At 73.7% G+C, this 112547-nt stretch carries 107 protein-coding genes (2 of these 107 running past the window's edge); 59 read left to right on the top strand and 48 right to left on the bottom strand.

Annotated elements, in window-relative coordinates; genetic code table 11:
- A protein-coding gene (locus tag ABD292_RS06965; RefSeq protein ID WP_344206127.1) for a UDP-N-acetylglucosamine--N-acetylmuramyl-(pentapeptide) pyrophosphoryl-undecaprenol N-acetylglucosamine transferase crosses the window boundary here: on the top strand, positions 1-993 show its 3' portion. It extends 204 nt beyond the left edge of the window; only the last 993 of its 1197 coding nucleotides appear in the window; its start codon lies beyond the left edge, outside the window; it ends in the stop codon at positions 991-993.
- Here the strand turns inward: ABD292_RS06965 and ABD292_RS06960 are convergent.
- The 6 genes from ABD292_RS06960 to ABD292_RS06935 all read right to left on the bottom strand — a co-directional run bounded on the left by ABD292_RS06960 (position 939) and on the right by ABD292_RS06935 (position 9578).
- Entirely contained in the window at positions 939-1853 is a 915-nt protein-coding gene (locus tag ABD292_RS06960) for a hypothetical protein (RefSeq protein ID WP_344206442.1), read from the bottom strand. The genes ABD292_RS06965 and ABD292_RS06960 overlap by 55 nt on opposite strands.
- A 30-nt stretch (positions 1854-1883) precedes the next feature.
- Positions 1884-2804 (bottom strand): hypothetical protein, encoded by a 921-nt coding sequence (locus tag ABD292_RS06955; RefSeq protein WP_344206125.1) that lies wholly within the window; start codon positions 2802-2804, stop codon positions 1884-1886.
- A gap of 10 nt (positions 2805-2814) precedes the next feature.
- Positions 2815-3708: a hypothetical protein gene (locus tag ABD292_RS06950; RefSeq protein WP_344206123.1), complete on the bottom strand. Its 894-nt coding sequence runs from the start codon at positions 3706-3708 to the stop codon at positions 2815-2817.
- 101 nt (positions 3709-3809) lie between these two features.
- Positions 3810-6647, bottom strand: a complete 2838-nt coding sequence (locus tag ABD292_RS06945) for an NACHT domain-containing protein (protein WP_344206122.1) — start codon at positions 6645-6647, stop codon at positions 3810-3812.
- Positions 6648-6707: 60 nt separating this feature from the next.
- The gene (locus ABD292_RS06940; RefSeq protein ID WP_344206120.1) at positions 6708-8576 is read right to left on the bottom strand and encodes a propionyl-CoA synthetase; all 1869 of its coding nucleotides are present in this window, start codon (positions 8574-8576) and stop codon (positions 6708-6710) included.
- Positions 8577-8648: 72 nt separating this feature from the next.
- A complete protein-coding gene (locus ABD292_RS06935) occupies positions 8649-9578 on the bottom strand; it encodes a GNAT family N-acetyltransferase (protein ID WP_344206119.1) in 930 nt (309 codons plus the stop codon).
- A 130-nt stretch (positions 9579-9708) separates the two neighbouring features.
- On the opposite strand from ABD292_RS06935, the gene ABD292_RS06930 reads away from it, so the two are divergent.
- Both ABD292_RS06930 and ABD292_RS06925 read left to right on the top strand, forming a co-directional pair.
- Positions 9709-10653, top strand: coding sequence for a hypothetical protein (locus ABD292_RS06930; protein WP_344206118.1), 945 nt, complete (start codon positions 9709-9711; stop codon positions 10651-10653).
- A gap of 65 nt (positions 10654-10718) precedes the next feature.
- The gene (locus ABD292_RS06925) at positions 10719-11234 is read left to right on the top strand and encodes a hypothetical protein (protein ID WP_091084726.1); all 516 of its coding nucleotides are present in this window, start codon (positions 10719-10721) and stop codon (positions 11232-11234) included.
- A 48-nt stretch (positions 11235-11282) separates the two neighbouring features.
- On the opposite strand, the gene ABD292_RS06920 is transcribed toward ABD292_RS06925, so the two are convergent.
- Entirely contained in the window at positions 11283-12188 is a 906-nt protein-coding gene (locus tag ABD292_RS06920; RefSeq protein WP_344206116.1) for a LysR family transcriptional regulator, read from the bottom strand.
- A gap of 212 nt (positions 12189-12400) precedes the next feature.
- Here ABD292_RS06920 and ABD292_RS06915 point away from each other — a divergent pair, with 212 nt between their 5' ends.
- From ABD292_RS06915 to ABD292_RS06890, 6 genes are all read left to right on the top strand, one after another.
- Positions 12401-13009, top strand: coding sequence for an aspartate/glutamate racemase family protein (locus ABD292_RS06915; protein WP_486348466.1), 609 nt, complete (start codon positions 12401-12403; stop codon positions 13007-13009).
- Entirely contained in the window at positions 13006-13515 is a 510-nt protein-coding gene (locus tag ABD292_RS06910) for a RidA family protein (protein WP_344206112.1), read from the top strand. Before ABD292_RS06915 ends, ABD292_RS06910 begins: the two co-directional genes overlap by 4 nt.
- 79 nt (positions 13516-13594) lie before the next feature.
- Complete coding sequence (locus ABD292_RS06905; RefSeq protein WP_344206111.1) at positions 13595-14470, top strand: acetaldehyde dehydrogenase (acetylating); 876 nt, start codon at positions 13595-13597, stop codon at positions 14468-14470.
- The gene (gene dmpG / locus ABD292_RS06900) at positions 14467-15471 is read left to right on the top strand and encodes a 4-hydroxy-2-oxovalerate aldolase (RefSeq protein WP_344206109.1); all 1005 of its coding nucleotides are present in this window, start codon (positions 14467-14469) and stop codon (positions 15469-15471) included. Before ABD292_RS06905 ends, dmpG begins: the two co-directional genes overlap by 4 nt.
- 3 nt (positions 15472-15474) lie before the next feature.
- Entirely contained in the window at positions 15475-16260 is a 786-nt protein-coding gene (locus ABD292_RS06895; protein ID WP_344206107.1) for a 2-keto-4-pentenoate hydratase, read from the top strand.
- A gap of 11 nt (positions 16261-16271) precedes the next feature.
- Positions 16272-16397, top strand: a complete 126-nt coding sequence (locus ABD292_RS06890) for a hypothetical protein (RefSeq protein ID WP_344206106.1) — start codon at positions 16272-16274, stop codon at positions 16395-16397.
- Here the strand turns inward: ABD292_RS06890 and ABD292_RS06885 are convergent.
- Entirely contained in the window at positions 16381-17187 is an 807-nt protein-coding gene (locus ABD292_RS06885; RefSeq protein WP_344206103.1) for a class I SAM-dependent methyltransferase, read from the bottom strand. The genes ABD292_RS06890 and ABD292_RS06885 overlap by 17 nt on opposite strands.
- 136 nt (positions 17188-17323) lie before the next feature.
- On the opposite strand from ABD292_RS06885, the gene def reads away from it, so the two are divergent.
- From def to ABD292_RS06860, 5 genes are all read left to right on the top strand, one after another.
- Positions 17324-17863 (top strand): peptide deformylase, encoded by a 540-nt coding sequence (def, locus tag ABD292_RS06880; RefSeq protein ID WP_344206101.1) that lies wholly within the window; start codon positions 17324-17326, stop codon positions 17861-17863.
- A 7-nt stretch (positions 17864-17870) separates the two neighbouring features.
- The gene (locus tag ABD292_RS06875; RefSeq protein ID WP_344206100.1) at positions 17871-18500 is read left to right on the top strand and encodes a helix-turn-helix domain-containing protein; all 630 of its coding nucleotides are present in this window, start codon (positions 17871-17873) and stop codon (positions 18498-18500) included.
- Positions 18497-19903 carry a pyridoxal phosphate-dependent decarboxylase family protein gene (locus ABD292_RS06870; protein WP_344206099.1) on the top strand — a complete coding sequence of 469 codons (1407 nt, stop codon included), beginning with the start codon at positions 18497-18499 and terminating at the stop codon, positions 19901-19903. The genes ABD292_RS06875 and ABD292_RS06870 overlap by 4 nt, the downstream gene beginning before the upstream one ends.
- Positions 19904-19974: 71 nt before the next feature.
- A complete protein-coding gene (locus tag ABD292_RS06865) occupies positions 19975-20391 on the top strand; it encodes a CBS domain-containing protein (protein ID WP_344206097.1) in 417 nt (138 codons plus the stop codon).
- Between the two features lie 34 nt (positions 20392-20425).
- Positions 20426-20788 carry an MmcQ/YjbR family DNA-binding protein gene (locus ABD292_RS06860; protein ID WP_344206095.1) on the top strand — a complete coding sequence of 121 codons (363 nt, stop codon included), beginning with the start codon at positions 20426-20428 and terminating at the stop codon, positions 20786-20788.
- Positions 20789-20891: 103 nt separating this feature from the next.
- Here the strand turns inward: ABD292_RS06860 and ABD292_RS06855 are convergent, their stop codons facing one another.
- Together ABD292_RS06855 and ABD292_RS06850 are read right to left on the bottom strand one after the other, a co-directional pair.
- Positions 20892-21773, bottom strand: a complete 882-nt coding sequence (locus ABD292_RS06855; protein WP_344206094.1) for a hypothetical protein — start codon at positions 21771-21773, stop codon at positions 20892-20894.
- Between the two features lie 62 nt (positions 21774-21835).
- The gene (locus ABD292_RS06850; RefSeq protein WP_344206092.1) at positions 21836-22705 is read right to left on the bottom strand and encodes a hypothetical protein; all 870 of its coding nucleotides are present in this window, start codon (positions 22703-22705) and stop codon (positions 21836-21838) included.
- A gap of 102 nt (positions 22706-22807) precedes the next feature.
- Here ABD292_RS06850 and ABD292_RS06845 point away from each other — a divergent pair, with 102 nt between their 5' ends.
- From ABD292_RS06845 to ptsP, 8 genes are all read left to right on the top strand, one after another.
- Positions 22808-23569 carry a DeoR/GlpR family DNA-binding transcription regulator gene (locus tag ABD292_RS06845; protein WP_344206090.1) on the top strand — a complete coding sequence of 254 codons (762 nt, stop codon included), beginning with the start codon at positions 22808-22810 and terminating at the stop codon, positions 23567-23569.
- The gene (gene pfkB / locus ABD292_RS06840) at positions 23566-24591 is read left to right on the top strand and encodes a 1-phosphofructokinase (protein WP_344206089.1); all 1026 of its coding nucleotides are present in this window, start codon (positions 23566-23568) and stop codon (positions 24589-24591) included. Before ABD292_RS06845 ends, pfkB begins: the two co-directional genes overlap by 4 nt.
- Before the next feature lie 64 nt (positions 24592-24655).
- The gene (gene mtlA, locus ABD292_RS06835) at positions 24656-25780 is read left to right on the top strand and encodes a mannitol-specific PTS transporter subunit IIC (protein ID WP_344206087.1); all 1125 of its coding nucleotides are present in this window, start codon (positions 24656-24658) and stop codon (positions 25778-25780) included.
- A gap of 3 nt (positions 25781-25783) precedes the next feature.
- Positions 25784-26092: a PTS sugar transporter subunit IIBC family protein gene (locus ABD292_RS06830; protein ID WP_344206086.1), complete on the top strand. Its 309-nt coding sequence runs from the start codon at positions 25784-25786 to the stop codon at positions 26090-26092.
- Positions 26085-26510, top strand: a complete 426-nt coding sequence (locus tag ABD292_RS06825; protein WP_344206085.1) for a PTS mannitol transporter subunit IIA — start codon at positions 26085-26087, stop codon at positions 26508-26510. The genes ABD292_RS06830 and ABD292_RS06825 overlap by 8 nt, the downstream gene beginning before the upstream one ends.
- On the top strand, positions 26507-27511 hold the full coding sequence (locus ABD292_RS06820) for a zinc-dependent dehydrogenase (RefSeq protein ID WP_344206083.1): 1005 nt from the start codon (positions 26507-26509) through the stop codon (positions 27509-27511). Before ABD292_RS06825 ends, ABD292_RS06820 begins: the two co-directional genes overlap by 4 nt.
- An 18-nt stretch (positions 27512-27529) precedes the next feature.
- The gene (locus ABD292_RS06815) at positions 27530-27817 is read left to right on the top strand and encodes an HPr family phosphocarrier protein (RefSeq protein ID WP_344206081.1); all 288 of its coding nucleotides are present in this window, start codon (positions 27530-27532) and stop codon (positions 27815-27817) included.
- Between the two features lie 175 nt (positions 27818-27992).
- Positions 27993-29762: a phosphoenolpyruvate--protein phosphotransferase gene (gene ptsP / locus ABD292_RS06810; protein ID WP_344206079.1), complete on the top strand. Its 1770-nt coding sequence runs from the start codon at positions 27993-27995 to the stop codon at positions 29760-29762.
- A 97-nt stretch (positions 29763-29859) separates the two neighbouring features.
- Here the strand turns inward: ptsP and ABD292_RS06805 are convergent, their stop codons facing one another.
- Both ABD292_RS06805 and ABD292_RS06800 read right to left on the bottom strand, forming a co-directional pair.
- Complete coding sequence (locus ABD292_RS06805; RefSeq protein ID WP_344206078.1) at positions 29860-32361, bottom strand: ATP-dependent Clp protease ATP-binding subunit; 2502 nt, start codon at positions 32359-32361, stop codon at positions 29860-29862.
- A gap of 92 nt (positions 32362-32453) precedes the next feature.
- Positions 32454-33098: an NAD(P)H-binding protein gene (locus ABD292_RS06800; RefSeq protein ID WP_344206077.1), complete on the bottom strand. Its 645-nt coding sequence runs from the start codon at positions 33096-33098 to the stop codon at positions 32454-32456.
- Positions 33099-33120: 22 nt separating this feature from the next.
- Here ABD292_RS06800 and ABD292_RS06795 point away from each other — a divergent pair, with 22 nt between their 5' ends.
- Together ABD292_RS06795 and gndA are read left to right on the top strand one after the other, a co-directional pair.
- On the top strand, positions 33121-33813 hold the full coding sequence (locus ABD292_RS06795) for an HAD family hydrolase (RefSeq protein WP_329578683.1): 693 nt from the start codon (positions 33121-33123) through the stop codon (positions 33811-33813).
- A gap of 94 nt (positions 33814-33907) precedes the next feature.
- A complete protein-coding gene (gene gndA, locus ABD292_RS06790; RefSeq protein ID WP_344206075.1) occupies positions 33908-35332 on the top strand; it encodes an NADP-dependent phosphogluconate dehydrogenase in 1425 nt (474 codons plus the stop codon).
- A 6-nt stretch (positions 35333-35338) separates the two neighbouring features.
- Here gndA and ABD292_RS06785 read toward each other — a convergent pair whose 3' ends face one another.
- Positions 35339-36118, bottom strand: a complete 780-nt coding sequence (locus ABD292_RS06785; protein WP_344206074.1) for a thioesterase family protein — start codon at positions 36116-36118, stop codon at positions 35339-35341.
- Between the two features lie 90 nt (positions 36119-36208).
- Between ABD292_RS06785 and ABD292_RS06780 the strand changes: the two genes are divergently transcribed.
- A complete protein-coding gene (locus tag ABD292_RS06780; RefSeq protein WP_344206073.1) occupies positions 36209-36640 on the top strand; it encodes a type II toxin-antitoxin system PemK/MazF family toxin in 432 nt (143 codons plus the stop codon).
- Here ABD292_RS06780 and ABD292_RS06775 read toward each other — a convergent pair.
- The 4 genes from ABD292_RS06775 to ABD292_RS06760 all read right to left on the bottom strand — a co-directional run bounded on the left by ABD292_RS06775 (position 36637) and on the right by ABD292_RS06760 (position 39746).
- A complete protein-coding gene (locus ABD292_RS06775; RefSeq protein ID WP_344206071.1) occupies positions 36637-37524 on the bottom strand; it encodes a hypothetical protein in 888 nt (295 codons plus the stop codon). The genes ABD292_RS06780 and ABD292_RS06775 overlap by 4 nt on opposite strands.
- The gene (locus ABD292_RS06770; RefSeq protein WP_344206070.1) at positions 37521-38066 is read right to left on the bottom strand and encodes an RNA polymerase sigma factor; all 546 of its coding nucleotides are present in this window, start codon (positions 38064-38066) and stop codon (positions 37521-37523) included. Before ABD292_RS06770 ends, ABD292_RS06775 begins: the two co-directional genes overlap by 4 nt.
- Positions 38067-38183: 117 nt before the next feature.
- Positions 38184-38972, bottom strand: coding sequence for a DUF4184 family protein (locus tag ABD292_RS06765; RefSeq protein ID WP_344206069.1), 789 nt, complete (start codon positions 38970-38972; stop codon positions 38184-38186).
- 39 nt (positions 38973-39011) lie between these two features.
- Complete coding sequence (locus ABD292_RS06760) at positions 39012-39746, bottom strand: hypothetical protein (RefSeq protein ID WP_344206068.1); 735 nt, start codon at positions 39744-39746, stop codon at positions 39012-39014.
- Between the two features lie 281 nt (positions 39747-40027).
- Between ABD292_RS06760 and ABD292_RS06755 the strand changes: the two genes are divergently transcribed.
- The 4 genes from ABD292_RS06755 (at position 40028) to ABD292_RS06740 (ending at position 44303) form a co-directional block, all read left to right on the top strand.
- Entirely contained in the window at positions 40028-41311 is a 1284-nt protein-coding gene (locus ABD292_RS06755) for an NAD(P)/FAD-dependent oxidoreductase (protein WP_344206066.1), read from the top strand.
- A 90-nt stretch (positions 41312-41401) separates the two neighbouring features.
- Entirely contained in the window at positions 41402-42121 is a 720-nt protein-coding gene (locus ABD292_RS06750) for a DUF3152 domain-containing protein (protein WP_344206065.1), read from the top strand.
- 112 nt (positions 42122-42233) lie between these two features.
- On the top strand, positions 42234-43355 hold the full coding sequence (locus ABD292_RS06745; protein ID WP_344206064.1) for an MBL fold metallo-hydrolase: 1122 nt from the start codon (positions 42234-42236) through the stop codon (positions 43353-43355).
- 33 nt (positions 43356-43388) lie between these two features.
- Positions 43389-44303 carry a pirin family protein gene (locus ABD292_RS06740; protein ID WP_344206062.1) on the top strand — a complete coding sequence of 305 codons (915 nt, stop codon included), beginning with the start codon at positions 43389-43391 and terminating at the stop codon, positions 44301-44303.
- 25 nt (positions 44304-44328) lie between these two features.
- Here the strand turns inward: ABD292_RS06740 and ABD292_RS06735 are convergent, their stop codons facing one another.
- From ABD292_RS06735 to ABD292_RS06715, 5 genes are all read right to left on the bottom strand, one after another.
- Positions 44329-45480 (bottom strand): amidohydrolase family protein, encoded by a 1152-nt coding sequence (locus tag ABD292_RS06735; protein ID WP_344206060.1) that lies wholly within the window; start codon positions 45478-45480, stop codon positions 44329-44331.
- A gap of 56 nt (positions 45481-45536) precedes the next feature.
- Entirely contained in the window at positions 45537-46496 is a 960-nt protein-coding gene (locus ABD292_RS06730) for a coiled-coil domain-containing protein (RefSeq protein WP_344206058.1), read from the bottom strand.
- 150 nt (positions 46497-46646) lie between these two features.
- Entirely contained in the window at positions 46647-47426 is a 780-nt protein-coding gene (locus ABD292_RS06725) for a phosphotransferase enzyme family protein (RefSeq protein ID WP_344206056.1), read from the bottom strand.
- Between the two features lie 94 nt (positions 47427-47520).
- Positions 47521-48459 (bottom strand): hypothetical protein, encoded by a 939-nt coding sequence (locus tag ABD292_RS06720; RefSeq protein ID WP_344206054.1) that lies wholly within the window; start codon positions 48457-48459, stop codon positions 47521-47523.
- 47 nt (positions 48460-48506) lie between these two features.
- The gene (locus ABD292_RS06715) at positions 48507-49274 is read right to left on the bottom strand and encodes a bestrophin-like domain (protein ID WP_344206052.1); all 768 of its coding nucleotides are present in this window, start codon (positions 49272-49274) and stop codon (positions 48507-48509) included.
- A 224-nt stretch (positions 49275-49498) separates the two neighbouring features.
- On the opposite strand from ABD292_RS06715, the gene ABD292_RS06710 reads away from it, so the two are divergent.
- On the top strand, positions 49499-49837 hold the full coding sequence (locus ABD292_RS06710) for an avidin-fold protein (RefSeq protein WP_344206051.1): 339 nt from the start codon (positions 49499-49501) through the stop codon (positions 49835-49837).
- A gap of 7 nt (positions 49838-49844) precedes the next feature.
- Here ABD292_RS06710 and ABD292_RS06705 read toward each other — a convergent pair whose 3' ends face one another.
- Positions 49845-50486 carry an Lrp/AsnC family transcriptional regulator gene (locus ABD292_RS06705; protein WP_344206441.1) on the bottom strand — a complete coding sequence of 214 codons (642 nt, stop codon included), beginning with the start codon at positions 50484-50486 and terminating at the stop codon, positions 49845-49847.
- Between the two features lie 111 nt (positions 50487-50597).
- Between ABD292_RS06705 and ABD292_RS06700 the strand changes: the two genes are divergently transcribed.
- From ABD292_RS06700 to menC, 12 genes are all read left to right on the top strand, one after another.
- Positions 50598-52184 (top strand): ABC transporter substrate-binding protein, encoded by a 1587-nt coding sequence (locus ABD292_RS06700; protein ID WP_344206050.1) that lies wholly within the window; start codon positions 50598-50600, stop codon positions 52182-52184.
- The gene (locus ABD292_RS06695; RefSeq protein WP_344206048.1) at positions 52185-53246 is read left to right on the top strand and encodes an ABC transporter permease; all 1062 of its coding nucleotides are present in this window, start codon (positions 52185-52187) and stop codon (positions 53244-53246) included.
- On the top strand, positions 53243-54103 hold the full coding sequence (locus tag ABD292_RS06690) for an ABC transporter permease (protein ID WP_344206046.1): 861 nt from the start codon (positions 53243-53245) through the stop codon (positions 54101-54103). Before ABD292_RS06695 ends, ABD292_RS06690 begins: the two co-directional genes overlap by 4 nt.
- Positions 54100-54876 (top strand): ABC transporter ATP-binding protein, encoded by a 777-nt coding sequence (locus tag ABD292_RS06685; protein ID WP_344206045.1) that lies wholly within the window; start codon positions 54100-54102, stop codon positions 54874-54876. Before ABD292_RS06690 ends, ABD292_RS06685 begins: the two co-directional genes overlap by 4 nt.
- A complete protein-coding gene (locus tag ABD292_RS06680; RefSeq protein WP_344206043.1) occupies positions 54873-55814 on the top strand; it encodes an ABC transporter ATP-binding protein in 942 nt (313 codons plus the stop codon). The genes ABD292_RS06685 and ABD292_RS06680 overlap by 4 nt, the downstream gene beginning before the upstream one ends.
- On the top strand, positions 55811-56803 hold the full coding sequence (locus tag ABD292_RS06675) for a M24 family metallopeptidase (protein WP_344206042.1): 993 nt from the start codon (positions 55811-55813) through the stop codon (positions 56801-56803). The genes ABD292_RS06680 and ABD292_RS06675 overlap by 4 nt, the downstream gene beginning before the upstream one ends.
- Before the next feature lie 98 nt (positions 56804-56901).
- Positions 56902-57654 (top strand): DsbA family protein, encoded by a 753-nt coding sequence (locus ABD292_RS06670; protein ID WP_344206041.1) that lies wholly within the window; start codon positions 56902-56904, stop codon positions 57652-57654.
- A complete protein-coding gene (locus ABD292_RS06665) occupies positions 57651-58283 on the top strand; it encodes a vitamin K epoxide reductase family protein (protein WP_344206040.1) in 633 nt (210 codons plus the stop codon). The genes ABD292_RS06670 and ABD292_RS06665 overlap by 4 nt, the downstream gene beginning before the upstream one ends.
- A gap of 46 nt (positions 58284-58329) precedes the next feature.
- Positions 58330-59916, top strand: coding sequence for a Na+/H+ antiporter (locus tag ABD292_RS06660; protein WP_344206039.1), 1587 nt, complete (start codon positions 58330-58332; stop codon positions 59914-59916).
- 45 nt (positions 59917-59961) lie between these two features.
- The gene (locus tag ABD292_RS06655) at positions 59962-60507 is read left to right on the top strand and encodes an acyclic terpene utilization AtuA family protein (protein ID WP_329578763.1); all 546 of its coding nucleotides are present in this window, start codon (positions 59962-59964) and stop codon (positions 60505-60507) included.
- Between the two features lie 53 nt (positions 60508-60560).
- Complete coding sequence (locus ABD292_RS06650; RefSeq protein ID WP_344206037.1) at positions 60561-61295, top strand: GNAT family N-acetyltransferase; 735 nt, start codon at positions 60561-60563, stop codon at positions 61293-61295.
- Positions 61292-62392 (top strand): o-succinylbenzoate synthase, encoded by a 1101-nt coding sequence (gene menC, locus ABD292_RS06645; RefSeq protein ID WP_344206036.1) that lies wholly within the window; start codon positions 61292-61294, stop codon positions 62390-62392. The genes ABD292_RS06650 and menC overlap by 4 nt, the downstream gene beginning before the upstream one ends.
- 4 nt (positions 62393-62396) lie before the next feature.
- Here menC and ABD292_RS06640 read toward each other — a convergent pair whose 3' ends face one another.
- On the bottom strand, positions 62397-63713 hold the full coding sequence (locus tag ABD292_RS06640; RefSeq protein WP_344206035.1) for a serine hydrolase domain-containing protein: 1317 nt from the start codon (positions 63711-63713) through the stop codon (positions 62397-62399).
- Between the two features lie 239 nt (positions 63714-63952).
- On the opposite strand from ABD292_RS06640, the gene tuf reads away from it, so the two are divergent.
- Complete coding sequence (gene tuf, locus ABD292_RS06635; RefSeq protein WP_344206034.1) at positions 63953-65113, top strand: elongation factor Tu; 1161 nt, start codon at positions 63953-63955, stop codon at positions 65111-65113.
- A 62-nt stretch (positions 65114-65175) separates the two neighbouring features.
- On the opposite strand, the gene ABD292_RS06630 is transcribed toward tuf, so the two are convergent.
- The 6 genes from ABD292_RS06630 to ABD292_RS06605 all read right to left on the bottom strand — a co-directional run bounded on the left by ABD292_RS06630 (position 65176) and on the right by ABD292_RS06605 (position 77090).
- Positions 65176-67932, bottom strand: coding sequence for a glycoside hydrolase family 2 TIM barrel-domain containing protein (locus ABD292_RS06630; RefSeq protein ID WP_344206033.1), 2757 nt, complete (start codon positions 67930-67932; stop codon positions 65176-65178).
- A 103-nt stretch (positions 67933-68035) separates the two neighbouring features.
- Positions 68036-71446, bottom strand: a complete 3411-nt coding sequence (locus tag ABD292_RS06625) for a phosphodiester glycosidase family protein (protein ID WP_344206032.1) — start codon at positions 71444-71446, stop codon at positions 68036-68038.
- Between the two features lie 82 nt (positions 71447-71528).
- Positions 71529-73883 carry a hypothetical protein gene (locus ABD292_RS06620; RefSeq protein WP_344206031.1) on the bottom strand — a complete coding sequence of 785 codons (2355 nt, stop codon included), beginning with the start codon at positions 73881-73883 and terminating at the stop codon, positions 71529-71531.
- A gap of 67 nt (positions 73884-73950) precedes the next feature.
- Positions 73951-74811: a sugar ABC transporter permease gene (locus tag ABD292_RS06615; RefSeq protein ID WP_344206029.1), complete on the bottom strand. Its 861-nt coding sequence runs from the start codon at positions 74809-74811 to the stop codon at positions 73951-73953.
- Entirely contained in the window at positions 74808-75791 is a 984-nt protein-coding gene (locus tag ABD292_RS06610; protein WP_344206027.1) for a carbohydrate ABC transporter permease, read from the bottom strand. The genes ABD292_RS06615 and ABD292_RS06610 overlap by 4 nt, the downstream gene beginning before the upstream one ends.
- A gap of 3 nt (positions 75792-75794) precedes the next feature.
- On the bottom strand, positions 75795-77090 hold the full coding sequence (locus tag ABD292_RS06605) for an extracellular solute-binding protein (RefSeq protein ID WP_344206026.1): 1296 nt from the start codon (positions 77088-77090) through the stop codon (positions 75795-75797).
- A 204-nt stretch (positions 77091-77294) separates the two neighbouring features.
- Between ABD292_RS06605 and pulA the strand changes: the two genes are divergently transcribed.
- From pulA to ABD292_RS06590, 3 genes are all read left to right on the top strand, one after another.
- Positions 77295-80879 carry a pullulanase-type alpha-1,6-glucosidase gene (gene pulA / locus ABD292_RS06600; protein ID WP_344206025.1) on the top strand — a complete coding sequence of 1195 codons (3585 nt, stop codon included), beginning with the start codon at positions 77295-77297 and terminating at the stop codon, positions 80877-80879.
- Between the two features lie 139 nt (positions 80880-81018).
- Complete coding sequence (locus ABD292_RS06595; RefSeq protein ID WP_344206024.1) at positions 81019-81717, top strand: hypothetical protein; 699 nt, start codon at positions 81019-81021, stop codon at positions 81715-81717.
- A gap of 384 nt (positions 81718-82101) precedes the next feature.
- Positions 82102-82827, top strand: a complete 726-nt coding sequence (locus tag ABD292_RS06590) for a VIT1/CCC1 transporter family protein (RefSeq protein WP_344206023.1) — start codon at positions 82102-82104, stop codon at positions 82825-82827.
- A 52-nt stretch (positions 82828-82879) separates the two neighbouring features.
- On the opposite strand, the gene ABD292_RS06585 is transcribed toward ABD292_RS06590, so the two are convergent.
- Positions 82880-83239 (bottom strand): spore germination protein GerW family protein, encoded by a 360-nt coding sequence (locus ABD292_RS06585; RefSeq protein WP_344206021.1) that lies wholly within the window; start codon positions 83237-83239, stop codon positions 82880-82882.
- Between the two features lie 32 nt (positions 83240-83271).
- Positions 83272-84903 (bottom strand): glucose-6-phosphate isomerase, encoded by a 1632-nt coding sequence (gene pgi, locus ABD292_RS06580; RefSeq protein ID WP_344206019.1) that lies wholly within the window; start codon positions 84901-84903, stop codon positions 83272-83274.
- A gap of 185 nt (positions 84904-85088) precedes the next feature.
- Here pgi and ABD292_RS06575 point away from each other — a divergent pair, with 185 nt between their 5' ends.
- The 3 genes from ABD292_RS06575 (at position 85089) to ABD292_RS06565 (ending at position 89638) form a co-directional block, all read left to right on the top strand.
- A complete protein-coding gene (locus tag ABD292_RS06575) occupies positions 85089-87392 on the top strand; it encodes a phosphoketolase family protein (protein WP_344206018.1) in 2304 nt (767 codons plus the stop codon).
- Positions 87368-88555 carry an acetate/propionate family kinase gene (locus ABD292_RS06570; protein ID WP_344206016.1) on the top strand — a complete coding sequence of 396 codons (1188 nt, stop codon included), beginning with the start codon at positions 87368-87370 and terminating at the stop codon, positions 88553-88555. Before ABD292_RS06575 ends, ABD292_RS06570 begins: the two co-directional genes overlap by 25 nt.
- A 99-nt stretch (positions 88556-88654) precedes the next feature.
- Positions 88655-89638 carry a DUF1838 family protein gene (locus tag ABD292_RS06565; RefSeq protein WP_344206015.1) on the top strand — a complete coding sequence of 328 codons (984 nt, stop codon included), beginning with the start codon at positions 88655-88657 and terminating at the stop codon, positions 89636-89638.
- Positions 89639-89651: 13 nt separating this feature from the next.
- Here the strand turns inward: ABD292_RS06565 and ABD292_RS06560 are convergent, their stop codons facing one another.
- Together ABD292_RS06560 and ABD292_RS06555 are read right to left on the bottom strand one after the other, a co-directional pair.
- Positions 89652-90701 (bottom strand): PAS domain-containing sensor histidine kinase, encoded by a 1050-nt coding sequence (locus tag ABD292_RS06560; protein WP_344206013.1) that lies wholly within the window; start codon positions 90699-90701, stop codon positions 89652-89654.
- Positions 90702-90945: 244 nt separating this feature from the next.
- Positions 90946-91593 carry a response regulator transcription factor gene (locus ABD292_RS06555; protein ID WP_344206011.1) on the bottom strand — a complete coding sequence of 216 codons (648 nt, stop codon included), beginning with the start codon at positions 91591-91593 and terminating at the stop codon, positions 90946-90948.
- Positions 91594-91842: 249 nt separating this feature from the next.
- Between ABD292_RS06555 and ABD292_RS06550 the strand changes: the two genes are divergently transcribed.
- The 3 genes from ABD292_RS06550 to ABD292_RS06540 are packed head-to-tail and all read left to right on the top strand — an operon-like array spanning position 91843 to position 94131.
- Positions 91843-92334 (top strand): cation:proton antiporter regulatory subunit, encoded by a 492-nt coding sequence (locus ABD292_RS06550; protein WP_371251790.1) that lies wholly within the window; start codon positions 91843-91845, stop codon positions 92332-92334.
- A 9-nt stretch (positions 92335-92343) separates the two neighbouring features.
- Positions 92344-93504, top strand: coding sequence for a cation:proton antiporter (locus ABD292_RS06545; RefSeq protein ID WP_344206009.1), 1161 nt, complete (start codon positions 92344-92346; stop codon positions 93502-93504).
- Between the two features lie 18 nt (positions 93505-93522).
- Positions 93523-94131: a pentapeptide repeat-containing protein gene (locus tag ABD292_RS06540; protein WP_344206007.1), complete on the top strand. Its 609-nt coding sequence runs from the start codon at positions 93523-93525 to the stop codon at positions 94129-94131.
- A 2-nt stretch (positions 94132-94133) separates the two neighbouring features.
- Here ABD292_RS06540 and ABD292_RS06535 read toward each other — a convergent pair whose 3' ends face one another.
- Positions 94134-95147 carry a hypothetical protein gene (locus ABD292_RS06535; RefSeq protein WP_344206005.1) on the bottom strand — a complete coding sequence of 338 codons (1014 nt, stop codon included), beginning with the start codon at positions 95145-95147 and terminating at the stop codon, positions 94134-94136.
- 136 nt (positions 95148-95283) lie between these two features.
- Here ABD292_RS06535 and ABD292_RS06530 point away from each other — a divergent pair, with 136 nt between their 5' ends.
- Entirely contained in the window at positions 95284-95574 is a 291-nt protein-coding gene (locus ABD292_RS06530) for a hypothetical protein (protein ID WP_344206004.1), read from the top strand.
- Positions 95575-95695: 121 nt separating this feature from the next.
- Here ABD292_RS06530 and ABD292_RS06525 read toward each other — a convergent pair whose 3' ends face one another.
- The 5 genes from ABD292_RS06525 to ABD292_RS06505 form a co-directional block, all read right to left on the bottom strand.
- On the bottom strand, positions 95696-96832 hold the full coding sequence (locus tag ABD292_RS06525) for an FAD-dependent oxidoreductase (protein WP_344206003.1): 1137 nt from the start codon (positions 96830-96832) through the stop codon (positions 95696-95698).
- 29 nt (positions 96833-96861) lie between these two features.
- Entirely contained in the window at positions 96862-98460 is a 1599-nt protein-coding gene (locus ABD292_RS06520) for an MFS transporter (RefSeq protein ID WP_344206001.1), read from the bottom strand.
- A 158-nt stretch (positions 98461-98618) separates the two neighbouring features.
- The gene (locus ABD292_RS06515; RefSeq protein ID WP_344206000.1) at positions 98619-100019 is read right to left on the bottom strand and encodes an FAD-binding oxidoreductase; all 1401 of its coding nucleotides are present in this window, start codon (positions 100017-100019) and stop codon (positions 98619-98621) included.
- Between the two features lie 19 nt (positions 100020-100038).
- Positions 100039-100320 (bottom strand): hypothetical protein, encoded by a 282-nt coding sequence (locus ABD292_RS06510; RefSeq protein ID WP_344205998.1) that lies wholly within the window; start codon positions 100318-100320, stop codon positions 100039-100041.
- Positions 100321-100392: 72 nt separating this feature from the next.
- Positions 100393-101340: a hypothetical protein gene (locus tag ABD292_RS06505; protein WP_344205997.1), complete on the bottom strand. Its 948-nt coding sequence runs from the start codon at positions 101338-101340 to the stop codon at positions 100393-100395.
- A 255-nt stretch (positions 101341-101595) separates the two neighbouring features.
- Between ABD292_RS06505 and ABD292_RS06500 the strand changes: the two genes are divergently transcribed.
- Positions 101596-103308, top strand: a complete 1713-nt coding sequence (locus ABD292_RS06500) for a sialidase family protein (protein WP_344205996.1) — start codon at positions 101596-101598, stop codon at positions 103306-103308.
- A gap of 37 nt (positions 103309-103345) precedes the next feature.
- Here ABD292_RS06500 and ABD292_RS06495 read toward each other — a convergent pair whose 3' ends face one another.
- The 3 genes from ABD292_RS06495 to ABD292_RS06485 all read right to left on the bottom strand — a co-directional run bounded on the left by ABD292_RS06495 (position 103346) and on the right by ABD292_RS06485 (position 105707).
- A complete protein-coding gene (locus ABD292_RS06495) occupies positions 103346-103711 on the bottom strand; it encodes a PRC-barrel domain-containing protein (RefSeq protein WP_344205994.1) in 366 nt (121 codons plus the stop codon).
- Positions 103712-103872: 161 nt separating this feature from the next.
- Positions 103873-104406, bottom strand: a complete 534-nt coding sequence (locus ABD292_RS06490; protein ID WP_344205993.1) for a DUF4142 domain-containing protein — start codon at positions 104404-104406, stop codon at positions 103873-103875.
- Between the two features lie 98 nt (positions 104407-104504).
- Positions 104505-105707 (bottom strand): erythromycin esterase family protein, encoded by a 1203-nt coding sequence (locus ABD292_RS06485; RefSeq protein ID WP_344205991.1) that lies wholly within the window; start codon positions 105705-105707, stop codon positions 104505-104507.
- A 241-nt stretch (positions 105708-105948) separates the two neighbouring features.
- On the opposite strand from ABD292_RS06485, the gene ABD292_RS06480 reads away from it, so the two are divergent.
- A complete protein-coding gene (locus tag ABD292_RS06480; protein ID WP_344205990.1) occupies positions 105949-106236 on the top strand; it encodes a HesB/IscA family protein in 288 nt (95 codons plus the stop codon).
- A gap of 70 nt (positions 106237-106306) precedes the next feature.
- Here ABD292_RS06480 and ABD292_RS06475 read toward each other — a convergent pair whose 3' ends face one another.
- Positions 106307-107287: an acetylxylan esterase gene (locus ABD292_RS06475; protein WP_344205989.1), complete on the bottom strand. Its 981-nt coding sequence runs from the start codon at positions 107285-107287 to the stop codon at positions 106307-106309.
- A gap of 120 nt (positions 107288-107407) precedes the next feature.
- Between ABD292_RS06475 and ABD292_RS06470 the strand changes: the two genes are divergently transcribed.
- Entirely contained in the window at positions 107408-107695 is a 288-nt protein-coding gene (locus ABD292_RS06470) for a hypothetical protein (protein ID WP_344205987.1), read from the top strand.
- A 49-nt stretch (positions 107696-107744) separates the two neighbouring features.
- A complete protein-coding gene (locus tag ABD292_RS06465; RefSeq protein WP_344205986.1) occupies positions 107745-108329 on the top strand; it encodes a type II toxin-antitoxin system prevent-host-death family antitoxin in 585 nt (194 codons plus the stop codon).
- On the opposite strand, the gene ABD292_RS06460 is transcribed toward ABD292_RS06465, so the two are convergent.
- Entirely contained in the window at positions 108281-108475 is a 195-nt protein-coding gene (locus ABD292_RS06460; protein WP_344205985.1) for a DUF1918 domain-containing protein, read from the bottom strand. The two genes, ABD292_RS06465 and ABD292_RS06460, sit on opposite strands and share 49 nt — an antisense overlap.
- Before the next feature lie 140 nt (positions 108476-108615).
- On the opposite strand from ABD292_RS06460, the gene ABD292_RS06455 reads away from it, so the two are divergent.
- On the top strand, positions 108616-109158 hold the full coding sequence (locus tag ABD292_RS06455) for a GNAT family N-acetyltransferase (RefSeq protein WP_344205984.1): 543 nt from the start codon (positions 108616-108618) through the stop codon (positions 109156-109158).
- A 238-nt stretch (positions 109159-109396) separates the two neighbouring features.
- On the opposite strand, the gene ABD292_RS06450 is transcribed toward ABD292_RS06455, so the two are convergent.
- Positions 109397-110038, bottom strand: coding sequence for a class I SAM-dependent methyltransferase (locus ABD292_RS06450; protein ID WP_344205982.1), 642 nt, complete (start codon positions 110036-110038; stop codon positions 109397-109399).
- A 93-nt stretch (positions 110039-110131) separates the two neighbouring features.
- Here ABD292_RS06450 and ABD292_RS06445 point away from each other — a divergent pair, with 93 nt between their 5' ends.
- Positions 110132-110893 (top strand): SDR family NAD(P)-dependent oxidoreductase, encoded by a 762-nt coding sequence (locus tag ABD292_RS06445; protein ID WP_344205980.1) that lies wholly within the window; start codon positions 110132-110134, stop codon positions 110891-110893.
- A 50-nt stretch (positions 110894-110943) separates the two neighbouring features.
- Here ABD292_RS06445 and ABD292_RS06440 read toward each other — a convergent pair whose 3' ends face one another.
- Together ABD292_RS06440 and ABD292_RS06435 are read right to left on the bottom strand one after the other, a co-directional pair.
- Positions 110944-112134, bottom strand: a complete 1191-nt coding sequence (locus tag ABD292_RS06440; protein WP_344205979.1) for a M20 family metallopeptidase — start codon at positions 112132-112134, stop codon at positions 110944-110946.
- Positions 112131-112547: the 3' portion of an ATP-binding cassette domain-containing protein gene (locus ABD292_RS06435; RefSeq protein ID WP_344205977.1), read on the bottom strand. The gene runs 408 nt beyond the window's last position; 417 of the gene's 825 nt are visible here — the last part of the coding sequence; the start codon falls outside the window, past its right edge; it ends in the stop codon at positions 112131-112133. The genes ABD292_RS06440 and ABD292_RS06435 overlap by 4 nt, the downstream gene beginning before the upstream one ends.

Below are 112547 nucleotides of genomic sequence, written 5' to 3'. Positions count from 1 at the left end.
CGCCCCAACCTCCGGGAGCTGGGCACCAACATCGCGGACGTGTTCCGCATCCCGGTCGGGGTGTTCCAGGCGATCGGGCACGCGGCCCGCTACCTGCCCGACGTGGTGCTCTCGACCGGCGGCTACGTGGCCGTGCCCATCGGCGTGGCGGCCAAGCTGATCCGCCGCCCGCTCGTCATGCACGAGCAGACGACCGTCGTCGGGCTGGCCAACCGGATCCTGTCGCGCCTCGCCACCCGGATCGCGCTGTCGCACGAGTCGTCGCTGGAGCACCTGCCCGCCTCCGCCCGCGCCAAGGCCGTGGTGACCGGCAACCCGGTACGGCCGGAGCTGCTGGCCGGCGACCGGGCGGCGGCCTACGACCTGTTCGGGCTGACGTTCGAGGTCCCGCTCATCTACGTGACCGGCGGCGCGCAGGGCAGCAAGCAGATCAACACGCTCATCGCCGAGATCCTGCCGCGGCTGCTGCCGCACGCGCAGGTCGTGCACCAGTGCGGGCCCAACTGGATCGAGCAGATGCGCGCGGTGCCGGTGCCCGCCGAGCTGGCCGACCGCTACCACCCGGTGCCGTACGTGGGGGCCGAGCTGGCCGACCTGTTCGCCGCGGCCGACGTGGTGATCGCGCGCAGCGGCGCGGGCACGGTCTCGGAGCTGACCGCGATCGGCAAGCCGGCCGTGCTGATCCCGCTCATCCCGACCGGCGGCGACGAGCAGCGCAAGAACGCCGGCTACCTGGCCTCGGCGGGGGCGGCGCGGGCGCTGCTGGAGCCGCACCCGACGCCCGACATGCTCCTCGCTGAGCTGATGCCGCTGCTGGCCGACCCCGGGCTGCGCGCCGCGATGGGGCAGGCCGCGGCCAAGCTGGGCCGCGTGGACGCCGCGGCCGCCCTGTGCGACCTGCTGCTGGAGGCGGCCCACACGGGCGGCGCCGGCGTGGGTCAGGGCTCGCCCGGTGCTCCCGGCACCTCTTTCGGCGCTCCCGGGTCCAGGTAGCGGAAGGCCTCGCGGGCGGAGCTCACGCTCCGCCTGAGCGCCTGCTCCAGCCGGTCGGCGTCGGCCGCCAGCCGGTCCAGCTCGGGCACCGCGAAGCCGTCCGCGCCGGTCTCGGCGACGAGCTCCTCGTACTGGTGCAGCCGCCCGCGCAGCTCCTCGATCTGCTCGTGGGCGAGGTAGGCGCGCTCGGCCTCGGTGACGTTGGCGGCGTAGCGCTCCAGCGCCTCGACGCGGGCGAGCACGGCGTCCTCGCTGCCGTCGAGCGCGCGGGCCAGCGGCTCGGCGACGGCCTCGACCTCGGGCGTGAGGCCGCGCGAGACGGTCTCGCGGTGCTTGGCGCGCAGCGCCGACAGCTTGGCCAGCAGGCGGGCGATCTCCCATTCCTCGGCGGGCAGCATCACCGCGTTGCGGGCGTCGTCCAGCAGGCCCTCGGCGTTGACGCGGGAGCCGGTGACGGTGGCGACCGCCCGCTGCGCGCGGGCCAGCAGCCGCCTGGCGGACTCGTCGAGGTCGTCGAGGAGCACATAGCGGCCCTCGTGCCAGCGCAGCAGCTCGTAGATCTGGCGCTCGGTGTCGTCCTCGTCCTCCCCGGCCAGGTCCTGGCGGGCGAACAGCCCGATCACCAGGGGGACGGCGAACAGCACGAGCAGAAACAGGCCGACACCCCTGCTCGCGGCGCCGAGGCCGAGCACCAGCCCGAAGAGGACCACCATGGCGAAGATCCTCACCATGCCGCGGGGCGCGACCGGCGAGGCCCTGCGCGACTGGGGTGCCCAGCCCTGGCGCATCTTGACCAGCACGCGCCGGGACTGCCTCAGCACCTGCGCGTCGTCCGGTGGTAACTGGGGATCGACCACCATATCCGCCACAAATTCGGATCCTAAGCCAAATCACCCCCCAAGGTGGCGAAAAGCCTCGTGAGCCGAGCTGACGCTGTCGCGTAACGCCTGCTCAAGGCGGCCGGCCTCCTCGGACAATCCGTCGAGCTCCGGGACGGCCGCGCCGTCGGCGCCCGACTCCACGAGCAGCTCCTCGTAGCGGGGCAGGCGGGCGCTGAGCCGCTCGATCTGCCGCCGGGCGCGGTAGGCGCGCTCGGCGTCGGCGACGTGCCCCGCGTAGCGTTCCAGCGCCTCGACGCGGGCGAGCACCGCGGCCTCGCTGCTGTCCAGGGCCTCGGCGAGCGGCCCTGCCACGGCGGCCACCTCGGGCGTCACCCCCTCGGCGATCACCTCCTGGTGCTCGGCGCGCAGCGCCGACAGCTTGGCCAGCAGGCGGGCGATCTCCCACTCCTGCGCGGGCAGCATCACCGCGTTGCGCACGTCGTCCAGCAGGCCCTCGGCGTTGATCCGGGAGGCCGTGATCTGCTCGACGGCCGCCCCCGCGCGGGCCAGCAGGGCGCGGGCGGGCTCGTCGAGGTGCTCGTCCAGGACGTAGCGGCCCTCGTGGCCGCGGGCGTGCTGGTGGACCTCGCGTTCGAGGGCGCGGCGGCGCTCGATCCCGGCGTCGGTACGCGGCCGCAGCAGCACGGCGACGGTCAGCACGGCCGCGCCCGTCATGGTCATCGCGAAGGACGTGTAGCGCTCGGCGGCGAACAGCGCCAGGCCGTACAGGGCGAGCACCGCCGCCACCACGCCGGTGCCGACGCTCACGGCCAGGCCGAGCGTGGGGTCGGGGCCCTTGGGCGGGGGCCGCCAGCCCTGGTGGACGCGGGCCAGCAGGGCGTGGTTGGCGCGCAGCAGGTCGGCGACCTCGCGGGAGAGCGCCGGATCGACGACGACCTTCGCGGGGCGCCCGGGCAGGATGTCGGTCATGGCGCGGCCGTCAGCTTTCCAGGTGGCGGAAGGCCACGTGCGCGGACTCCACGCTGTGCCGGAGCGTGCGCTCCAGCGTGTCGGCGTCGTCCGCCAGCTTCTCCAGCTCCGCGAGCGCGAGCCCGTCGGCGCCCGACTCGGCCAGCAGCTCCTCGTAGCGCGGCAGCCGCGTCCGCAGCTCCTCGATCTGGGCGTGGGCGTGGTAGGCGCGCTCGGCCTCGCGTACGCGGTCGGCGTAACGTTCCAGAGCCTCGACGCGGGCGACCACCGCCGCCTCGCTGGCGGACAGGGCGCGTTCGAGCGGCTGGAGCACCGGGGCGACCTCGGGCGCGAGGCCGCGTTCGTGCAGCTCGCGGTGCTCGCGGCGGAGGGCGGAGAGCTTGGCCAGCAGGCGGGCGATCTCCCATTCCTGCGCGGGCAGCATGACGGCGTTGCCCGCGTCGTCGAGCAGGCCCTCGGCGTTGACGTGGGAGCGCAGCACCGCGCCGACCGCGCGCTGCGCGCGGCCCAGCACGAGCCGCGCCTCCTGGTCGAAGTCCTCACCGAGGAGGTAGCGGCCGTCGTACCAGCGGGCCTGCTCGTAGACCTGGCGTTCGTGGGGGCGCTCGTCCTCGGGCGGCTCGCTCATGGAGGCGATCTTCACGAGGACGACGAAGACGAACGTGCCGAGCAGCACGAACCCGGCCGGCGCGAACGGCGAGTCGAGCAGGACGGCCATGAGGGCGATCACCACCGGGGTGGCGGCCAGCAGCAGGGTGCTGGAGGAGCCGCGGCGTGGCCGGCGGGAGTCGCAGGAGGAGTCGCGGGGCGTCCATCCGGCGCGCATCCTGGACAGCAGCGAGGCGTTGACGCGTAACAGCCCGGCGACTTCCGCCGGAACCGACGGATCGACGACCACACCCACGCTCTGTCCTGGCACCCTGGCGCCCCCCAAGCTCGGTATGTGGATATTACGTAACAATCCGCTCGCGTGTCAGCCTCGAATGTCGCCGGGCGTCCGGGGTTTCAACCATCGTCCTGCTGGATCTCCCACAGCGCCGTCTCGGGGATGCCCGCCTTGACCAGCAGCTCCCAGGCGGCCCGCCGCTCGCGCGGATCGGCGAGCACGGCGCGCAGGAGGGGTCGCAGCCGCGCGTGGTCGGCGCCGCCCTCCGCCCACAGCGCGCCGAGCGCCTGGTGCACGGCCGGCGAGCGGACCGCGGCCGTGCGCAGCAGCTCCTCCAGGATGGCCACCCGGTCCCGGTACGGCAGGGGCCGCCCCTCCCCCAGCGCGCGCAGCAGCAGGTCGAGCAGGCGGCGGTGGCGCGGGCCGTGCCCGGTGGCGACGGCGACGACGGCGTCACCCATCCCCGTGGGGTCGTCGGCGCCGAGCACGACGTCCTCCACGCCGTTCTCCATGACCCGCCGCGCCGACAGGGCGGTGACCAGGCCGTTCCATCCCTCCTCCCCGAGCTGGCCCTTCCACAGGTGGGTGAAGGACGACCAGCGCTCGGCCGCGTCGGGCCCAGGCAGCAGCTCCGAGACGCGGACCGGCCCGTCGGCGGCGGCCACGACGAGCAGCGCGAGGTTCGCCGAGTACGCGGCCAGCCGCCGCGCCAGACTGTGCCGCACCGGGCGGAAGCCGGTGAAGTGGCGGCGCCCGGTCTCGTGCAGGGAGCGGCGCAGCAGCCCGGACAGCTGCTCGACGCAGCGGGCCCGGATCTCGGGCGGCACGTCGTCGAGCAGGTCGATGACGAACCCGACGATCGGCCCGCGCTCGGCCAGGCAGGAGTGGGAGATGACGGCGTAGAGCAGGTCGTCGTCCACGCTCTGCACGAGCGCCAGAGGCTCGTCACCGGCCTGGCTGCGCCTGCGGTCGAGGTCGCGCAGCGCGTAGACGGCCAGCCAGGCGACCAGGAAGTCGCCGAAGGTGGAGTGCAGGAAGGCGTGGCCGCCCCTGCGGACGAAGAAGAACCGCTCGGTGGCCCTGCGCGCCCAGCCCGCGCGGGCCGGCCGGTCGGGGTCGGCGTCCGCCGGGTCGTCCTCGCCGCCGTGGCACAGGGCGGGCAGGTCGCGTTCGAGCGCCTCGTCGGTGATGACCTGGCGGCCGCGGGCCAGCATGGACAGCGCCGCCGCGCCGAGCAGCACCAGCTCCTGGTCGATGACCACCCGGCCGGCGCCGCCGGTCTCGCGTTCGGTGAAGTCGCGCAGCAGCACCTCGTACAGGCGGGAGCGCTTGAGCGGGCGCCGCCGGGGGTCGTCCTGCTGCGCGGCGTTGCCGCCGGCGTCGTAGAGGGCGAGCAGGAGCAGCAGCAGCGGCTGGCGGGCCATCTCGCCGTGGGCGAGCGCGGCCTCGGCGGGCAGCGGCGTGAGGTCGCGGCGGGCCAGCAGGGCGCGGTTGGCCTGGTCCCAGATCTCCAGCCACTGGCGTACCTGGTCGTCCTCGAACGGCAGGAGCCGCAGCGCCAGCAGCCCGTCGGGGAAGCGGATGCGCTCGGCCACGACCGTGCGGCTGGTCACGATGACGGCGGCGGGGCGGCCGAGCCCGGCCTCGCGGCGCTGGAACTCCTCCACGCGGGCGAGGTAGTCGTAGCGGCCGGCGCCGCCGAGCAGCAGCTCGTCCAGCCCGTCGAGGAGGATGACCGGCTGCGCCCCGCCGGCGGCCTCCACGAGGTCGCCGTAGGAGACCTCCTCGCCGAGCACGGCGGCGATGGCCTGCTCGATCTGCTCGGTGACGTCCGCGCGCGGCGCGACCCCCTGCAGGTCCACCCGGATCGGCAGGAACTCCGAACGGGCCAGGCGGGCGGCCAGCACCTCGGTCAGCTTGGTCTTGCCCGAGCCGGGGTCGCCGAGCACGAGCAGCGGCGCCCGGGTGGCGCGCAGCGAGGTGAGGTGCCCGACGAGGAACGCCTCGGTGTCGGGCAGCAGCCGCTGGTCCTCCCACCAGCCGTCGAGCGTGGGCGAGGCGTCGCGGGTCAGCTCGGCCACCCGGCAGCGCGGGGTGAGATAGCCCTCGCCGAGCAGCGGCAGGTAGACGTCCTCGGGCAGCTTGCCGGCCAGCAGGAGCGGCTGGTCGAGCAGGTTGGCGGCCATCCTGGCCAGGTGGACCATGGGGCGGTCGCCGACGCGGGGCGGCGCCAGCTCGGCCAGCAGCCACGCCACCCTGGACAGCGCGGTGGAGGGCTGGGGGCGCTCGGTGACCAGGCTGCGCACGCCGAACTCGTGGCTGTCGAGGGCCAGCGAGCGGTAGTTCTCGTCGTAGACGCGCAGGGCGTGGGCGGGCGGGCCCTCGGCGAGCATCCGGGGCAGCAGGATCTGGTCGTCGTGGCTCAGCTCGTCCCAGACGGGCAGGCCGGCGGCGTAGCCGGTCAGGGCCTCCGACATGCGCGCGTAGGCACGTTCCACCGCCTGGCGGGTCTCGCCGAACGGGATGTGCGGCTCGGGGGTGGGCAGGCGCTCCAGCATCAGGGCGGCCATCAGGCGGGCGAAGCGCTCGGGGGTCGGCACGCCGCGCGCGATCTTCTCGGTGCGGTCGAGCTGCTCCAGCGTGAACGGCAGCTTGACCTCGCCGAGCGCCTCGAAGTAGGCGGAGACGACGATGACGGCGTGCGCGGCGGCCAGGCGCTGGGTGCGGGTGTGCCGGTCGACGCCGCCGCGCAGCTCCGGCAGGCGGCCGAGGACGTCCTCGCCGTAGCGGACGACGGAGGCGCGCATGTCGGCCACGCCCATGACGAGCTGCCCGGCGCCGGCCAGCGGCCACCCGCTGCGCTCGGCCGCCGCGGCGAACCCGATCACCTTGGCCAGCCTGCCGTCCTTGCAGCCGAGGATGCGCAGGGCGTCGGCGTAGCTCGGGGTCTCGATCATGGCCTTCTCCCGGGGACTGGGGTTGTCCCGTCAGCGCTGGGTGCGGCGGTCACATTCCTTTCATGCCCGTTTCATCGCCTCAGCGATCTCCGGCAGGGCGGCGGGGTCCTCGATCGTGGACGGCGTGGTGTACGGGCGGTCGTCGGCGATGTCGCGCATGGTGCCGCGCAGGATCTTGCCGGAGCGGGTCTTCGGCAGCCGGGCGACCACGACGGCGCGGCGGAAGGCGGCGACGGGGCCGATGCGCTCGCGTACCAGGGCGACCAGCTCGCGCTCCAGCTCCCCGGGGTCGCGCTCGCAGCCGGACTTGAGCACCGCGAAGCCGACCGGGACCTGTCCCTTGAGCTCGTCGGCCACGCCGATGACGGCGCATTCCGCGACGTCGGGGTGGCCGGCGAGGACCTCCTCCATGGAGCCGGTGGACAGCCGGTGCCCGGCCACGTTGATGACGTCGTCGATGCGGCCCATGACGTAGAGGTAGCCGTCGGCGTCGAAGTGGCCGCCGTCGCCGGTCAGGTAGTGGCCGGGATGGCGGTCGAGGTAGGAGGAGCGGAAGCGGGCCTCGTCGCGGTAGAGGGTGGGCAGGGCGCCGGGCGGCAGCGGCAGCTTGACCGTGACCGAGCCCTCGACGCCGGGCGGGCAGTCGTTGCCGTCGGCGTCCAGGACGTGCACGTCCCAGCCGGGCACGGGCTTGGTCGGGGAGCCGGGTCTGGCCGGCAGGGTCTCGATGCCGACGCAGTTGGCGGCGATGGGCCAGCCGGTCTCGGTCTGCCACCAGTGGTCGACGACGGGGACGCCGAGCAGGCCGGCGGCCCAGTGGTAGGTGTCGGGGTCGAGGCGTTCGCCGGCGAGGAAGAGGTGCCGCAGCCCGGACAGGTCCCACTTTTTCGCGAATTCTCCGGAGGGGTCCTCCTTCTTGATGGCGCGGATCGCGGTCGGCGCGGTGAACAGCGTCCGCACGCCGTGCGTGGCCACCACCCGCCAGTACGCGCCGGGGTCGGGGGTGCCGACGGGCTTGCCCTCGTACAGGACGGTCGTGCAGCCGGCCAGCAGCGGGGCGTAGACGATGTAGGAGTGGCCGACGACCCAGCCGACGTCGGAGGCCGCCCAGAAGACCTCGCCGGGGGCGGCGCCGTACACGTTGGCCATGCTCCAGTGCAGCGCGACGGCGTGGCCGCCGTTGTCGCGCAGCACGCCCTTCGGCGAGCCGGTGGTGCCGGAGGTGTAGAGGACGTAGAGCGGGTCGGTGGCGGCCACGCTCACGCAGGGCGCGGGCGCGGCGTCGCGCACGGTCGCGGCCCAGTCGAGGTCACGGCCCTCGGTCAGCTCGGCCGGGCACTGCGGGCGTTGCAGGATCACGCACCGCTCCGGCCGGTGGGCGGCCTCCTCCAGCGCCGCGTCCAGCAGCGGTTTGTACGCCACCACCCGGCTGGGCTCGATGCCGCAGGAGGCCGACAGCACGACCTTGGGCCGGGCGTGGTCGACGCGCACCGCCAGCTCGCGGGCGGCGAACCCGCCGAACACCACCGAGTGCACCGCCCCGAGGCGCGCGCAGGCCAGCATCGCGACCACGGCCTCGGGCACCATCGGCATGTAGATCACGACGGTGTCGCCGGCGCCCACGCCGAGGTCGCGCAGCATGCCCGCGGTCCGCGCCACCTCGTCGAGCAGCTCGGCGTAGCTGAGCACGCGCACGGCGCCGGTGACCGGGCTGTCGTGGATCAGCGCCGGCTGCCCGCCGCGGCCCGCGGCCACGTGCCGGTCGAGCGCGTTGTGGCAGGTGTTGAGCCGCCCGTCGGGGAACCAGCGGCCGTCGGGGCCGAGGACCGTGGCCGGAGCCACGTCCCAGTCGATGCCGCGGGCCGCCTCGGCCCAGAACTCCTCGGGATGCCGGATGCTCCGCAGGTACGTCTCGTCATAACCAGCCACTTATCGATCAGACCAGCCGCCGGGGCCCCGGCGCAAGTGTCCGGCCCGGCGGCGGCCCGATCGTCTGGACGGTCAGCCGGCCGACAGCACCAGCCGGACGGCGAAGGTGCGGTACCCGGCCCGCTCGAACGCCTTCACCATCGGCACGTTGCCGCGGTCGGTGTCGGCCGCGACGCGCTCCACGCCCCGCTCGGCGTGAGAGCGGGTGATCTCGCCGAGCAGGTCGTCCACGTAGCCGTGCCCGCGGTGCTCGGGCACGACGCCGAGGTAGCCGACGACGGGCCCGGCGTTGTTGGCCGACGGCAGCGCGACGCCCACCAGGGAGCCGTCGGCGGCCGAGTACGCCAGCCGCCACCACGACCGGTCCCCCGGCATCTGCCGGTAGTCGGCGACGTCCTGGCGCGCCTGCTCCTCCGGCGTCATGGTGCGCAGGGCCGTCCGGGTGGCGTGGTCGAGCGTGCCCTCCGCCACCCGGCGGAACGCCGCCACGAACGCCTCGTCGTCGTCATCGCCGCGGAAGACCAGCCGGCCCGACGGCTCGGGCACGGCCTCGTCGGCCGTCCAGGCGAACCGCAGGCGCTCCAGCTCGTCGGTGAGCCCGGCGCGGCCGGCGGCCTCCTTGCGCCAGGCGAGCCCGGCGGTGGCCTTCGGGTCCTCGCGCCAGCCCTCGGACAGGAACACGTGGTACGCCGGGCGGTCGCCGAACGCGGCGTGGCCGCGCTCCAGCAGCTCGGCGGCCAGCGCGACCCGGTCCCGGACGGACGGGTGGACATGGATGCAGTCGAGGGCGAGCGGCCGCCCGCCGGGGAAGCCCCACCAGACGGCGCGGGCCAGGATGTCGCCGGTGTCCTCGTCGAGGGCCAGCCAGATGTGGTCGTAGCGGTAGTTCCCGCTCTCCAGGAACGACAGGAGGCGGTCAGGGTGGGCCCAGCTGACGGACTCGTCGACGACGCAGCCGAGCAGACGGTCTAGGTCGTCGCCGACCGCGGTACGGAAAAGCACGATTCCTCCGAGAAGGGGAAGAGGGCGCGCGGAGCGCCCGGGGCAGTGCCGAACATCTCAGCGCCTCCTTTCTTCCGACTTTTCGGCGTCAGCGGGCACTGTATCGCAAAGAACGCGAAAGGATGGGCTCGTGAGGTCCTACGACGACGAGACGCTGCCCCTGCAGCCGCCCATCCGGCTGCCCGACGAGGCCACGCTGGCCGCGGCCGTCCGCGCCGCCCCACTGGCGAAGGAACTGGGAACGGGGGAACTGGGGGCGGAGGGCGGCGACGCCGAGGTGCTGGCCGCCTGGGCGGACCACTGCAGGGAGCGGCTGGCCGCCGACGAGGGGCTGCTGGTGGAGCTCATCCGGCTGTTCCTGTCCCGTGAGCCGGTCAAGGGCGAGGCGCCGGAGACGCTGGCGGGGCTCGGGCTGGTGCGGACGGCGGAGCCGTACACGCTGAGCTGGCTCGGCCTCTGGGCGGCCCGGCTGATCATCGCCGACACCACCGGGCAGGAGATCCCCGTCATGGGCTCGCTCGCCGGCGCCGACGCGGCCACGCTGCTGCACGCGCTGCGCTCCTACCCCGAGGCCGAGCGTGACGAGGAGCTGGCCGGCTGGCTGAAGGGCCGCGACCGGGACGACGCCGTCGCCTCCCTGGCCGCCGCGCTCGCCACGGTGAGCCCGCTCAGCCGGGCGGTCGGCGTCGAGGTGCTCTCCCACGACCTCGGGGACGAGGGCAGGCACGCGCTGCTGCGGCTGCTGGAGGAGCCGAAGCTGGGCGCGGTGGTCGCGGCCAGGACGGCGAACCCGCAGCGGCAGCCGGTGCCGGAGGAGATCGCGTGGGTGCTGGTGGACATGGCGGCGGCGCTGCTGGAGTTCGGCGACGCGCCGGACGAGGTGATCAAGTCGATCGCCATGGGGATGAACTCCGAGGAGCAGGCCGCCACGATCGCGATCCTGGCGTTCGGCGACCATCCGTGGACCGGGCGGGTGCTCCAGGTCTTCATCGACCACCATCCGGACGAGCGGATCGCGGCCGCCGCCAGGAAGGCGCTGCGGCGGCTGCGCGGCCTGTCGGACCTCCGGGGATGAGCCCGCGCGTGAGCCCGTGATCCGGTCGTGATCGGCGGCCCGCCGGTGACGGTAGAGTCGGCTCGGTGACGAAGCATACGATCTCCCCGCAGAACAGCATCCTCGGTGAGGCGTTCGCCTGCGCGTGCGGCGTCATCCTCGGCGGCCGGATGACGGCCGAGCTCCACGCGGCCGAGAACAACCTCTGCTCGGCCTGCCTCGGCTCGGCCGAGGAGGAGGTCGCCCCGGGCCTGTCGCGCGGCTGCACGTCGTGCGCGGGCAGCGGGCGGCGCAAGGAGCAGATCACCTGGCAGCTCGCCCACGCCGAGGCGGAGAACCTCATCACCATGAGCGTCGTACGCGGGATCGTGGCCCGCTTCGACGGGCCGTTCCGCCTGTCGGAGATCGCCGACACGGTGCGCACCGGCCTCGGCCTGCCCGCCGGACGGCTGCCCGTGGGCCCGCGGGTGCGCGACCTGCTGCTGCAACTGCAGGCCGCGGGCGAGATCGCCATGCTGTCGGCCCCCGACGAGATGCTGGGCACCGACATGGTCCTCTACCGCGACCCGCAGTGGCAGCGCGCCCGCACCCTCGGCCTTTGACGCCTTTCGGCGCCTCGCCGGCCGCTTCTGCCGGGAGGCTCGGGTCCTTCATCGCGGAGGTCGGGCCTTCACGGCGTTCAGTACGGTCATGAAACGGGTGAGAAGCGGCCCCATGTCCCCGGCCTGCCAGACCAGGTGCAAGGTGGTGGCGGTGCCCGCGAGCCGTCGTGCTGTCACGCCCTCCCGGCGCAGCACTCGATAGGAGTCGGCCATCACGGCCGCGCCGAAACCGGCGGCGACCAGCGCGAGGATCGTCTGCACGGTCCGGCCCCGCGCGCCGACGCGCGGCACGATCCCGGCGTGGTGGCACAACGAGGTGATCTCGTCGTGCGCGTGGGGCGCGGCCTCCCGTGGCCACAGCACCAGGGGGATCTCACCGAGCACGGAGACCGGCGCCGGCTCACGGGTCGTGGCGAGCGGGTGCCCGGCCGGCAGGAAGAGGGTCAGCGGCTCGCGCGTCCAGACCCGGGTGGCCAGGCGGGCGTCGCGGACCGGCAGCCGCTGCACCGCCACGTCGAGGCTGCCGTCCAGGATGCCGGCCGACATCTCGGCGTCGTCGAACAGCTCCACCAGGGACAGCTCGACGTCGGGAAGCTCTGCGCGCAGCCGGCCGAGTGCGTCCCCGAGTGCGCCGTTGATGCCCGATCCGGCGAACCCGACCGTCAGCCGGCCGGTCTTGCCCTCGGCGGCCAGCCGTACGTCGTGCAGAGCGGCTTCAGCGTCGGCCAGCATGCGTACGGCCCGCCGGAGCAGCGCCTCGCCGGCAGTGGTGGGAACGAGGCCGCGGCCGGCGCGGGTGAACAGCTCGGCTCCCAGGCGTCGTTCGAGGTCATGGAGCTGCCGGCTCAGGGTCGGCTGGGTCAGCCGCAGGCGGCGAGCGGCCGCGCTGATGGATCCCTCTTCGGCGATCGCCACCAAGTAGCCCAGCAGCCGCAGATCCATCCATGCCTCCACGGCATGGATGCTATATCGATCGATGCCTCGAAGTGGGCAACCGGCGTACTCCAGGGAAGAATGGAGCCGTCCCGAAGTCATGAAACGCCGGAGCCGTCGTGAAACACCTTGGAGTTCTCGCTCACAGCACGGGAGGAGCCGCCCTTTGCTTCCTCGACTTCTGTGAGGAGGGATTCCGCCGGACCGGCCGCAACGAGCATCCCGACGTCACCATGGACTACATCGCCTTCGGCTACAGCATGCCCGCCTGGGACAGCGGAGATCACGCGGCCGTCCGGGCCACCCTGGCGACCAGCGCGCAGCGGCTCGCCCGGGCCGGCGCCGATTTCTTCGTCTGCCCGGACAACACCGCCCACCTGGCTCTGGAGGCACCGGGGCCGGACCTCCCGCTGCCGGGCCTCCACATCGCCGAGGTCGTCGCGGACCAGGCAGCGGCCGAGGGGCGCACCCGTGTCGGCGTGCTGGGCACCAGGTACACGATGGACGGGCCGCTGTACCCGCGGGCGCTGGCCGCCCGCGGGATCGCCGCGGAGCTGCCGGACGCCGGCGACCGCCACCTCGTCAACGAGATCATCTTCAAGGAGCTGGTGAACGGCGTGGTCAGCGACGCGTCGCGCCAGGAGTATCTGCGCGTCATCGCACGGCTGGCCGAGCGGGGCTGCGACGCGGTCGCGCTCGTCTGCACCGAGATCCCGTTGCTGATCACGCCCGATGTCTCCTGCCTGCCGACGTTGGACTCGACCCGTCTGCTGGCCCGCGCGGCCTACGACGTCGCCGTCGGCGAGCGCGCGATGCCGGACTGGCGCGGCGGCCCCCGATGAGCCCGGGACACGCCGGAACGGAGCGGGCGCCGTCTCATCCCGAACGGCGTCTGGAGGAGCTCGGGCTGACGTTGCCGGAGCCCGTCCCTCCGGTCGCGACGTACGTGCCCGCCGTACGCAGCGGCGACCACGTCCACGTCTCGGGCCAGGTGCCGCTGCGGGAGGGGCGGCTGATCGCGACCGGCCGGCTCGGTGACACGGTCAGCGTGGAGCTCGCCTACGAGTGCGCGCGCCAGTGCGCGCTGAACGCACTGGCCGCGCTGAAGGCGGAGATCGGCGATCTCGCGGCGGTGGCCCGCGTCGTCAAGGCCCTGGTGTTCGTCGCGTCGACGGCCGATTTCACCCGTCTTCCCCAGGTCGGCGATGGGGCGTCGGACCTGCTCTGCGAGCTTTTCCGCGACGCCGGGCGGCATGCCCGCTCGGCGGTCGGGGTGGCGTCGCTGCCGCTGGGCGCACCCGTCGAACTGGAACTCCTGGTCGAGATCCGCCGACCGGCCAGCGGCTGAGCCCTCGAATCCCCGTAACCCCCGGGCTGCCGGCCCGCGGGGACAGCAACCCCTTTTCGGTCACAAGGAGGGCGTACGCATGCCCGTGAAAGTCCCGGCGGCGATCGTCGGCTCAGGCAACATCGGCACGGATCTGCTCTACAAGCTGCGCCGGTCCGAACTCATCGATCCGCGTTTCATGATCGGAATCGACCCTGACAGCGAGGGCCTGCGGCGGGCGAGGGACCTCGGCGTCGAGGTGTCCGCGGAGGGCGTCGACTGGCTGCTCAGCCGATCGGACCGGCCTGCGCTGGTGTTCGAGGCGACCTCGGCGAAAGTGCACGCCGCGGCCGCGCCGCGCTACGCGGCGGCGGGGATCATCGCGATCGACCTGACACCCGCGTCGGTCGGCCCCTGGGTCGTGCCCGCCGTCAACCTCGACGATCATCTGCAGGCGCCGAACCTCAACATGGTCAGCTGCGCGGGGCAGGCGACCATCCCCCTCCTGTACGCGATCGACCAGGTGGCCGACGTCTCGTACGGCGAGATCGTCGCCACCATCGCGAGCGCCGGCGCGGGCCCGGGCACCCGGTGGAACCTCAGCGAGTTCAGCGAGAAGACCGCACAGGCCCTGACCGCCGTCGCCGGGGTGGACGAGGCCAAAGCGTTCTCGCTGATCAATCCGGCCGAACCGCCCATGGTCATGCGTGACACCGTGTACGCGAGGGTCCGCCGGAGAGACGCCGACCGGATCGAGCACGCCGTACGGGACATCGTCGCCGAAGTGCGACGGTACGTGCCGGGTTACCGGCTGCGGCTCCTGGAGATCGACGGCGACCTGGTCACCGTCATGGTCCAGGTGGAGGGCGCCGGCGACTTCCTGCCCGCGTACGCGGGCAACCTCGACATCATCACCGCCGCCGCGACGGCCGTCGCCGAACGGATCGCGCAGAAGACCCTGGGAGCCGCCCGATGATCACTCTCGTGGACACGAGCCTGCGCGACGGCATGAGCAGTGTCTCGCACCGGTTCACACCGGAACAGGTCGGCGCGGTGGCCGGCGGTCTCGACCGGGCGGGTGTCCGGGTCATCGAGGTCGCCCACGGCATCGGCATCGGCGCCTCCTCGATCCAGTACGGCTTCGCCGCCGCGACGGACGTCGAGTACGTCCAGGCCGCCGTCACCGCAGTGGACCAAGCGGACATCGCGGTGCTGTACGTGCCGGGGATCTCGACGCTCGCCGCCCTGGACGCCGTCCGCGACGCGGGCGCGACCACGGTACGGGTCGCCACGCACTGCACCGAGGCGGACTGCGCGGAGCAGCCGATCCGCCACGCGCGCGACCGGGGCATGCGCGTCATGAGCTTCCTGATGATGAGCCACAAGCTCGAACCCGCGGCACTCGCCGAGCAGGCCGCCAAACTGGACTCGTACGGCGCACAGGTGATCTACGTGGTCGACTCCGCCGGGGCGCTCGTGCCCGGTTCCGCCGGAGCCCGTGTCGCCGCGCTGCGCGACGCGGTCCGCGCGGACATCGGGTTCCACGCCCACAACAACCTGGGCGTGGGCGTCGGCAACGCGCTCGCCGCGGTCGAGAACGGCGCGACCTACATCGACGGGTCGCTCCGAGGTCTGGGAGCCAGCGCCGGCAACGCCCAGACGGAGGCTCTCGCGGCGGCGCTGGAACGTGCCGGTCACCCTGCGGGAGTCGACGTCCTCGCACTGATCGACGTCGCCGAACACCTCATCGCGCCGTTGATGACGCAACCGCAGATCGTCGACGAGACCGCGCTCCTTCTCGGCTACGCCGGCCTCTACTCCACCTTCTTCCACCCGGCCAAGCGCGCCGCGGACAAGTACGGCGTACCCGTGCGCGAACTCCTCCTGGAGCTGGGCCGACGCGAGGTCATCGGAGGTCAGGAGGACATGATCATCGATGTGGCGGCGGAGCTTTCGAGCCGGGCGCGGAGCGCGTGAACGATGAGGCCTTCCGAGATTCGAGAGGCGGCCGCCGCGCTGCTCGGCGCCCACCGGTCGGGTACGCCGATCCCTCCCCTGAGCACTGCCCACCCCGGCGCGACGGTCGCCGACGCCTACCGGATCCAGCAGGAGCAGGTGCGGTCCTGGACCGAGGACGGAGACCAGGTCCGCGGCCACAAGATCGGCCTGGTCTCGGCCGCGATGCAGCGGCAGATGGGCGTTCACGAGCCGGACTACGGCCATCTGACCGCGAGCATGTTCCACCCGGAGCACCGGCCGATCCCTGCCCGCGGGTTCATCCAGCCCCGCATCGAGCCGGAGATCGCCTTCGTCCTCGGCGCCCCTCTCCGGGGACCCGGCGTGACCGCCGACGACGCCCGCGGAGCGGTGCGATACCTGCTGCCGGCGCTGGAGATCGTCGACTCCCGGATTCAGGACTGGAAGATCTCGATCATCGACACGATCGCCGACAACGCGTCGTCGGGGGCGGCCATCCTGGGAAGCACGCCGATCGATCCAGCCGGCGTCGACCTGCGATCCGCGAGCTGCGCACTGCTCAGGAACGGCATGGTGACCGAAACCGGCACGGGAGCGGCGGTCCTCGGGACGCCGTTCAACGCTCTGGCCTGGCTGGCGAACGCCATCGGGGCGCTGGGAGTGTCGCTGGAGCCGGGCCAGGTCGTGCTGTCCGGCTCCCTGACCAGGGCCGTCACGATCGCGCCGGGCGACAGCGTCACGGCGGACTTCCCCGGGATCGGCCGGGTGACGGCGGTGCTGGCCTCCTGATCGACAGGCGGGTGAGCGCCATGCTCAGGCTCGGGCGCTACGCGGCGCCCTGCCCGAGCGCCGCGTTCGCCGCGTCCGGCTGGACCAGGGCGCGCTTCCTCGAACAGGAGCCGTACCCGGTCACGGGCGGCAGATGAGCTCGCCGTGCGGGACGGACAGCCAGCCGTCCTCGGCGGCCGCCCAGGCGCGCCAGCCCGCGGAGATGCGCCGCAGGTCCGCCTCGGTGGCGGCTCCGGCGGCGAGGGCCTGGTCGGCCATGGCGGAGCCGAGGACGCGCTCCGCCCACATGCCGCCCCACCAGGCGCGGTCGTCGGGGGTGGCGAAGCACCAGGTGGAGGAGGTGGCGGTGACGTCGGAGAAGCCCGCGGCGCGGGCCCACGACAGCAGCCGCCGGCCGGCGTCGGGCTCGCCGCCGTTGCCCCGCGCGACCCGCTGGTAGAGGGCCAGCCACTCGTCCAGCTCGGGCAGCAGGGGCCACCAGGCGAAGGCGGCGTAGTCGCTGTCGCGGACGGCGACGTAACCGCCGGGCTTGGTCACCCTGCGCATCTCGCGCAGCGCCCGTACGGGGTCGCCGACGTGCTGCAGCACCTGGTGGGCGTGGACCACGCAGAAGGTGTCGTCCTCGAAAGGCAGGTCGTGCACGTCGGCGACGGCGAAGTCCACGTTGGTCAGGCCGCGGGCGGCGATCTCGGCCCTGGACAGCTCCAGCGCGTCCGCGCTGACCTCCGAGGCCGTGACGTGGCCCGTCAGGCGGGCCAGGTCGGCGGTGATCGTGCCGGGGCCGCTGCCGACGTCCAGCACCTTCATGTGCGGCTTGAGGTGGGGCAGCAGGTACGCCGCCGAGTTCTCCACGGTGCGCCAGCGGTGTGAGCGCAGCACCGACTCGTGGTGGCCGTGCGTGTAGACGGCGGTCGCCGGACGGTCCATCGCCAAACTCCTTCGTTTCGCCTCGGATGCCGTCACCCTAGCGCGTATCTCACTATTCAAGAGAGAACGTCTTACCATCCGAGACACGGCTCTCGCGGCCCTACGCTGGGACACAAGGAGCTTCACAGGAGGAACCGTGGGAGAGGTCCGGCCGATCGTGCACGTCGGCGACCCCGTGCTGCATCGTCCGTGCGAGCCGGTCACCCGGTTCGGCGAGGAGCTGGCGGCGCTGGTCGACGACATGTTCGCGAGCATGTACGCGGCGGAGGGCGTGGGCCTGGCCGCCAACCAGATCGGCGTGGCGCTGCGGGTCTTCGTCTACGACTGCCCCGACGCCGACGGCGTGCGGCACAAGGGCGTCGTCGTCAACCCGGTGCTGGAGCCGCCCGGCCTCGGCGAGCGCCGGCTCGACACCGGCGACGAGGGCTGCCTGTCGGTCCCCGGCCAGTACGCCCCGCTCCCCCGCCCCGACCGGGCCACCGTCCGCGGCTTCGACGCGACGGGCGAGCCGGTCACGGTGACGGGCACCGGCCTGCTGGCGCGCTGCCTGCAGCACGAGAGCGACCACCTCGACGGACGGCTCTACATCGACCGCCTGCCCGCCAAGCGCCGCAAGCAGGTGCTGGCCGCCTACCAGGCGACACTATCCGCGATAGCGGACAATTCATCGCTATAGTGGAGGGATGACGGGCGAAAGTGTGCTGTCCAGCGGGCTGTCCATGGCCGAGCTGGGGCAGCGGGTCCGCGCCGAGCGGCGGGCGCGCGGGCTGTCGATCGAACGCCTCGCCGACCTGGCGGGCGTCAGCCGCAGCATGGTCTCCGACATCGAGCGCGGCGCCAAGACGCCGACCGTGCTCGTGCTCGACCGGCTGGCCACGGCGCTCGGCACGTCCATCGCCCGGCTGCTGGACGAGCCGGCGCACGGCGCGATGCGGGTGCTGCGCCACGCCGAGCAGCGGGTGCTGCGCGACCCCTCCGGCTGGGAGCGGCGGGTGCTGTCGCCGGTGCTCGGCGACGTGGAGTTCGAGTTCATGCGCACGACCATCGGTCCTGGCGTGGACGCCGGCGAGTTCGCGCCGCACGCGCCAGGGTCGCGGGAGTACCTCGCGGTCGAGCGCGGCAGCCTGCGGCTGACGATCGACGGGCGGGCGCACACGCTGGAGACCGGCGACTCGGCGTACTACCCGGGCGACCTCCGCCACGCCTTCGCCAACGACGGCGCCGAAGACTGCGTCTACTACCTCGCCATGGAGCTGGGCACCCCCGGACACCTGAACCATCACGGAACCACCTTGGAAGGGACAGCTCGATGACTGACCTGCGCGCCGCCGGTGAGCGGGCGGCCGCCCTCGTGGCCGCGCACCTCGCGGGCGTGCCGGACGGCCCGGTGTGGCAGCCGGTCCCCGACGGCGAGCGCGCCTGGCTGAGCGGCCAGGAGCTGCCCGCCGACGGCCGGCCGCTCGACGACCTGCTCGACGACGTCCGCGCGCACGTGCTGCCGCACCCGATGGGCAACGGCCACCCGCGCTTCTTCGGCTGGGTCAACTCCCCGCCCAACCCGGCGGGCGTGCTCGTCGAGCCGCTGGCCGCCGCGCTCAACCCGAGCTGCGCGGGCGGCGACCACGCCGGGCCGCACCTGGAGCGGGCCGTGGTGCGCTGGCTGGCCGAGCTGATCGGCTTCCCGCATCCGCCCGGCGGCGGGCTGCTGACCAGCGGGGCGTCCATGGCCACGATCGTGTGCCTGGCCGCCGCCCGGCAGCGGGCCGCCCTCGCCGACGGGTGGGACGCGCGCGAGGAGGGCCTGGCCGGACGGCCGCCGTTCGTCCTGTACGTCACCGAGGAGGGGCACAGCTGCCTGCACAAGGCGGCCCAGCTCCTCGGGCTCGGCGCGCGGAACGTACGGACCGTGCCGGTGGACGCGGCCTACCGGATGGACGTGGCCGCGCTGCGCGCGATGGTGGCCGAGGACCTGGCGGCGGGGCGGCGGCCGTTCTGCGTGGCGGGCAGCGCGGGCACCGTCAACTCCGGCGCGGTGGACCCGCTCGACGCGATCGCGGACGTGGCGGCCGAGCACGGGCTGTGGTTCCACGTGGACGGCGCCTACGGGGCGCTCGGCGTGCTGGCCGAGGGCGCGGCGCCGCACTACGCGGGCCTGGACCGGGCCGACTCGCTCGCCCTGGACCCGCACAAGTGGCTCGGCGTGCCGGTCGGCTGCGGGTGCGCGCTGCTGCGCGACCCGGGGGCGGCGCGGGCCGCCTTCAGCCTGGTGCCGTCGTACCTGGTGGACGACAACGCGGGCGACCTGGGCTGGCTCGCCGAGTACGGGCCGGAGCAGACCCGCCCCTTCCGCGCGCTGAAGACGTGGGCGACGCTGTCGTCCCTCGGCCGTTCCGGCGTGGTCCGCCTGGTCGAGCACACCACGGGCCTGGCCCGTACGCTGGCGGCGATGGTGGAGCGGGCGCCCGACTTCGAGCTGCTGGCGCCGGTGGTCACGTCGATCACCGCCTTCCGGCACACGCCGGCGTGGAGCGGCGACCCGGACGCGCTCAACCGGGCGATCCCGTTCGCGGTGCAGGCGCGCGGGAACGCGTTCCTGACCGGCACCCGCCTCGGCGGCCGGGACGCGCTGCGGGCCTGCTTCCTGCACCCGGACACCACCGAGCGTGATCTGGAGATCCTCCTGGACGAGATCCGCGTGGCGGCCAAGGGCCTTTGAGCAGGTGGGGTGAGGTCCGGCCCGCTGCGGGTAGGGGGCGTTTGACATCCGTTCGGCAGAAGGAGGTCCCCATGGCGAGGACCGTGGCAGACGTGATGACAAGGGACCCGGCGGCGGTGGAGGCCGAGCAGCCGGTGTCCGTCGCGGCGGCGCTGATGCGCGAGAACGACGCCGGGGCGGTGATCGTCAACGAGAACGGGCGCATGCAGGGCATCGTCACCGACCGCGACATCGCGGTGCGGGTGGTGGCCGACGACAAGGGCCCGGAGACGCCGGTCCGCGAGGCGTGCAGCGCCTCCGTCGAGGCCGTCGGGCCCGACACCGAGATCGACCAGGCGGTCCAGCTCATGCGTACGCACGCGGTGCGCCGCCTGCCGGTCGTCGAGGACGGCCGCGCGATCGGCATCGTGAGCCTCGGCGACCTGGCGATGGAGCGCGACCAGAACTCGGCGCTCGCCGACATCTCCGCCGCCGAGGGCAACCGCTGAGAAAACTGTCGGTCGCGGCGGTTAGCGTGGCCGCGTGTTCACAGTCGAGGATGTACGACGGTTCGCGAGCACCCTGCCGCGCTCGTCGGAGCACCTGATCCGGGACCGCGTGAAGTTCCGGGTAGGCAAGATCGTCTACGTGGCCTTCTCGCGGGACGAGACGCTCATGGGCTTCGGGTTCCCCAAGGAGGAGCGCGAGGCCCTGGTGGCGGCGGAGCCGGCCAAGTTCCTGCTGCCGCGCGAGTCCGACCTGCGCTTCCACTGGGTGGTGGCGCGCACCGCCGCGCTCGAGGTGACGGAGATGCGCGAGCTGGTGCTGGACGCGTGGCGCATGTGCGTGCCCAAGAAGGTCCGCGCCGAGCAGGAACTCCTCGCCGCCACCCGCCCGGCCCCCTGACCGCCCCACCCGGCCCTCTGACCGCCCCGTCCCGGCCCTCTGACCGCCCCACCCGGCCCGCCCGGCTCTCTGACCGTCCCGCCTGCCTGGGACGGGAGGCGGGTCAGGGGGCCAGGGCGAGACGGTCGAGGCCGAGGGCGCTGATGAGGAGGCGTTCCTTGCGGTTGCCGAGCAGGCGGGCCGTCCAGTCGGTGAAGCCGCCGTCGCCCACCTCCACCCCGCCCGCGTACACCTTGAAGCACAGCCCGCTGTAGTAGCCCCTGCCGCTCTCCCGTCCCGGGTCGGGGGTGCCGCCGAGGGCCGCGGCGACGCGCTCGAAGCGTTCGTCGAGCACCGTGACCCGGGCCTCGGGCTCGCCCGCGCCGCACGCGCGCACCGCCTCGCCCAGGATGGCCAGGTGCTCGGCGGCGTGCCGTCGTTCGAAGGCGTGGTCACCGGTGTCGCGGCCGGCGGTCACCAGCGCGAACAACGTGAAGTGCGCGAAACGGGCGGCCCCTTCGACGTGCTGGGCCCGCACGACCCGCTGCACGGCGGCCAGCCGCACCGGCTCGGTCCCGCCCGCGGCGCGGCGGCGGACCGCCGCCTCCAGAGCGAGGGCGTTGGTGGGGTCGGCGGCGACCTCGCCGTTCCTGACGGTCGAGATCACCTTGTTCTGGTCGACGGTGGCGAGGGCCGAGCACGCGCCGAGCGGCGCGACCGGGGAGAGCACGACGGGCTCGAAGCCGGGCGGGAGCGCCGACAGCGCGGCGTCCTCGGCCCGCCGCAGGTCACGGAACGCGACCGCGCCGGGCGCGGCGAAGCGGTCGTGGCCGTAGCGGCGCAGCACGTCGGCGGGCGAGAGCGCGCCGGCCCTGCGCCGCATGACCTCCAGCAGCAACGTCGTGAGGTCCGCCCCGGACAGCCGCTCGGCCAGGACGTCGAGGATCTCGGGTCCGCCCGCCTGCCGCAGGACGCGGTCGAGTGCAGCGGTCGTTCGCTCAGCCATCCTCCATGCCTACCTGATCTTCGCCGGCGCCCGCGAACGCTTTTCCGCGCGCGCGGGCCGGGTCAGGACGTGGCGTCGCGGTAGAGGCCCCTGGTGAGGTCGGTGATGCGCTTGACGGAGGCGCTCCACGTGCCGCCCGCCGGGTGCGCGGTCAGCACCGCCATGACGTACCGCTCCCCCGGGCCGACCAGGCCGGTCGTGTGCAGCACGGGGCGGCCGTAGTCGGGCACGCCGGAGCCGGCGGCGCGCTGGGCGATCCACGAGACGGGCGCGCCGAGGGCCCTGGCGTCGCGGCAGCGGGTGGGCGGCGTGGTGCCGAACCCGGACCAGCCCTGCTTGACGGCGTGGGGGCGGGGCACCGCGTCGGGGATGCCGAAGGTCTGGTCGAAGCCATCGGCGCCGCACGGGGCGGCCCGGCGCAGGTGGCCGAGGATGGTGTCGCGGACCCGGGCGTCGGCCCGGTCGAGCAGGTAGCGGTAGGTGCGGACGACGTCGTACGCGCTGAGCGAGGTGTAGCCCCAGAAGCCGGGCTTGGACGCGGGCGGCGGCGTGGTGTCGGCGAGGCCGAGCCGGCGCGCGGTGCGCACGATGATCCGCCCCTTGCCGCCCCGGTCCCAGAGGGTGGAGGCGGCGTCGTCGTCGCTGGCCCGCAGCATGACCTTGAGCAGGTCGGCGTCGGCCCTGGGCACGCTCTTGCGCCGCTCCAGGTAGTCGATGGCGATGAGGATCTTCACCACCGACGCCGAGCGGTACTTGCGGTGGGCGTTGCGCGCCGCGACGAACCTGCCCGCCTGCCGGTCGAAGACCACCCAGGCCGCCGTCGTCCCCACGGGCACGCGCGGCGGCCCTGCGGCCGTCGCTGCGGCGGGCGGGGCGAGGGCGGCGAGGAGGGGGACGGCCGCCACCGCGGCGGCGAGGGAGGTGATGCGCATTCGCCTATAACTACCAGATCCGGCACCGGCACCCTTGACCTTCCCACCGAAGCGGGTATAAACACAGAAGAAACCAACCCGAAACGGCGGTGAATCAACATCATGTACGCCGAGGAGCGGCAGCAGGAGATCCTGCGGAGAGCGCGCGCCGCCGGCCGCGTCGACGTGGTGACGCTGGCCGCCGAGCTCGACGTGACCACCGAGACGATCCGCCGCGACCTCACCGCGCTGGAGCGGGCGGGGGTGCTGCGCCGGGTCCACGGGGGCGCGATCCCCGTCGAGCGGCTCGGCTTCGAGCCGGCGCTGTCCACCCGCGACGAGGTGATGACGACCGAGAAGGAGCGCATCGCCAAGGCGGCGATCGCCGAGCTGCCCGAGGACGGCTCGGTCATCATCGACGCCGGCACCACCACGGGCCGCCTGGTGCAGGTGCTGCCCGCCGACCGCGAGCTGACCGTCGTGGTCAACTCGCCGCCGCTGGCGACGGCCCTCGCGGCCCGGCCCAATCTGCACGTCATCGTGCTGGGCGGGCGGCTGCGCGGCAACACGCTCGCCACCGTGGACGACTGGGCGCTGCGCCCGCTGGAGCACCTCAACGTGGACGTCGCCTTCATGGGCACCAACGGCTGCTCCCTGGACCGGGGCCTCACGACGCCCGACCCGGCCGAGGCGGCGATCAAGCGGGCGATGGTGCGGGCGGCGCAGCGCAGCGTCCTGCTCGCCGACCACACGAAGTTCTCCAACACCTACCTCGCGACGTTCGCCGCGCTGGCCGAGATCGACGTGGTGGTCAGCGACACCGGGCTCGACGCCGCGCTCGCCGCCGACCTGGCCGCCGCCGGGCCGGAGGTGATCCGGGCGTGATCCTGACGCTGACGCTCAACCCGAGCCTGGACCGTACGATCGAGGTCGCCGCGCTGCGGCGGGGCGAGGTGATCCGCGCCGCCGCGGCCCGCCTCGACCCCGGCGGCAAGGGCGTGAACGTCTCGCGCGCGCTGCTGGCCAACGGCGTGGCGGCGCGGGCGGTGGTGCCGTTCGGCGGGGACGAGGGCCGCCAGCTCGTCGGGCTGCTCGCCGCCGAGGGCCTGGACATGGTGACCGTCCCGGTGACCGGGCGCACCCGTTCCAACGTCACCCTGGCCGAGCCCGACGGCACCGTCACCAAGATCAACGAGCCGGGCACCGCCCTGTCCCCCGCCGAGCTCGACACCATCGCCGACGCGGTGCTCGCCGCCGCCCACACCGGCGGGCAGGGCGCGGACTGGGTGGTCGCCTCCGGCAGCCTGCCCCCGGAGGTGCCCGCCGACGTCTACGCGCGGCTGTGCCGCCGGTTCGCCGAGGCGGGCATCGAGGTCGCGGTGGACACCAGCGGGCCGGCGCTGTCGTACGCGCTCGCCGCCGGGCCCGCCCTGGTCAAGCCGAACCTGGAGGAGCTCGGCCAGGCCACCGGCCGGCCCCTCGCGTGCCTCGGCGACGTGGTGGAGGCCGCGCGAGCGCTGCGGGCGGCGGGCGCGCGGGCGGTCCTCGCCAGCCTGGGCGCCGACGGGGCCGTGCTCGTCGAGGACGGCGGCGTCTGGTACGGCCGGGCGCCCGCCATCGAGCCGCGCAGCTCCGTCGGCGCGGGCGACGCCATGCTGGCCGGGTTCCTCGCCGCAGGCGGGCACGGGCCGGAGGCGCTGGCCCGCGCGCTGGCCTGGGGCGCGGCGGCGGCCGGGCTGCCCGGTAGCCGCATGCCGGGGCCCGCCGACATCGACCCGGCGGTCACGGCGGCCGGCCCGCCCGACCCGGCGTGCCCGCTCGCCGTCCCTTTCGTCCCGCCCGCCGATCCCCCCTCCGTCCTCTCCTCCGGTCCCTCCACCACGAACGCACCCGCTCCTCTGCCGTAGCCCGGCCGCCCCGGCCGGGCACCGGCTGCCGAACAGCTGCTCAACCCCCCGAAGGAGCAAGTCCATGGCCGACACTTACACACCCCCGGTCGCCGGCACCGGCGTCAAGGCCACCATCCAGCGCATCGGCGGCCACCTGGCCGGGATGATCATGCCGAACATCGGGGCGTTCATCGCCTGGGGCCTGATCACCGCGTTGTTCATCCCGACCGGCTGGCTGCCCAACGAGACCCTCGGCAAGATGGTCGGCCCGATCATCTCGACCCTGCTGCCGGTCCTCATCGCCTACACCGGCGGCCGGATGGTGCACGGTCAGCGCGGAGCGGTCGTCGGCGCGGTGGCGGTGATGGGCGTCGTGGTGGGCACCGACGCGCCGATGTTCCTGGGCGCCATGATCATCGGCCCGCTCACCGCCTTGATCCTGAAATATGTGGACAAGTTCACCGAGGCGCGTACCCGAGCGGGCTTCGAGATGCTGGTGGACAACTTCTCCGCCGGCATCGTGGGCGCCGCGATGGCAGTGGTCGGCTTCCTCGCCATCGGCCCCGTCGTCCAGACCATCACCACCGCCGCAGGACAGGCCGTCGAGTGGCTGATCACGAACAACCTGCTGCCGGTCGCGTCGCTGCTCATCGAGCCGGCCAAGGTGCTGTTCCTCAACAACGCCATCAACCACGGCGTGCTCAGCCCGCTCGGCGTGGCCGAGGCGGCCGAGACCGGCAAGTCGATCCTGTTCATGCTGGAGTCGAACCCCGGCCCCGGCCTCGGACTGCTGCTGGCCTACCTGCTGTTCGGGCCGCGCGCGCTGCGCCCGAGCACACCGGCCGCGATGATCATTCACTTCTTCGGCGGCATCCACGAGATCTACTTCCCGTACGTGCTCATGAAGCCGCGCCTCATCGCGGCCGTCATCCTGGGCGGCGCGGCCGGCGTGTTCACCTTCATGATCACCGGAGCGGGCCTGGTCGCCACCCCGTCGCCGGGCAGCATCTTCGCCTACATCGCGGTCACGCCCAAGGGCGGCTGGCTGGCCTCCAGCCTCGGCATCCTCGTGGCCGCCGCCGTGTCGTTCGCCGTCGCCGCCGTCCTGCTGGGCTTCGGCAGGGGCGAGAAGAAGGACGGCGAGGACGACCCCGCCACCGCCGGCGCCGAGACCGGCGCCGAACCTCTCACCAGCAAGGAGGCCTGACTCATGGCCGGCATCGACAGCAAGGACATCCACAAGGTCATCGTCGCCTGCGACGCCGGGATGGGCAGCAGCGTGATGCTCGCCTCCCAGCTCCGCAAGCAGCTCAAGGACAGCGGCGTCACCGTGGAGCACACGCCCGTCAACTCCATCCCGGATGACGCCGACGTGGTGGTCTGCCACACCGGCCTGGCCGCCCGCGCCCGCGCCGCCGCTCCCGGGAAGGTGCTGGTGTCGTTCCAGGTCTTCCTCGGCGACCCGGCCGTGACCAAGCTGGTCAACACCATCAAGAACGGCGGCGTCGTCGATGCCTGACCTGCTCGACCCCCGCGCGGTGCTGCTGCACGAGCGCGCGCCCGACCGCGAGGCGGCGATCCGCCGGTGCGGGCGGGCACTGGTCGAGGTGGGGGCGGTCACCGAGCCGTACGTCGCGGCGATGCTCGAACGCGAGCGGTCCATCTCGACCTACGTCGGCGAGGGGGTGGCCATCCCGCACGGGACGAACGCCTCCAAGGACGCCATCCTGCGCGACGCACTGTGTTTCGTACGCTTCCCGGACGGAGTCGACTGGGACGGCGAACAGGTCACGGTCTGCGTCGGCATAGCCGCCCGCGAGGGCGGGCACGTACCCCTGCTGGCGGCGCTGGCCGAGATCCTCATGGATCCGGACCGCGCCAGGACGCTGCGCGAGGCCACCGAGGTCGCGCGGGTGATGAAGGAGCTCACGCTATGAAGGTCGCCAGGTTCCACGCCCCGGGCGACATCAGGATCGAGGACGCGCCCGAGCCCGTCGCCGGGCCGGGCGAGCTGAAGATCCGGGTCCGCAACTGCTCGACCTGCGGCACCGACGCCAAGATCTACAAGTTCGGGCACCACCACATCGTGCCGCCCCGGGTCATGGGCCACGAGATCGCCGGGGAGGTCGTGGACAGCGGCGCCCGCGTGCAGGTGATCGCGGCGATCCCGTGCGGCTCGTGCCCCGAGTGCCTGCGGGGCCGCCGTACGGTCTGCCCCAACCAGGAGTCGATGGGCTACCACTACGACGGCGGCTTCGCCGAGTACATGATCGTCCCGGCGAAGGTGCTCGCCGTCGACGGCGTCAACGCCATCCCCGAGAACGTCGGCTTCGCCGAGGCGTCGGTCGCCGAGCCGCTGGCCTGCGTGCTGAACGGCCAGGAGCTGGCCCGCGTCGGGCCCGGTGACGACGTGGTGGTGATGGGCGCCGGCCCGATCGGCTGCCTGCACGTACGGCTGGCGCGGGCGCGCGGCGCGGCCCGGGTGTTCCTCGTGGACGTCAACGCGCAGCGGCTGGCGATGGCCGAGGAGCTGGTGCGCCCGGACGCCGCGATCGACTCCGACCCGGTCGACCAGGTGCTCAAGCTGACCGGCGGCCGGGGCGCGGACGTCGTGATCACGGCGGCGGCGTCCGGCGCGGCCCAGGAGCAGGCGGTGCGGATGGCCGCCCGCCAGGGACGGATCAGCTTCTTCGGCGGGCTGCCGAAGGACGACCCGGTCATCGCGCTGGACGCCAACCTGGTGCACTACCGCGAGCTCACCATCGTCGGCGCGAACGGCTCCAGCCCCGCGCACAACGCCGCCGCGCTGCGTCTGGTGTCGGAGGGCGCGGTGCCGGTGGCCGACCTGATCACCCACCGGCTGCCGCTGCCGCGCGTGCTGGACGGGATCGATCTCGTCAGCCGGGGCGCGGCCATCAAGGTCACCATCGAACCCTGACACCTGGAGGCTTTCGTCATGTCACAGCGAACGGTGGCCGTGGCCTCGGCGAGCGGGCTGCACGCCCGTCCCGCCAAGCTGTTCGTGCAGGAGGCGGCGCGCCTCGGCGTGCCGGTGACGGTACGGCTCGGCGAGAAGGCGGTGCCCGCCCGGAGCATGCTGGGCGTGCTGTCCCTGGGGGCCGTCCAGGGGACGGAGGTGACGCTGGAGGCGGACGGGCCGGGGGCCGAGGAGGCGCTGGACGCGCTGGCGGCGCTACTGTCGCGCGACCTGGACGCGGACACGGAAGAGGCTCTCGATGCCTGAGACGGGGCCTGCAATGGGGCCTGCAACGGGACCTGACACGGGGTCTGCAACGGGGCCTGGGACGGGACCTGGCACGGGACCTGGCACGGGGTCTGAGACGGGACCTGGGGCGGGGCCCGAGACAGGGCCGGGGACGGGTTGGGCCGGGCCCGGGGGGCGGCTGAGCGGGCTCGGGGTGAGCCAGGGGCGGGCGGCCGGTCCGCTGGTGCGGATGTCCGGCCCGCCGAGCCTGCCCGCGCCACGGCGGGTCGCCGATCCGGAGGCCGAGGCCGCCACCGTCGTCAAGGCGCTGGAGGCGGTGACCGCCGACCTCAACCGCCGGGCCGCCGCCGCCCGCACCGGCGGGAGCGCTGGTGAGGGCAGTGGCGCGGGCACTGGCGCTGACGCTGACGGAGGCGCGGGCGCGGGCGGAGGCGCGGGCGCTGACGGAGGCGTGGGCGCGGGCGGAGGCTCGGGCGCGGGCGGAGGCACGGGCGCGGGCGGAGGCACGGGCGCGGGCGGAGGCGCGGGCGCGGGCGGAGGCACGGGCGCGGGCGGAGGCGCGGGCGGGGAGGCGGCGGAGATCCTGGAGGCCCTCGCCATGATCGCCGACGACCCCATGCTCCGCGAGGAGGCCGAGAGCCGCGCCAGGGGCGGCGCCGACGCGGCCCACGCCCTGGACGCCGCCTTCACCGGCCACCGGGACGCGCTGGCCGCCCTGGGCGGCTACCTCGCCGAACGGGCCGCCGACCTCGACGACCTCAAGCATCGCGCGGTGGCCGCCGCCCTCGGCCTGCCCATGCCGGGCCTGCCCGATCCCGGTCATCCGTACGTGCTGGTCGCCGGGGACCTCTCCCCCGCCGACACCGCCGGACTCGGCCCGGACGTGCTGGCGCTGGTCACCGAGCGGGGCGGCCCGACGAGTCACACGGCGATCCTGGCCCGCGCGCGCGGCCTGCCCGCCGTGGTCGCCTGCCCGGCGGTCGCGGACGTCCCCGACGGCACGATCGTCGGCGTGGACGGCGCGAGCGGCGAGATCGCCCTCGGTCTCACCCCGGAGCAGGCGGCCGAGGTCATGGAGCGCGACCGCGCCGAGCGGGCCAGGCTGGCCGCCGCCACCGGCCCCGGCAGGACCGCCGACGGCCATCCGGTCAGGCTGCTGGCCAATATCGGCTCGGCCGCCGACCTGCGGCCGGGGGCGGAGGGCGTGGGCCTGTTCCGTACCGAGTTCCTGTTCCTCGACCGCAAGCAGCCGCCCTCGCCGGAGGAGCAGACAGCCGCGTACGCCGAGGTGTTCGAGCGGGCCGAGGGCCCGGTGATCGTGCGGACCCTGGACGCGGGCACCGACAAGCCCCTGCCCTTCCTCGGCCTGCCCGAGGAGCCCAACCCGGCCCTGGGCGTACGCGGGCTGCGTGTGGACCGCCTGCTGCCCGATGTGCTCGACGCGCAGCTCGCCGCGATCGCCGAGGCGGCGCGCGCGACGGGCGCGGACGTGCGGGTGATGGCGCCGATGGTGACGACGCCCGCGGAGGCGGCCGGCTTCGCCCGCCGGGCCCGCGCGGCGGGCATCGCGCAGGTGGGTGTGATGGTGGAGGTGCCGGCCGCGGCGCTGCGGGCCGCCGAGGTGCTGCGCGAGGTGGACTTCCTCAGCATCGGCACCAACGACCTGGCCCAGTACACCTTCGCCGCCGACCGCCAGCATCCGGCCCTGGCCGACCTGCTCGACCCGCGCCAGCCCGCCCTGCTGGGGCTGATCGAGGCGTGCGCCGCCGCAGGGCGGGAGGCGGGCAAACCGGTCGGCGTGTGCGGCGAGGCGGCGGGCGATCCCGCCGTCGCCCCGCTGCTGGTGGGCCTGGGGGTGACGAGCCTGTCCATGGCGCCGTCCTGCGTCCCGCTGGTCCGCGAGGCACTGGCGCGGCTGACGCTGGAGGAGTGCAGGGAGCTGGCCCGAGAAGCGCTGGCCTGACCAGGCCCGGCGCGACCGGCCCCGCCTAACTGGGCGCGGCGCGACCGGCCTCGCCTGACCGGACCCGCGCCATTAGGCCCACCTGACCCGGGCCCACCTAGCCGGCGGGCGTCGGCTCGTGGGCCCGGAGTTGGAGGGTGTCGCCGGTGACGTCCACCGTGACCTTGCCGCCCTCGGTGACCTCGCCGGTGAGCAGCATGGTGGACAGCCGGTTGTCCAGCTCACGCTGCACCGTGCGGCGCAGCGGCCGGGCGCCGAACTCGGGCTGGTAGCCGCGCTGGGCGAGCCAGTCCTTGGCGGCATCGGTGACCTCCAGCGTGATGTTCTGGCCGCGCAGCCGCTGCCGGGTGCGCTCCAGCAGCAGGTCCACGATCTGGCGGAGCTGATCGCGTTCGAGGCGCTTGAAGATGATCGTCTCGTCGATGCGGTTGAGCAGCTCGGGCCGGATGGAGCGGCGCAGCAGCTCCATGAGCCGCCCTTCCAGCGTGCCGGGGTCGCCGGCGGCCTCCAGGATGAGCTGCGCGCCGATGTTGCTGGTCATGATGACGACGGTGTTGCTGAAGTCGACGGTACGGCCCTGGCCGTCGGTGAGGCGGCCGTCGTCGAGCAGTTGCAGCAGGATGTTCATGACGTCGGGGTGGGCCTTCTCGATCTCGTCGAGCAGGATCACGCAGTGCGGGCGGCGCCGTACGGCCTCGGTGAGCTGCCCGGCCTCCTCGTAGCCGACGTAGCCGGGCGGCGCGCCGATGAGCCGCGAGACCGTGTGCCGCTCCTGGAACTCGCTCATGTCGACGCGGACCATGTGGTCCTCGCCGCCGAACAGCGCCGCGGCCAGCGCCCGCGCCAGCTCCGTCTTGCCGACGCCGGTCGGGCCGAGGAACAGGAAGCTGCCGATGGGCCGGTTCGGGTCCGACAGCCCGGCGCGGGCGCGGCGGACGGCCTCGGCGATGGCGGTGACCGCCTCGTCCTGGCCGATGACCCGCTCGTGCAGGTGCTCCTCCAGCCGCATGAGCCGGTCGCGCTCCTGCTCGGTGAGCTGGGTGACGGGGATGCCGGTGCGGCGCGAGACGACCTCGGCGATGTCCTCGACCATGACCTGCGGCACGTCGTCGTGGCCGCGGCGGGCGCGCTCCAGCTCGGGGCGGAGCTTGTCGATCTGGGCGGTGATCTCCTTGGCCCGGTCGAAGTCGTCGGCGGAGACGGCCTGGTCCTTGTCGCGGCGCAGCGCGTCCAGGCGTCCTTCAAGCTCGCGTACGTCGCTGCCGGGCGTGCGGGCGCGCAGCCGCACCCGGGCCGCGGCCTGGTCCATGAGGTCGATGGCCTTGTCGGGCAGGAAGCGGTCGGTGATGTAACGGGCCGACAGGGTGGCGGCCGCGTCCAGGGCCTCGTCGGTGATGCGGACCTGGTGGTGGGCCTCGTACGCGTCGCGCAGCCCGGCCAGGATCTCGACCGTCTGCTCCACGGTCGGCTCGGCGACCAGGATCGGCTGGAAGCGGCGTTCGAGCGCGGCGTCCTTCTCGATGTTCTTGCGGTACTCGTCGATCGTGGTGGCGGCGATGACGTGCAGCTCGCCGCGGGCCAGGGCGGGCTTGAGTATGTTGGCGGCGTCCATGCCGCCCTCGGCCGAGCCGGCGCCGACGAGCGTGTGCACCTCGTCGATGAAGACGATGATCTCGTCGGCGTGCGCGCGGACCTCGTCGATGACCTTCTTGACGCGCTCCTCGAACTCGCCCCGGTACTTCGACCCTGCCACCATGCCGGTCAGGTCCAGGGCGATGACCCGCCGGTCCTTCAGGGTGTCGGGGACGCCGCCGTTCACGATGCGCTGGGCGATGCCCTCGACGATCGCGGTCTTGCCGACGCCGGGCTCGCCGATCAGGCACGGGTTGTTCTTGGTGCGCCGCGAGAGGACCTCGATGGACTGCTCGATCTCGTCCTCGCGGCCGACGACCGGGTCGATCCGGCCCTGGCGGGCCTCCTCGGTGAGGTCGCGGCCGTACTCGTCGAGCGACGGGGTGTCGCCGTCGCGGCGGGCGCTCTCGCCGGGGCGGGCCGCCGCGGTGGCGAGGGCCTGCTGCAGCTCGTTGGCCGAGACGCCCTGCTCGCGCAGCAGGCGGGCGGCGGTGGAGTCGGGGTTGGCGGCCAGCGCGAGCAGCAGGTGCTCGGGCCCGATGTACGACGACTCCAGCGCCCGCGAGATCCGCTGCGCGTCCAGGATGGCCCTTTTGGCGGCCGGCGAGAGCGTGGTGGGCGGCTCGGTGGCCTCCCCCGGCCCGGCGAGCTCGTCGACCCGGTCGCGCAGCCGCTCCACGTCCACGCCGGCGGCGCGCAGCAGCGACCGGGTGGCGTCCACGTCGAGGAGGGCGTCGAGGAGGTCGAGCACGTCCAGGTCGGGGGCGCCGCGCTGCCCGGCCCCCTCGACGGCCTGCCGCAGGGCGTCCCTGGCCGAGGCGCTGAGCAGCCGCCCGACGTCCACCCGCTGGACGCCGGGCCGGGACGGCGGCCAGCCCTCCATGCCGCCGAACACCCGGCCCGTCAGCTCCTCGAACCCTCTGAACGGGTCTCCGCCGAAAAACGACCTGAACGGCATGTCCGCCATGGATGTCCCCTTTCACGTTCCAAAGGGGCTCCTAGCCGCCCGCGCCGCGCGTCAATGCCAGCGTTCGGCAAAAGCTGCGGCGGCGGGGGCGCTCACTCGTTCGTCGCGACGAGGTCGATGACCGGGGTGTCGCCGGAGACCAGCTCGTACGTCCGCCGCGCCGTGCCCGGATTGTCCAGCAGCGCCATGATGACGGCGGCCACGTCGTCGCGCGGCACCGCGCCCGGCGGCACCTCGGAGGCCAGCCGGACCAGGCCGGTGCCCGGCTCGTCGGTGAGGCGGCCGGGGCGCACGATGGTCCAGGCCAGGTCGTCGCGGCGGCGCAGGTCGTCCTCGGCCGCGGTCTTGGCCGCGATGTAGGCGGCCCACACCTCGTCACCGCCGGCGGGCGGCTTGCCCGCGCCCATGGAGGAGATCTGGATGAAGCGCCGCACCCCCGCCCGCTCGGCGGCGTCGGCCATGAGGACGGACGCGCCCCGGTCGACGGTGTCCTTACGGGCCGCGCCGCTGCCGGGCCCGGCGCCGGCCGCGAACACGACGGCGTCCGCGCCGCGCAGGATGTCGGCGACCTGCTCGACCGAGGCCGTCTCCAGGTCGCACACCACGGCCTGCGCGCCGGTGGCCTCGACGTCGGCGACGTGCGCCGGGTTGCGCACCAGGCCGACCGCGCCCTCCCTGAGCCGCGCCGCCAGACGCAGCGCGATCTTGCCGTGGCCGCCCGCGATGATGATCCGCATGCGGTCATGGTGTCATGGAGCCATGACGGAGTTCCCGCACGCACCCACCCCGGCGTTTCTGTTCGACCTCGACGGCACTCTGATCGACAGCGTCTACCAGCACGTGATCGCCTGGCGGCAGGCGCTGTCGGGGATGGGGATCGACCTGTCGGTGTGGCGGATCCACCGTCGCATCGGGATGAGCGGCGGACTGTTCGTCAGCGCGTTGCTGCGCGAGACCGGGCTCAAGCTGTCGCGCGAGCAGATCGAGCGGCTCCAGGTCGCCCACATGGAGGCGTACGAGCGGCAGGCCGACTCGGTGCGCCCGCTGCCCGGCGCGCCGGAGCTGCTGGCCGAGCTGACCGCGCGCGGCGTGCCGTGGGCCATCGCGACCAGCGGCTACGCCCGCACCGCGCGGCTCGCGCTCGGCCTGCTCGGCCTGCCGGAGGACACGCCGATGGTGACCCGCGACCTGGTGCGCAGGGCCAAGCCGGACCCCGACCTGTTCCTCGCCGGAGCGGCGCTGGTCGAGGTGGACCCGGCCCATGCCATGGTGGTGGGTGACAGCGTCTGGGACCTGCTCGCCGCCCGCCGGGCCGGCGCGCTCGGCATCGGCCTGCTGTCCGGCGGGTACGGCAGGGACGAGCTGGAACGCACGGGCGCCTTCAGGGTCTACGCCGACCCGGCGGACATGCTGGAGCGGCTGGACGAGCTGGGTGTGCGGCTCGACGATTGACGCCCAGAACAAGGCGCCCAGAACAAGGCGCACGGAACAAAAAGCCGAACTCCCCGGCTGGATCATGCGTATTCCCCGTAAGAGGAGCTTGAATATGGATTTGGCAGACATCGGCGTCACCGGCCTGGCCACGATGGGCCGCAACCTGGCCCGCAACCTCGCCAGGCACGGCTACGCCGTCGCGGTGCACAACCGCTCGCACAGCCGCACGCAGCAGCTCGTCAAGGAGTTCGGCGGCGAGGGCACGTTCGTGCCGTCGGAGGACCTGGCCGGCTTCGTGGCCTCGCTCAAGCGGCCCCGGCGGGCGATCATCATGGTCAAGGCCGGCGCGGGCACCGACGCGGTCATCGACCAGCTCGCCGCGCTCATGGAGCCCGGCGACATGATCGTCGACGGCGGCAACGCCCACTACGCCGACACCCGGCGGCGCGAGGCCGCGCTGCGCGAACGGGGGCTGCACTTCGTCGGCACCGGCATCTCGGGCGGCGAGGAGGGCGCGCTGCTCGGGCCGAGCATCATGCCCGGCGGCTCGGCGGAGTCGTGGGAGGCGCTCGGGCCGATCCTGCAGGACATCGCGGCCAAGGTGGACGGCGTGCCGTGCTGCGTGCACGTCGGCCCGGACGGCGCGGGGCACTTCGTCAAGATGGTGCACAACGGCATCGAGTACTCCGACATGCAGCTCATCGCCGAGTCCTACGACCTGCTGCGGCAGGCGCTCGGCGTCACCCCGTCCGAGCTGGCCGGGGTGTTCCGCGAGTGGAACCAGGGCGACCTCGGCTCCTACCTGATCGAGATCACCGCCGAGGTGCTGGAGCAGGTGGACGCCGCGACCGGCCGGCCGTTCGTGGACGTCGTGGTCGATCAGGCCGAGCAGAAGGGCACCGGCCGCTGGACCGTGCAGAGCGCCCTCGACCTCGGCGTGCCGGTGACCGGCATCGCCGAGGCGACGTTCGCGCGGGCGCTGTCCGGCCATCCGGAGCAGCGGGCCGCCGCCGCCTCGCTCGCCGGGCCGAACCTGTCCGGCGTGGACGGGCGCGAGCTGGTCGAGGACGTACGGCAGGCGCTGTACGCCTCCAAGATCGTGGCGTACGCGCAGGGCTTCGACCAGATGGCCGCCGCCTCCCGCGAGTACGGCTGGGACCTCGACCTCGGCGCGATGGCGACCATCTGGCGGGGCGGCTGCATCATCAGGGCCAAGTTCCTCGACCGCATCCGCGCCGCCTACGACGCCGACCCGGCCCTGCCGACGCTGCTGGCCGACCCGACGTTCGCGGCCGCGCTGGCGGCGGCGCAGGAGTCGTGGCGGCGGGTGGTGACCACGGCCGTGCGGATCGGCGTGCCGACGCCCGGCTTCTCCTCGGCGCTCGCCTACTACGACGGGCTGCGCCGCGAGCGGCTGCCGGCCGCGCTGGTGCAGGGGCTGCGCGACTACTTCGGCGCCCACACCTACCGCAGGGTCGACAAGGAAGGCGCCTTCCACGTCGACTGGTCGGGCGACCGCGCCGAGCGGCCCGCCTGACCGCCGCTATCTGCCGATGCGGGCGACCGGGTTGGCCACCGCCGTCACCAGGCAGAAGCCGAACGGCCCTGCCGTGTCGTGCATGGTGACCTGCCCGGTCGCGACGCCGCTCGCGCTGAGGTGTCCGGTCGCCTCGACGCCGATCAGCTCGCCCTCGGGCAGGCGGGCCAGGGTGAGCGTGTAGTCGGCGTTGATGAAGCCGAGCCCGCTGGTGCCGACGTTGGCGAGCGGGCTGGCGAAGTCGGCGGCCAGCGCGGCGCGCACGACCGGCGTCACGGGCTCGTCGTCCACCAGCGGGTACGTCTCGCGCATCCACACCCGCCCCGGGCCGGGCTCGCCCCATTCGGTGACCCGCCACAGGTCGAACGGCGGCTGCCAGCCGTCGGCGGAGACCGGCTCGTGCTCGGGCGGGCGCTCGTCCCAGGCGGGGGTGACGACGCTCTGCTCGCCCTCGGGCTGCTCGCCCTGCCGCAGCAGCACGGCGGTGACCCGGCCGATCGGGCCCTGGTCGGTGGACAGGACGGCGTCGGCGACGCGGATCCTGCGCCCGTCCCTGACCAGGGTGGTCTCGACGGTGACGGGCAGCAGCGGGCTGTTGCGGAACAGGTCCACCGTCAGCCGGGCGAAGTGCAGCCCCGGCTCGGCGTACCGTTCCTCCAAGGCTCGGGCGGCGAGCCCGCCGAGGAGGCGGCCGTGGAGCATGTCGGGGGACCAGGGGCTGCGGGCGTGGGGCGCGGGCACCAGTTCGCCCTGCTTGCGGGTGAAGAACGCTGTCGTCGGCGGCACAGAATGAGATTCTAGAGCAGGATCGCCACCCGGCCCAGGGCGGCCGCGCTCGATTGGATTTCCGCCCGTCATGGGCCATAAGCTCACCCAATGCGTGATCTAGGTGAGGACCCCCGGCCCGCCCGCGGCGCCGTGCGCGAGATCCACGTCCTCGACGGCAGGGCGACCCTGGCCTACGCCCCCGACCTGGACGGCCTGGCCGATCCGGGGGAGATCGTCTGGGCGTGGGTGCCGTACGAGGAGGACCCGTCCCGCGGCAAGGACCGCCCCCTGCTGGTCGTGGGCCGCACCGGCCGCCGGCTGCTCGGCATGATGCTCTCCAGCAAGGGCGACGACGGCCCTGAATGGCTGCCGATCGGCGCGTGGGGAAGCGACGGGCGGGCCTCGTACCTGCGGCTCGACCGGGTCTTCGTGCTCGACGAGGACGACCTGCGCCGCGAGGGCGCGGTCCTCGACGCCGACCGGTTCACCCGCGTGGCGGCCCGCCTCATGAAGCTCCACGGCTGGGAGGCGGGCCGCTAGTCCGCGTACTGGAGGCCCGTCTGACGCTCGGCGGTGACCTCCAGTCCGACCACGCCTTCACGCGCGGGCACGGCCTTGAAGACGATCCAGTCGCCGCCCACCTGGTCCGCGGCCAGCGGTTCGACGGCGTACCCGCCCTCGTGGACCAGGACGCGGCGGAACTCCGCGCCCAGGCCGCGCCTGCCGACCTCGTCCAGCACCTCGTCGACGGTCCGGCCGCTCACCTTGACGCCGGCCAGCGGCTCTCCCGGGCGGGTGGCCGACTGCCAGTCGTTCTCGTAGGACTCCCCCGGCCCGGCCGGCCGGCCCAGGTCGAAGTGCACCCCGTCAGGCCTGCCCTTGATCGCCGCCGGGACGGTCACCACCATGAAGCAGCCGCTGCCGGCCAGATCGCAGTCCGCCGGCTCCCTGCGGGCGCCGATGGGCACGTTCACCGGGGTGGCGCCGCCGCCCATGCTGACGATCTCCCCGACCGCGCTGGGCGAGACCGGGATCACCCTGAGCTCGACGTCGAGACCGAGGGAACGGAACGCCTCCGAGAACTTCCGCCGGTCCGCGTAGGGATCCTTGATCCGGGCGACGTAGGTGCCGGCCTCCTCATGGATCTCCACCGCGGAGTTGGCGTAGGAGGTCGCGGCGCCGCCGAACAGGCCCGGCCCGAGGACGACGCCGAGGACGAGGACGCCGGAGGCGGCGATCCCGAGCAGCGCGCGACGCGCGCGCGGGCGTCGCGGGAACGCCGCCGCCTTCGTGTCCCGCTCCTGGGCGATGATGTCGGCGAACAGCGCCTGCGCGCGGGGGCCGCCGGCCCGCCCGCCCGGCTCGTCCGGGCTGATCCTGGCCAGCGGCCTCAGCAGCTCGTTGATCTCGTCGATGTCCCTCATAGTGACCTCCCCGTGGGCACGACCGCGCCGGTCGGCGTGAATCGGACGTCGGCTGCTTCGAGCGCCCGGGAGAAGCGCCCGCGCGCGCGGTGCAGCCGGATGCGGACGGCGTTGCGGGACAGCCCCAGCATCGTGGCGATCTCCCTGCGGTCCAGGCCCTCCCAGGCGACCAGCGCGAGCAGCTCGCGGTCGGCCTCGGGAAGCGTCGCGAACGCCTGGGCGATGGCGTTCCTCTCGACGCTGTGGTCGGCGAGGTCGCCGTAGAGGTCGGCCATCTCCGCGTCGAGGTCCCGGTGCCGCGCCCGGCGGCGCAGCGCGCTGCGGCGGTGGTCGGCCAGCACGTTGCGGGCCACCCCGTAGACCCAGAGCCTCGCCTGCGCGCCCGGGGGCAGCTCGTCGATCTTGCGCCAGACGATCACGAAGGTCTCGGCGACCACGTCGGCCGCGTCCTGCGGCGAGTCGCAGCGGCGTCCCGCGTAGGCGGTGATCTGGTCGTAGGTCGCCCGGTAGACCGCTTCGAACCTCTGGACGTCATCCGGCACGGACGGTTCCCATCGTGACTTTCCTCCACTTCCGGTACGGGGACGAACGTCCTCTTCATGGGTGGAGGCGCCCCGATCATTTCGCCCGGAACCGGAGAAACTTGCCCGCGTGAGGGGTCAGCCTTCGGGCCCGCCCGTCCCCACCGCCGGGGTTCGGGCTCGCCGGGCCGCGAACGCCGTCCAGCCGTGCCAGGCCAGCACGTAGCAGGCGAGGACCAGCGCCGCCCCGTCCACGCCGCCCAGGATCGTGCTGCGTACCAGGTCGTAGTCGCTCACCGCGGCGCGCTCCGACGTCGCCCCGGTCACGGCCCCGGCGGCCGTGGCGAGCAGCACCGCCGCCGCCACCAGTCCGCGCGCCCGGCCCGTCAGCCCCGGCCACCGCCCGGGGCGGACCGGAGCCCGCCGGTACCAGCGCACGAGCCAGCCGGCCAGGATCGCCAGGCCACCCGCCGAGCTGACGTACATCAGCACGTTGAACACCCGGTGCGCGCCGACGACCTGCTCACGCAACACCTGCCAGTGCGCCACCGCGAACCCGCCGGCCTGCGTGAAGGCGTCCCAGACGAGATGCGTGGCCATCCCGGCGAGCAGCGCGGCCACCACCGCTGCCGCCGCCATCGGCGCCGTCACGGTCCGCGGCGCGTCCGGCAGCCGGGACCGCAGCCCGGCGGGGGCGAGCGCGGTCAGCGGCGCCCGCAGGACGTGCTGGAACACCACCAGCAGCACCACGCCCGCCGGCAGGCCGAGCAGCAGCGTCCCCCACCACGTGTGGGTGCTCGCCGACGAGAACGGCAACGGCAGATAGTACGGCGCGTCGGGCACCACGGCCCCGACGACCAGCGCCGACGGCGGCAGCCACCGCCGCACCGGCAGAACGGCCACGACATGGCTCAGGGTGAAGGGCACGGTCGATTATGGCCGCCCGACGCCGCTCCCGTCGGCGGATCAGAGCGTGATGATCAGCGCGTGCGCGGCCCGCGCGGGAAACGCCCACACGTGCCTGCCCGCCGTCACCAGCCGCCCGACCGGCCCGGCCGGCCCGAGCGGGATCGCGCGGAGCGGGGCGCCGGCGGCGGGGTCCAGCGTGAACAGCTCGTGCCCGCCGCCGACGAGCGTGCCGTTCGCGCAGGCCAGGAAGGGCACCGGCCCGGCGGGCGCGGCCACGAACCGCCCCGGCTCCCCCGACCAGGTCGAGATCCGCAGCAGCCCGCCCGTGACGCTGATCCAGAGCGAGCCCGCGCAGACGGTCATGCCGCCGCGCTCGCCGTACCGTCCGAGGTCGCCGAGGTCGCCGAGGTCGATGTCCCTGGGCCCGCCGCGCAGGACGTCGTCGTGCCGGGACGTCCACCACAGGCGCTCGCCCTCCACGGCGCACGCGGCGAGGCCGGGCAGTTCGACCGGCGGGCCGAGCGTGCCGGGGCCGGTGAGCCTGCGCGCCCGCGCGCCCGAGACCGCCCAGATCTCGCCGCCGCCGGCGAGGACCCGGCCGGGGCAGCGGGCGGTGGCGACCGGCGCGCCGTCCGGCGCGAGCCAGTGGACGCGGCCCCTCGCGGTGGCGGCGAGCGTGCCGGAGAGCGCCTGCGGCACCGGGATGGGCGCGGTCGCCAGCGTACGCGGCACCACGACGGTCTCCGCCAGCGTTCCGGGAACGCCCGCCGTCCCCGCCACCGTGCCGGGCACCGCGGCCAGCGACCGTAATCGCGGCAGGGCGCCGGCCTCGCCGGGCGGGAGGGAGGGGCGTGCCGGCGGCCGTGTAGGCGCGTACGCCGTGCGCGTCGGCGCACCACACGGTGACGCCGTCGGAGGCGGCCGCCCGCACGGGCGCGGGCAGGTCGATCCTGGTGAGGGCGGCGTCCATGCGCCGACCTTAGTCCTCGTACGCGGCCGGGCCCATGAGGGGGCGACGCCGATCCGGCGACCCGGCCGTCACCCCAGGTCCGGCGGGCTGCGACCATGGCCGTATGCGTGTTGTGGTGATCGGGGGCGGCATCGTCGGAGCCGCGGCGGCCTACTACCTGACCGGCCGGGGCGCGTCCGTGACGGTGGTGGACGGCGGCTACCAGGGCGAGGCGACGCAGGCGGGCGCGGGCATCGTGTGCCCGTGGGTGGACCATCCGGAGGACGACGACTGGTACCGGCTCAACCGCGAGGGCGCCCGCGCTTATCCGGGGCTGGTGGAGGAGCTGGGCGAGGACTTCGGGTACGCCAAGGTGGGCGCGCTGCTGGTGTCGGAGGACCCGGCGGAGCTGGAGCCGGTGCGCTCGCTGCTGCAGCGCCGCTACGCCGACGCCCCGGAGATGGGCGAGGTCGTGGACGTGGCGGCTCCGGCCGAGCTGTTCCCGCCGCTGTCGGACACCCTGAGCGCGCTCCTGGTGCCGGGCGCGGCCCGCGTGGACGGCCGGTCGGTCCGCGGCGCGCTGCTGAACGCCGCCGTCGCCCGGGGGGCGCGGATCCACGCGGGGGCCGCGACCCTCACGCCCGACGGCGAGGTCCGCGTCCACGCGGCGGCGGGCACGCCTGCGGAAGCAGGACGGACGTGGACGCCGGGCGGCGGGCCGGCCCAGGCCCGCAGCGAGGAGACCGGCTCATGGCGGCAGGCCGCTCCGCGAGGCCCGGCGGCGGCGCGGGGACCGGAGGCCACGCCGGGCCCCCAGACCGGGAACGGCTCGGAGGCGGTGCGGCCGGTCGCCGCCGGCGCGGGCCGGGTGTTCGCCGACGAGGGCGTTGCGGTGGAGGCGGACGCCGTGATCGTGGCGGGCGGCGCGTGGACCGGCGAGGTGTGCCGGCCGCTCGGCGCGGAGCTGCCGGTGTTCCCGAGGCGGGGCCAGATCCTGCACGCCACCCTCGAAGGCGTCGACACCGCGTGGTGGCCGATCGTGCTGCCCAGCGACGGGCCTTACCTGCTGGGGTTCCCCGGGTCGCGGGTGGTGATCGGGGCGACCGTAGAGGACGTCGGGTTCGCGCCCCGGGTGACGATGGGCGGCCTGGAGGAGGTGCTCCAGGCGGGGTTGCGGGTCGCGCCGGGGCTGGCCGGGGCGACGATGGCGGAGACCCGGGTGGGGCTGCGGCCGGTGTACGCGCCGGGCCGGGCGCTGATCGGCCCGCTGAACTCGCGGGTGGTGGTGGCGACGGGCCTCAGCGCGTACGGCCTGACGGCGGGCCCGTACGCGGGCCGGCTCGCGGCGGCGCTCGCGCTCGGCGAGACCCCGCCCATCGACCTCACGCCCTACGCCCCCTGCCCCTGACGGCCGGGGCCGACCCTCCCCCGGGGCTGTCCGTTTGCCCAGCGTATGATCGGTTTCCTCCCCACCGTCGCGTTTCGTGGGGAGGCCGGGGTGCCGCGCATCGCACCGTGGATGACGCCGTGGATGACGCCGTTCGTGCTGGCCGGGCTGCTGCTCGCCGCCGGGTGCGGCGCGGAGCCACCGTCCCGCCCGGTGATCCGGTCCGTGCCGCCGCCCACGCGCCCACCTGTGCGCCCGCCCGTGCGCCCGCGGCGGACGGAGCCGCCCGCGGTCCAGGTGCCGTACGCGGCCTCCGGCTCGTACGCCGTCGTCCCCGGCGGCGCGCCCCCGCGGCCGGGCCGGGGCCGGCCGGTGCGTTACCTGGTGGAGGTGGAGCGGGGCCTGCCGTTCGGGCCGCGCGAGTTCGCCGCCCAGGTGCACCGCATACTGAACGACGCCCGCGGCTGGGCCCGCTTCCAGCGGGTGGACCACGGCCCGGTACGGGTCCGGGTGGCCCTGTCGAGCCCCCGCACGACGACCCGCCAGTGCCGCCCCCTCCGCACCGGCGGCGAGTTGTCGTGCTGGAACGGCCGCCGCTCGATCATCAACGCCCTGCGCTGGGCGGTCGGCGTCCCGCAGTACGGGGGCGATCTGGCCGCGTACCGCAGCTATCTCATCAGCCACGAGGTCGGGCACGCCCTCGGCCACGGCCACGAGCCCTGTCCGGGCCCCGGGCGGCCGGCCCCGGTGATGACGCAGCAGTCGAAGTCGCTGGGCCGCTGCCGCCCGAACCCGTGGCCGTTCCCCGGCCGGGGCGACGGGAAACCCTGAGCCGGCGGGGTGGCTGCCGCACGAAGAAGCGTCGCGATATATCGTACGGAGGGGAACTCCGGGACCCCGTCCCGGATACGCGAATGTACCGATTTCCAGGGGAGTGTGGGCGATGGCGGGAATGCGGACGGCACGGCGGATCCTCGTGGGCGGCGCCGCCCTGGCGGCCGCCGGATGGGTGGTGCGCAACGTGCCGGCGGAGCTCGGGGTGCGTCCGCTGGAGTCCGGCCCGGAGCGTGCGGCGCGCATCCAGCGCTCGAAGCAGTTCAGGGACGGCTCCTTCTACAACTCGATGCCCGAGCCGACCCATGTGATGAACACCCCGCCGGTGGGCCTGCTGGGCGAGCTGGCGAAGAACAAGCAGGAGCGCCGTCCGGCCGGCCCGCTGCCGCTGCGCGTGCCGCCCGCCGGGCCGGCGCCCGCCGACGGGGTGCGCGCCGTCTGGTACGGCCACGCCTCGACGCTGGTCGAGATCGAGGGCAAGCGGGTGCTGTTCGACCCGGTGTGGAGCCGGCGCGTCTCGCCGTCGCAGCTCGTCGGCCCCAAGCGGCTCCACCCGCTGCCGGTCGAGCTCGGCGACCTGCCGGAGGTCGACGCGATCGCGATCTCCCACGACCACTACGACCACCTGGACCGGGCGACCGTCCAGTCGCTCGTCCGGACGCAGAAGGCGCCGTTCCTGGTGCCCCTGGGCATCGGGGCGCACCTGGAGCGGTGGGGCGTGCCGGCGTACCGGATCATCGAGCTCGACTGGGACGAGGAGGCCCAGGTGGCGGGGCTGCGCTTCGTCGCCACGGCGGCCCGGCACTTCTCGGGGCGGTCCCTGCGCCGCAACGACACCCTGTGGGGGTCGTGGGTGGTGGCGGGCGCGGCCAGGCGGGTGTTCTACGCGGGCGACTCCGGCTACTTCGAGGGCTATCGGGGCATCGGGGCGGCGCACGGGCCGTTCGACCTGACGCTCATGCCCATCGGCGCCTACAGTCCCGCCTGGCCGGACATCCACATGAACCCGGAGGAGGCCGTCAACGCCCACCTCGACCTGGGCGGGAAGCTGCTGCTGCCGGTGCACTGGGCGTCGTTCACGCTGGCGCTGCACCCGTGGGCGGAGCCGGTGGACCGGCTGTGGCGGGAGGCCAAGGCGCGCGAGGTCTCCATCGTGGTGCCGCGTCCCGGCGAGCTCGTGGACGCCGCCGAGGCCCCGGCGGTGGACGGCTGGTGGGAGACCCTGGGCTGACCGGGCCCCCGCGGCCGGACGTACAGTGCGAGGGTGAGCAACCTGGAGCATGAGCCGCGGGAGATCCGCTGCGCCGCCGAGCCCGGCGCGGACGGCGAGCTGCTGGAGGGGCGGGCGGTGCCGCTGGGCGGGCCGCGCGCGATGTCGGTGAGCAGGACCCTTCCCGGCGTGCACCGGCGCATGATCGGCGCCTGGTGCTTCCTCGACGCCTACGGCCCCGAGGTGACGGCCATGCGCGTGCCGCCCCACCCGCACACCGGCCTGCAGACCGTCACCTGGCTGCTCGCCGGCGAGGTCCTGCACCGCGACAGCCTGGGCAGCCTCCAGCGGGTACGCCCCGGGCAGCTCAACCTCATGACCGCCGGCCGCGGCATCTCCCACTCGGAGGAGTCGGCCGAGACGACGCTGCACGGGGTGCAGCTCTGGGTCGCGCTGCCCGAGGAGCACCGCGCCGACGCGCCCTCCTTCGAGCACCACGCGGAGCTGCCGGTGCTGGAGGGCCCCGGGTTTGCCGCCACGGTGATCATGGGTTCGCTGGGCGGGGCGGTCTCCCCCGCCACCGCCCGCACCCCGCTGACCGGCGCGGAGATCGCGGTGGACGGCACGGGCGAGGTGCCGCTCGATCCCGGGTTCGAGCACGGGCTGCTGCTGCTCGACGGCGAGGTCGAGGGCTTGGAACGGGGTCCGCTGGCGTACCTGCCGCCGGGGCGGGGCGGGCTGCGGCTGTCCGGGCGCGGGCGGGTGCTGCTCGTCGGCGGCGCCCCGTTCGGCGAGGAGATCGTCATGTGGTGGAACTTCGTGGGCCGCTCGCACGACGAGATCGCGGCCTTCAGGAAGGAGTGGGCGGAAGGCGAGGGCTTCGGCGTCGTCGAGGGGTTCGACGGCCCCCCGCTCCCCGCGCCTGTCCTGCCCGGCATCCGGCTGAAGCCGCGCGGCCGCGTGAGATGACCGGGGACAGGCCCTCCGCACGGGCTCAGGAGCCCTCTCCGCTCACCGGCCGGCCCATCCGGTAGACGGCGAGCGGACGGCATAAGGCCGTGATGTCGTCGAGAGGATCGCCGGCGACGACCAGCAGATCGGCGTCGTGGCCGGGTACGATCATGCCCTTGCGCCCGTCCACGTGACAGGTCACCGCCGCGACCGAGGTGATCGCGCGCAGCACGTCCACGGGCGTGTACCCGGCCCCGACCAGCATCTCCGCCCCGTACGGCAGCACGCCGTGCGGCTTGGGCGGGCCGACCCCCGCGTCGGTGCCGATGACGAAGCGCACCCCGGCGGCGTACATGACGCTCAGCCCCTCCAGCGCGGCCGACAACCGGGCCTGGATGCGCGGAGGCGGCGGCGGGGCGCCCGGCGCGACGCCCGCGGTGAGCGAGGCGACGACGCCGGACGCGGCCAGCCGCTGGATCAGCGCGTGGTCGAGCTCGTAGAAGTCCTCGGTGAAGAACGAGCAGTGCTCGATCGAGTCGAACCCGGCGTCCAGGGCGGCGGCGATGCCCGCCGCGCAGTGCGCGTGCCCGGTGATCGGCAGCCCGTGCGCGTGCGCCTCGCCGACGGCGGCCCTCAGCTCGGCGGGACCGTACTGGAGGAGGTGGGAGCGGGACCCGGGCGTCATCTCGCCGCCGGTGACCATCATCTTGACGACGTGCGCGCCGCGGGCCGCCCGCTCGCGCACCGCCGCCCGCACCTCCCGCTCCCCCGCCGCCTCGCCGCCGAGGAACCAGCAGTGCCCGCGCGGCGTGGTGATGGGCGGCCCGGCGGCCAGGATCTCCGGCCCGTCGAGCCCCAGCCCGAGCTCCAGCGCCAGGTAACCGAGGTCGCCGAGGTCGCGGACGGTGGTGACCCCGGCCGCGAGCTGGTGCCTGGCGGCCTGCCGCATCCGCTCGGCGAGCCCTGGCCGCTCCAGCCCGCCGAGTACGTCGGGGCTCGCGTCGAAGGCCAAGTGGACGTGGCAGTCGATGAGGCCGGGCAGCAACGTGGCGTCCGCCCCAAGGTCCACGACGGCGGCGCCCTCCGGCGGGTCGCCGGAGATGACGGCGGTGACGCGGCCGTTCTCGACGAGCACCACGCGGTCGCGGTGCAGGTCCCGGCCATCGAACAGGCGAGGGGCGCGGATGGCGAGCATGCCGCCAGTGTGAACCCGTTCCGCCGGCCGCGCCCGCGTTCGGTGATGGCTCGTCGCTAGTAAACGGAAATGTGCGGGTGGTCGTAGTGGTTGGCGGTCGTGCCGCCGCGGTCGGACATGGGGCGCCAGGCTCCCGTGCGTGTGTGCCAGATGCGCTGGCGGTAGATCACGTACATGATGCCGAGGCGGCGGGCGTTCTTGATGGCCCAGGCGGCGATCTGGTCGCCGCGTGCCTGTTCAGCCGCCGACGGCAGCGCGCCGCCGCGGCTCAGCATGAAGTCGCAGGCCCGGCCGAGCGGGTGCTCGCCGCCGTCCTGAATGGCGCGGTAGCAGCCGATCCCGAACGGCACCTCGAAGCGTTCCTTCACGAGCTGCCTGACCAGCGCCATGCGCGGCGTGATGTTGTCCGCCCCCTGCGGGAGCTGCGGGACGAACGTGCCGTCGGGTCGCATGCCGGGCGCCCGGTAGAGCTGGTCGATCTTGTCCTTGATGCGCTCGATCTGCTTCTCGGCCTTCTTCTTGCGCCCCTCCAGCTCGCCCAGCGTCTGGTCGAGCTCCTCCGCGCGGGCCGTGGCCTCCTCCTGCGCCCGCTGCCGGTCGTCGCGGACCTTGGCGTAGCCGCGCAGCTTGGCGTCCTGGAGTGAGACGAGATGCTGGACGAGGGCCAGGCGGCTGAGCAGCGTCTCGGGGGCCTGGCCGGAGACGAGCAGGGCGGTCTGGTTCGGCTCGGCGCCGGTGTAGTGGGCGACGGCCAGCGCGCGCAGCTCGGTGGAGTGGCGGTCGAAGACCTCCTGCGCGGCGGTCAGCTTCTCGCGGGCCGCCTTCTCGGCCTTGTCCGCCTTCTGGTGGGCGATGCGGCTGCTGTAGTAGTCGGTGATGAGCCGGTCGGAGTCCTTCTGCAGGTCGGCCAGCTCCTTCTTGAGCTGCTTGACCGTCGGCTTCGGCTCGGCCTGCGCCGGGGGCACCCCGGCGAGGAGTCCGGCGCAGACGGCGGCGAGGACCGGACGCCACCGCACCGGTCGTCGCGGGACGCATGACCGCGGAGCGGGGGACTCAGCCGCCACACTTCTCCTTCTCCCGAACCACAGGGCCGGGCCCTCTGTCCGAGGTGTGATGGTAGAGGATCACGCGCGGCGGTATGCGCTTTATGACGATTACGGGTACCCCTAGCGCGGGGGTGGGACGCCCAACGCCCGGCGGAAGGTGTCGCGGTGCCGGGCGAGGTGCTCGTCGTCGGTCAGGTAGAAGCGGTCGTCGCCGCGTTCGAGGTGGCTCGCGAACCCGGGATGCCCGGCCGCGGCCTGCTCGCGCATGTGCCGGACCAGGTGCGCGAGCCGGGCCCGCGCGGTGTCGATCAGCGCGTCACGCCCGGCGGGATCCAGCCCGTACGCGTCCGCGAACAGCCGCAGCCTGCGCGCCTGGCCGTCCACCGGGGGCCCGTCCAGCTGGAGGGGATCGGAGAGCGGGACGAAACGGTAGGCGGCATAGGCCACGTCCCAGACCCGCGGACCAGGATGCGCGGTGTCGAAGTCGATGAACGCCACCGGCCGCCCGTCCCTGAACACGCAGTTGTACGGGGCCACGTCGCCGTGACAGATGACCTCAGCCGGGCTCACGGCCGGGAAGTACCACGTCAGTCCCGGATCCGCGGGGAAGCCGACGGTCGCGTCGTGGAAGTCGCGCAGCAGCCTGGCGACGTCCGTCAGCACGTCGTCCGCCAGCGCCCACGCGGGCAGCGGGTAGCCGGGGACCTCGCCGGGCACGTGGTCGAGGATCTCCCGCCCCCGCTCGTCGACGCCGTGGGCGCGGGGCGCGCCCGTGAAGCCGCGCTCGGCCAGGTGGGCGAGCAGGGCGTGCACGGCCGGCGTCCAGGGGCCGGTCAGACGGCGTACGGTGTCGCCGGCCCTGACGACCCGGTTGACGCTTCCCCCGAGCAGCTCCTCCACGGCCTCTCCCCCGCCCGCGCGTACCGACGACAGCGCGTCGGCCAGTGTGCCATGCGCCGGCCATGAGCCACCACCGGCGAGGGCGGCGGCGGAGTCAGCGGCGGGCGCCGAAGGCCACGGCGGTGGTGGAGGCGATCGTGGTGACCAGGACCACCATGACCAGGACGGAGCCCAGCGGGTTCTTGCGGCGGGCCTGCGGCGGGGCCGCGGCCTGCCTGACGCGAGCCGGCGGGGTGAGACTCGGGGTCGGTTCCGGGGTCGGCGTGGGCGTGGGCGGGACCGACGCGCGGGCCGGGACGACGGGCGGCGCGCCCGGCGGGCGGGGCGTGGAAGGGGGCGTGCCGCGCTGGGAGCACTGCCCCACCTGCACGCTGCCCTCGCACACGGCCCTGGGGTAGATCGTCATCCCCGGCACGGTGACCTTGGGGATGAGGCGCCCGCCCGGCGGCCGGCCGGCGATCGACACGTGCGGAACCGGCGCCTGGCCGACCCGCACCCCCGCCACCGACCCGTCCCGCGACACCTTGCCGGCCCGCACGGCCGCACCCGTCGGGACCTTCCCCGCCCGCACCCCGGGCACGGATCTCCCGTCGGGCACCTTGCCCGTCCTCACCTGCGGCATCGCCCCGGCGCGAGGCAGTTTGCGGCCCCGCGGCCCCGGCACCGCACCGCCGACCGGGACCTTGCCGCCGCGCCCACCCGGCACGGCGCCGCCGACCGGGATCTTGCCGCCCCGGACACCGGGCACGGAGCCGCCGACCGGAATCTTGCCGTCCCGGTTGCCGGGTGCCGTAGCTCGGACATGGACCTTCCTCGCCTGCACCCCTGCGTCCGCCGCCCTGGCGGCGTGCATCGGGCCCACGCCCGGGGCCTGCCCGCCTGGCAGCTCAGGCGGGTGCGCCGAGACCTGGGAGTACGCGGCGAGCGCCGCCCCGGAGCGCGCCTCGTCGGCGACCACGGGGCCGGCGACCGCGGCGCCGAGCAGCGCGACGGCGAGCAGCGTCAACGACGCGACGCGGTACCCACCCCCCACCGGTCCCCCTTCGTCCGGGGACGCGGCGCCGTGCCCATCGTCAGTACTCACATGCTCCCGCCTATCCGGGCGAACTCCTGCAGCGCCGCCTGGAAAGGCTCCGGCCCCACCGCGAGCGGGCCGTCGAAGGCGTGGGAGATGTCCCAGGTCAGGTAGACGCCGAAGCCGAGCAGGCCGCCCATGGCGAGCAACGGCAGCAGGGTGAGCCCGCGCGGCCGGGCCCCGGCCATGAAGGGGAAGACGAGCACCACGAGCCCCGTGAGGATGGTCAGGAACAGCAGGCCGTCGGGCGGCGTGGCGGCGGCGTCGGCGGCGCGCTGGGCCCGCGCGCCGGAGACGGCGCCGAGGTTGGCGAGCAGGTCGGTCTTGGCGTCCTCCTGTGCGGTGCCGCTGACCTTGAGTGCGCTGACGCGGCCGCGCAGGGCGTCCATCCGGGCGGCGCCGACCGGGTCCATGTGGCCCTGGGCCATGAGGGGCCACTCGTCGCGGACCACGAAGGTGATGTAGTCGCGCAGGGCGGAGCGGACCTGGCGGGCGTCGTCGGGAGGCAGGGCGGCGGCGGCCCAGTAGGCGTTGATCGCGGCCTGGCTCTCGGCGTGGGTGTTCTGCCGGGCGGCGTCGGCGGTGGTCCACGGCACGATGATCGCGATGGCGAACACCAGCAGGAACAGGGCCGACAGCATCGATCCGGCGTGACCGGCGGAGGGGCCGCCGGGATCTCGGTCGTCCTCCGCCCGGCGGACCTTGCGGAACAGCAGCGCGGCGAGGACCACCACACCGCCCGCCGCGAGGATCGAGAGCGCGTACGCCACCATATGATCTCCCGAAGAACTCCGGATACGCAGTGTCACATTACTATCACACCGTGCAATGATGGCGTGAGGCCCGGAAAGGTAAAGCCGTGGCAATGCGTGCGAACGTGAGTCGGTGCGAGCCGGGGGCGGCCCCGCCACTGGACGGATTGGCCGGCATGACCGGAGGCGCTGACCATTCGTCCAGCGGCGCGGTGATGTCCCGCAAATGTGTGGACCATGGGTCCGTGAATCTCAACGACCGTAAATTCGTGATGGTGAGCTCGACCGCGAGCGCGGTGGACCCGGACAGCCCGACGGAGTTCCACTACTGGGAGTCCGACGGGCTGGTGTGGGGCAGCTACACGGGCGACACCGTCATCCAGGGGCGCTTCGTGGGCACGCGTGAGGGCGAGAACGTGCAGATCTCGTACGTGCACGCGTTGAAGGCGGGCGGCACGGCCGCCGGCCGGAGCAGCAGCCGCCTGGAGACCGGCGAGGACGGGCTGCTGCGCCTGGTGGAGGAGTTCAGCTTCGACGGCGACGACACGCCGCACGTGAGCGTGTGCAGGGAACTCGCCGGCTAGGAGACGCTCAGTCGTCCTTGCGCAGGGCGGCCCGGCCCTCGGCGGCGCCGACGAAGCGCATCTTGCCGAGCGGCACGTCGTCCCGCTCCTCCGAGAGGGCCGGGCGGCGTGCCTGCCGGGCGGCCTGGCGGCCGTCGCCGGGCAGCACGTACGGCCGCCGCAGCACCTCGTCCAGGATGAACACCGTCTCGGTGGCCTTGACCGCCGGGATGTTGGCCAGCCGGTCGGTGACCATGGTGTGCACGGCCGCGACGTCCGCCACCCTCACCTGGATCATGGCGTCGTGCTGGCCGGTGGTGATGGCGCAGTATTCGACCTCGGGCATCCGGGCCAGCTCGGCCCGGAACTGCTTCCACATCTGCTGGCGTACGGTCACGAAGATCAGGGCGGTGATGCCGAGCCCGGCGCGCCCGTGGTCGATCTCCGCGGTGAAGCGCTTGATCGCGCCGTCCGCGCGCAGCGCCTCGAAGCGCGTGTAGGCGTTGGCCCGGGAGATGCCGACCCGTTCGGCCAGCGCCGCGACCGAGATCCTGCCGTTCTCCCGCAGGATCTCAAGGATCTTCAAATGGATGTCGTCCAGCTCGAGACCGATGCCGATCCGTCCAGGCTGACCGCTCCCGCTGTGCCCATTTCTGGAAATTTCACTCATCATTACCTCACTGACCTTTATATACGTCTCAGCGACCGCACAGTACCTGGACGATCTGCCGCACAATCCTCGGCATCTCCCAACTGAACGTCCAGATCTTGGAGGACCTCCATGGCGACCCGCTCGCAGAAGGCGGCCGTGCTGCTCGCCGGTGCGCTGACCCTCGCCGCCTGCGGTAGCGGCGGCACGTCGTCGCAGGCCCCCGCGGACGGCGGCGGTGGCGGCGGCAAGACGCTCGTCATCGACACGTCCTTCGACCTGAAGACCGCCGACCCCGGCCGCACGTACGAGCCGACCGGCCTGATCGTCGGCAAGGCCGTCTACGAGACGCTGCTCACCTTCGACGGCGCCGACGTGACCAAGCCGGTGCCCGCGCTCGCCGAGTCGTACGAGCTGAGCGAGGACGGCAAGACGCTGACCCTGAAGCTCAAGCAGGGCTCGACCTTCGCCGACGGCTCGCCGGTCACCGCCGACGACGTGGTGTTCTCGCTGACCCGCGTGCGTGACATGAAGGGCACCCCGTCGTTCCTGCTGGACGGCATCGAGGTGGCCAAGACCGACGACACGACGATCACGCTGACGTCGAAGGCGGCCAACCCGGCGCTGCCGTACATCCTGCCGAACCCGGCGCTCGGCATCCTCAACAGCAAGCTCGCCAAGGAGCACGGCGCGACCGCGGACGCCCAGGACAAGGCCGAGCAGTGGCTGAACTCCAGCTCCGCCGGGTCGGGCCCGTACACGATCGAGTCGTTCAACGTCAGCAGCCAGGTCACGCTCAAGGCGAACCCCAAGTACTACGGGACCAAGCCGACCTACGACAAGGTCGTGCTGCGCAACGTCGAGGCCTCCACGCAGAAGCTGAACGTCCAGCGCGGCGACAGCCAGATCGCGCTCAACCTGTCCGGCGACCAGGTCACCGGCATGCCCTCGACGCTGCAGGTGAAGAAGACCGCCTCGGCGAACGTGCTGTTCCTGCTGGCCAACCAGGACTCCTCGATCAGCAAGACCACGCCGAACCCCAAGTTCGTCGAGGCCGTGCGCAAGGGCGTCGACTACGCGGGCCTGCTGGAGCTGGCCGGCGAGGGCGCCACGCAGGCGCCGGGCATCATCCCGTCGCAGCTGCTCGGCGCGCTGCCGCCGGAGCAGGCCCCCAAGCGGGACGTCGAGGGCGCCAAGGCGGCGCTCGCCGCGAGCGGCCTGTCGAACCCCACGGTGAAGCTGGAGTACCCGAGCGAGCTGACCGTGAACGGCCTGTCGTTCCAGCCGCTCGCCGAGCGCATCCAGGCCAACCTCAAGGAGGTCGGCATCACGGTGGACCTGCAGCCCGCGCCGGTGACGACCGCGCTCGACAACTACCGCAACGGCAAGGAGGAGATGGGCCTGTGGTACTGGGGCCCTGACTACCCGGACCCGAGCGACTACCTCGCCTTCCTGCCCGGCAAGACGGTCGGCCTGCGCGCCGGCTGGAAGGAGGGCGCGGCCAAGGAGATCGAGGCCGCCGGCGTGAAGGCCGCCGAGGCGGTCGGCGACGAGGCCCGCAAGAGCGCCTACGCCGACATGCAGAACAAGCTCAACGCGGCCGGCCCGTTCGTCCCGCTCATCCAGGCGAGCCAGAACATCGTGACCGCCGCGTCGGTGACCGGGCTGGAGTACCACCCGGTGTGGACGGTCGACGTCGCCGACCTCGGCGCGAAGTAGATGAAGCCGGACGCGACGCGCGAGCGGACCGGGCGGCGGGTGCCCCCGCTCGCCCGGTTCCTCGTGCGCCGGGTGCTGCTCGCCGTGCTCATGGCCTGGGGCATCACGCTCGTCACGTTCGTGCTGACGAACCTGGTGCCCGGCGACCCCGTGGCGGCCAACCTGGGCCAGCGGGCGCTCGGCGACCCGGCCATCGTGGCGCAGTGGCGGGCCGAGCACGGCCTGGACAAGCCGCTCTGGCAGCAGTACCTCCTGCACCTGCAGGGCCTGCTGCACGGCGACTTCGGCACCAGCCAGCAGAGCCACCGGCCGGTCGCCGCCGACCTCGCCGAGTTCGTGCCGGCGACGCTGGAGCTGGCCGGCGCGGCGATCCTGGTGTCGCTGGTGCTGGGCGTGGCCTTCGGCGTGGTCGCCGCGCTGCGCAGGGACCGCCTCGCCGACCACACGCTGCGCGTGGTCAGCCTCATCGGCATCTCGGTGCCGACGTTCTGGCTGGCGCTGATGGCGTTCTACGTGTTCTTCTACCGCCTGCAGATCACCCCCGGCAGCGGCCGGGTGGACGTGGCGCTCGGCTCGGCCCCGCCGGTGACCGGGCTGCAGACGGTGGACGCGCTGCTCGCCGGCCGGTGGGACATCTTCGCCTCCGCCGCCGGGCACCTGGTCACCCCCGCCCTGGTGCTGGCGCTCTACACGATCGGCCTGCTCACCCGCTTCACCCGCTCGGCGGTGCTGGAGGTGCTGGGACAGGACTACGTGCGGGCCGCCCGCGCGAAGGGCCTGCCCGGCCGGGTGATCCTCTTCCGTTACGTGCTGCGCTCGGCCCTGGTGCCGATCATCACGGTGGCGGGCCTCGCCTTCGGCTCCCTGCTGTCCGGCACGGTGCTGGTCGAGGCGATCTTCGCCTGGCCCGGCATCGGCCAGTACGCGTACAAGAGCGCGACCACCCTCGACCTGCCCGCCGTCATGGGCGTCGGCCTGGTCGTGGGCGTCGTCTACCTGGCCATCAACCTGGTCGTGGACGTCCTGTACGGCGTCATCGACCCCCGAGTGAGGTTGCAATGAGACGCGCGAGCCTCCTCGCGAGGCTGCCCGAGGCGTGGCGGCAGCCGCTGGCCGTCAGCGGCGCGGTGCTGGCCGCGATCTGGCTGGTCGTGGTGCTGGCCGCGCCGCTGCTGGCCCCGCACGACCCGCTCGCCCAGGACCTGCCCAGGCTGGCCCCGCCGGGACCCGGGCACTGGTTCGGCACCGACCAGCTCGGCCGCGACATCCTCAGCCGCGTCCTCTACGGCGCGCGGGTGTCGATCCCGCTGACGCTGCTGCTGGTGGTGCTGTCGGTGGCGATCGGCGGCCTGCTGGGCGCCTGCGCGGGCTACTTCGGCCGCTGGGCCGACGAGACGATCATGCGGGTGGCGGACCTGGTGTTCGCGTTCCCGACGGTGATCCTCGCCATGGTGGTGGCGGCCGCGCTCGGCGCGAGCCTCGCCAACGCGGTGCTGGCGGTGCTGGTCGTCGCCTGGCCCTCCTACGCCCGCGTCACGCGCGGGCTGGTGCTGGGGATCCGCGAGCGGGAGTTCGTGCTGAGCGGGCGGCTGCTGGGCTTCTCGGTGTGGCGCTCGCTGCGGGTGGACGTGCTGCCGAACATCACCGGCCCCGTGCTGGTGCTGGCCACCCTGGACATCGGCACGGCGCTGCTGCTGCTGTCGGGCCTGTCGTTCCTGGGGCTCGGGGCCAAGCCGCCGTCCCCGGAGTGGGGGGCGATGGTGGCCTCCGGCGTCGAGGTGTTCGACAGCTGGTGGGTGGCGACGTTCCCCGGACTGGCGATCCTGACGGTGGTGCTGGCGTTCAACTTCCTCGGCGACACCCTGCGTGACGCGCTCGACCCGCGTACCGCCCGTGCGATCAAGGAGCGTGCGCTGTGACGGCACTCGACATCGCCGGGCTCAAGGTGACGATCGGCGGCCGGGACGTGCTGCGCGGCGTGGACCTGCGGCTGGAGCCCGGCAAGGTGCACGGCCTGGCCGGCGAGAGCGGGTCGGGCAAGACCATGACGGGCCTCGCGGTGCTGGGGCTGCTGCCGCACGGCTCGCGCGCCACCGGGGCGATCCGGCTCGGCGGGCGCGACCTGCTGACGCTGCCGCCCAAGGAGCTCAACAAGGTACGCGGCGGCGAGGTGGCCATGGTCTTCCAGGACCCGGCCACCAGCCTGCACCCCATGCTGACCGTCGGCCGGCAGCTCACCGAGCACATGCGCCACCACCTCGGGCTCGGCAAGGCCGAGGCGCGGGCGCGGGCCGTGGAGCTGCTCGGCAAGGTCCGCATCCCGGGCGCCGAGGAGGCCTACCGGCGCTATCCCCACCAGTTCTCCGGCGGCATGCGGCAGCGCATCGCCATCGCCGTGGCGCTGGCCTGCTCGCCGAAGGTGCTGATCGCCGACGAGCCGACGACCGCGCTCGACGTGACCGTGCAGGCCGGCGTGCTGCGCCTGCTGCGCGGCCTGTGCGACGAGCTGGGCCTCGCGGTGCTGCTGGTCACCCACGACCTCGGCGTCATGTCGGCGGTCGCCGACGAGGTGAGCGTGATGAAGGACGGCCTGGTCGTGGAGTCCGGGCCGCGGGTCCGGGTGCTGCGCAGGCCGGAGCACCCCTACACCCGGTCCCTGCTGGAGTCCCTGCCCGACGCGGAGGTGCGATGACCCCCCAGCCCACGACTGCGCCCACGACAGCTCCCCTGCTGGCAGTGGACGACCTGGTCGTCGAGCACCGCACCTCCGGCCGGCCTCCGGTGCGTGCCGTGGCGGGCGCGAGCCTGCGGGTCGGCCCCGGCGAGGTCGTGGGGCTGGTCGGCGAGTCCGGGTGCGGCAAGTCCACGCTGGCGCGGGCGGTGTGCGGGCTCGGCCCGGTCAGCGGCGGGTCGATCACCTTCGAAGGTGAGCCGGTCACGCCGCTCGGGCTGCGCCGGCGGCGGCACACCGGCGTCCAGATGGTGTTCCAGGATCCGTACACGTCGCTGAACCCGCGCCGCCGGGTCGGCGACCAGATCGCCGACGGGCTGCGGACCGCGGGCGACACCACCACCTCCCCCGCCGACCTGCTGGAACGGGTGGGGCTGCCGCGCGAGTTCGCGAGCCGGCACCCGCACGAGTTCTCCGGCGGGCAGCGGCAGCGGGTGGCGATCGCGCGGGCGCTGGCCGCCCGGCCGCGGCTGCTGATCGGTGACGAGCCCATCTCGGCGCTGGACGCCTCCGCGCAGGCGCAGGTGGCCAGGCTCATGCGCGACCTCGCCGTGGAGTCGGGCGCGGGGCTGCTGTTCATCAGCCACGACCTGTCCGTGGTGCGGCTGATCGCCGACCGGGTGGCCGTCATGTACCTGGGGCGGATCGTCGAGATCGGACGCACCGAGGAGGTGTGGGCCGAGCCGCGGCACCCGTACACGAAGGCGCTGCTGGCGGCCATCCCGCATCCCGACGGGATGGGCGTGCTGCCCGCGGAGCTGCCCGGCGACGTGCCGGACCCGGCCGCGCCGCCCGCGGGATGCCGCTTCCATCCGCGCTGCCCGCTGGTCATGGACCGGTGCCGGGAGGAGGACCCGGCGTTCGGGCCGGTCGCCTGCTGGCTGCACGAGCCGAAGTGACGCCGCTGCCGGAGGCCGGGCGGGCGGCCAGGCTGGCCGCCGCCCGCGCCGCGATGGCAGCGGCCGGGGTGGACGCCTTAGTGCTGCGGCCCTCGCCGGACTTCCGCTTCCTCGGCGGCCGGGACGGTGCCGGTTTCCTCGTCGTGACGGGGGACGCGGCCGTCGAGACCGGCGACCCGGCCGCGCTGGTGCCCCCGGGCGCGCGGCGGGTCGGGGTGGACCCGGAGATGCGGGTGCGCGAGCTGTTCGGCATGACGATCGAGGCCGAGCTGGTGCCCGCGTCGGCGGTGCTCGCGCCGCTGCGGCTGCGCAAGGAGCCGCACGAGGTGGCCGCCGTCGAGCGGGCGGCGCTGCGGGCCGAGGAGGTGCTGCGGCAGGCGCGCGAGCTGGCCTGGTTCGGCGCGACCGAGCGGGCGATGGCCGCCCGGCTGCGGCTGCTGGCGCTGGAGTCGGGCTGCGAGGAGGTGCTGGCGCTGCGCGTGGCGGCCGGCGAGCACACGGCCAGGCCCGCGCATCTGCCGGGCGGCCGGGTCATCAACCCCGGGGACGCGCTGGCGGTGTCGGTGTGCGGCCGGTGGGGCGGCTACTGTGCGGAGGTCGCGCGGGTGTTCGCGGTCGCCGAGCCGCCGGAGGACTTCGAGGCGATGTACACGGTGGTGGTGGCCGCCCACCGGGCCGGGCTGGCGGCGGCCGGGCCGCCCGCGCCCGCCCGCGCCGTCGCCCGGGCCGTCGGCGAGGTCATCGACGCCAGCGGCTACGGCCGCTTCGCCGCCGCGCACGCCGGGCGCGGCGTCGGCCTCGGCCCCGAGGAGGGGCCGTGGCTGGGCGAGGACACGCCGCTCGCGGCCGGCATGACGCTCTGCCTGGAGCCGGCGATCTACGTGCCCGACCTGTTCGGCGCCCGGGTGGCGGACGTCGTGGCGTGTACGGAGTCCGGGCCGCTGGTGCTGAGCGGCGGGCCGCCGCCGCTCCAGGTGCTCGACCGGTGACGGGGTAGCGCGGATCGCCCGATCCGGGACCAACGGCCTCAAGATCGGGACCCTTCGGCCCAGGTGCGCGCCCGCCCCGATGCCCGAGGCTGGCAGCCATGAGCACCGAGGCACGGAGCAGGTCGCGCGAGCTGCGCGAGGCCCGCGCCGCCGCCGGGCGGCGCAGGAGGAGACGGATCCACCTGGTCGCGATCGGCGGCGGTCTGATCATCGCGGGACTGGTGGTGGCGATCGTGATCGCCCTCGTGAACGCGGCGGGGAGCACGTCCTCCCCCGCCGCGGGGTCCGGCCCGGCCCCGGCCATCGCGACGGCAGGCGGCGCGCTCGCGCTCGGCCGCGCCGACGCGCCGGTGAAACTGGAGGTCTACCTCGACTACATGTGCCCGTTCTGCGGGCGCTTCGAGACGGCCAACGGCGCCGAGGTGGCGCGGCTGGTCGAGGCCGGCGCCGTACGGCTGGAGCTGCACCCGCTGGCCTTCCTCGACCAGGCGAGCAGCGGCACCCGCTACTCCACGCGGGCCGCGAACGCCGTCGCCACAGTCGCCGACCGCGCGCCGGAGAAGGTCCTGGCGTTCAGCGCGGCCCTGTTCGCGTACCAGCCGGCCGAGGGCGGCGAGGGGCTCACCGACGAGCGGATCGCCGAGCTGGCGCGCGGGGCCGGGGTGCCCGCGGACGTGGTGACCGCCTTCGGGCAGCGGACCTTCGAGGCGTGGGCGGCCTCCGCGACGCGGGCGGCGTTCGCGTCGGGCGTCACCGGCACGCCGGCCGTGCGGATCGACGGGAAGGCGTTCCAGGGCGATCTTTACACCGCCGGACCCCTCACCGAGGCGCTGACGGCGGCGGCCCGGTGACCAGCCCCACGATCGGCGTGCTCCCCCGGCTGCACGCGTTGCGGCACTCGAACGGCTGGCTCTACGGCACCATGCTCCTGTCGGCGTGCCTCAGCCTGACCGCGTCGTTCGTGCTGTCGGTGGACGCGCTGCGGCTGGCCGCCGACCCGGCCGCCGACCTGTCCTGCGACATCAACAGCGTGGTGAGCTGCGGCACGGTCGGCAGCTCGTGGCAGGCCCACCTGTTCGGCTTCCCCAACGCCTTCCTCGGGCTGGTCTGCGAGCCGGTCGTCATCACGATCGCGACGGCAGCGCTCGGTGGGGCGCGCTTCCCGCGCTGGTTCATGTGCGCGGCGCAGGTGGTCTACACGCTCGGGCTGGTGTTCGCGTACTGGCTGCTGTCGCAGTCGATGTACGTCATCGGCGCGCTGTGCCCGTGGTGCCTGCTGGTGACCGTCTCGACGACGCTCGTGTGGTCCACGCTGACGCACGTGAACATCCGCGACGGCAACCTGTACCTGCCCCGCCGCGCGCAGGGGGCGCTGCGCCGGGCCGTCGCCGCCGACCTCGACGCGCTGGCCGTGACGATCTGGCTCCTCGCGCTGGCGCTGCTGATCGTGCTGAGGTACGGGCCCGCCCTGTTCGCCTGACCCGGCTCGGCTACGCTGGTTCGCGGTCGATCACATGGGGGTGGCGGTGGACCAGTTCGTGCTGCTCATGCTGGTGCTGCTGGGCGCGCTGATCACCGTCCCGCTCGGCGACCGGCTGGGGCTGCCCGCCCCCGTGCTGATGACCCTGCTCGGCATCCTCATGGCGATCCTGCCCTTCGTGCCCAACGTGAACGTGCCGCCCGGCATCGTCCTGCCCCTGCTGCTGCCGCCGCTGCTGTACGCGGCCTCGCGGGGCACGTCGTGGCGGCAGTTCGCGGCCCAGTGGCGGCCGATCTTCCTGCTGGCCGTGGCGCTGGTGTTCGTGACGACGGCGGTGGTGGCGGCGGTCGCGCACGCCCTCGTGCCCGGCCTGCCGCTGGCCGCGGCCGTGGCGCTCGGGGCGCTGGTCGCGCCGCCCGACCCGGTCGCCGCGACGGCGGTGGCCGGCCGGCTCGGGCTGCCCCGGCGCATGGTGGCGCTGCTGGAGGGCGAGGGCCTGTTCAACGACGTGACCGCCATCGTGCTCTACCACGTGGCGATCGCGGCCGCCGTGACCGGCACCTTCTCCTGGCCGGGAGCGCTGGCGGAGTTCGCGCTGTCGGCGGTGGTGGCCGTGCTGGTGGGGCTCGGGCTCGGCTGGCTGAGCTCGAAGCTGATGGACCTGCTCGGCGACGCCACGCTGCAGGTGGGGCTGTCGCTGCTGGTGCCGTTCATCAGTTACGCGCTGGCCGACGAGCTGCACGGCTCCGGCGTGCTGGCCGTGCTGACCAGCGCCTTCTTCCTCGCCGACCGGACCGTCGACGCCGACGACGTGATGGGCAGGTTCGCCGCCCGTACGTTCTGGCAGGTCGTGGAGACGCTGGTGACGGGTGTGGCGTTCGGGCTGATCGGGCTGGAGCTGCACACCGTGCTCGGCATCGAGGCGGACCGGCTCGGCCCGCTGCTCGGCTGGAGCGCCGCCGTCGTGGCGGCCGTGGTGCTGGTCCGGCTTCTGTGGCTGCTGCCGGCGGCCTGGGTGGCGAAGAAGACGGAGGGGCGGCGGCACGAGGACAGCGAGATCCCGCTGAGCTGGCGCGAGACCGTCGTCATGTGGTGGGCGGGCATGCGCGGGGTGGCGTCGGTGGCGCTCGCGCTGGCCATCCCGCTCACGCTGGCCGACGGCAGGCCGTTCCCCGAGCGGTCGGCGATCGTGTTCATCTCGTTCGCGGTCATCCTGGTCACGCTCGTCGTGCAGGGGCTGACGCTGCCGTGGCTGGTGTCGCGGCTCGGCGTCCAGGCCGACACCGCGGCCGAGCGGGAGCTGGAGAAACGGCTGGCGCGCGCCGCGGCCAAGGCGGCCAAGCGGCGGCTGCGGGAGATCGACGAGGCCGAGGACCTTCCCGAGGACGTGCTGGAGCAGCTCAACCGGCGCATGCTGGGGTTCGGGCCGCGGATCAGCCCGGAGGCGGGCGAGGAGGAGCGGCGGGAGGCGTACGAGGCGCGGGCGCAGCGCGTCCGGCTGGTCCGCCGGGTGCAGGGCGAGATGTTGTCGGCCGCCCGTCAGGAGGTGCTGGAGGCCCGCCGCGACCCGCGCGCCGATCCGGCCGTGGTGTCGCGGGTGCTGCGCAGGCTCGACGTGTGGAGCCTGCGTTAGACGTGACCGTGTGTCACCGGCCGTTCCGAAGGGTAGTCAATCTTCATGTTGCGCATCGGCACCTGGAGGTCGGCCGGCACCGCCGACCTCGTCGCCTGCGGGTGGCGCGACAGCGGCCCCGGCCCGTCGGAGCCGGGCATCAAGCTCATCTTCTCGGTCGGCGGCCAGGTGCCGCACTTCCCCGGGCTGCGCGCCGGCACCCGGGTCGCCCGGGGCGCCGAGGAGATCGCCGGGCAGCTCTTCCGGGGCATGGACGTCGTGCTCATCGAGCCGGGCTCCTGCCCGGCCGCGCCGGTGATGGCGGCCGGGATGTGGCACTACGGCTGGACGGGCGACGACCTCGGCGCCCTCGCCGGGGCGGCGGTGGCGGGGCTGGCACTGGCCGCGCAGCCGGGCCCGTGCGCGGTCGAGATCGGCCGCGACGGCCGCAGCTCGCTCGACGGCCACGTGACGGCCGCCGCGGTGCGAGCGGCGCTCGCCGACCGCTTCGCCGGCGGCCGCTACCGCACGCCGCAGGTGACGGTGCCGCTCGACGCGGTCCGCCTCAGCCAGGAGGCCCCGCGCCGGGTCCGCATCGCGCCCATGGCGTAACGTCGCCATGAAAGCCCAGGTGGGCTGATCCGTGCGGGAAGGGGCGGCTGCGGGTGTTCGAGGTCAGGGAGCTGCGCGAGATCGCGGAGTTCGAGCGGGTCGACGCGCTGTTCGAGGCCATCTGGCGGTTCGGGCCGGGAGCTCCGCCGGTCACGGTGGAGCTGATGCGGGCGCTGACGCACGCCGGCGGGTACGCCGCCGGCGCGTTCGACGGCGAGCGGCTGGTGGGGGCGTCGGTCGGGTTCCTCGCGGAAGGGGCCGCGCTGCACTCGCACGTCACGGGCGCGGTCGCGCCCGGCGCGGGGCACGCGCTCAAGCTGCACCAGCGGCGCTGGGCCGCCGAGCACGGGCTGGAGCGCGTCACCTGGACCTACGACCCCCTCGTACGCCGCAACGCCCACTTCAACCTGGCCAAGCTGGGGGCGCGGCCGATCGCGTACCTGCCGGACTTCTACGGCGTCATGGCCGACGCGATCAACCGCGGCGACGAGTCCGACCGGCTGCTGACCGAATGGCCCGTCCAGGACTCCCCCGCCCCGGCCCGTGAGGCGGGAGACGCGGTGGTGGCGCTGACCGACGAGGGCGGGCGGCCCGTCACCGGGTCATCGGACGCCGATACGGTGCTGGTGGCGGTGCCGGCCGACATCGAGCGGCTGCGCGGCGCCGACCCGGGCGCCGCCAAGTCCTGGCGGCACGCGGTGCGCGAGGTGCTCGGCGGGCTCATGGCCGAGGGCCGCGCCGTGACCGGGTTCCGCGGCAGGACCTACTACGTTGTGGAGAGAGCGTGAAGATCACTGGAGTCGAGCTGCGGCGCATCGCGATGCCGCTGGTGGCGCCGTTCCGTACCTCGTTCGGCACCGAGACCTCCCGCGACGTCCTGCTCGTGCGGGTCGTGACGCCGGAGGCCGAGGGCTGGGGCGAGTGCGTGGCCATGTCCGACCCGCTCTACTCCCCCGAGTACGTCGACGGCGCCGCCGACGTGATCCGCCGCTTCCTGCTGCCCGCCCTGCCGGCGAACCTGGACGCCAACACGGTCGGCCGCGCACTCCACCCGATCAAGGGGCACCGCATGGCCAAGGCGGCCCTGGAGACCGCCGTGCTCGACGCGCAGCTCAGGGCGTCGGGCGAGTCGTTCGCCGGGTTCCTCGGCGCGTCCCGCACGCGGGTGCCGTGCGGGGTGTCGGTCGGCATCATGGACACGATCCCGAGGCTGCTCGACGCCGTCGCGGGCTACCTGGACGAGGGTTATGTCCGGATCAAGCTGAAGATCGAGCCCGGCTGGGACGTCGAGCCGGTGCGCGCGGTGCGCGAGCGCTTCGGCGACGACGTGCTGCTCCAGGTCGACGCCAACGCCGCCTACACCCTGGCCGACGCGCCCCGCCTGGCCAAGCTGGACGCCTTCGACCTGCTGCTCATCGAGCAGCCCCTCGCCAACGACGACCTGGTGCAGCACGCCAGGCTGGCCCGCCGGCTGCGCACGCCGATCTGCCTGGACGAGTCGATCGAGTCGGCCGAGCACGCCGCCGCCGCGATCGAGCTCGGCTCGTGCTCGATCGTCAACATCAAGCCGGGCCGGCTGGGCGGCTACCTGGAGGCGCGGCGGGTGCACGACCTGTGCCGGGCTCACGGGGTCGCGGTGTGGTGCGGCGGCATGCTGGAGACCGGCCTCGGCCGGGCGGCGAACGTGGCGCTCGCCGCGCTGCCGGGCTTCACGCTGCCGGGCGACACCTCCGGGTCGCGGCGCTACTTCGCGACCGACGTGACCGAGCCGTTCGAGCTGGTGGACGGGCACCTGGAGGTGCCGGCCGGGCCGGGGCTCGGCGTCGAGCCGCTGCCGGAGGTGCTGAAGGAGGTCACCACCTCCACCGAGTGGATCGCCCGCTGAGCGCTCAGGCCGTCCTGGGGGTGGCGCGGGCGCCGAAGTGCACGTACGGGGAGCCGTCCGGCAGCTCGTAGAAGACGGCGGACGCCCAGGCGGGGCCGCCGCGCGGCCGGCCGACGAACGTCGCCTCGTCCACGGCCACCAGGTCGAACTCCTCGGGCTCGGCCAGGTCGGCCAGCTCCCCCGTGGTCTCCAGGCGCAGCCGCAGGCCGCCGTCGCGGCCGGTCACCGTCATGCGGTGGCCGGTCCGCTCGTACACGCCGGCGTGGCGGGCGGCGTCGACCTCGACCGGCGTGGCGGGCGGTTCGGGCGCGGGCGGCACGGTGAGGCCGTCGAGCTGGGCGAACAGCTCCGTCGCGACGGCCCGGGTGAACGCGCCGGAGTGGCCGCCGTTGGCGGTGACGCACACGATCGTGCCGGTGCCGGGGACGGCCCAGAGCATGGCGTGCTGGCCGATCGTGTTGCCGCCGTGGGAGATCACCCGGTGGCCGTCCCACTCGTCGAGGACCCAGCCGATCCCCCACTGGCGGCCCAGCGTGTGCGGGTTGGGGATGTCCACCTGCGGCTCCCGCATCGCGGCCGGGTCGGCGAGCAGGGCGCCCTCCAGGTGGGCGCGGGCGAAGGCGACGACGTCGGCGGGGCGGGCGCAGATGAGCCCGGCCGGGCCCATGGCCCGCATGAGGCCCCAGCGCGGGGCGGGCGCGCCGCCGTCGAGGTGGCCGGTCGCGGCGCGGAAGCGGAGCACGTCCTCGGGCAGCGTCCAGGTGTGGGTGAGGCCGAGCGGCTCGGCGAGCTCGTCCCTGACCAGGTCGTCCCAGCGCTTGCCGGTCAGCCGCTCCAGCATCCGGCCGGCGATCACGAACCCGGCGTTGCAGTAGGACTGGGTGGCGCCGAGCGGGTGGTTCTGGGGCAGGTCGGCGCAGGCGGCGACGTACTTCGCCACGCAGTCGTCGCCGCGGCCGGTGTCGAGGAACAGGTCGCCGTCGATGCCGCTGGTGTGGGTGAGCAGGTGGCGGACGGTGACCGCCGCGCTGACCTCCTCGTCGGCCACCCGGAAGTCCGGCAGCACCTCGCGCACCGGGGTGTCCAGGGTGAGCCGGCCGCGCTCGGCCTGCAGCATGAGCAGGGTCGCGGTCCACACCTTGGTGATCGAGCCGATCTGGAAGAGCGAGTCGGGGGTCGCCTCGACGCCGGTGGCGGCGTTGAGCGTGCCGGCCGCGAGCTCGGTCAGCTCGCCGCGGTGCAGGCAGGCCAGCGCCGACCCGGGCACCTCGTACGCGGCGATCAGTTCGGCGAGCCTGCTGCGGTCCATGACGTCGGCCACGCGGGGTCCTCTCCTCGGGGGAATAATGCGTTGCGGTCACGTGCTGATCACCGCACCATGGTCCTCATGTTCCCGCACGTTCGCCCCGTGACGCCCGCACTGCCGGGCGCCTGCGAGCGTGCCCGCGGCGGCCTGGAGCGCTGACCTCTTCCCGTGAGTCCCGAAGTGACCCGGCGGGGGGAGGTCGTCAGCCCCTTCGGACGGGTCACACACCACACCGGGCAGTCGAGGAAGGAACCATGGCCAAGCAGGCCTACGTACGCAACAAGCCGCATCTCAACATCGGCACGATGGGGCACGTCGACCACGGCAAGACCACGCTGACCGCGGCCATCACGAAGGTGCTGGCCGAGCGGGGGCAGGCGACGTACACGCCGTTCGAGCGGATCGACCGCACCCCGGAGGAGGCCTCCAGGGGCATCACGATCAACATCTCGCACGTCGAGTACGAGACCGACACCCGCCACTACGCCCACGTGGACATGCCGGGCCACGCCGACTACGTGAAGAACATGATCACGGGGGCGGCGCAGCTCGACGGCGCGATCCTCGTCGTGTCCGCGCACGACGGCATCATGCCGCAGACCCGCGAGCACGTGCTGCTGGCCCGGCGGGTCGGCGTCGAGCACCTGGTCGTGGCCGTCAACAAGGCCGACGGCGCGGACCCGGAGCTCACCGACCTGGTCGAGCTGGAGCTGCAGGACCTGCTGGCCGCGCACGGCTACCGTGACGTGCCGATGGTCCGGGTGTCCGGGTTGCGGGCGCTGGAGGGCGACCCGGTCTGGACCGCCTCCGTGGAGGCGCTGCTCCGGGCCGTGGACGAGCACATCCCCGTGCCGGTCCGGTACGTGGACGCGCCGTTCCTCATGCCGGTCGAGAACGTGCTGACGGTCACCGGCCGCGGCACGGTCGTCACCGGCGCCATCGAGCGCGGCTCGGTGCGGGTCGGCGACACGGTCGAGGCCGTCGGGTTCGGTGACGGGTTCACGGCGGTCGTGACGGGCGTCGAGACGTTCGGCAAGACGATGGAGCGGGGCGAGGCCGGCGACAACGCGGCCGTGCTGCTGCGCGGGGTCCGCCGCGAGCAGGTGCGGCGCGGCATGGTGCTGGCCGAGCCGGGCAGCCAGCGCGAGCGGACGTCGTTCCGCGCCCGCGTCTACCTCCTGACGCCGGAGGAGGGCGGGCGGCGGCGGCCGATCGCCTCCGGCTACCGGCCGCAGTTCTACCTGCGGACCACGGACGTGCCCGGCGAGCTGCTCCTGGACGGGCCCGCCGAGCCGGGCGAGACCGTCGAGGTCAGGGTCGAGCTGGGCCGGCCGGTCGCGCTGGAGCCGGGGCTCGGGTTCGCCGTCCGCGAGGGCGGGCTGACGGTCGGCGCGGGCACGATCCTCGCCGTCTGACTCGCCCTGGGTGCCGGGGCCGGGTCCCGCCGTTCAAGGCGGGGCCCGGCCCCTTGGCCGGTTCAGGCCGGGGTGAAGCGGAGTGTGAACGTCGCCGGGCGGGCGTACAGGTCGTAGCGCGGCAGCGGTCCTGGGCCGCAGGTGGCCGTGCCGATGCCCTGGTGGGCGAGGTCCAGGTGCAGGTGGACGCGGTCGCCGGGCGTCAGGTCGGGGCGGTGCCGGGCGGCGGCCAGCTCGGCGGTGCTCCAGCGGCGGGCGGTCAGCCCGAAGACCGGCTCGCCGGAGACGTGGAACGGGCCGAGGTCGGCCCAGCGGACGTCGGCGCGGTGGCCGTTCTCCTGCGGGCGGACGTACGGGGTCTGCAGCTCCTCGATCGTGGCGCTCCAGCGGCCGACGCGGGCGGCGAGCCCGGTGTCGGGGTACGCCTCGCCTGGGCCGCGGCCGAACCAGGTGATCCGGTCCACGGCCGCGCCGGGCAGGGTCATGGTGAGGCCGAGGCGCGGGATCGGGTCGCTCCAGTCGCCCTCGGGCTCGACGTCCACGCGCAGCAGCAGCGCGCCGTCGTCGGTGGCGGTCCACCGGTAGTCCGCCCGCATCCCGAGGTCGCCGGCGGCGGGGGCGACGCGGGTGCGTACGGTCAGGGTGCCGCCGTCCCGTTCGACGGCGTCCGTGCGGTGGGTGAGGCGGTGCAGGCCCAGGGCCCGCCAGCGGGCTTCGAGGCCGCTGTAGCGGTCGTTGTCGGTGGGCGCCCGCCACAGGTCGAGCCGCGGCCCCTCCACCTCCACGCCGAACAGCCGGGTCAGCCGCCCGCTGCGATCCTCGAACTTGGCGCCCGAGAGCGTGGCGACGGTTCGTCCGGCCGGCGCCGGCGGGTCCGAGGGGAGGCGGGTCTGGGACCAGGCGACCTCGTGGCCCGCGGGGGCCCAGGGCTGCTCGGCGGCGAGCAGGGCGCGGACGGTCAGCCACCGCTCCCCCGGTCCCGCCGCCGCGCCGGGCAGCCGCACCTCGCCGCCCTCCGGCGGCACCTCCAGCGGGTGCTCGGCGACGACCTCCCCCTCCACCTCGACGGTGGCGGTGAACCGCAGATGGGACAGGTCGCGGAAGCCGTGCCCGTTGACGACCCGCGCCACCCCGCCCTCCGCCGCGAAGGTGATCCTGACCGGCTCGAACGCCTTCTTCAGGTCGAGCAGCCCCGGCGAGGGCGTACGGTCGGGGAAGACGAGCCCGTCGATGACGAAGTTGCCGTCGTGCAGGGGCTCGCCGAAGTCGCCGCCGTAGGCGTAGTCATGGGCGGGGTGCGCGATCCCGTGGTCGATCCACTCCCACACGAACCCGCCCGCGAGCCTCGGGTAGCGCTCGAACAGCTCCTGGTACTCCGCCAGCCCGCCGGGCCCGTTGCCCATGGCGTGGGCGTACTCGCACTGCAGGAACGGCATCGCGCGCCGCCGCGCGTCCAGTGCGGGGTCCTCGAGCGGGTCCTCCTCGCCGCGGCCGATGGCCTCGACCTCGGCGTGGGAGGCGTACATGCGGGAGTAGACGTCGGTGTGGGCGCACGAGCGGTCGCCCTCGTAGTGGAGGGGCCTGGACGGGTCGCGCTCGCGCGTCCAGGCGGCCATGACGCCGAGGTTGCGGCCGACGCCGGCCTCGTTGCCGAGCGACCACATGACGACGCTGGGGTGGTTCTTGTCCCGTTCGACCATGCGGCGCATGCGGTCGAGCAGGGCGGCCTCGTAGCGGGGGTCGTCGGTGGGGTTGCCGCGCCAGCCGACCCGTTCGAAGCCGTGCGTCTCCAGGTCGCACTCGTCGATCACCCACAGGCCCAGCTCGTCGCACAGGTCGAGGAAGGCGGGGTGGGGCGGGTAGTGGCTGGTGCGGACGGCGTTGACGTTGTGCCGCTTCATCAGCAGCACGTCCTCGCGCATGGTCTCGCGGGTGACGGCGCGGCCCCGCCGGGGGTCGAACTCGTGCCGGTTGACGCCCTTGAGCAGTAACGGGCGGCCGTTGGCGAGCAGCACGCCGTCCTCGATGGAGACGGTGCGGAAGCCGACGCGCAGCCGTACGGTCTCCTCGGGGAAGGTGACGGTGGCGTCGTACAGGCGCGGGGTCTCGGCCGTCCACGGCTCGGCGGCGACCCGGACCTCGACGCCGGGCTCCAGCCCGGCGACGCCGAGCTCGGGCAGGTCGAGCCGGCCGCCGGCCCCGTCGAAGCTGAGCCGGCCGTCGTGCGTGGCGTGCACGAACACGTCGGCCGCCGAGCGGGTGAGCGTGACGTCGCGGAAGATGCCGGGCAGCCACCACATGTCCTGGTCCTCCAGGTAGCTGGCGGCCGACCACTGGTGCACCCGCACGGCCAGCACGTTGCGTCCTGGACGCAGCCAGGGGCCCGCGTCGAACTCGGCGGGCAGCCGGCTGCCGGTCCAGAAGCCCAGCTCGTGCCCGTTGAGCCAGACCCGGGCCAGGGAGTCGGCCCCCTCGAACCGCAGCCGGCCGCCGCTCCAGCCCTCGGGCAGGTCGAAGACGCGGCGGTGGTCACCGGTGGGGTTCTCGTCCGGCACGTACGGCGGATCGACGGGGAACGGGTAGACGACGTTGGTGTAGGCGGGGGCGCCGTGGCCGTGGAGCGGCCAGTGCGACGGCACCGGCAGCTCGGCCCAGCCGGAGTCGTCGTAGCCGGGGTCGGCGAAGTCCTCGGGCGCGTCGGCCGAGGGCGACAGGCGGAAGCGCCAGGTGCCGCCGAGGTCGAGGGAGGGGGCGTCGGAGCGGAGGGCCGCGCGGGGGGCGAGCAGCCCGGAACCGGGGGCGAAAGTCACGAGTTCCATCGACGCGAGCCTAGAACGTCACGGACGTTCCGGGCAGTCGCCGGCTTCCCCGTGGGCCGAGCCCCCGCCTGGCGGGCGGGGGCTCGGCGGAGGGTGCGGTGCGTCAGGCGGCGGCCTTGGCGGTGAGGGACACCGTGGCCTGGCGGGTGACGCCGTTGACCGTGACGGCGACCGTGACCTGCCCCTTGCGCAGCGCGGTCAGCGTCCCGGTGGCCGGGTCGAGGACGGCGACGTGCCACGGCTTGGCCGCGCCACGCGCCCCGACGTGCAGGTTCGGCGAGCCGGACCACGACGCCGACGCCGGGTAGGCGGCGGGCACGGTCCGCGTCCCCTGCTTGACCACGGCGCTCACCTGCGCGGGCGTGCCGACCGCGACGCTGCCTGGCGCGGTGAGGACGAGCTCGTCCACGTGCGGCTGGACCTGCGCGCCGATCCAGGCGGGCGCGTCCACGAACCAGTTGCGCCGCACGTGCTCGGCCTCGGTCCGGGTGACCGGGTCGACGCCCCACAGCGACCAGCCGGTGAACCCGCCGTCGTCGGCCGCGGTGGCGGGGTTCTTGCCGGAGTTGCCGTTGATGAAGTACGGGACCGCGTCCACGTGCGAGGCGTGGAAGGTGCCCACGTGCGCCCCGATGTAGGCGGCTCCCTTGCCGGTCTCGCGCTGGAAGTCGGCGAGCCAGCCCTCGACCAGCGCGGCCTCCTTGCGGTCGCCGAGCTGGCTGCCCTTGCCGGGCGTGGGGTCGCGCGGCGGCACGTGGAACAGCACCGCGACCGAGCCCACGGAGCCGTCCTTCGCGGCCTTGTCCAGCTCGGCGCGCAGCGCCGCGACCTGGTCGTAGCCGCCGCCCCGCAGGGTGAGCCTGGAGGTGTCCAACGTGATGAACCGGGTGCCCTTGTGGTCGAACGTCCGGTACGTCGCCCCGAACGCGTTCGTGAAGTTGGCGATGGCGCCGCCCATGACCTCGTGGTTGCCGGGGACGTAGTAGTAGGGCAGCGCGCCGCCCAGCTCCTCGTCCAGCACCCGCTTGGCCAGCGCGAAGTCCTCCGGCGACGCCTCGTCCACCAGGTCGCCGTTGATGACGAGGAAGTCCGGCCGGGCGGCCTTGATCTCGCGCAGCGTGCGGCGGGCGTTCTTCACGATGTCGCTGTCGGGGTCCCTGGCGACGAACTGCGCGTCGGACATGACCGCGAAGCGCCACGGCATCTCCGCCACCGACGCCTTGACGACGGGGTCGGCGACCTTGGGCGCGGCCGGCGCGGTCACGGTCGGCGGCACCTTGGCGACGAGCCCGTCGATGAGGATCTCGTTGGTGTATTTGGCGTCCGCCTTGGTCTCGGCGACGTAGAAGCGCCGCAGCTTGAGCGGGTAGTTGACGCCCGCGGGCACGGCGAACTCGACGTACTGCCAGCCGGTCCACGTCATGTACGGGCCGCGCAGGATCTGCGACTGCCCGAGCGCGTCGTAGAACTCCAGGCTCGGCCACTCGCCCTTGCCGGTGGAGTGGATCCACAGCCCGAACGCCTGGGGCTGCCCGTCCACCACGATCTGCTGCGGCGGGCCGGCGTAGGCGGCGCGGGTGGCGGTGGAGGTGGTGAAGTCGTAGGACAGCTTCAGCGCGTTGCCGCTCCGCCCGGGGGCGGCCGACAGCGAGCCGGTGGCGCGGGCCGCGGCGAACGTCCACGTGGCCGCGTCCTCGAAGTCGGCGACCGGCTTCTCCTCGAACCCGACGGTCACCGGCACGGCGGTGGTGATCTTGCCGACCTTGGCGGTGATCAGCCCGGAGCCGGTGGTCTTCTTCGCCTTGACGGTGAAGTAGCCGTGCTCGGCCGGGGTGACCTCCAGCAGGGCGCGGTCGTAGTCGAGGGTGAGATCGGCGGGCTCGACGGGGGCCGAGTTGCCGTTGCGGTCGTAGCCGACGACGCCGAACGTGGCGGTGCCGTCGGCGCCGGAGATGCCGAGCCGGTCGGCGGTGGCGCCGAGCCGCTCCAGCGGCTGGAGCACGGTCAGCTCGATGGTGCCCTTGGCGGCGCCGCGCGAGGCGGTGACGGTGGTCTGGCCGGGCACGAGGGCGTGGAACCTGCCGTCGCGGACGACGCCGTGCACGGCGGGCTGGGCCCGCCAGGACGGCGTGCCGGCGGCGGGGCCGTAGGTCTCGTCGTAGCCGGCGGCGGTGAGTTTCCTGGTGAGGCCGGGGAAGACGCGGTCGGGGCGGCCGCCCGCGACGGGGCCGACGCCGGGCGCCTTGGCCGGGTCGCTCGCGGTCTCCAGCCAGAAGCCCTTGAGCTTGCCGCTGCCCTCGGGCGCGTACAGGGCCAGGCCGTTCGGCACGTGCCGCTCGCCGCCGTCGGAGGGGCTGTTCTCGACCTGCACGGCGGCCGAGCCCGGCTCGCGGGCGAGCATCGTGGAGGAGCCGCCGCCGTCGAGGTTGAGCGCGTTCGCGGCGCCGAGGTCGGCCATCATGGCGGCCAGCTCGTTGAGCGTGACCCCGCGGCTGTCGGCCTGCCGGCCGTCCACGGTGAGCAGGTGCATCGTACGGCCGTCGGCGGAGAAGCCGACGGCGGTGCGCGGGTGGGCTGCCTGGTCGGTGCTGTTCTGGACGACGCCGTCCTTGACCAGCACCCAGTTGCCGCCCACGGCGGCCTGGACCGCGCCGCCGTCGTCCGGCTTGGGCCGGTACGTGACGTCCACGCGGTCGCCGGCCTTGAGCGCGGCCACGGCGGCGGCCCCGGCGTCGCGGCCGAGCAGGACGGTGGTGCCGGCCGGGATGGGCCCGTCGCCCGCGGCGTTGCGTACCTCGGTGACGACGCCGTCCACCAGGACGGCCTCGGCGACGGCGGTGGCGCCCTCGACGGCGCGGGCCCGCGTGTGGGAGCCCCACAGCGGCGTGAACAGGCCGGTCCCGTCGCGCTGCACGAGCTGGTTGAACTGGGTGAGCTTGATCGGCGAGCCGCCGGCCGGGGTCGCGGTGCCCTCGAAGTACATCTTGAGCACGCGGCCGACGCCGTCGCCGGTGATGGCGACCGCGTTCTCGTGCCCGGCGACGGGCGACTGGACGAGCGTGCCGTTCTGGACGCCGATGCCCTGGGCGGCGCCGGAGTTGTTGATGTCGAAGAAGTCGCCGTTGACGGCGGCGACGGCGTGGCTGCGGCCGGCCGGGCCGGACAGCGGCTCGGTCTTGGTCACCTCGCCGGAGAAGACGTAGTCGGCCCGGTTGCCGCCGGTGCCGCCGCCGAGTTCGGCGGTGATGGCGTCGGCGCGCAGCCAGCCGAGCTCGTCGTAGGTGTCGAACGAGGTGAGCGAGATGCCGGGCGCGACCGGGCGGGTGCGCTTGGCGGTCTCCAGCCGCCGCTGTTCGGCGGCGGCCCGGGACAGCAGCGTGGACGGGGGCGGATAGGACGACGCCTGGAGGGCGTCCTCCACGGGTGGGGCGGGGTCGGCCTGCGCGGGCGCGGCGGTCAAGGCCAGGGGGCTTAACGCGAGCGCGGCGGCGGCCAGCATTCGGAGGGTCTGCACGACCGAACTCAATCGCTCGCGGATATAACTTTCAAGACCGAAGGGTGAACTAAAAGAAAATTTCAGATCTTGGGAGGTACGCTCACGCGGGCGCCTTGATCCGGACCAGCCGGTCGAAGGCTGCGTCGTAGGACGGTTCGAGCCAGTAGTCGGAGTGCCGGCGGGCCTCCGGCAGCGGCTCGCCGAGCGCCGGCCGGCGCGGGTCCCAGCAGTGGCGGTCCACCGGGTCGTCGCTCACCGGGCCGTGGGAGGCGGCGGCGAACGGGTCGAGCCGCCGGAAGACCGGCCCGCCGATGGGGTCGCTCAGCCGGTAGAGGTTGTGCCAGGGCACCGCGGCCCGGACCGCCGCCAGCCCCTCGGCGCCGAACCAGGCTGGGAAGAAGGCCGCGTACAGGCGGCGCAGCGGCGAGCCGTGGGTGAGCAGCGCGACCCGCCGCCGCAGCTCGGGCTTGAGCTGCAGCACCACCGCGGCGGCGATGACGCTGCCCTGGCTGTGGCCGGAGACGATCACCTGGTCCTGGTCGGTGCGGGCCAACCGGCCCACCCGCGCCACCAACTCGGGGACGACGCGCTCGGCGTAGCAGGGCGGGCCGAGCGGGTGGACGGCGCGCGGCCAGAAGGTCGAGACGTCCCACAGGATGCCGACCGTCCTGCGCAGCCGGCCGTCGCGGTAGGCGCGCCGCCCGATGAGCACCAGCCCCACTCCGACGGCGACCAGCGCCCAGCTCCCGGCCGACGACAGCGCCCCGGCGAGGCCGCCCACCGGCGCGAGCAGCCCGAACTGGCCGAGCGCGGTCGCCGCCGTGACCCCGGCCACCCCGACGCCGGTCAGCACGCCCAGCACGAGCCCGGCGCGGTCGGTGAGCGCGGCGCAGCTCCAGAGGGCGGCCACCGCCGGCGCGTGGCGCTCGCCGTAGTAGTGGGCCAGCCGCTTCGCCAGCCGGTCGCGCTCGGTGCGGCCGGCCCGCCACAGGACGGCGGCGACGGCGAGCGCGGCGAGCGCGAGCAGCGGCACCAGCGCGGCCCGCCACCAGATCGTGTCGTCGAGGAAGAGCATGACCGCCGGCGGCGCGGGCGAGCCCGGCGCGCCGGGCTCGCCGAGATAGCCGGCGGTCCAGAACAGCAGGCCGAGCGCCAGGACGTTGGCCATGCCCGCGGCGAGCATGAGAGCGACCCAGGCGCCCAGCCCACCGAGCGCCCGCCGCTCGACGAGGTCGTGCTCGCGCGGCCGGTCCTTGACGGCGAGCCCCCGGCCCTTGCTCGGGTCGTGGCCGCGCGGCTGGTCCATGACGGCGAGCTCACCGAGTGCGCGCCGCTCGACGGGGTCGTGGCCGCGTGGCCGGTCCAGGATGGCGAGTGCGGCGACGGCGGCCAGCAGGAGCAGGCCGAGTCCGAGGACGAGGGCCTGCTGGAGTGTGCCGGCGCCGAGGCCGGGGAGTTGCCGCCCGGCCGCGCCCGGCCCGAGCCCGGCGAGGGCCGCGCAGCCGGTGGCGGCCAGCGTCAGCGCGGCGGCCGCCCGCAGCCCCCGGCACGACCAGGTGAGCCAGGCCGGCGCGGTGGCGCCGGTGTGCGGGTCGAGGCGGCGGGCGATCGACGGCAGCACGACCAGCGCCGCGGCGGCGACCTGGACGGCGGCGTTGGCGACGGTCAGCGCGAGCCCGGCCCGGGTGGCGGCGAACGGCCCGGCCACCGCGAGCCCGACCGAGCCGGCCGCGAAGGAGACGTGCACCACGCGCAGCCGCCACACCGGCGCGCCGCCGTGCCACAGGCGCGGCCGGGCCAGGGGGATCGGCGAGTGCGGCCCGCCGCCGGGCGGGACGACGGTCTGCTCGTCGCGCTGCCAGGTGCGCCGCCCGAGCCACCACAGCAGCGCGACGACCAGCAGCGGCGCGAGCGCGGCGACGGCCAGCCGCCGCGACGGCTCCCCCGCCTGCGTCTCGGCCAGCCAGCGCGCGAACGCGGGCGCGCCGCCGAGGGTGCAGGCGCGGCCGGGCGCGGTGCACTGCCAGCCGAACAGGTCGACGCTCGCCCGGGTGACCGCACCGACCAGCGTGCCGGTCAGCAGCAACGCGAACAGCCGCAGCCCGGCCTCGGCCAGGCGGCGCAGCCACCTGCCGCGCGACGGCCTGGGCAGCATGAAGTAGGCCAGGTTGACCAGCGAGAACGGCAGCAGCGGCAGCCACAGGGCGAGCGCCCGGCCGCCGGAGGTGAGTCCGCCCCAGGCGTAGGCCTCCCGGCGGCGCACGCCCGGCACGTCGGCGTCGCCGCCGGCCGGGCGGCCCTCGGGCCACCAGCGCCGGTAGAAGCCCGTGACGCCGTCGCCGGCCACCCGCCAGGGATGGGGGTGGTGCAGGGTGGTCTGCGGCGGCGTGCCGTGCACGCCGTGCACGCGCAGCTCGGTGAGGCCGCCGCAGGTGTCGTCGAGGAAGCCGTCCATGGCACCAGCATCCTGTACTGGTGCTTTCACGTACAGTGACTATTCCATGACGTTATGCAAGGAGGGTTTACGACTTCGTGGCGCCGGCCGTGAGGCCGGTGACGAGGTGCCGCTGCACCAGCAGGAAGACCGCGCCGGCCGGGATGGCGATGAGCACCGCCGAGGCGGTCATCAGCCCCCAGTCCGACCAGTGCTGGCCGACGAACTGCTGCAGGCCCACGCCGAGCGTGCGCTTGTCCTCCTGCGACATGAACACCGTGGCGTAGCCGACCTCGCCCCAGGCGGTCATGAAGCAGTAGAACGCGGTCACCGCGATGCCGGGCCTGGCCAGCGGCAGCACCACCCGCCGGAACACCCCGAACGGCGTCAGCCCGTCCACCAGCCCCGCCTGGTCGATCTCGATCGGCACGGTGTCGAAGTAGCTCTTCATCATCCAGGCGCAGAACGGCACCGCGATCGTCATGTACGCGATCACCAGCCCCGGGATCTGGTTGAGCAGGCCGAGCCCGGCCATCAGGTTGTACAGCGGGACGATGAGGATCGCGACGGGGAACATCTGGGTGACCAGCAGCAGCCACATCACGCCTCGGTGGCCGGGGAAGCGGAAGCGGCTGACGGCGTACCCGGTGGTGGCGGCCAGCAGGACCCCGGCGACCATGGTGAGTCCGGCGGTCAGCACGCTGTTGAGCAGCCAGCGCGGGAACTCGGTCGCGGTCAGCACCCGGGCGTAGTTGTCCAGCGAGGAGTCGTCGAACAGGCGCAGCTCGCTCGACAGCCAGCCGTCGCGCGGCTTCAGCGAGGTCAGCACCAGCCACACGACGGGGAACAGGCTGATCGCCACCGCGATCAGCAGGCCCGCGTGCAGGCCGATCGAGGCGAGGGCGCCGCGCTCGCCGCGCGGCCGGCCCCCGGGTCCGTACGTGGTCACCAGGGATCTCCTTGCGAACGCAGCGTCCTTCTGTAGCCGGCGGCGAGCACGACCAGCATGAGCAGGATGATCACGCCCCAGGCGGCCGAGCCGGAGTAGTCGCGGATCCCGGTGAACGCCTCGCGGAAGGCGTAGGTGACGAGGATCTCCGTCTCGCTGCCGGGTCCGCCCCGGGTGACGAGGAAGATGATGGGGAACATGTTGAACGTCCAGATGGTGCCGAGCAGGATCACCGTGGACGACACCTGGCGCAGGCCGGGCAGCGTGATCGCGCGGAAACGCTGCCAGGGCCCCGCGCCGTCCACCTCGGCGGCCTCGTACAGCTCGGCCGGGATCGACTGCAGGCCGCCGAGCAGGGCCACCATCATGAACGGCACGCCGATCCACACGTTGACGGCGATCACCGCGACCTTCGCCGTGAGCGGGTCGTCGAGCCAGCCGACCGGGCCGAGCCCGGCCAGCTTCAGCATGCCGTTGATCACGCCGTAGTCGCTGTTGTAGAGGTAGCGCCAGACGAAGGCGGCCACGAACGCCGGCACCGCCCACGGCAGGATCAGCAGCACCCGGTAGACCGACCGGAAGCGCAGCTTCCTGTTGAGCATGACGGCGAGGGCCAGGCCGACGCCGTAGTGCAGGGCGACGCAGGCGACCGTCCAGATCACCGTCCAGAGGAGCTTGTCCCAGAACAGGTCGCTGGTGAGGATGCGCAGGTAGTTGTCCAGGCCGACGAACTCGTACGTGGACGGGATGACGTTGACGCCGATGGTGCGGCCGATGTTGGCCTCGGTGGCGTCGGTCAGCGACAGGTACACCCCGCGCGCGAGCGGCCAGCCGATCAGCACCAGCATCACGGCCAGCACCGGCGCGACCATCGCCCAGGCGTACCAGTGGGTCCCGAAGGAGCGCCGCAGCGGGCCGGGCCCGGCACGGCGGCGGCCGCGGGCGCCCGCGGCCGTCGCGTTCCTGGTGGAGACGGCCACCGGTCAGCTCCAGTCCTTCATGATCCCGTGGTACTGCTCGCTCACCTTCTTGAGCATGTCCGCGGGGGCCGACTTGCCGCCGACGAGGTCCTGGTAGCCCTCCAGCAGCGGCTGGAAGAGCTGGCCGCCCTCCGGGATCCACGGCCGCGCGACCGCGGTGTCCATGATCGGCTTGAACACGGCCACGTCCTGGTTGCCCTGGACGTCCGGGTCGGCGTAGGCGGAGGCGCGGGTCGGCAGCAGGCTGATCTCCTTGGCGATCTTCGCCTGGGCCTTCGCCGTCGTCATGAAGCGGACGAACTCGTAGGCCGCCGGGATGTTCTTCGAACCCGCGTAGATCGCCAGGTTCCAGCCGCCCGTGGGGGCCCCGGCCTTGACCGAGCCGGCCGGCACGGGGGCGATGCCGAGGTTCGCCTTGTCCTGGAACTCCTTGCCCTGGTAGATCTCCGACAGCGCCCACGGGCCGTTGTAGATCATCGCGGCCTTGCCCTCTTTCAGAGCGGTCATGGCGTTGGCGTAGCTCTCCGTGGTCGCGGGCTTCGCGGCCGCGCCGGAGCTGATGAGGTCGGCGACGGTCTGCATGGCCCGCACGTTCGCCGGGGAGTCGATGACGATCTTCTTGTTCTGGACGTCGAGCAGGTCGCCGCCCTCGCCGTACATGAAGGGGAGCAGGAAGTAGGAGTCGACGTTGAGCGCGAGCCCCTGCGCGCCCGTCTTGGCCTTGACGTCGAGCGCGGTCTGCTTCAGCTCGGCGACGGTCTTCGGCGGCTCCTCGTGGCCGGCCTCCTTGAGCAGCCGCTTGTTGTAGATGAGCGCGAGGGTGTCGGTCACCTGGGGGACGGCGTAGGTCTTGCCGTTGTACTTGGTGCTGCTCGACGGGCCGGGCAGGAAGTCGCCGGGCTGGTCCACCGCCCGGCTGCCGTCCAGCGGCTGCAGGTAGCCGAGCGAGGCGAACTGCGAGGTCCAGGCCACCTCGGAGCGGATCACGTCGGGCGCTCCACTGCCCGCCTGGGCGGCGGTCTGGAACTGGTTCTGCGCCTGGTCCGACGGCACGTTCACATATTTGACCTTGATGCCGGGATAGGCGGCCTCGAACTCCTTGATGAGGGCCTGGAACGTGGGACCCTCGCTGTCGGGCCGGGTCGTGTCCCACCAGGTCACCTCGCCGGTGATCTTCGCGGGGTCGGCCACGGAGGCTGCGGGTGCGGCCGGCTCGCCCCCTCCCCCGCCTCCGCCGCACGCGGCGACCGCCAGCGTCAGGCTCGCAAGGACGGTTCCGGCAGGTAAGAGTCGTCGCATGTCCTTCTCCTCACAGGTCGATCGGAGGTGGAGTCAGCCGGAGGGTACGCCGACGTGAGGCGCTCGGGTAGGGGCGTTCGTCAGGATTCTGCAAGTTGTTACATCGGCAGGGCCCCGCATTTCTGAAATTTCCCGAAAGATTTGCAGGGGTGGCGGCGTGGAGAGCCTGGCCGGCCGGGTGGAAATCGCGTAAGCAAGACAGAGATGAAGGACCTGCTGGTGGTGCACTACCGACGCGCCGACCCCGACGGCTGGGGGCTGCACGTGTGGGGCGACGTGGCGGAGCCGGTCGCGTGGGACGCGCCGGTCCCGCTGGCGGGCGAGGACGCCTACGGGCGCTTCGCCTGGATCCCGCTGCGGCCGGGCGCCCGCCGCGTCGGCGTGCTCCCCCACCGCGGCGACACCGCCGACGGCGGCGGGCACCTCGTCGATCCCGCGTGGAATCCCGAGATCTGGCTGGACGAGGGCCGGGACGAGGTGTTCGGCTCGCGGGCCGCCGCCGACGGGCACGCCGTGATCCACTACCGGCGGCCGGACGGCGCGTACGACGGCTGGGGCCTGCACCTGTGGGGCGAGGCGGTCGCCGAAGCCGCGCTCACCGACTGGGCGCGGCCCCGTCTCCCGGACGGCGTGGACTCCTTCGGGGCGTGGTGGCGGGTGCCGCTGCGGGACCCGGCCGCCGCCCTGCACTTCGTGGTCCACGCGGGCCCGGTCAAGGATCCCGGTCCCGACCTGCGGATCGTCCCGGCCGAGCAGCCGGAGGCGTACGTGGACGCGGGCTCCCCCCTCCTCCACCCGACCCGGGCCGCCGCGGACGGCGTGGTGGTGCTCCACTACCGCGCGCCGGACGACCAGCATGACGGGCTGACGGTGAGGCCCGCGGACGGCGACCCCGTACGCCCTTCGGGCTGGGACTCCTTCGGCGCGATCTTTCACGTCCCGCTCCCGCCCGACACCCGGACCCTCCGCTACACCGTGCCTCCTTCTTCGGGCGAGGTTGTGCAAGGCGGCGGGCATGGGCCGGACCGCGACTGCCCCCCTTCGGGTGAGACCGCGCAAAGCGGCAGACATGGGACGGGTGGCAGCCATTCCTCTTCCCATGAAGCCGCCGGCGGCGACGGGGCCGCTGGGTGGTGGACCGTGGAGACGGGGCTCGTCGGGCATGAGGTGTGGCGGGTGGCGGGGGTGGTGGGGCATGTCCTGCCGCGGCCGCCGGCGCCCGATGTCGATCTGCGGCACTGTCTGGCGCACTGGATCGACCGGGAGACCGTCCTCTGGGAGGTGCCCGGTTCGCTGCGCCACGCCCTGGTGTTCAGCCCCGGCGCCGCCCTCGCCTTCGACAACCTGCGCGACCATGCAGGCGAGGCGGGGGTTCTGCGGCTCTCGGCGGGCGAGTTGACCGACGAGCAGCGTCGCGCGTGGCCGCATCTGGCCGGGTACACCGCGCTCAAGGTGGACCCGCGCGACGCCGCCCTCGCCCCCGAGGCCCTGCGCGGGCAGGTGGCGGCGGTGGCCAGGGACGAGGAGGGCAGGCTGGTCGCGGCGACGGGCGTGCAGCTTCCCGGCGTCATCGACGACCTGTACGCCGCAGCCGCCACCGCCCCGCTCGGCCCCTCCGGCCGTCTGCGTCCGCGCCTCGCCCTGTGGGCGCCCACCGCCAGGAAGGTCGAGCTGGCCCTGTACGGCAAGGGCGGCAGGCGCACCGTCCACCGCATGCGCCGCGACGACGCGACCGGCGTCTGGTCCGCGCACGGCCGGCCCTCGTGGATGGGCCGCGACTACACCTTCCTCGTCACCGTCTACTCCCCCGCCGCCGGCCGGATGGTGACCCGCGAGGTCACGGACCCGTACAGCCTGGCCACGGCCCCGGACGGCGTGCGGAGCCGTCTCGTCCGGCTCGACGCGGCCGCCTGCAAGCCGCCCGGCTGGGACGCGCTGGCCAAGCCCGCCCCCGTGCCGACGCACCGGGCCGTGATCTACGAGCTGCACGTGCGCGACTTCTCCGCCTCCGACGCCACCGTCCCCGAGGAGCTGCGCGGCACGTACGCGGCCTTCACCCGCGACTCGGACGGGACGCGCGAGCTGCGGGCCCTCGCCGCCGACGGCGTGACCCACGTGCACCTGCTGCCGGTCTTCGACCTGGCCACGGTGCCCGAGCGCCGTGAGGACCGCGTCGAGCCGGACTGCGACCTGGCGGCCCTGCCGCCCGACTCCGAACGGCAGCAGGAGTGCGTGGCCCGCACCGCGGCCACCGACTCCTTCAACTGGGGCTACGACCCGCTGCACTACACGGTGCCGGAGGGCTCGTACGCGACCGACCCCGACGACCGGATCCGCCAGTTCCGCGCCATGGTCGCCGCGCTCAACCGGGCCGGGCTGCGCGTGGTCATGGACGTGGTCTACAACCACACCCACACGGAGTCGGTGCTCGGCCCGATCGTGCCCGGCTACTACCACCGTCTGCTGGCCGACGGCTCGGTGGCCACCTCGACCTGCTGCGCCAACACCGCCCCCGAGCACCGGATGATGGGCCGGCTCGTGGTGGACTCGATCGTCACCTGGGCCAGGCAGTACAAGATCGACGGGTTCCGGTTCGATCTCATGGGCCACCATCCGAAGGACAACATCCTGGCCGTACGCCGCGCGCTCGACGCGCTCACCCCCGAGGCCGACGGCGTGGACGGCCGCTCGATCATCCTGTACGGCGAGGGCTGGAACTTCGGCGAGATCGCCGACGGCGCCCGTTTCGCGCAGGCCACGAAGGAGGGCATGGCCGGCACCGGCGTCGCCACGTTCGCCGACGCCCCACGGGACGCGGTGCGGGGCGGCGGGCCGTTCGACGCCGACCCGCGGGCGCAGGGCTTCGGCTCCGGGCTGGCCGGCGCGCCCAACGGCAGCCCCGCCAACGGCGACCAGGAGCAGCAGCGGGCGCGGCTCGCCCACTGCACCGACCTCATCAGAATCGGCCTGACGGGCAGCCTGCGCGACTACGTGCTGCCGTGCGGCCGCACGGGCGGGGAGATCCGCCACAACGGCGCCCCCGCCGGGTACGCCCGCGACCCCGGCGAGAGCGTGGTCTACGTGGACGCGCACGACAACGAGACGCTGTACGACGCGCTGGCGTACAAGCTGGCGCCGGGGACCCCCATGGCGGACCGGGTGCGCATGCAGGTGCTGTCGCTGGCCGTGCCGCTGCTGTCGCAGGGGGCGGCGTTCGTGCACGCGGGCAGCGAGCGGCTGCGCTCGAAGTCCTTCGACCGCAACTCCTACGACTCCGGCGACTGGTTCAACCGGCTGCTGTGGGACTGCTCGCTGGGCAACGGGTTCGGCGGCGGCCTGCCGCCGCGGGCCGACAACGAGGTGCGCTGGCCGTACGCGCGGCCGCTGCTGGCCGATCCGGCGCTGCGGCCGGGCTGCGAGGCGATCGGCGCGGCCCGCGCCCGGTTCGGTGAGCTGCTGCGGATCCGCTCCTCGACGCCGGCGTTCGCGCTCGGGTCGGGCGAGGAGGTGCGGCGGCGGCTGTCGTTCCCCGCCGCGCCGGACGGCGTCATCGTCATGCACGTGGACACGGCCGGGATCGATCCGCGCTGGAGCGCGGTGACGGCGGTGCTCAACGCGACCCCGTACGAGCTGGCGCTGCCGGTGACGGCGCCGGCCGGGCAGGAGCCCGCGCTGCATCCGGTGCTGGCGGCCTCGGCGGATCCGGTGGTCCGCGGGTCGGCGTTCGACCGGGCGAGCGGGACGCTCACCGTGCCGGGACGTACGGTGGCCGTCTTCGTCACCCCCTGAGAACGTTTCGCCGTTCCGGCTCCGGGCAGCGGGCGCATGAACGGACGAAAGGCATCACGTCCTATACAGATCGCTGGAAATGCCGGGACTCACGGCGCAGACTGGAAAGACGGCGATCGCGTGGAGCAGTGGAGCACCCGTGGACAAACACCTTGAGCACATGCCGGTCCTGTCCCGCGGCAGACATCGCAACCCGAAACGCGGTGCCTGCTTCATGGAACTGGCCTCCTACCTTGCCGGGGAACGCTGGAGCGACCATCCGGCCTGCACGCACCCGTTGCTGGCCGCACTCGCCCGTCTGGTCAACGACAACGTCAACGACGAGAACCGGGCCGCGCTGGTCCCCCTCGTCCCGTCGATCATCGGGCTGACCAGTGACGACCTGCGCGTGGACGCGCGGATCGCGCTGCGCTGCGCCACGACGGCGCTGCCGGTGGCCGCGGCCGAGCGCCAGCTCGCGCTGGCGGTGTCGGTGCTGGCGGCCGAGGAGATGCTCGCCAGGCTGGACGGCGCGCCGCCCGGCCGGCTGAGCGAGGCGAGCCGGCGGGCGCTGGACGAGGTCCCGCACGCGAGCGAGCAGGCCAGGCGCTTCAGCCGGGCCGCCAAGATCACCGAGAAGGGCTTCCGCAGGTACGCCGCCCCGAACGCGGTCCAGCTCGCGGTCGTGGGGATCGTGCAGGCGTGCGTCACCGACCCGGACGCGCTGCTGCGGCGGCTGCTGGAGGAGACGATCGCGGACTGCGCGGCCATGATGCACGGCACCGCCCCGGCCCACGAGGCCCCGGCCGACAGGCCCGCGGAGGCCGAGGCCGCTCCGCAGGCGGCGGTTCACGCCTGATCGGCCACCGGCCCCGACCGCCCTGCCAGGGCCGATCGGCCACCGGGGCCGATCGGCCGCCCGGCCCGATGTGTAGCCGGGGCCGATCGGTTGCCGGGCCCGATGGGCAGCCAGGGCCCATCGGTCGTGGGGCCCGATGGATGGCCGGGGCCGATCGGTCGCCGGGCTGATCGGTTGCCGAGCCTGATCGCCTGCCGAGCCCTTCGATCACCGTCCCCGCGGTCCCGTACCGCGGGGATCTTCACGCATCCGGACGGTCACGTGGCGTGACGAACACCTGGCGGAGCGGTTTTTTCGCAGGTCAGGCTAGCCTTTCCTTCGTTGCGGATCTTGTCGCAGAACCCTAAATTCTTGGACAAGAGCATCCGTAAGTGGAGGATTTCCATGACCATCGAGCTCGCCGAGCCGCGCTCCCCCGAGCAGCACCACACGCACCGCGACGTGACCGGTGGCTGGCTGCGTCCGGCGGTGTTCGGGGCGATGGACGGGCTGGTGTCCAACTTCGCGCTGATCGCCGGCGTGGTGGGCGCGGCGGGCAGCGGCGGGAAGGCCGCGGTGCTGGCCGGGTTCGCCGGGCTGGCCGCCGGGGCGTTCTCCATGGCGGCCGGGGAGTACACCTCCGTGAAGTCGCAGACCGAGCTGATGCGGGCCGAGATCGCCGTCGAGCGGCGTGAGCTGGCCCGCAACCCCGAGGGTGAGCGCGCCGAGCTGGCCGCGCTGTACGAGTCGCGCGGCCTCGACCCGGACCTCGCCCGCCGGGTGGCCGACGGCCTGTCGGCCGACCCCGAGCAGGCGCTGCGCGTGCACGTGCGCGAGGAGCTGGGGGTGGACCCCGACGACCTGCCCTCGCCGTACCTGGCGGCGGCCTCGTCGTTCCTCGCCTTCTCCCTGGGGGCGCTGGTGCCGCTGGCGCCGTTCCTGTTCGGGGCCTCGGGGCTGACGCTGGCCGTGGTGCTGAGCGTGCTCGGGCTGTTCGGGTTCGGCTCGGCGGTGGCGGCGATGACGGCGCGGCCGTGGTGGGTGGGCGGCCTGCGGCAGCTCGCGCTCGGCGTCGGCGCGGCCACCGTCACCTTCGGTCTCGGCCACCTCCTCGGCGTCACCCTGACCTGAGCCCGCGCCCCTCAGGGACCTGAGCCCGCACCTCTCAGGCCCCACGCCGGGGTCAGTGCCGACGGCGGCGGCGGAGGAGGGGTTTGAGTATGGCGCGCACGGTCAGCAGCAGCACGACGGCGACGAACTGGCCGCCGAGGACGATCCGGTTGACGTCCACGGCGGGATGCCACTTCACCTCGCCGTTCTTGACGACGTAGACCCCGGCGGGCGTGGCGCCGTGGCCGAAGCCGAGGCCGCTCCCGCCGCCCTCCTCCTTGTCCTTCCTGCCCTGCCCCTGGCCGGCCCCGCCGCCCTGGACGACCCGGGCGACGGGGATGACGACGACGTCGCCGTGCTGGATCGGCTCGCCGAAGACGCGCCGGACGGTGGCGGCGTCCTTGGACCGTTCGACCAACTCCATGATGTCCATGGGGACATCCTCGCCCAGAAGCCGCCGGGCGACTACGCGCGCCGGCCGCGCAGCTCGCGGTAGCGGCGGACCAGGCGCTCGGTCGAGGGGTCGGGGAAGCTGGTCGGCGGCTCCTCGGAGGTGAGGGCGGGGGCGAGGTCGGAGGCCATCTTCTTGCCCAGCTCGACGCCCCACTGGTCGAAGGAGTCGATGCCCCAGACGGTGCCCTCGACGAACACGACGTGCTCGTAGAGGGCGACGAGCTGCCCCAGCGTGGACGGGGTGAGCTTCGGCGCGAGGATCGTGGAGGTCGGCCGGTTGCCCGGCATGACCTTGTGCGGGACGATCTCGGCCGCGGTGCCCTCGGCCGCGATCTCCTCGGCCGTCTTGCCGAACGCCAGCGCCGAGGTCTGCGCCAGCAGGTTGGCGGTGAGCTGGTCGTGCATGCCCTCGCGGTCCTCGTAGGGCTCGGCGAAGCCGATGAAGTCGGCGGGCACGAGCCTGGTGCCCTGGTGGAGGAGCTGGTAGAAGGCGTGCTGGCCGTTGGTGCCCGGCTCGCCCCAGAAGATCTCGCCGGTCTGCGCGGTGACCGGGGTGCCGTCGGCCCGCACCGACTTGCCGTTGGACTCCATGGTGAGCTGCTGGAGGTAGGCGGGGAAGCGGTGCAGGCGCTGGCTGTAGGGCAGGACGGCGCGGGTCTCGGCGTCGAAGAAGTCGGTGTACCAGATGCCGAGCATGCCCATGATCACCGGCATGTTCCGGTCGAAGGGCGCGGTGCGGAAGTGCTCGTCCATGGTGCGGAACCCGGCGAGCATCTCGCGGAAGCGCTCCGGCCCGATCGCGATCATGAGCGACAGCCCGATGGCGCCGTCGTAGGAGTAGCGGCCGCCCACCCAGTCCCAGAAGCCGAACATGTTGGCGGTGTCGATGCCGAACTCGGCCACCTTGGCGGCGTTGGTGGAGACGGCGACGAAGTGCTTGGCCACCGCGTCGTCGCCGAGCGCGCCGACCAGCCAGCCGCGCGCGACGCGGGCGTTGGTGAGGGTCTCCAGCGTGGTGAAGGTCTTGGAGCTGACCACGAACAGCGTGGTCTCGGGGTCGAGGTCGCGCAGGTTGCCGACGATGTCGGCGGGGTCGATGTTGGAGACGAAGCGGGCGGCCACGCCGGCGTCGGCGTAGTCGCGCAGCGCCTCGTAGGCCATCGCGGGGCCGAGGTCGGAGCCGCCGATGCCGATGTTGACGACGGTCTCGATGGGCTTGCCCGTGGCGCCCTTCCACTCCTTGCCCCGCACCCGGTCGGCGAAGGCGCTCATCCTGTCGAGCACGGCGTGCACGTCGGCCGGGACGTCCTGGCCGTCGACCACGAGCTCGGCCTCGCGCGGCATCCGCAGCGCGACGTGCAGCACGGCGCGGTCCTCGCTGACGTTGATGTGCTCGCCGCCGAACATGGCCTCGATCCGGTCGCGCAGGCCCGCCCGCTCGGCCAGGGCCGTCAGCAGCTCGACGGTCCGCCCGGTGGCGCGGTGCTTGGCGTAGTCGAGGTAGAGGTCGCCGGCGGTCACCGTCATGCGCTCGGCCCGGCCGGGATCCTCCGCGAACAGCTCGCGCAGGTGCCTGCCGGCCAGCTCCTCCTGGTGCTTGCCCAGCGCCGCCCACTCCTGGCTCTGGGTGATGTCGCCGTCCACGTGTCTCCTCCTCGCACCGCTGAGCGCGGCCAAACGATCAGGTTCTGGTCCATCGTCCCGCAACCCCGTACCCATCGAGAATGATTCCGCGCACGGCGGAGCCGTGTCTTTGCGTCCCCAGTGGGAAAGTCGAATTCCTCCCCCTGCCGGGGTTCAGCGCCGTCCACGGAGGAAGGGGGAGAGGCATGGAGCACATCGACGCGTACTGGCGCGCGGCCAACTACCTGTCGGTCGGGCAGATCTACCTGCTGGACAACCCCCTGCTCGCCGAACCTCTGCGGCCGGAGCACATCAAGCCCCGCCTGCTCGGCCACTGGGGCACCACGCCGGGCCTGAACTTCTGCTTCGCCCACCTGAACCGGGTGATCAAGGAGCGGGACCAGGACATGATCTACATCGCCGGCCCGGGGCACGGCGGCCCGGCGGCGGTGGCCCACGCCTGGCTGGAGGGGACCTATACCGAGCGCTACCCCGACATCACCCAGGACGTACGGGGCATGAAGGCGTTGTTCCGGCAGTTCTCCTTCCCCGGGGGCGTCCCCAGCCATGTCGCTCCCGAGACGCCGGGCTCGATCCACGAGGGCGGCGAGCTGGGCTACGCGCTGGCCCACGCCTACGGAGCCGCCTTCGACAACCCCGACCTGGTGGTGGCGTGCGTGATCGGCGACGGCGAGGCCGAGACCGGCCCCCTCGCCGCGAGCTGGCACTCCAACAAGTTCCTGGACCGCCGCCGCGACGGCGTCGTCCTGCCGATCCTGCACCTCAACGGCTACAAGATCGCCAACCCGACGATCCTCGCCCGCATCCCGTACGACGAGCTGACCAAGCTCATGGAGGGCTACGGTTACCGCCCCCACCTGGTCGGCCCCGACCACGAGGAGATGGCCGCCACCCTCGACCTCTGCTGGGAGGAGATGGCCGCCTACAAGGCCGGCGACGCGCCGCGGCTGCCGATGATCATCCTGCGCACGCCGAAGGGCTGGACCGGGCCGCGGGAGGTGGACGGCAAACCCGTCGAGGGCACCTGGCGGGCCCATCAGGTGCCGCTCGCCACCGTACGGGAGAACCCGTCGCACCTCGCCATGCTGGAGGAGTGGATGCGCTCCTACCGGCCGGAGGAGCTGTTCGGGCCGGACGGCCGGCCGGTCGAGGAGATCGTCGCGACGGTCCCGGAAGGGCCCCGGCGGATGAGCGCCAACCCGCACACCAACGGCGGCGAGCTGCTGGAGCCGCTGCGCCTGCCCGACTTCCGCAAGTACGCGGTCGAGGTCAAGGCGCCCGCCGACCAGCAGACCGAGCCGACCCGCGTCCTCGGGACGTTCCTGCGCGACGTGATCGCCGCGAACCCGAGCACGTTCCGGCTCATGGGGCCCGACGAGACCGCCTCCAACCGGCTGCAGGCCGTCTTCGAGGTCACCGACCGCGCCTGGGACGCCGAGCTGCTGCCCACCGACGAGAACCTGGGCGCGGGCGGCCGGGTGATGGAGGTGCTGTCGGAGCACCTGTGCCAGGGCTGGCTGGAGGGCTACCTGCTGACCGGCCGGCACGGGCTGTTCAACTGCTACGAGGCGTTCATCCACATCGTGGACGCCATGTTCAACCAGCACGCCAAGTGGCTGGAGACCGCGCAGAAGATCCCGTGGCGGCGTCCTGTGGCGTCGCTGACGTACCTGCTGTCGTCGCACGTGTGGCGGCAGGACCACAACGGCTTCAGCCACCAGGACCCCGGCTTCCTCGACGTGGTGGTCAACAAGAAGGCGTCGGTGGTGCGCGTCTACCTGCCGCCGGACGCCAACACGCTGCTCTCCGTGGCCGACCACTGCCTGCGCTCGCGCGACTACGTCAACGTCATCGTGGCCGGCAAGCAGCCCGTGCTCGACCTGTTCACCATGGACGAGGCCATCGCCCACAACACCCGCGGCCTCGGCATCCTGCCGTGGGCCTCCACCGACGACGGCAGCGAGCCCGACGTCGTGCTCGCCTGCGCCGGCGACGTCCCCACGCAGGAGACCCTGGCCGCCGCCGCGCTGCTGCGCGAGCACCTGCCCCAGCTCCGGGTCCGGGTCATCAACGTCGTGGACCTCATGCGGCTCCAGCCGCCGTCGGAACACCCGCACGGCATGCCGGACGCCGAGTTCGACACCCTGTTCACCGTCGACAAGCCGATCATCTTCGACTTCCACGGCTACCCGTCGCTGATCCACCAGCTCACCTACCGCCGCCACGGCCACGACAACATCCACGTGCGCGGCTACAAGGAGGAGGGCACCACGACCACCCCGTTCGACATGGCGATGCTCAACGACATCGACCGCTACCACCTCGTCATGGACGTCATCGACCGCGTACCGGGGCTCGGCTCCAAGGCCGCCCACCTGCGCCAGCGGATGAGCGACGCGCGGCTGCACGCCCGCGCCCACACCCGCGAGCACGGCGAGGACCCCGGCGAAATAAGCTCCTGGACATGGCCGGCCACATTCTCGTCCTGAACACGGGATCCTCATCGATCAAGTACGAGCTGGTGGACGTCCGGACCCACGAGCGCCCGGCCAGAGGGCTGATCGAGCGCATCGGCGAGCGGTCGGGGCGGCTCACCCACCACGCCGGGGACGGGCCGCCGTACGTGCGGGAGCGGCCCTTCCCCGACCACGGCGACGGCCTGGAGGCGATGATGGCGGCCTTCGCCGCGGCCGGTCCCGCGCTGGACCCGGTCGCGGTCGGGCACCGCGTCGTGCACGGCGGCGTGCGCTTCGACGGGCCGGTGCTCGTGGACGACGAGGTGGTGTCCGTGATCGAGGAGCTGGCCCCGCTCGCGCCGCTGCACAACCCGGTCAACCTGGCCGGCATCCGGCTTGCGCGCAAGGCGTTCCCCTCGGTGCCGCAGGTGGCGGTGTTCGACACGGCCTTCCACCGGACGCTGCCGCCGGAGGCGTACACGTACGCGGTGCCGCGCGACTGGCGCGAGGAGCTGGGCGTGCGGCGCTTCGGCTTCCACGGCACCTCCTGCGCCTACGTCTCGCGCCGCGCCGCCGCCGTGCTCGGCCGCGACCTCGCCGAGCTCAACCTGATCGTGCTGCACCTGGGCAACGGCGCCAGCGCCACCGCGATCTCCGGCGGGCGCAGCGTCGACACCTCCATGGGCCTGACCCCGCTGGAGGGGCTGGTCATGGGCACCCGCTCCGGGGACGTGGACCCGGGGCTCACCGGCTACCTCGCCCGCACCTCCGGCGCCGACCCGCAGCGGGTCGAGCAGGACCTCAGCCGCCGCGGCGGCCTGCTCGCGCTGACCGGCACGCTCGACATGCGGGAAGTACGCGCCCGCGACGACGACGAGGCCCGCCTGGCGCTGCGCATCTACACCCGGCGCATCCGCAAGTACGTCGGCGCCTACTACGCGCTGCTCGGCCGGGTGGACGCCGTCGTGTTCACCGGCGGCGTGGGCGAGCACGACGCCGCGACCCGCGCCGAGGCGCTGGCCGGGCTCGACCGGCTCGGCATCGCCGTGGACCCCGCGCTCAACGCGGCCGGGGACGGCGAGCGGGCCGTCTCCGCCCCGGGCGCGGAGGTGCCTGTGCTGGTCGTCCCGACGGACGAGGAGTGGGAGATCGCCAGCCAGGCGCTCGCCCTGATCTCCGGCGGTCCCCAGGGCTGATCCCGCCGGCGATCTTGGAAACGCCGGAACGGGTGGACATCGCCGGCGCGTTCGTGATCACAATTGGCGGTCCGAACCCCCTACCAGCGGAGCACCCCCATGCCGAAACGCCGTCTGACCGCGCCGGTCGCCCTGGCCGCGCTGTTCCTCGCCCTCACCGCCCCCGCGTCGGCGGCCGCGGCGGGCAGGACGACCGACCCGACGCTGCCGGGCCCGGTCTTCAAGACGGTCACCGACAAGAACGCGCTGCTGTCCCTCCAGACGTTCGGCCGCCCCGACGGCAAGGACATGGTCTTCCGGATCTCCGGCAGCGTCTACGCCAACATCGAGGGCAACGCCCTGGAGCCGGGGCTGCGGCACGGCCAGAAGCTGTTCGGCATCGAGGGCTACAACATCCGCCGCCTCTACCGTGAGCCCGGCACCGCCAAGCTCTACCAGCTCTCCCGCGAGATCGTCTTCTACACCGACCCCGCCGACCCGACGAAGATCCTGCGGGAGTGGAAGAACCCGGTCGACCTCAAGACCTATCCGGTCGTCCCCATCAACAACGACACGGTGAACTTCGGCCCGTTCGACGTCACCCCGTCCTACGCCGGCCCGCCCACCCGCCAGCTGCACGACGAGACCGTCTGGACCAGCGACATCCCGGTGCGCACCGACTTCGGCAGCACGCTCGGCGAGAAGTTCGGCCTGGTGGGCGGCGTGTACGCGGCCCAGGAGATGTTCGACTTCTTCGTCGACGACCGCGAGGCGGCCGCCCGCGCCGTGCCGGGCAAGGTGCCCTCGGGCGCGATGAAGACGAAGATCGCCTGGAGCCGGACGAGCCCGTGGGCGCCGTTCATGTGCCTGGCCGAGAGCGAGGTGCGCGGCCAGCTCACCTACCACGCCCGGAGCTGGTCGCTGAACTCCTACGCCGACGTCGAGCCGTGGATCCGCGCCGAGGTCGACAAGAACCACCCGCTCTACCGGAGCGCCCCCGGCGCGCCGGGCGCCAGCGAGAACTCCTGGAGCTCCTTCCACGCCAAGCAGCTCCACAAGGGCGCCACCACGTGGGCCGGCTGGTGCGCCGCGAACGCCCGCTGAGCCGCCGGCCGCGCTAGGGCAGCCTGCGGGGCACGGCGGGCACCCAGAACTCGACCGTGGTGCCCGCGCCCCGCTCGCCCTTGATGTCCCACCAGCCGCCGGCCGTCTCGGCGCGCTCGCGCATCTCGACCAGCCCGAAGTGCCCGGCCTGACCGCCGGGCCTGGCCAGGCCCACGCCGTCGTCGCGGACCCGTACGTGCACGCCCCGGTCGAGCGAGACCAGCGACACCGTGACGGAGGACGCGCCGGCGTGCCTGGCCACGTTCGTCAGCGCCTCCTGGCAGACGCGGAAGACGGTGATGGCGGCCTCGGCCGGCGGCTCGGCGTCGAGGTCGTGCCTCAGCTCGCACCGCACGCCGGTGCCCGCCATGACGGTCTCCATGTACGCGGCCAGGCTCGTCACCAGGCCCTCCTCCGGCGGGCGCAGCCGGAAGGCGAGCTCGCGCAGCCGGTCGGCGGCGGCGTCGACCGCCTCGTCGATGCCGTGCACCGCGTCGGCGTACTCGCGGGGCAGCGGCGCGTCCCGCAGCCGGGACTCCAGCAGGCGCAGCCGCATGCCGACGGCGACCATGGACTGGATGGTGTCGCCGTGCACGTCGTTGGCGATGCGGCGGCGCTCCCGTTCCTGGGCCTCGATGAGGCGGGCCAGCAGCATGCCGCGCTCGTCCAGGGCGCGGGCCATGCTGCGCCGCTCGGTGAGGTCGCGGGTGACCTTGCCGAAGCCGCGCAGGCCGCCGTGCTCGTCGCGCAGGGCGGTGATGACGACGCCGGCCCAGAAGCGGGTGCCGTCCTTGCGGACCCGCCAGCCCTCCTCCTCCCACTGGCCGTCGGCGGCGGCGACCGCCAGCTCGGTGGCCGGATGGCCCGCCGTGACGTCCTCGGAGGGGTAGAAGACCGAGAAGTGCCTGCCGATGATCTCCTCGGCGGCCCAGCCCTTGATGCGCTGGGCGCCGGCGTTCCAGCTGACGATGCGGCCCAGCGGGTCGAGCATGAAGATGGCGCAGTCGCGGATGCTCTGGACGAGCAGCCGCATGTCCTCGGCGGGGCGGTCGCGCGCGGGCATGAGGAGGCAGCCTCCCACGGCCGGTCGGGAACCCAGGACCGATCACCCGCGGCCGGCGCGGGATAGGGGTCGGGGCTCAGGGGGTCGGGGTCAGGCGCCGGCGGGACGGGCCTAGCGGCGGGACGGCGTGCGCCGCCCGCTCGTAACACCCGACCTTACCGCCCTCGCCACCGCACGACGGCACCGCACGACGGCACCCGCACGACGGCACCGCACTGCGCCACCGCACGACGGCACCGGCGCGTCAGTCCAGCAGCCCTTCGCGGCGGGCGACGGCGACCGCCTCCAGCTTGGAGCGGGCGCCCAGTTTCCCCAGCACGTGCTGGACGTGGTTGCGGGCGGTGTTCCTGGCCACGCCCAGGCGTTCACTGATCTCGCCGATGCTGGCGCCCTCGGCCAGAAGCAGCAGCGTCTCGCGTTCGCGGGCGGTGAGCCGGGCTCCCAGGTGGCCGGACCGCCCGGTGAGCCGGTCGAGCAGGCCGGGCAGCAGGCCCGGCGGGAACACCGCCCCGCCCGCGGCGACCGCGCGTACGGCCGACTCCAGCTCGTCCAGCCGCGAGGACTTCACCAGCAGCCCGGCGGCGCCGGACTGCACCACGCGGGCGGCCACGGAGGCGTTGGCCTCGCCGGTCAGCACCAGCACCCGGGCCCGCGGCGCGGCGGCGGCGAGACGGCCGACGGCCGCGATGCCGTCGCCGTCGGGCAGTCGGCGGTCGAGCACCACCACGTCGGGCTGCGTCCTCGCCGTCTCGGTCAGGGCGGCGGCGATCGTGCCGGCGTGGGCGACCACGGCGATGCCGGCGGCGCGGCCCAGGGCCAGCTCGATGGCCTCCGCGACCATGGCGTGATCCTCGACCAGCACCAGCCGGATCGGGGGTGAGGCGGTCGGCATGGGCGTCGGCTTTCTCGGTCGCGTCGGCGCAGTCCGGTCGTGGGCGGTCCGGTTTCTGCGCGGTCCGGCCGGTGGCGCGGCCTGATCACGGTGTTCGGGCGGTCACTCCCAGCTTTCCATGCCGCCCCCGCCTCCTGCCAGCGGCGAGCGTACGGAGGGGGTGTCGCAGGTGAGCGGTCCAAAAGAGGGTGAAGGGACATGTAACGTGCCACTGGTAAGGTTGTCCGGAAATTTTACGCTTTCGAACGGGTGGGACAGGTGGAGGTCGAGCAAACAGCGCTGCCGGGGATCGGACTCAGACACGACTTCACCACCCGGACCGGCCAGCGCGTGGGAGTCGTCTCCCACCGCACCGGGCGCCGGGACCTGGTGATCTACGACAAGGACGACCCCGACCGCGCCTGCCAGACGGTGAAGCTGAACGACGAGGAGGCCGACGCCCTGGCCGAGCTGCTCGGCGCCCCGCGCATCGTGCAACGGCTCAACGCCCTGCACCAGCAGGTGGAGGGCCTGGTCAGCGTCCAGCTCCCGATCCCGGACGACTCCCCGTACGCGGGCCGGCCCATGGGAGACGCCCGGGTGCGCACCCGGACCAGCGCCTCCATCGTGGCCGTGGTCCGCAGCGGCCAGGTGTTCGCCAGCCCCGGACCGGACTTCGTGTTCCGTACGGGTGACGTCGTGGTGGTCGTGGGCAGCGAGGACAGCACCGCCGAGGTGGCCGACATCCTGGCCCGAGGGTAGGGGCGCGGGTTGCACGAAACCGCCATCCTCTTCCTCGAATTCGGAGCGGTCCTTCTCGGTCTCGGCGTCCTCGGCGCGCTGGCGCTGCGGGTCGGCATCTCCCCCATCCCTCTCTATCTGATCGCCGGTGTGGCGTTCGGCACCGGCGGGGTGCTGCCCCTCGCGACCAGCGAGGAGTTCATCTCCGTCGGCGCCGAGCTCGGCGTGGTGCTCCTGCTGCTCACACTGGGCCTGGAGTACAACGCCGACGAGTTGATGACCAGCCTCACCGGCAACGCCCGCGCCGGCATCGTGGACCTGGTGCTCAACGCGGCGCCGGGCGCGATCTGCGCGCTGCTGCTCGGCTGGGGACCGGTCGCCGCGGTGGCGATGGCCGGCGTCACCTACGCCACCTCATCCGGAATCACCGCGAAGGTGCTGTCGGACCTCGGCTGGATCGGTAACCGCGAGACGCCGACCGTGCTGTCGCTGCTGGTCTTCGAGGACCTGACGATGGCGATCTACCTGCCGGTGCTGACCACCATGCTGGCCGGTCTCAGCCTGCTCAACGGCGCCATCGCGGTGGGCATCGCGCTCATAACGGTCAGCATCGTGCTGATCGTGGCGCTGAAGTTCGGGCGGCTCATCGAGGCGTTCGTCTCCAGCCCGAACTCCGAGGTGCTGCTGCTGAAGGTGGTCGGGCTGGCGCTGCTGGTGGCCGGTCTGGCCCAGCAGCTGCAGGTGTCGGCGGCGGTGGGCGCGTTCCTCGTCGGGATCGCGCTGTCGGGCGAGCTGGCCGAGGACGCGCAAGCGCTGCTCGCGCCGCTGCGCGACCTGTTCGCCGCGGTGTTCTTCGTCTTCTTCGGCCTCCAGACCGACCCGGCGAAGATCCTGCCGGTGGCCGGGCTGGCCGCGCTGCTGGCGCTGGTCAGCATGATCACCAAGCTGCTCACCGGCATCTACGCGGCCCGCCGGGCGGGCATCGGCAAGGCCGGCCAGGCGCGGGCGGGCATCGCGCTCATCCCGCGCGGTGAGTTCAACATCGTCATCGCCGGCCTCGCGGTCGGCGCGGGCGCGCACCCCGACCTGGGGGCGCTGGCGGCGGCGTACGTGCTCATCCTGGCGGCGTTCGGCCCGCTGGCGGCCAAGCTCGTGCAGCCGTTCATCACGGCGATCGCGAAACGGGCCTGATCCGCTAGCTTTGTCCGCATGGGCACCAGACGAGCGGCGTTCCCCATCGAACGCACGATCGGCGCGGACGACTGGGACGCGCCGGAAATCACGGGAGCTGATTTCCGGCGCGTCCTGTTCCAGGACGTGGATCTGACGGAGCTGATCGACCGCGGCTCCTCCTTCGAGGAGTGCACGTTCGGCAACGTGCGCTTCAACGTCTCCGAGCACACCGACGCGCGCTTCCTCACCTGCCTGTTCGCCGGCTGCTCGTTCTTCGACGCGACGTTCACCGGCTGCAAGATGACCGGCAGCGTCTTCGACGGCTGCACCTTCGGGCTGCTGAAGATCAACGGCGGCGACTGGTCGTACGTGCAGCTCCAGGGCGCGGACCTGCGCCGCAGCACGATCGAGGACGTACGGCTGCGCGAGGCCGACCTCGGCGGCGCCCGGCTGGAGGGCGCGGCGCTGCGGCGCTGCGACCTGTCGGGCGCGTGGCTGCGCGGCGCCGACCTCACCAAGTGCGACCTGCGCGGCAGCGACCTCGGCGGGCTCGACCCCGCCGACGTCACGCTCAAGGGCGCGATCATCGACCCGGTGCAGGCGACGGCCGTCGCCACGGCGCTCGGCCTGGTCGTCCGCCCCTGACGTCAGGCCGGGGCGCCCGGCGGGATCAGGGAGACGGCCGCCTGCCGCAGGGCGGGCAGGAAGGCGAGGACGCGGTCGGCGCGGCGGCGGCGGTCGGCGGGCGTGCCCGCCCCCAGGTCGTCCAGCAGCTCCAGCAGCCCGTCCTCATATCCGCTCAGCCCGGCCGCGGCCCGCTTGGCCAGGCAGCGGGCGTAGGTCGCGGCCAGCCAGAAGACCGCCTCGCGGTGCAGGCCGCGGGCGACGAGCTCCCGGCCGCCGTCGACGGCCACCGGCCGGGCGGCGGGCGTGAGGTCGGAGGCGAACGGGTAGTCGGGGGCGTCCGCCTCCGCGGCCGCGTCGAAGACGGCCTCCAGCACGCTCAGGTGCCGCGACACCCTCGCGGGGCTCAGCTCGGCGCAGCCCAGCAGCTCCAGCAGCTCCTCGTGCAGGTCGAGACGGCCGTGCTCGGCGAGCAGGTCACGCACGGCGGCGTAGCGCCTGCGTACGGTGGGGTTGCGCAGCGCGGCCACGAGCGGCACGTGCGCGGTCACCCCGGTGCCGAACAGCCACGCCATGACCTGCGCGGGCAGCGGCGCGGCGGCGTCGAGGCCGCCGAGCCGGTCGCGGATCCTGGCCAGGGCGTCCTCGCAGCGGGCGAGGACCCAGCGGCGCTCGGCGAAGCCGCGGGCGACCAGCCGGTGCAGCCGTCCCAGTCGCCCGGTGGGGTCGGCGAGGACGCCGGGCAGGTGCAGGTTGCCGGCCAGGTGGTAGTCGCCGAGCACTTCGCGGGCGCCGCCGATCCCGGGGATGGCGGAGACCTCCAGCAGGACGCCCTCGTAGCGGAACTTGCCGATCCTGACGGGCGGGTCGGCGATCACCATGACGTCCACGTCGGAGGTCGCGGGCAACTCGTCGGACGGGTCCGCCCACAACGCCGAGCCGGTCAGGAACGCGCCGCCGAACCCCGGCAGCGCGGCCCCCTCCTCACGCACCCACCTGCCCGCCAGCCGCCTGGCCGCCGCGACCCGTATCCCCATCCCCTCTCCCCGTCCCCTCTCGCTGTCCCCGCCGGTCCCCTTCGTTGATGACGCGGGAGACACAACCCGCATTCTCCTGCGGAACAATGGCCTTCTCGCGCGTTCGCGGCCGGGCGGAGGGGGGCAACGCTTGTTCATGAACGACGCCTCGAACGCGGGCCCGGACCTGGAGCTCCTGGTCCGCCGGGAGCTGGCGGAGGCCGGTTTCACCGTCGAGCCGTCCCTGCTGTCGGCGGACGGCGGGCTCGGCGTCTGGCACGATCCGGCGCGCGGGGTGATCGTGACGTGGGGCGGCGACGCCGACCGCCTGGTGAAGTACGCCACGGTCCGTTCGGCGGTCCGGCTCGCGCTGCGCACCGTCCTGGTCCGCGCCGGGCACGAGGTGCGCGAGGACCTCGACGGCACCGAGCTGGTCATCACCTCCTGACGAGGCCGGGAGCAGGGCGGGCGTGACGACGCCCCCGCCGCCTGGGTGATCGGGCTGCCCACTTTCGGGCGGCCTTCATCGGTTGTGGGAATGGCGGGCGGCGGGGGCGTGGCTCTGGACGTCAGATGAGCTGCAGCGCGGGCCGGGCGGGCTCGGCGGCCTCCCCCCGCGTGTGCAGGTCCTCGCGGAACGCGGCGAGGTAGGCGTCACGGTCGTGGAAGGTGGCGGCGAGGGCGTCGCCGTAGTCGATGAGCCGGCGGTGGGCGTTCCCGCGCGGCTCGTAGCGGGCGTGCATCAGCCGGTCCAGCTCCGCGGGGTCGCCGCCGGCCGCGCAGATGACCTCGGCCAGGATCTCCGCGTCCCGCAGCGTGTAGCTCATGCCCATCCCGGTCATGGGGTGGCAGGCGAACGCGGCCGAGCCCAGCAGGGCGGCGTTGCCGCGGTGGTAAGCGGCGACCCGCATGGCCGAGACCTTGATCCGCTGCCACGCGGCGGACTGGAGGCTGTCGAAGGCGTCGGAGCTCTCGGAGACGAACTTCTTCAGCTCGTCCACGAGGGTGGGGACGCCGTCCTGGAAGACCTCCTCGTCGCACTCGGGGGGCAGGCCGACGAACACCCTGGCCTGCTCGGGGCCGAGCGGGTAGAAGTAGGCGAGCCAGCCGTCGGAGCTGAAGTAGAGCCGGTTGAGCCGGGCGACGCTCTCGGTCAGCGGCACCGTGGCCACGCGCATGATGAGCCGCTCGTACGGCAGCGTGACCTGCTCGATGCCGAGCGCCTGGCGCACCAGGGACTTCGTGCCGTCCGCGCCCACGACGACCCCGGCCCGCAGCCGGCGGCCGTCGGCGAGCGTCAGCTCCTCCACCCCTCCCCCGCCGACGGCGATGTCGCCGATCTCGGCGCCGAACCAGAACTCCACGCCCTCCATCACGCAGCAGGTGTAGATGAGCTCGACCAGCTCCTGGTAGGGGCGGATGAGGAAGCCGCCGTCGGGGAAGCGGCAGTCCTGGATCGGGTCGCCGTCGTGGTAGTAGCGGACGTGGTCGCGCCTGAGGCCATGGCGTCCGACGAGGTCCGCCAGCCCGTGCCGGGCCAGCACCCGCAGTCCCGGGGGCTTGAGGAAGTCCGCGCCCGCGCTGGGGATGGACGGTCCCTGTTCGATGACGACGACGTTCTGCCCGCGGCGGCGGAGGAGCAGGGCGAGGAAACAGCCGCCGAGCCCGGCGCCGACGATGGCTACGTCGCACGATGTGGTTGCCATGACGAGGAGCCCTTTCGGTGGTTCTGGATCTAGTTCGGATTCCCGCGGGTGCTCGCGAGCGGGCCGGAGTCGGCCGCGCGTGGCCGCGGGACGGCGTGGACGGGCGGGTTGGCGGGCTGGTTGGCGTGCGGGTGGACGTGCACCCCGGCGTGCTGGCCTGCGTGCTGGCCGGCGTGCGGGTCCATGGGCAGGGCGCGGGTCTCGGCGGGCAGCAGCGCGTCGGCCTCCGCCGCCACGGTGGCGAGGGTCATGCGCAGCTCCAGCAGCATCCGGCGCGGCACCTTCACCATGACGTCGCCGGGGTCGGTCCGGACCCGGGTGATCTTGGTGAGGGCGAGGGCGCCGGTGAGCACCGAGATGGCGACGCAGATCGCGATCGCGCCGGCCAGGCCGCCGAACCCGCCGATCAGCGCCGGGTGGTCGATGACGAGCGAGACCACGGCGACGCCGACGGCCCCGCCGACCATGCGGGCCATGGTGGCCGCGCCGACGGCGGAGGCGTACTGGTGGGGGCGGGCGGCCAGGGTGGTGGCCACCGAGGTGCCGGGCGCGAGCGCGCCCACGCCCATGCCCACGACCACGCTGGCGATCAGGCCCCACACGGTGGGGCCGACCTGGGTCAGGACGAGCACGCACGCGCCGCCGCAGAGCAGCGACCCGGCGTAGATGAGCCCGTACGGGCCGATGTGCTTGACGAGCTTTCCGGCCAGGTAGCTCGTCACGACGACCGCGACCGACGTGGGCGTCAGCCACATGGCCACCTCCAGCATGGGGTAGCCGAGGTGGAGCAGGTACAGCGGCTGCACGGTCAGCAGCCCGTACGACAGCGCGCCGAACCCCCAGGTGGCCAGCCAGCCCCAGACGAACCTGGGCCGGCGCCACAGCGCGAGGTCGATGGCGGGCAGCCGGTGGTGGCGGGCCTGGGCGAGCGCCCCGCCGATCAGCAGGAGCGCGGCCAGTCCCAGCCACGCCACGTCCGTGCCCCAGGCCATGGCCTTGGAGATGGCGAGGACGATGACCGCGATGCCGGCCGCCAGCAGCCACGCGCCGAGCACGTCCGGCAGGCCGCGCGCGCCGGCCCGCTTGCCGGAGGGCAGCGCGAGGCAGGCGACGAGGAGCACGACGCCGATGACGACGTCGGGCACGAACAGCATCCGCCAGTCCACGGCGGCGGCCAGCCAGCCGCCACCCGCCTGCATGAGCAGGCAGCCCAGCCCGGAGGCCGAGCTCCAGAGCGCGATCGCGCCGCGCCGCTCGCTCTCCGGCAGCTCGCCGAGCAGCAGCCCGAGGCTGGCCGGGATCATCGCGGCGGCGCCCGCGCCCTGGACGGCCCGCGCCGCGAGGACGAACGACCAGGAGTCGGCGGTCACCGTGGCGATGCCGCCCAGCACGAACACCACCAGCCCGACGGCCAGCACCCGGCGGCGGCCGAACAGGTCGGCCCAGCGGCCGGCCGTGGCCAGCAGCGCCGCGATCGGGATGAACGCCGCGCTGGTCAGCCAGACGAGGTCGCCGAGGGGCATGCCGGCCCCTGCCGGTGTGTAGCGCAGCACGCCGACGGCCAGGGTGGTGGCCGTGGTGTCGGCCATCACGGTCAGCATGACGCCCGCGCCGACCAGGCGCAGCATGACTCCCTGACGGCGGCTCAGGACGGCCGTGCTCGTCCCCCGTGCCGGTGACGAACGCACGTGGTCACCTCCAACGTACTATCAGTGGTCCTCGCCGGCCGCGTGGGCCGGCGGGATGGGCGGGTTCGTGGTGCGGGTATGTGCGGGTTTCGCGTGGTTCAGGCGCCGTAGCGGCCGGGCGAGAGCAGGCCGTCGGGGTCGAGCGCCGTCTTGAGCCGGTGGAGCATGCCGAGGCTGGCGGTGCTGGTCTCGGACCAGACGTCGGCGGCGGCGTGGTCGATGTCGGAGCGGTAGATGGCGCAGCCGTTGCCGCGCAGCACGCAGTTGCCGTCGTTGCGGAGCTGGTGGGCGCGGTAGGCGCCGTCCGGGCGGGAGCGGTCGAAGAAGATCTGGATGACGCCGTTGGCCAGGTGCCGGCCGACGACGTTCCACTCGGCCATGAGGGCGGTGGAGTGGGCGTCCACGGCGCTCTGCAGGGCGTTCACGATGTGCACGGTCTTGCGGGCGTCGGTCGGCATCAGCGGCATCAGGGCGAGGAAGCCGAGCCCGGTCGCGTCCACCTGCTCGCAGGAGGCGACGCCGAGCGCCTTGCGCACGCCCGCGCAGGTGGGGATGCCCTGCGACATGAGGGCCCTGGCGTAGAGCGGGTCGTCCGGCTTGACCTCGGTCGGGTCCACCACGAGCAGCTCCTCGGAGCCCTCGACCTCGGCGAGCGCCTTGCGCAGCAGCTCCTCGGCCAGCTCGACCGCGGCGGCGGTGCCGAGCAGCGGCCCCATGACGGCGAAGCGGTCCAGGTCGACGCCGGCGGGCAGCGTGAAGTCGCCGTGGGACGGGGTGAGGGCCAGCTCGCGTACGCGGAGCATGCCGTCGGCGGGGTTGCCGCGGCGGACGAACCCGGCCACCGCCTCCAGCGCGACCGCGGCCTGGTGGCGCGGCAGCCGGCCGTACACCATGCCGATGGACTCGGGGCGGGGCACCAGGGCGATCGCCATGGCGGTGACGATGCCGAGGTTGTGCTGGACGAACGCGGCCGTGAGGTCGGGCCCGGCGACCCTGCCGTGGTAGCGGCCGGCCGGGTCGAGCCCGCCGGTGGTGACCACGCTGCCGTCGGCGAGCACGGCCTCGAGGCCGGCCACGTCGTGGGCGCGGGAGCGGAAGGTGCCGTCGCCGCGGTCGAGGGCGTTGCCCACCACGGAGGTGTCGGCACAGGAGTTGGTGACGTTCAGCATCCACGGGGTGTCGCGCAGCGCCTCGGCGAGCTGCCGCTGCGTCACGCCGGGCTCGATGACCGCGAAGCCGGTCTCCAGGTCGATGCCGCGGATGCGGTTCATGCCGCTGAGGTCGACGACGACGTTGTCGTCGGTGACCGGCATCCCCGAGCCCATGCCCCAGTTGCGGCCGGTGCTGATCGGGTAGAGGCGGTGCCGGGTGGCCCCGGCGGCGCGGACGAGGGCGCGGACCTGGTCGAGGGTGCGCGGGGACTCGGTGCCGGTGATGGAGCGTGGCTGGTGACCTCCGACGTCACGCGGCATCAGCTCGACTCGCGTTAGCTCCTGCATGGTCGTCCTTCCGTTCCTCTCAGGCGGTGTGCTGGAGCAGGTCGTCGATGGAGCCGATGGCCTGGTGGGACATGTCCCTGATCTCGAGCAGGCGCTGCTCGGCGAACAGGTCGGGCGCGGGGATCAGCGCCGGCTGCGGGGCCTGCACGGGGAACTCGCGCAGGGCGTAGGGGTGACGGCGGGGGCGCGGGACGCCGTGACCGGAGTCGTGGAGGTCACGGGAGTCGCGGGGGTCGTGCGCGTCGCGGGGGGCGGGGACGTCGGGCCTGGCGGGTCCGGGCAGGTGCGGGGGGGTTCGCATGACGGGGCCTTTCCTACCGGATGTGGGCGGGGTTCTTCCGGGGTGGCCGCTCGCCGTCGAGCGGCGTCTGGGTCAGCCTGCGCCCTCCTCGTGGCCGGCGTATCCGGCCAGAGGAGCGGCGGCGACGGCCGCGGGGGTGGCCCGCGGTGCGCCGTTGTCGATGACGCCGTCGATGACGCTGTCGATGACGCCGTGGTTGATGACGCTCGCGGCGATGCGGCGCTCCGCCAGCCCCATGTGGGGACGGCCGGCGCCCGGGGTGCCGGGGCGGGCGGCCGAGCCGCGGATCATGGAGCTGGCGTGCACCCAGCGGCGGGTCTCGGCCAGCACCTCGCGCTGGGCGCGGCGCAGGTCGCCGTGGCGGGAGTGGTGCTCGCACACCGCGCCGGCGAGCACGCGCGCCATGACGAGGTGCTCCTCGCAGGCGGCGGCGACCTTGGCCTCCAGGCCGATGACCTGGGCCAGCAGGAGCTGCAGGTGGGGCAGGCCGGAGCTGCGCTCGTAGCCGTGGAGCTCGGCCAGCCGCTCGGGCCAGCGCAGCCGGCGTTCGATCGAGGCGCAGGTGGCGGCGACGATCTCGGCGGCGGACCCGTCGCCGGGGTCGCGGCCTTCGAGCTGGACGGCCCGCTGGGCGGTCTGCTCGAAGCCGGTCAGGCGGCGCAGGCCGCTCTGCAGCAGGCGTACCCGGTTGTGCAGGCAGGCGGCGCTCCAGCCGAGCACCAGCAGCCGGTCCTGGTCGGCGTCGCAGTGCCAGCCGACCAGCGACACCTCGCGGGCCATGCGGTGGTGCAGCACCCACGCCTCATGCTCGGCGGGCGGCACCGGGGTGTCGATCCACACCTGCAGGCCGCCGGGCGGCAGCTCGTCGACGCCGATCTCCACGCCCTCGGGGGCGACCCGGGCGCAGATGCGGTGGACGACGCGTTGCTGCGCCGCCGTCTCGGGCGCCAGGGGCGCCGTGCCGTCCCAGAGAGGCGGCATTCGCTGGGGGGCCACTTCCGCCCTTGGCTCGACGCTCATCTGAGGCCACCTCCTGACCCGCGGGCCGAATCGAAGCTCTGTAAATTCACACTTAATAGTGCCGCTCTGATCGTGGGCATGACGAGCTTTTCTGTCAACTGGCACTTTACGCATCCAGTATGTTTGCGGCGGCGCAGACGCGGAAAGCGCGACGCGACGGCGCGTTCGCGCAGGTGAATCCCAGGTTGCCGATGATCGGTGATCTAGAGTCCGAACCAGGGCGTAAGCCAGGACGACAGGACGAGGAGCGCAAACATGCCGGTGCCCAGAGCCGTGGTCGCGGCCGTGGTCGCCACCTCGGCGTTGCCCGTCACGACGGGCTCGCCGCAGGCGGGGGGCGGCTACTGCGCGCTGCCCGACGACTCCCAGGTGTCCCCTCCTAACCTGATCGCCACTGCTTCCTCACTCGGCTGGATTCATCCCAATCCGCCGCCCGCCCGGCGGGAGCCGAGCGACCTGGAGCGACTGGACTTCGCGGGCTTCCCGAACGTGTCCGTCCTCGACGTCGCCGGGCCGGACGGCCGGCCCGCGCAGAAGGTGATCACCACGTTCACCACGAACGTCGACAAGGTCGTCACCCTCACCAGCGAGGCCGCCGTGTCCACCGACGGCGGCGTCACGTTCGGCCCGTCGGCGTCCACGCCGCTGCGCGAGTCGCCGATCGAGCTGCTGGACGGGAGCTACTTCGCCACCGAGTACTACCAGAAGCGGACCGGGCCGCACACGGCGCGGCTGGGGGTGCTGACCTCGGACGCCGCCGACGACGGCGAGGACTGGCTGCGCTCGGCGGCGACCCTGCGCACCCCGGACGAGCTGCTGTCCGGCGGGGCCGCGCACGGCACGCCGGTGCAGCTCGCCGACGGCACGATCCTGATCACCGTCTACGCCCGCTACCGGGACACCGGGGCGTACCAGGCCGAGGTGTACGCCAGCGCCGACGGCGGCCGCACCTTCGAGCGGCGCGGCGTGATCGCCCGCCCGGAGGAGGCCGGGTACGCCTACACCGAGGCCGCGCTGGCGCAGGTCATGGACGGCAGCCTGCTGGCGGTGATCCGCCGTGACGGCGGGACGTACGCGACGCTGAGCCAGGCCCGCTCGACCGACGGCGGCCGGACCTGGACACCGCCGGCCGGGCTGCGCTTCGCCGGGGCGGACTGCGTGGTGCGCGGCGTCGCGCCGCGGCTGCTGCTCATGCCCGGCGGGACGCTCGTGCTGAGCGCGGGCCGGCCGGACAACTGGCTGGCCGTCTCCCGCGACGGCCTCGGGCACGAGTGGCAGCAGCCGCGCGTCACCTACCACAACCGGGACGGCGTGTGGGACGCCCACGGCTCGTCCGGCTACACGGGCGTCGCGGCGCTCGGGCCGCACCGGCTGATCCAGGTGTTCGACAACTGCAAGATCGCCGGGGTGCGGCCGGACCACTCGCTCGACGAGACGGCCTGCCCCGCGCACGGCCGCTTCGAGCAGGGCGGCTGGTACGCGATCAAGCGCGGCCTGTACGACGTCGCCCCGCCCGCGCCCGGCCGCCTGGACCTGGCCGGACTGCTCCGGCGCGGCGACCTGAAAATCGCCACCACCATGCGCTGGACCGGCCGCGGCCGGCCGCACACCCGCCCCGAGGCCGCCCTCGACGGCAGCACCGGCTACTGGTCGAGCGCGGTCGCCGCGGGCGGCCCCGGCGAGTACGTGCTGCACCTGGACCGGCAGTACCGCTTCACCATGGCCGGGCTGAGCCTGCGCCCGGGGCATCCGGCCGGAGCCCGCGTGTACGTCTCGCGCGACGGACGCGCGTGGGGCAAGCCGGTGCTCACCATTCACGACCGTACGGATTACGCGCTGCGTCATGAGGCGATCGACGCGAAAGGCCGGCACGTGAAAATCGTGGTGGACCGTTCCGACGATTGCGACCGGGAAATCGGGCCGTCGTGCGCGATGCTCAACGAAATCGAGCTCTACGCCGCGACGTGACCTTTTCCCGGCCTTTTTCGAGTGGTCGGCGCGGCGGTCAGGTGTCCAGGTCGAGCCGGTCGTGGTCGCCCGTCCGCGGCGCGGGAACGGCCATCCCCATTCCGTAATGGCGGTGCAGCAGGATTTCCTCTCCCGCGGTCAGCAGACCGTCCACGGCGACGTGCGGCGCGGCCCTGACTTTCGCGCCGTCGAAAGCGACGGTGATTTCGTCACCCGTACGGCTGCTGCCGGCGAGCGGCACGAAAGTCTGCCGCATGCCGAGAAATCCGCTGCACACGGTCACCCACTCCGCGCGGCCGGTGCGGTCGTTGAGATAGACCTGCCCCACCCTGCCGAGCGGCTCGCCGTCGCAGCCGACGACGTGGCACTCCAGCAGCGTGCGGATCTCCGTCTGCGTGGCCACGACCTACCCCCTGATGTGGCGCCCCTTGCATCGAACTGGACAGATACCCCATATCGCCACAAAACCACACCTTTTGGGCAATGGTTTTCTGTCCGGTTCCACGCCGCATGGGCCGGGCGCGACGCGCCCGGCCCACGGCCTTTCCTTCGAGCGCCGGCGGATCAGCCGCCGTGCGCCTTGCGCAGCGCCTCCAGGTGCTTCTGAAGCTGGGGATCGGCCTCCTTCGCCAGCGCCACGACCTCCGGCGAGGTGCCCTTGTCGATCTCCTGCTTGGTGATCCTGATCGCGGCGACGTGGGACTTCGTCATCCCGGCCAGGAAGTCCTGGTCGAAGTCGGCGCCGGTGTCCGCGCGCAGTTTGTTCGACAGTTCCTTCTGGGCGGCGGTGGGCGAGCCCGGCAGGTCGACGCCGAGCCGGCCGGCGAGCTGGGTGACCTTCTCGTCCAGCGCGGTGTGGTCGTCGACCAGCATCTTGCCGATCGACTTCACCTGCTTGGTGGTGCCCTTGCCCTCCGCCAGGCGGCCGGCCTGGATCTCGGCCATGTTGCCCTGGTGGATGGTGCGCAACCAGGTCTGGTCCAGTTCGGACGGCGGGGCGGTGGTCTGCGGCGCCACCCCCGCGGTGTTCGTGGGTGCGGTCGCGCACCCGGCGAGGGCGGCGGCGGCCAGCAAAAGTGTCAGGCGGCGAGTACGCATGAGCATTCCTATGACGATGGCGACACTGATCCACTACGCACAGTAACCGCCAATGCCGTCACGTCGCCGTATTGCGCCGTCCGGCGCGTCCCCCGGCGTCACTCCCCCGGCAGGTCCCTGACGAAGACCAGCCCGTCGATCAGGTCCAGATGGGCCGGGTCCAGAGGGAAGTAGCCGAAGTACGCAGACTCCCTGACCGCGGGCGGCTCGCCGGCGAGGGCGGCGGCCAGGCCGCGCGGGTCCACCAGGAAGCGGTCCTCCGGCACGGCGTGCAGGAGCCCTTCGACCGTGCCGGCCGGCGGGGTGTCCACGCCGCGGTGGCGGATCGTGCCGACGGCGATGGCGAGGGCGGCGTAGTCGGCGCCGAGGCGGGCGCGGACGAGCGCGCCCGCGCTCCACCACCGCACCGGGCCCTGCTCCATCCGCATCGTGCCCGACGTCGGCGTGAGGTGCAGGTTGTGGGAGAAGACGAAGGTGGGGCGGCGCTCGGCGAAGGCGAGGAGGTTGGCGGCCATCACGGCGGACCGCGTGGCCAGCAGGCCCACCATCCTCCCGGGTCCCGTGTCGGCCAGGTGCGCGTGATAGCGCAGCAGGCCGACGGCCGCCCTGCCGTACAGGCGGGCCCGGTCCCAGTCGTCCCGCGCGCTCGCGGCGAGCAGGTGCGGCGTCTGCGCGTCGAGCAGCGCCACCAGGTCGTCGGCGAGCAGCCGCAGCTCCGCGGCCTCGGCCGAGCGGCCCACCGACCGCGAGGGGTCGCGCATGGCGGCCTGGTCGCTCCAGCGCTCGTCGGCGCCGAGCAGCCGGTCGAGGGTGCCGGCGGTGCACGGGAGCAGGACGGCCTCCACGTGGGACGCGAGATAGCCGTGCAGCGCCATGAGCGCCTGCCGGGGGCTCTCCGCGTGGGTGATCTCCGTCGGGCTGTCGAAGGCGGTGAAGCGCACCTGCTCGGCCGCCGGCCGGCCGGCGTTGTGCTCGCGCATCCAGCGGACCAGCTCGCGGTTGCCCTCCAGGGCGCCCCATTCGTGGCTGAAGCCGCGCTCCATGACCTCGTCGAGGGTGCCGGCGCCCGAGGTGACGTGGTCGTCCACGACCAGGCCGCGCAGGCAGTCGGTCTCCAGCGCGATCGCGCGGTAGCCCTCCCGCTCGACGAGCTGCCTGAACAGCTCGTTGCGCACGTCGAGGAGGGTCTCCTCCAGGTGGGTGGGCTCGCCGAGGGCGAGCACGCGGGGGCGGTTCGGGAGGAGGGCCATGACGGAGGCCGCGTCGAGGGGGTGGGTGACGTCCTTGATGCCAGTTGTCATGACTTCAACGGTATCGTTGAACCTTCGGGTGAAACTTTTACCTGCTTTTCGGGCTTTTTCGGCGTCCTACCTTCAATCAAGGGGGACAGGGCGGGGGCGCCGCTTGACCCACGCGGCTCGCGGCTCGTCGGCCGCGCCGGCGTCGCGGGTTCCGGGTAAAGAAGCGGGCCGGGATGGTTGAGCCCGGAAAGAGGGGGAAGGGTGGCTGACTCCTGAACGTCGACCGTGAGGAGGAGCCGTAGTGCTCACCCTGACAGCCAACGCAGCCCAGGCGATCCGCGATCTCACCGCGACCGCTCCGGAGCCCACCCAGAGTGGGATCCGCATCTCGTCGGAGGGTGAGGGCGCCAACGCGCTCACCCTGTCACTGGCCACCGCGCCGGAGCCGGCGGACGCGGTCGTGGAGTCCGAGGGCGCCAGGGTCTATCTCGACCCCGTGGCCGCGACCGTGCTGGACGACAAATCTCTCGACGCCGGAGCGGACGACCAGGGCAGTGTGTCGTTCCTGGTCACCGAGCAGGCCGTGTGAGGCGCGCCCCCGCCGGGCTCCTTGAGCCGCGGCCCGGCGGGGGCGACCCCACGCGCATCGCTGAGCCGGCTCAGCCGGTGGTCAGCAGCTTGTGCAGGTAGCGGACCTGCTCCTCGCTCTGGTACCCGCCGCCGCCCTCGTGGTTGTTCCAGGGCCACACGACGATCTCCTTCGGCCCCTGCCAGTGGTTGTAGGCGGCGAAGACCGTGGACGGCGGGCACACGTCGTCCATCAGCGCCACCGAGTAGAGCGCGGGCACCCGGCCCCGCGCCGCGAAGTTCATCCCGTCGAAGTACGCCAGGGTCCGGAAGACCTGCTCGGCGCTGTCCCTGCGGGTGGCCATGAAGCGGACCAGCTCCTGGTACGGATCCTTTCCGGTGATCTCGACCGCCCGCCGGAAGTGGGTCAGGAACGGCACGTCGACCAGCGCCGCCTTGACCGCCGGGTGCAGCGCGGCCGTGGCCTGCGCGATGCCGCCGCCCTGGCTGCCGCCGGAGACGACGATCCGGCTCCCGTCCACCGCCGGGTGCTCCAGCGCGGCGTCCACGGCCCGGACCGCGTCGGTGAACACCCGCCGGTAGTAGTAGTCCTCGGGGTCGAGGATGCCCCGCGTCATCATGCCGGGGGCCTGCGGGTTCGCGCCGCCGTGCGGGTCGGGCGTGGTGCCGGGGCTGCCGACGTTGGCGCCGCCGTGGCCGCGGGTCTCCATGACGAACACCGCGTACCCGGCCGTGGGCCACAGCAGGTGGTCCTTCGGGAAGCCGCGCCCGCCGCTGTAGCCGATGTAGTGCATGACGCACGGCACCGGGCCCTCGGCGCCGCGCGGCAGCAGGAACCAGCCGTTGATGCGGTGGCCGCCCCAGCCCGCGAACGACACCTCGTACACCTCGACGCCGGCGAGGGGCAGGTCGTAGGGGGTGTAGGTGGCCGCCAGGTCGTGCTGCCCGGCCTCGGCCAGCGTACGGGCCCAGAAGTCGTCGAAGTCGGCGGGCTCGTCGCGGTCGGGACGGTAGTCGCGAAGCTCGTCGAGCGGCAGATCGAACAGTGGCACAGATGCTCCCCTAACTGACAGAACGATGGTGATATTTCACCTCATAAGCCAGGAAAGCGGTATCCCGCCCCCGGCTGGTGAGACGCCTTGTCCGCGCCCGCGTGGGTAGGGGCTCTCCTCGTGAGCGAATACGCCAGCCAGTACGTCATCGCGGTCCCCCACTCCCACCTGTCTCCGGACCTCATCCTGGACGCCCCCGCGGGCACCGACGACTTCCTCGTCGTCTTCGGCGACGACACCGAGGCGCGGGCGCAGCTCCTGCACGACGACGCCGGACGCCCGGTGCTGCGGGTGGGCGGCTACATGACGTCCCAGGGGACGGTGGTCGCCGAGCAGCTGTGGAGCGTACGCGAGGCCGCCCGCCACGGCGACCGGCTCCGCCTCCGCATCGGCCGGTCCCTCCCCTGAGCACGGGCGCGGGCTGGCGAACTTCTGTAAGGAGCCTTACGATTCACCGATGATCAACCTGAAGCGGCCCTCGTACGAGGAGCTCGTGGCCCGCCTCGGCACGCCGGTCGCCGTCGAGGACGCGCGCGCCCGCTGGGGCTCGCTCGTCGACGCCGCCAAGAACGGCCAGGTCACCCTGATCACCCGCGAGCGCTGGGAATGGGCGGCGCTGGTGCCGCTGTCGCGGGTGGCCGGCGTGCTGAGCGGGCTGCCGGTCGTGCCGCTGTCGACGGCCCGCTCGAAGCTCGGCGACCTCGTCCGCCAGGTGGCCGACCCGTACGACGACGAGCCCGTGCTCCTCGTCCGCCGCCGCACCCCCGTCGCGGCGCTGGTCGCGGCCCGCCAGCTGCTGGAGCCGCCCGCCACGCCGCGCGGCCCGGACGCCGACGCGCTGCTCGCCGGCGGCCACACGGTCACGCTGGCCCTCGACCCGGTGGGCGGGCTGATCGTCGCCATCGCCCGCGACGCCGAGGGCACGCAGGTCGCGGCGGCGTCGGGACGCGACGCCGCGCAGGCGCTGCGCTCACTCGCCGGGCCGCTGCCGGGTCAGCCGGACGGCTCGCCCGGCAGGACCACCGCGTCGGGGCCCGGATAGACGAACTGCGTGTGGCCGTCGCCGAAGCGTACGACGTAGGGCGGCGCGCCGTCGGGGCCGCGCACCTCCACGATCACGGCCTTACGGTCGGCCTGGCCGACGACGTTGCCGTGCACGAGCAGAATGTCACCGACGTTCGCCTGCATGAGCGGTTCCTCCCCGAGGGGCTCGGACGACTGCGGGTGCCTGCTCCCACAGTGCACCAGCGCGGCCGTACAGGAAAGGCGGGCAGCCCCTCGCTTAAATCAGTCGAGAACCGGACATGGCGGCCGCTACCGTGTGGCCGGTGGACGCCCCTCTGGAGACTTCGCGGCTGGTCCTGCGGCCCTTCACGGCCGCCGACGGCGAGCAGCTGATCGCCCTGCACAACGATGCCGAGGTCATGCGGCACCTCAACGGCGGCAAGCCGGTGCCGCGCGAGCGGATCCTCGGGGAGACCCTGCCGCGGTTCGTCCGTGGCGGCTTCCTCGCGGCGGTCGAGAAGGCGTCGGGCGGCTTCATCGGCTGGTTCCACCTGCGCCCGCCCGAGGGCGGACCGGCGGACGAGCTCGAGCTGGGCTACCGGCTGCACCGCGCGGCCTGGGGGAAGGGGTACGCGACGGAGGGCTCGCTGGCGCTCATCGACAGGGCGTTCGGCGAGTTGGGGGCGCGGCGGGTGTTCGCGCAGACGATGGCGGTCAACGTGCGGTCGCGGCGGGTCATGGAGAAGTGCGGGATGCGGCTCGTGCGGACGTTCTTCGAGGACTGGCCGGATCCGATCGAGGGCGCGGAGCAGGGCGAGGTCGAGTACGAACTACGCCCCGAACACCGGCATCCCGCCGCCCCTTGACCGCGCGTCCCCGGAACACCGGCACCCTGCCGCCCCTTAACCGCGCCGCTCCCCCGACCGCACAGCCCCCGACCGCGCAGCCCCCCGAACACCGGCACCCTGCCGCCCCTCGACCGCGCAGCCCCCTGACCGCGTCTCCCCGGCTCCGCCTCCCGACCCCGTCTCCCGACCTCGTCTCCCGACCCCGGCCCCGTCTCCCGACCTCGTCTCACCCCACCCGCCTTCCCCTGCCGCGCCTCTACGCGTTCGCTCGGGTTGCCGTCACCGTGTAGCGCTCGTCGGTGATCTCCTTGCCCCACAGCAGCGGGTCGGTGAGCGGCTCGACGTGGACGTCCGCCAGCGGTACGGGGAGCCGTCGCAGCGCCGCCACCAGGTCGGCCGCCGCGATCCCGCCGTCCCAGGGCGTGCCCTCGCGCCGGGGCACCGTGCTCCAGCGGCCCTCGACGAGGACGAGCCGGCCGCCGGGGCGCAGCAGGCCCGCCCAGCGGGCCAGCGCCTCCTCCGGCCCGGGCAGGGCCCAGACGAGGTGACGGGACAGCACCACGTCGAAGCGCCGCTCCCCCACCGGGGGCGCGGCGGCGTCGCCCACCGTCACGACGGCGCCGGTGCCCGCGAGTTTGGCCCGCGCCCGCTCCACCATGCGCGGCGCGAGATCGACGCCCGTCACGCGGTGACCCGCCTCGGCCAGCAGCAGCGACAGCGACCCCGTGCCGCACCCGAGGTCGAGCGCGTCGAGCCGCCCGTCTCCCGGCGGCAGCCAGGCGGCCAGGCGGGCGGCCCAGGCGGCGCGGACGCGGGGGTCGCGCAGGCCGTGGTCCGCCTCGTCGTCGAACGTGTCGGCGGCGGCGTCCCAGAACGCCGCGGAGTCAGGCTGTCGCATGCGGGTCATCCTGCCGGGCGGCACCGACAGTTTCCGGCACCCGACCGCTGGACAACCTGGTGCACTGGTCAGACCAGTGGTTAAGGTGCCCTCATGGGATATGAGGGGCTGTTCCGCCTGGACGGGCGGCGTGCCGTGGTGATCGGGGCGGGCAGCGGCATCGGCAGGGAGGCGGCGCTGGCGCTGGCCGCGCACGGCGCGTCCGTCGTCTGCGCGGACCGCGACCTGGACGCCGCCCGGGAGAGCGCCGCCGCCTGCGGGGGCGCCGCTCGGCTGCTGGACGTGCTCGACCCCGACGCCGTACGGTCGGCCGCCGCCGAGGAGCCGGCCGACGTGCTGGTGTTCACCGCCGCCACGAACGTGCGCAAGCGGCTGCTCGACTACACCGGCGAGGAGTTCGACCGGGTGGTGGGGCTCAACCTGCGGGGGTCGTTCGACGTCGTACGGGCCTTCGGTGCGGGCATGGTGGAGCGGCGGCGCGGCTCGATCATCGGGTTCGCGTCCATCCGCGCGTCGGTGACCGAGCCGGGGCAGAGCGCGTACGCGGCCACGAAGGCGGGCCTGGTGCAGCTGCTGCGGACGGCCGCCGCCGAGTTCGGCCCGTACGGCGTGCGCGTCAACGCCGTCGCGCCCGGCGTCGTCGAGACGCCGCTGACCCGCCAGATCAAGGACCACCCCGACTGGTACGCCGCCTACGCCGCCAAGTCCGCGCTCGGCCGGTGGGCGTCGGCGGAGGAGATCGCCGGGGCCGTGGTCTACCTGGCCGGCGACGCGGCCAGCTTCGTCACCGGCTCGGTGCTGTACGTGGACGGCGGCTGGACCGCCGTGGACGGCCGTTTCGACCCGCCCAACTGAGACCGCCCCGACTGAGGCCGTCCCAACTAAGACCGGGCGAGCCGAGTGCGTCAGTGGTCGCCCGTGAGGAAGCGGCGGGCGGCCTCGGCGAAGACGCGGGTGCAGCGGACGATCTCCTCGACCTCCACGTACTCGTCGGCCTGGTGGGCGATCCACTTGCCGCCCGGCCCGTACACGACCGACGGGACGCCGCCCCAGTGCGTGAGCACGGTGCCGTCGGTCGAGCCGGGCACCCCGCCGTACACCGGTTCCTCCCCCGTGACCGTCCGGTGGGCGGCGGCCAGCGCGGCCACGACCGGGTCGGTCACGGGCACGTCCACGGGCGGCCGGTCCACCAGCACCGACACCTCGGCGGCGATCCCGTACCGGACGGAGCGGGCGGCGCGGGCGGCGAGCGCGGCCACCCGGTCGGCGACGTCCTGGTGCTCGACGCCGGGCACCGTCCGCACGTCCACGAAGACGGACGCGGTGGCGGGGATGACGTTGACCTGCTCGTCCGAGCCGGCCCGCAGCACCGTCGGCGTGACGTACACCTCGCCGAGATGCTCGTGCGCCGGATGCCGGCGCTGCAGCTCCTCCTGCAGCTCGGCGAGCCCCACGAGCAGCGGCCCCGCGGCGGCGATGGGGTTGCGGCCGTGCTGCGGCATCGCGCCGTGCGCCATCTTGCCGGTGAGGTCCACGCGCAGCCGCAGCGCGCCCTTGGCGACGGCGCAGATCTCGCCGGCCTCGGGCTCGGCGACGATGGCGCCGTCCACGTCGGCGGCGAGCCCTTCGGCGACGAAGTGGTGGGCGCCGATCATGAGCCCTTCCTCGTCGGCCAGCGCGCACACCTTGATCCGGCCGGGGAACGGTCCGGCGAGCTGCAGGGCGCGGGTGGCGTACAGGGTGGCGGCCAGGCCGGACTTCATGTCGGCGCTGCCCCTCCCCCACAGCCGGCCGTCGCGCAGCTCGCCGCCGAACGGGTCGACGGTCCACTCCGACAGGTCGCCCTCGGTGACGACGTCGGTGTGGCCCTCGAACATCAGCGTCGGCCCGTCGCCGCCGCCGCCCTCGACCACGGCCACCACGTTGGGCCGGTCGGGCTCCACCTCGTACCAGGCGGGCTCCCAGCCCCACGAACGCATCCGCTCGGCGACCAGCTCGGCGGCGGCCCGCTCGCGCCGCCCCGGGTCGTTGGTGCTGGGGACGCGCACCAGCTCCCGCGTGAACTCCACCACTCCGGCGGCATCCACCTCGATCACGTCAGATCCTCCAGCGTCGGTACGGCCTCCAGCAGCGCCCGCGTGTAGGGGTGCGCCGGCGCGGCCCACACGTCGTCCACCGGCCCGCTCTCGACGATCTCGCCGCGGTGCATGACCGCGACCGTCTCGCACACGTGGCGCACCACGGACAGGTCGTGCGAGACGAACACGAGCGTCAGCCCGAGCTCGTCGACGAGGTCGGCCAGCAGGTTGAGTATCTGCCCGCGTACGGACACGTCCAGTGCGCTGACGGGCTCGTCGGCGACCAGCGCCTTCGGGCGGGGCGCGAGGGCGCGGGCGATGGCGATGCGCTGGCGCTGCCCGCCGGAGAACTGGTGCGGGTAGCGGTCGGCGGCCCCGGCGGGCAGGCCGACCGCGTCCAGCAGCTCGGCGACCCGCCCGCCGACGGGCAG

The sequence above is a fragment of the Nonomuraea bangladeshensis genome, from assembly GCF_039529455.1.
Taxonomy (GTDB): domain Bacteria; phylum Actinomycetota; class Actinomycetes; order Streptosporangiales; family Streptosporangiaceae; genus Nonomuraea; species Nonomuraea bangladeshensis.
Note: the sequence above shows the minus strand (reverse complement) of the source record. Positions and strands in the feature narration are given on the sequence as shown.

Coding starts and splice junctions, on each gene's coding strand:
- ABD292_RS06915 (WP_486348466.1), top strand. CDS start 12,401: ATGGACTACATCGCCTTCGGCTACAGCATGCCCGCCTGGGACAGCGGA.
- ABD292_RS06885 (WP_344206103.1), bottom strand. CDS start 17,187: ATGGACCGTCCGGCGACCGCCGTCTACACGCACGGCCACCACGAGTCG.
- ABD292_RS06445 (WP_344205980.1), top strand. CDS start 110,132: ATGGGATATGAGGGGCTGTTCCGCCTGGACGGGCGGCGTGCCGTGGTG.
- tuf (WP_344206034.1), top strand. CDS start 63,953: ATGGCCAAGCAGGCCTACGTACGCAACAAGCCGCATCTCAACATCGGC.
- ABD292_RS06800 (WP_344206077.1), bottom strand. CDS start 33,098: ATGCGGATCATCATCGCGGGCGGCCACGGCAAGATCGCGCTGCGTCTG.
- ABD292_RS06540 (WP_344206007.1), top strand. CDS start 93,523: ATGGGCACCAGACGAGCGGCGTTCCCCATCGAACGCACGATCGGCGCG.
- ABD292_RS06905 (WP_344206111.1), top strand. CDS start 13,595: ATGCCCGTGAAAGTCCCGGCGGCGATCGTCGGCTCAGGCAACATCGGC.
- mtlA (WP_344206087.1), top strand. CDS start 24,656: ATGGCCGACACTTACACACCCCCGGTCGCCGGCACCGGCGTCAAGGCC.
- ABD292_RS06820 (WP_344206083.1), top strand. CDS start 26,507: ATGAAGGTCGCCAGGTTCCACGCCCCGGGCGACATCAGGATCGAGGAC.
- ABD292_RS06485 (WP_344205991.1), bottom strand. CDS start 105,707: ATGACAACTGGCATCAAGGACGTCACCCACCCCCTCGACGCGGCCTCC.
- ABD292_RS06450 (WP_344205982.1), bottom strand. CDS start 110,038: ATGCGACAGCCTGACTCCGCGGCGTTCTGGGACGCCGCCGCCGACACG.
- ABD292_RS06620 (WP_344206031.1), bottom strand. CDS start 73,883: ATGGACGGCTTCCTCGACGACACCTGCGGCGGCCTCACCGAGCTGCGC.
- ABD292_RS06775 (WP_344206071.1), bottom strand. CDS start 37,524: ATGAGGGACATCGACGAGATCAACGAGCTGCTGAGGCCGCTGGCCAGG.
- ABD292_RS06560 (WP_344206013.1), bottom strand. CDS start 90,701: ATGCCCGCGCGCGACCGCCCCGCCGAGGACATGCGGCTGCTCGTCCAG.
- ABD292_RS06505 (WP_344205997.1), bottom strand. CDS start 101,340: ATGAGCGTCGAGCCAAGGGCGGAAGTGGCCCCCCAGCGAATGCCGCCT.
- ABD292_RS06565 (WP_344206015.1), top strand. CDS start 88,655: ATGCCGAAACGCCGTCTGACCGCGCCGGTCGCCCTGGCCGCGCTGTTC.
- ABD292_RS06855 (WP_344206094.1), bottom strand. CDS start 21,773: ATGGCTGAGCGAACGACCGCTGCACTCGACCGCGTCCTGCGGCAGGCG.
- ABD292_RS06695 (WP_344206048.1), top strand. CDS start 52,185: ATGAAGCCGGACGCGACGCGCGAGCGGACCGGGCGGCGGGTGCCCCCG.
- ABD292_RS06955 (WP_344206125.1), bottom strand. CDS start 2,804: ATGACCGACATCCTGCCCGGGCGCCCCGCGAAGGTCGTCGTCGATCCG.
- ABD292_RS06895 (WP_344206107.1), top strand. CDS start 15,475: ATGAGGCCTTCCGAGATTCGAGAGGCGGCCGCCGCGCTGCTCGGCGCC.
- ABD292_RS06605 (WP_344206026.1), bottom strand. CDS start 77,090: ATGCGACGACTCTTACCTGCCGGAACCGTCCTTGCGAGCCTGACGCTG.
- ABD292_RS06500 (WP_344205996.1), top strand. CDS start 101,596: ATGCCGGTGCCCAGAGCCGTGGTCGCGGCCGTGGTCGCCACCTCGGCG.
- ABD292_RS06655 (WP_329578763.1), top strand. CDS start 59,962: ATGTTGCGCATCGGCACCTGGAGGTCGGCCGGCACCGCCGACCTCGTC.
- ABD292_RS06875 (WP_344206100.1), top strand. CDS start 17,871: ATGACGGGCGAAAGTGTGCTGTCCAGCGGGCTGTCCATGGCCGAGCTG.
- ABD292_RS06510 (WP_344205998.1), bottom strand. CDS start 100,320: ATGCGAACCCCCCCGCACCTGCCCGGACCCGCCAGGCCCGACGTCCCC.
- ABD292_RS06490 (WP_344205993.1), bottom strand. CDS start 104,406: ATGCGTACTCGCCGCCTGACACTTTTGCTGGCCGCCGCCGCCCTCGCC.
- ABD292_RS06945 (WP_344206122.1), bottom strand. CDS start 6,647: ATGATCGAGACCCCGAGCTACGCCGACGCCCTGCGCATCCTCGGCTGC.
- ABD292_RS06570 (WP_344206016.1), top strand. CDS start 87,368: ATGGCCGGCCACATTCTCGTCCTGAACACGGGATCCTCATCGATCAAG.
- ABD292_RS06535 (WP_344206005.1), bottom strand. CDS start 95,147: ATGGGGATACGGGTCGCGGCGGCCAGGCGGCTGGCGGGCAGGTGGGTG.
- ABD292_RS06690 (WP_344206046.1), top strand. CDS start 53,243: ATGAGACGCGCGAGCCTCCTCGCGAGGCTGCCCGAGGCGTGGCGGCAG.
- ABD292_RS06590 (WP_344206023.1), top strand. CDS start 82,102: ATGACCATCGAGCTCGCCGAGCCGCGCTCCCCCGAGCAGCACCACACG.
- ABD292_RS06825 (WP_344206085.1), top strand. CDS start 26,085: ATGCCTGACCTGCTCGACCCCCGCGCGGTGCTGCTGCACGAGCGCGCG.
- ABD292_RS06525 (WP_344206003.1), bottom strand. CDS start 96,832: ATGGCAACCACATCGTGCGACGTAGCCATCGTCGGCGCCGGGCTCGGC.
- ABD292_RS06850 (WP_344206092.1), bottom strand. CDS start 22,705: ATGCGCATCACCTCCCTCGCCGCCGCGGTGGCGGCCGTCCCCCTCCTC.
- ABD292_RS06745 (WP_344206064.1), top strand. CDS start 42,234: ATGGCGGGAATGCGGACGGCACGGCGGATCCTCGTGGGCGGCGCCGCC.
- ABD292_RS06960 (WP_344206442.1), bottom strand. CDS start 1,853: ATGGTGGTCGATCCCCAGTTACCACCGGACGACGCGCAGGTGCTGAGG.
- ABD292_RS06815 (WP_344206081.1), top strand. CDS start 27,530: ATGTCACAGCGAACGGTGGCCGTGGCCTCGGCGAGCGGGCTGCACGCC.
- ABD292_RS06630 (WP_344206033.1), bottom strand. CDS start 67,932: ATGGAACTCGTGACTTTCGCCCCCGGTTCCGGGCTGCTCGCCCCCCGC.
- ABD292_RS06520 (WP_344206001.1), bottom strand. CDS start 98,460: ATGCTGCGCCTGGTCGGCGCGGGCGTCATGCTGACCGTGATGGCCGAC.
- ABD292_RS06460 (WP_344205985.1), bottom strand. CDS start 108,475: ATGCAGGCGAACGTCGGTGACATTCTGCTCGTGCACGGCAACGTCGTC.
- pulA (WP_344206025.1), top strand. CDS start 77,295: ATGAAGGACCTGCTGGTGGTGCACTACCGACGCGCCGACCCCGACGGC.
- ABD292_RS06575 (WP_344206018.1), top strand. CDS start 85,089: ATGGAGCACATCGACGCGTACTGGCGCGCGGCCAACTACCTGTCGGTC.
- ABD292_RS06530 (WP_344206004.1), top strand. CDS start 95,284: ATGAACGACGCCTCGAACGCGGGCCCGGACCTGGAGCTCCTGGTCCGC.
- ABD292_RS06845 (WP_344206090.1), top strand. CDS start 22,808: ATGTACGCCGAGGAGCGGCAGCAGGAGATCCTGCGGAGAGCGCGCGCC.
- ABD292_RS06715 (WP_344206052.1), bottom strand. CDS start 49,274: ATGGTGGCGTACGCGCTCTCGATCCTCGCGGCGGGCGGTGTGGTGGTC.
- ABD292_RS06780 (WP_344206073.1), top strand. CDS start 36,209: ATGCGTGATCTAGGTGAGGACCCCCGGCCCGCCCGCGGCGCCGTGCGC.
- ABD292_RS06830 (WP_344206086.1), top strand. CDS start 25,784: ATGGCCGGCATCGACAGCAAGGACATCCACAAGGTCATCGTCGCCTGC.
- ABD292_RS06555 (WP_344206011.1), bottom strand. CDS start 91,593: ATGCCGACCGCCTCACCCCCGATCCGGCTGGTGCTGGTCGAGGATCAC.
- ABD292_RS06755 (WP_344206066.1), top strand. CDS start 40,028: ATGCGTGTTGTGGTGATCGGGGGCGGCATCGTCGGAGCCGCGGCGGCC.
- ABD292_RS06515 (WP_344206000.1), bottom strand. CDS start 100,019: ATGCAGGAGCTAACGCGAGTCGAGCTGATGCCGCGTGACGTCGGAGGT.
- ABD292_RS06585 (WP_344206021.1), bottom strand. CDS start 83,239: ATGGACATCATGGAGTTGGTCGAACGGTCCAAGGACGCCGCCACCGTC.
- ABD292_RS06865 (WP_344206097.1), top strand. CDS start 19,975: ATGGCGAGGACCGTGGCAGACGTGATGACAAGGGACCCGGCGGCGGTG.
- ABD292_RS06910 (WP_344206112.1), top strand. CDS start 13,006: ATGAGCCCGGGACACGCCGGAACGGAGCGGGCGCCGTCTCATCCCGAA.
- dmpG (WP_344206109.1), top strand. CDS start 14,467: ATGATCACTCTCGTGGACACGAGCCTGCGCGACGGCATGAGCAGTGTC.
- ABD292_RS06700 (WP_344206050.1), top strand. CDS start 50,598: ATGGCGACCCGCTCGCAGAAGGCGGCCGTGCTGCTCGCCGGTGCGCTG.
- ABD292_RS06870 (WP_344206099.1), top strand. CDS start 18,497: ATGACTGACCTGCGCGCCGCCGGTGAGCGGGCGGCCGCCCTCGTGGCC.
- gndA (WP_344206075.1), top strand. CDS start 33,908: ATGGATTTGGCAGACATCGGCGTCACCGGCCTGGCCACGATGGGCCGC.
- ABD292_RS06670 (WP_344206041.1), top strand. CDS start 56,902: ATGAGCACCGAGGCACGGAGCAGGTCGCGCGAGCTGCGCGAGGCCCGC.
- ABD292_RS06680 (WP_344206043.1), top strand. CDS start 54,873: ATGACCCCCCAGCCCACGACTGCGCCCACGACAGCTCCCCTGCTGGCA.
- ABD292_RS06465 (WP_344205986.1), top strand. CDS start 107,745: ATGATCAACCTGAAGCGGCCCTCGTACGAGGAGCTCGTGGCCCGCCTC.
- ABD292_RS06795 (WP_329578683.1), top strand. CDS start 33,121: ATGACGGAGTTCCCGCACGCACCCACCCCGGCGTTTCTGTTCGACCTC.
- ABD292_RS06735 (WP_344206060.1), bottom strand. CDS start 45,480: ATGCTCGCCATCCGCGCCCCTCGCCTGTTCGATGGCCGGGACCTGCAC.
- ABD292_RS06805 (WP_344206078.1), bottom strand. CDS start 32,361: ATGGCGGACATGCCGTTCAGGTCGTTTTTCGGCGGAGACCCGTTCAGA.
- ABD292_RS06705 (WP_344206441.1), bottom strand. CDS start 50,486: ATGAGTGAAATTTCCAGAAATGGGCACAGCGGGAGCGGTCAGCCTGGA.